The organism is Terriglobales bacterium (genome assembly GCA_035573675.1).
Classification (GTDB): Bacteria; Acidobacteriota; Terriglobia; order Terriglobales; family Acidobacteriaceae; genus DATMAB01.
This window is the reverse complement of sequence record DATMAB010000012.1, coordinates 1-115,343: the sequence shown is the minus strand read 5'-3', so window position 1 is coordinate 115,343 and position 115,343 is coordinate 1. Positions and strand designations below refer to the sequence as shown.

Sequence of the window (115,343 nt, the reverse complement as noted above, 5' to 3'; positions counted from 1 at the left end):
CCGCTCAGGAGTATGCAAACGGGATACCACCAGCCCGCGACCTTCCTAGTTCGCAGCGACCGCCACTTCGTCATAGCCGCCCTCGCACAGCGGCACAAAGGCACCTTCAGGCACGCTCTCGGCGAGTTTTAGGATGTCATCACGGTCGAGGCCTGCCTGATAGAAGCCGCAACCAAGTGGAGCTACTACGGTAATCTCTCCGCCGCAGCAAGTCTCAGGCGCCATCCCGCAGCCAACTTCCCGGTCGTAGGCCGAGCTGCAACGCCAAGTGTGAATCTCCTCGCTGCAGTTTCCATATTGGCATGTAACAGCGAAGCCCTGTAGAGGTCCAGGGCAACGTCCGGCCCACACGGTTCCGGAGAGGAACCATGTCATAGCAAAGGACGCTAGGACAAGTCGAATCGTGGACATGTCAGCACCTCCTGCTTCCGCAGGTGTGGGCGAGTTGGGGGGGGAAGTCAAGCCGAGCCGACCATCGCGGCAAGCTGTTCGTTCCAGAATGGGAACAATGCCTAGACCGTAGCAGTCTGCGTCAACGGCGCCGGCTGCGCGTAGATTTCCTCGATCTGTTTCCGGTACCGTTCTTCCACGACCCGCCGGCGCAGCTTCATGGAGGGCGTCATGGTGCCGTCGGCGACGCTGAATTCGTCCGCCACCACCAGCACGCGCTTCAGAGCTTCGAACTGCGCCAAGTTCCGATTGACCTCGGCCACAATGCCTTCATAGAGCGCCTGCACCTTGGGATGCGCGACCAGTTCCTGCCGCGAAGCAAAGGGGACGTCGTTGGCGCGGGCCCAGCTCTCCAGCATCTCGAAGTGCGGCGCCACCAGCACCATGGCGAACTTGCGCTTGTCGCCGATGACCACCGCTTCCGCCACCAGCGGATTGGCCTTCAGCAACTTCTCGATGGGCTGTGGCGCCACGAACTTCCCGCCCGAGGTCTTGATCAGGTCCTTCTTACGGTCGGTGATGGCAAGGAAGCCCTCGGCGTCGAGCGTGCCGATATCGCCGGTCTTGAACCAGCCGTCGGCGGTGAACGCTTGCACCGTCTCTTCCGGAAGGTTCCAGTAGCTTTTGAAGACCGAGGGTCCGCGCACCAGGATCTCGCCGTCCTCGGCGATGCGGACCTCGACGTTGCGCAGCGGCCGGCCCACGGTGCCGATCTTATGCGCGTGGGGATGATTCAACGCGATCACCGGCGACGTCTCCGTGAGCCCGTAGCCTTCGAAGATGCGGATGCCCACGCAGGCAAACCACTCCGCCAGGTCGCGTCCGAGCGGCGCGCCCCCGGAGATGTAGGCCAGCACCTGCCCGCCGAACGCCTTGCGGATCTTCGAGTAGAGCAGCGCATCGGCCACCTTCCACGCCAGTCCCGTGGGCTGTTTGCCGGCCAGCGTCTCTTCACGATGCTTGCGTCCCGTGGCGAGGGCCCACTCGTAAATGGACCGCTTCAGCCCGCGGCCTGCCATGCGCTGCACCTTCGCCTGCACTTTTTCATAGATACGCGGCACCGCGACGAACAAAGTGGGATGCACTTCCGCCGCCACGTCGAAGACCCGGTCCATGTTCGGGCAGTAGGCCAGGGTGACGCCGTAGGCGAAACAGACGTAATCCAGATGGCGGGCCGTGATGTGCGAGAGCGGCAGGAACGAGATGCACAGATGGCCCGGCACCAGGCCGAGATGCTCAAGCGAGCAACTCACGTTCGACGCCAGGTTCCCGTGCGTCAGCATCACGCCCTTGGGCCTCCCCGTGGTCCCGGACGTATAGACGATGGTCGCCAGGTCTTCCGGCTGCACCTGGCGTGCGCGCGCGTCGAATTCTGCGTCCCGGCCGGGAGGCTGGTTGTGCATCATGCGGTGCATGGGCAGGCCCTCGGTCGAGCCCACGTAGTCCATGCACACCACTTTTTCCAGAGGCGTCTGGCTCTTGATGGAATTGACCTTCTTGAGCTGTTCGATGGTGGAAACGAAGGCCACCCGCGCGCCGGAATCGTTCAGGATGTAGGCCACCTGGTCGGCCGGCAGCGTGGGATAAATCGGCACGTCCACCGCGCCCAGCAGCAGCGTGGCGAAATCCGCCACCGCCCACTCCGGCCGGTTCTCGCTCAGGATGGCGACGCGGTCGCCTTTGCCGATGCCCCAGCCCTCCAGCGTCCGCGCCGTGCCCACCGCGTCGCGATACAGTTCGTGCGAAGCGATGTCGATCCAGCGGATAGTCTGCTTGTAGGTCATCACCCGCGCCGCGTTGCGCTCCACCGCGGCGTAGAAGACGTCGATGATGGTCTGCGGTTTCATTCTGCCGTCCGCGTTTCCATGCCCTTCAGCACCACGTCGGCCACGGCCTCGGCCGCGCCGGCCAGCGAATAATCGCGCTCGCTCAGCACCCACGAGGTCACCATCTCGTCCAACGCCCCGAAGAAGCAGTTGGCGGCGATCTTGTCGGACATATCCCGCCGGAACAGGCCCGCCTCCTGTCCTTCGCGCACCACGCGCCGGATCAGGTCGAAATACTCCACCAGGCGCTGGTGCGAGAACTGCGCCAGGAACTTGGCGCTCTGCCGCAGCTCGGTCTGGAACACCACCGCCAGACTGCGACGCTCGCCCATAGCTTTCAGGTGCAGCAGCGCCACGCGCCGCAGCCGCTCGCGCGGATCCCGGGCCTGCTCCACTTCGCGCCGCGCCTTTTCCAGGAAAGCGGCGAAGGCGGCGTCGATTGCTGCCGTCAGGATCTGCTCCTTGTTGCGGAAGTAGAGATAGATGGTACCGTCGGCGACGCCCGCGCGCTCGGCGATATCCGAGACTCGCGACTGGAAGTATCCGTTCTCGGCGATCACGTCGATGGCAGCGTCCAGGATGCGCTGGTATTTGGCCGCGCCGTTGGTGTTGCGCTTCGCCGGGCTGACTTCTGCGACTTTGTTTTTCGGCTTCGCCACCTGCGATCTGCTACCTGCCTCTCTGACTCTACTGGCTGAGGCCTCATTCACGCAACGCGTTGAAAAATTCGTTAACCCGCCGCCGAAAAGGGGTTGCATGGCGCCGGCAACCCGGCCGCGGATTACCGTGTCTTTCTCACTCCGTATGGCGATTGCAAGGGCTCTAGGTGAGCAAGAAGGCGGCCACGAGCTTTGAAGTGCGCGAGCTCGGATGGCCGGCTCCCCACCCTTGTTGTGCCAGTTTTTGAACGACAGCCTGGGAAGATCAAAGCGTGAACGCCCCGCTGTGATTGACGCCTACGTTCGCCGCGAGTACGCTTGGGTTTTCTCCCTCGGAGGAACTCATGCGCAAGCTCCTGCTCGCGGCCGCGTCGTTGGCGGCGTCCATCCCATCGTTCGCCCAGGAGGCGAAACCGGCTCCGCCTCCGCCGCCCAAGATCAAGGTCGGCAGCGTCGCACCCGACTTCACGCTCAAGGATCAGGCCGGCAAGGAGGTCACCCTTTCAAGCTTCCGCGGCAAGAAAAACGTCGTGCTCGCCTTCTACGTCTTTGCCTTCACCGGCGGCTGAACGAAGGAACTCAAGGCCTACCAGCAGAACCTTGCCCGGCTGGAGGCCACAGACACCCAGGTACTGGGTGTGAGCATGGACAGCATGTTTGCCAACAAGGCCTTCGCCGAGCAGATCGGCGTGAGCTTCCCGCTGCTCAGCGACTGGGGCGGCGACGTCACCCGCGCCTACGGCGTCTACGAGCCGAAGTACAAGGCCGCGCGCCGCGTCACCTATCTCATCGACAAGAGCGGCAAAGTCGTCGAGATGCAGCTCGACAGCGAAGCCATCGACCCGACCAAGATCGTTACCGCCTGCGAGCGCCCCAAGATGAAAAGCTGACGAAGAGCGCCGAGGGAGTCGATCTCTCGCACGCATGCTTTCCGCAGCTTTCCTCGATCCGCGGCTGACATCATCTCCTTGTTCTGTTAGGATGAATGCGCGGGGTGGAGCAGTCTGGTAGCTCGTTGGGCTCATAACCCAAAGGTCGCTGGTTCAAATCCAGCCCCCGCAACCAACGCAATCATAGAGTTGCCGCTGATAGCGGGCCTCCCGCGAGGGAGGACAAGGGAGCACTAAGCAGGAACGGGGGCCGAAGAGGCCCCTTTTCCTATTGCTACCAGGTCATGAGCGGCCTGAGCGTCATCCTAACGGCCTTGCTGTTGGCCTAGCGCTTGGCCCTCGACATTGTTGCCCGCCCGTACACTTCATTGTGGTCTAGATTGAGGCATGCCTCATCAACTCCTTTTTTCCAAAGCCTGAGGCCGAGGCGATAGTGAAATGGCTGAAGGCCCACGGGAGCAAGCGCAACCGCGAGGGGATAGCGCGGTACGCGATACCTTCGCAGAAGGCATTCGGCTTGCCGGTGAGCAGGCTGCGGCAACTGGCCAAGCGCCTAGGGCGGAATCACGATCTGGCCGAGGCCCGGTGGGCGACCGGCCGGCATGAGGTGCGCATGCTGGCAGCGTTCGTGGACGAACCGGCGCGCGTGACGGCGGCGCAGATGGAACGCTGATGCCGTCGAAGCCGCCGCCACCGACGAGCGGAACTTCGTCAAGAAGGCCGTCAATTGGGCGTTACAGGCAGTGGGCAGACGCAATCCTGAACTTAAGGCTGCGGCGGTGAAAGGTGGAGAAGCGGCTTGCGGCCTCCCCGCAGCCCGCGGCGCGATGGGCAGGGAAGGACGCTCTCCGGAACTGACGCGGTCGCAGTGACTGACGTGTACGACCCGACCTTGTGCCGCGGCGCGACAATTCGAGCGCTATTCCACCCAATCAGCAAGGAAGAGGTTGGTTTCGCCGCGGCGGGCGTTGTTGCGGTTGGAGGCCCAGACCAACCGGCGGCCGTCGGAGGTGAACATGGGGAAGCCGTCGAATTCCGGATGATAGGTCACGCGTTCCAGGCCGGTACCGTCGGCATTAATCAGGTAGAGGTCGAAGTTGCGGCTCTTGGGGTCAGCCATATTGGAAGCGAAGATGATGCGCTTGCCGTCGGGATGCCAGAACGGTCCGAAGTTGGCCGCGCCGTTGGAGGTGACCTGGCGCTTGTTGGAGCCATCGGCGTCCATCACCCAGAGTTCGAGATTGCCGGGCCGGATGAGACCTTCAGCCAGCAGGGCCTTGTAGTCGGCAATCTCCTCCGCAGACTTGGGGTGATGTGCTCGGTAGACGATCCTTCTGCCATCGGGCGAGAAGAACGCGCCTCCGTCGTAGCCCAGTTCGTGCGTGAGGCGGCGGACGTTCGAGCCGTCGGCGTTCATGGCGTAGATGTCGAGGTCGCCGTCGCGCATGGAAGTGAAGACGATCTTCTTGCCGTCGCGGCTGACGGTGGCTTCGGCATCGTAGCCGGGCGTCGCGGTGAGGCGGCGAAGGTCGGAGCCGTCGGGACGGGCGGTGAAGATGTCATAGCTGGAGTAGACGGGCCAGACGTAACCGCGCGAATAGTCGGGGCGGGGTGGACACTCCGGGCCCGCCAGGTGCGTGGATGAAAACAGGATGCGCTTTCCCGAGGGGAAGAAGTAGGAGCAAGTCGTCCGGCCTTTCCCCGTGCTAACAAGTTTTTTCCGGCCGTCGTCTGGCGCCCCAACCGGCAGGATGTAAATCTGGTCGCAGAAGACGCCTTCGCCGGAGGACTGAAAGATGAGCTGCTTGTCGTCCGCCGAGAAGTAAGCCTCGGCGTTTTCTCCGCCGTTGGTAAGCTGGCGCACGCTGCGCAGATGCGTCTCCGAGGGAAGGGCCAAAGGCGCCGGTGACTGCGCGGCGAGCGGAGCCATGGCAGAGACGTACAGAGCGAGCATAGCCAACGCCGTGCACACCTCCGCAGCTTTCCTGTGCGCGGACACGTTCATCGTCTTTGTTCCAGCGTGACGCGGGCGGAGACGGTCTGGCCGCCGCGCAAGACCTTAACCTCGACTACATCCCCCACTTTGCTGCGGCGCAGGGCGTAGGTGAAATCGTAGAGGTTCTTGACCGGGGTCTCACCGAACTGGATGAGGATGTCGCCCGGCAGGAGTCCGGCTTTGGCAGCCGGGGAGCCGGGACGCACGTCCGCGAAGCGCACGCCGGTCTCGACTTCGCCGAAGTCGGGGATGGAGCCGAAATAGGGACCGTACCCTCCGCTCGCCGAAGGCGAACCGGCGCCCCGCGTCTCGGCTTCCACTTTGACGAACTGGGGACGCTCGGCGGCGGCGAGCTGTTCCGTAATGTCGGCGACCAGATCAAGGAGGTTGGCAGCCGCGGGCGCGTCGATTTTCTCCCAGGTGTCGGAGGGCTTGTGATAGTCCGAGTGCAGACCGGAGAAAAAGAACAGCGCCGGAATGCGCTGCGTGATGAACGAAGTGTGGTCGCTGGCGGCGTAGCCGCTGGAGGAATAGTCCACGGTGAGCCTGTGCCGGCGGAGCGCGGCTTCCACGAGCGGCCGCAGGTTGGAACCGGTGCCTACCCCGCCGACGTAGACTTTGCCGTCGCGGATGCGGCCGATCATATCCATGTTGAGCATGGCAACGGCCTTGTCCAGCGGCAGGGTGGGATGCTTGACCCAGTGCGCCGAACCGAGCAGGCCGAGTTCCTCGCCCGCGAAGGCGGCAAACAGGATGCCGCGCTCGAGCTTTCCGCGCTCAACAGAGAAGACCCGGGCCAGCTCGAGCAAGCCGGCGGTTCCGGACGCGTTGTCGTCAGCTCCGTGGTGGATCTGCCCGGTCTGCGAAGGCGCAAGCGAGTTGGCGCCACCGCGGCCCAGATGATCGTAATGCGCGCCCAGCACCACGTACTCCTCGCTCTTGCCCGGCAGGTAGGCGAGGACATTGTGGACGCGTGAACGCAATTTCTCGATCTCCACGCGGAGCGAGACTTGGAGCGAATCGGGCAGGGAGCGGGAGCGAGGCTCGGACTTTTCGTCGATCTCGCGCTGGAGCTGGGAAAGGGAAGCGCCGGCCGCTTCGAGCCAGCTGTCGGCCACAGCGTTCTTCACCTGGACGATGGGGATGCCGACATCCTCGGGGCCGGCCAGCCTCTCAAAGCGCAGCAGAAGGTCCTGTTCGCCCTTGCCGAGATTGCCGTTGACCAGGATGACGGCCTTAGCTCCGCGGTTGCGGGCATTGATGGCTTTGGTGATGAGGTGTGCGTGGTGCGTGGGACCCTGGCGGCCGCTCTTTTCGTGGAATGCAGGCGGCTCGCGGCGCAGCACAACGACGACCTTGTCTTTGACGTCGAAGTGGGTGTAGTCGTCGTAGCCGAACTCCTCGGCGGAAGCGCCGTAGCCCACGAAGGCCAGCGGACCGCTGACCGAGCCCACGGACGAGAAGCTGAGCGGGATGTAATCCTCACGCAATTTCAATTGGTGCCGGGCGCCGTTGCGCGTCACCACCAGGCTGTTCTGGGGACGAAGCCGCGCCCCGGTGGTCACCAGGAAGGACTGCTCGTAGGTTCCGTTCTCCCCCATCGGCTTGAGGCCGAGGCGCTGAAACTCGCGCTCGATATAGCGGCCCGCGCGAGCCAGTCCCTTGGTCTCCGCGCCGCGGCCTTCCATACGGTCGGCGGCGAGGACTTTCACATGCCCACGATAGCGGTCGGCGTCGGCCTTCTCGCTAACCGCGCCGGCGGGCCAGGCCAGCACGGCGATCAAAGCCAGGGCAGGCAGAGTGCGCAGGAACTTGGGAGGCATGAGTTCAGTCATCTCTTTGGTCATTGTAGTGGACGGCGGGGGACTGCTTCATCCGCCTACCGCGTACAGGGTTGTGGCGTGACGAAGGTCACAGCCCTAGGAGAGTTGCCTCGTTCAACATATGCATCCGACGAAGGATGGCGAGATGGCAGAAGACTTTTTCGACTCGCTGAAACAGAGTGTCCTCGACGGCGCGCCGGAGCGCGCGGTCGAACTGGCACGCCGGGCCCTGGAACACGGCATGGAACCGCTGGAAGCGATCAATCGCGGCTTTGTGCCGGGCATGGACCGCATCGGCGAACAGTTCGCGCGCCGGGAGGTTTTTCTTCCGGACCTGGTGGCGGCCGGGGAGGCGATGAAGGCCGCGATGAAAGTGTTGGAGCCGGAAATGCGGCGGCGGGGCGTGGAACGGCAACTGCGCGGACGGGTGGTGCTCGGGACGGTGCACGGGGACATTCACGAGATCGGCAAGAACTTGGTGGGCATCCTGCTGGCGGCTAACGGGTTCGAGGTCTTCGATCTGGGAGTGAATGTGACGCCGGAGGCCTTCATTCGCAAGGCGCTGGAAGTCAAGGCCGACGTCGTAGGCGCTTCGGCGCTGCTGACCACCACGATGGCCGGCCAGAAGCAGCTCGTCGAACAGGTCGAGCGAGCCGGGCTGCGCCCGCGTGTGAAGGTGATCGTGGGTGGAGCGCCCGTTACCCGGCAGTGGGCGGAGGGGATCGGTTCGGACGGGTACGGCAAGGATGCCATCAGTTCGGTTGCTCTGGTGAAGGCCCTGCTGGATTCGGCGTCCACCTAAAGAATTCGTCATGCGACCGCGACTTGAGCTGCTCGAACCCGCCCTGGTAGAGCGCGTGCTGGATGAGGCCTTCCAGCTCCTGTGCGCTCCAGGCGTTCGCGTGCAGAGTGCTGCGGCTTGCGAACTGCTCTCGGCTCATGGCGCGCGCGTGGCGGACGGCGTGGCCCGGATTCCCGAAGAGCTGGCGCACCGGTCGGTTTCGTCGGCGCCGCGGGAGTTCTGGCTTCACGACCGTACGGGGAAGCCAAGCATCCACTATGGGGGCGACGCGGTGCATTTCGCTCCCGGTTCTTCGTGCCTGCATGTGCTGGACGCGGAGACGTTCGAGCACCGGCCGGCAATCTCTGCCGATCTGGTGCGATTGGTGCAGGTGGCCGAGTCGCTGCCGCAGTACGCGGCGCAGTCGACGGCGGTGGTGTGCGACGATGTGCCCGAAACGATCAAGGACTTCTACCGGTTGTTCCTGGTGCTGTGGCACTCGGAGAAGCCCGTGGTCACTGGCGCTTTCGGGTTGGAGAACCTGCCGTTCATGATTGACATGCTGGCCGCCGAAGCAGGCGGTCAGCAAGGCCTGCGCGCGAAGCCGCGGGCAGTGTTCGATGTTTGTCCTTCACCGCCCTTGACGTGGTCGGAGTTCGCCGGCCAGAGCCTGGTGGAGCTTGCACGCACCGGCGTACCGGCGGAGATCGTGGCGATGCCGGTGGCGGGCGCTGCGGCTCCGGTGACGCTCGCCGGGTCGGTGGCTCAGCATGCGGCTGAATGCCTGAGCGGAATCGTCATCCATCAACTGGCGCAGCCGGGAGCGCCGGTGGTATGGGGCGGGGCGCCATCCATCCTCGACATGCGCACGGCCACCACACCCATGGGCGCCGTAGAGACCGCCATGTTGAACGCCGCGTGCGCGCAGGTGGGCAAGTATCTGGGTCTGCCGACCCACGGCTACCTGGTGGGCGGCGACAGCAAGATCGCGGACGCGCAGGCGGGCATGGAGAGCGGCATGGCCGCGGTGCTGGCTGCGCTGGCGGGAATCAACATGGTGTCCGGGGCCGGCATGCTGGACTTCCTGGCCTGCCACAGCGCGGAGAAGCTGGTGATGGACGCGGAGGCCATCGGGTCGGCGTTGCGGTTGGTGCAGGGAATCGAGGCCCACGGAGCCAGCCTGGCAGTGGAGATGTTCCGTGCCGCGGAACATCAGACGGATTTTCTGAAACTTCCCGAGACTCGTCGACTCTTCCGCAGCGAACAGTTCCTGCCTTCCCCGGTTACCGACCGCGAATCGCTGAGCGCGTGGGTGGAGTCCGGCGGCAAAGACATGCTGGCTCGTTCCCGAGAACGCGTGCGCGACCTGGTCGCGGACTACACGCGCCCTGCGATTCCGGGCGATGTAGAGAAGGACCTGCTCGCGATCGTACGCGAGCGTGCGGCGAGTGCCGGACTGCACACCTTGCCCGGCATCTAGCTTCCCGGTTGGACGGAACACTCCGGTTCGGCGACAATGGCTGGCCGCACGAGTCCAGAGAGGTGGTTTTCAAGAATGCGCTTTCGAGGGGAATTGGGAGGCATTTGCCTCAGGGGCTAAAGCCCAGTGTTCATGCGGTCTCCAACGGCACGGCTGAAGTCGTGCCCCTCCGAAAACCATGTTTGAAAACCCGTTGTAGTCTTCGTGGCATTTCTCTGTTCGGATGGAAAGCATGTCCAGCCTGACCCGTTTGTCCGCCGCCGCTATGGCGCAACAGGTGCGTGAACGGAAGATATCGCCGATCGAACTGGTGGAGGCGCACCTGGCACGCATCGAGCGGCTGAATCCGCAGTTGAATGCGTTCGTTTCGGTGGACGCCCAAGGGGCGCGCCGGGCGGCGCGCGAAGCGGAACAGGCGGTGGTGCGCGGAGAGAAGCTGGGGCCGCTGCACGGCGTTCCAGTCAGCATCAAGAGCTCGATCGACGTTGCCGGGCTGCGCTGCGAGACCGGGACAAGGATCCGCGCCGGCAACATGCCGCAGCAGGATGCGCCGCTGGTCAAGCGCCTGAAGGCGGCAGGAGCCATCGTGCTGGGCAACACCAACGTCCCCGAGTTCCTGATGGCGTGGGAGACGGACAATCTGCTCCATGGGCGGACGAACAACCCTTGGGACGCAGAACGCACACCCGGCGGTTCCAGCGGAGGCGAGGCTGCGGCCATCGCCGCTGGACTTTCAGCCGGCGGTGTAGGCTCGGACGGGGGCGGCTCCATTCGTGTGCCGGCGCACTTCAGCGGCATCTGCGGACTGAAGCCGACGCCCGGACGGGTGCCGGCCACGGGTCACTTCCCGGAGTCGCTGGGGCCCTTTGCGCCGCTGGGGGTGGTGGGACCGATGGCGCGGACGATTGCGGATGTCCGGCTGCTGTTCGAGGCCATGGCGGGGGCGAACTGGGGCGACACCAGCGCCGCACCCGTGCCGTTGCGACACGTCGGCGAGGATGGGGTCCGCAAGCTGCGCGTGGGCTTCTTCGAGGACGATGGCCTCGTCCCGGTGACAGCCGAGACGCGAGCGGCGGTCAGGGCGGCGGCCGATGCGCTAGTTCAGCAAGGATTCGACGTCGCCCCCTTCTGTCCGGACGTCCTGCCACAGGCGCGCCGGCCGTGGTGGGTGATGTTCGGACGCTGCGGCGCAATGGTGCTCGGGCCGATGCTCGCCGGGCGCGAACGCGACCAGCACCCCATCATCAAGGAGTTGCTGGCGCTGATCGGCGAGGAGACCCCGCTCACCGCCCCTGACCTGCTGAACGCCTGGCTGGAGCGCGACGTGCTGCGATTGCGGTTATTGGCGCAAATGCAGCAGTTCCCGGTGCTGCTGTGCCCGGTGTGCGCCATCCCGGCCTTCCGCCATGGCGAACGGCGCTGGACGGTGGATGGAGCCATGGTGGAGTATCTCGGACGCGAGCGCGATGCCTTTTCCTATGCGGAATACTTCAACGTGCTGGGGAACCCGGCCGCGGTGGTTCCCGTGAGTCGCTCCGCCGACGGACTGCCGATCGGGGTGCAGGTAGTGGGAAGGCCGTGGGAAGAGGAAGAGACACTGGCCGTGGCCGCGGCGATTGATCGAGCCTTCGGCTTCCAGGGACCGGCGATGTTCCACCAGGATTGAAGTCGTCCGCAAAGAGAGTTTAGTCTGCGTGAATCCATGAACAAGCTGCGAGTGTTTCTTTTCCTGCTGCTGATACTGCTGCTACTCGGTCTTCTTTACGCGGCGCCGTTCCAGGCGCAGAAGAAAGCAAGAGCTTTTGCGACACAACCGGCGCGTGCCGGGCGCGATATGGAAGCGGCGGTACGAGCCAACAACCTGGGCGCAGCGTACATGAGCCAGCAGCGCTTCCCGCAAGCCCTGCGGCAGTTCGAGCGGGCTGCGGCGTTGGATGGCGAGCTCTGGGTGGCACGGTTGAACCAGGGGATTGCGCTCTACAACGCGCAGCGGTTCGACGAGGCGCGGGCCATCCTCGAAGAAGTGACGCGAGCGCACCCGGAGAGCGTGCGCGCCTGGTACAACCTGGGGCTCCTGCTCCGCCAGCAGGGACAGTCGGAGGCCGCGCTTGCGGCCTTCGGCCGCGCTGCGGAACTCGATCCTGAGGACGCAGACAGCCAATATTTTCTAGGCTGGATGGCGACGCAGTTGGAAAAGTACGACGACGCCATTGCGGCCTACCGGCGCGCCCTGACACTGAATCCGTTTCACGCTTCGGCAGAGTTCGGCCTGGCGCGGGCGCTGCAGCGTCGCGGCCAGACCGACGAGGCTCGCCAACACCTGGCACGATTCCAGCACATCACACAGGAGAAGCTGGGCGCGCCCATCAGCCTGGCTTACGGCGACCAGGGACGCTACTCGCTGGCGGAGGAGGTCGGCGGAGGGCGCGCGGCGCCGAGGCCGGCGATTCTGGTGCGCTTTCTTCCGGCAACGCGGCCCCCCGGCCTGCGGTTCATACACCACGGCTCGACGATTGAGGCGGCTGGAGAATTTGGATCGGGCGCGTGCTTCCTCGATTACGACAACGACGGGCGCCCCGATCTCGTCCTGCTGAGCAGTGGCGGGAAGTCCGCCACCGCCCTCTACCGCAACCTCGCGCCGGGGCGGTTCGTGGATGCCACGCGCACGTCAGGGCTTGTGTCGAACGGCGACGCCGTCGCGTGTACGGCCGGGGACTACGACAACGATGGTAAGACGGACCTGGCGGTGAGCTTCGTGGCCGGAGTCCGGCTGTTCCGCAACCTGGGCGGAAAGTTCGAAGAAGTGACCGGCAAGTCCGGACTCGAGACGGGCGCACAGGCTGCGCATCCGGAGCCTCGGGGCGTGTTCATGGGCGTGACCTTCGTGGACTACGACCACGACGGCGATCTTGATCTGTACGCTACGCGCTACTTTACCGAACCGGTTGGTGATCGGGCCACTACCAAGCCAGTTCCGCAATCTGGTGCTTCCATGGGCAACATCCTGTGGCGCAACAACGGTAACGGAACCTTCACTGAACGCACCGAGCAGACCGGCCTGGCAGGCTCAGGCCCGAGTTTCGGGGCCGTTCTCTCCGATATGAACTCCGACCGCGCCGTGGACCTGGTCGTCACCGGGACGGGCGCGGCGCCGACCGTGTACCTGAATCCGCGAGAGGGGATGTTCCGGGCCGAGAGGCCATGGGCACAGGCCATGCCGGGGCCGACCGTGGGCGCGGTCGTGCTTGACTTCGATAAGGACGGCTGGATGGACCTCGCCTTCACGCATGCCCAGGCACCGGGACTGACGCTATGGCGCAACCTGAAAGGAAAGACCTTGGAGCCGGTTCCATTGCCCGAGTTGGCCTGGCATCGTGGTTGGGGACTTGCCGCCGTGGATTACGACAACGACGGTTGGATCGACCTGGTGGCCGCCGGGGAATCGAGCACTCGGAGTGAAGTAAGGCTTCTGCGAAACAAGGGAACGGAGGGTTTTGAGGATGTCACGCGCGGAACGGGGCTGTTGGATCTGAAACTGGCGAAACCACGTGCTGTGCTTGCCGCCGATTACGACCGCGACGGCGACACCGACCTGCTGGTGACGCAGAACAACGGCCCGGTTGTTTTGCTGCGGAATGACGGCGGCAACCGCAACGGCTGGTTGCGGCTGGCGTTCCGCGGCTTGAACGACAACAAGAGTGCGGTAGGAACCAAAGTGGAGGTCTTTGCCGGAACACTCTGGCAGAAATGGGAAGTCGGGTCCGCCTCGGGGTATCTGGGACAGAGCGCCCCGGAGATTCTGGCCGGGCTGGGGCAGGAGCGCCGCGCCGATATCGTCCGCATGCTGTGGCCTACGGGAGTGCTGCAAGACGAAATCCAGTTCGCAGCCCGTCGTTCGGTAACCGTCGATGAGATCGACCGCCGGGGGTCATCGTGCCCTGTGCTGTTCGCCTGGAACGGCGAACGTTACGAATTCGTGACCGACATGATTGGCGCCGGAGTCCTGGGTCACTGGGTAGCGCCGGGCGAGCAGAACGTTCCGGATCCCACCGAGTACCTCAAGGTGGAAGGCGAGCGCATACAGCTGCGCAACGGACGGCTGAGCTTCCGGTTCGTCGAGCCGATGGAAGAGACCGTGTATCTGGACCAGGTCCGCTTGCTGGCCGTGGATCATCCCGCGGATGTTGAAGTCTATCCCAATGAGCAATTCCGGATTACGCCGCCCTTCCCGGATTTTCAGGTGATTGTTTCGCGAGACGCTCACCCTCCAGCTGCCGCGCACGACGACAGCGGTCGTGACGTGCTGCCGCGACTGCTGCATCGGGATCAACGCTATGTGGATGGGTTCGCGCGCCAGTCGTTCCGTGGCTTTGCTGAAATGCACAGCCTGGAGCTGGACCTGGGTGAGCCGTACGCGGGCGGGCCGTTGCGTCTGATCATGACCGGATACATCGATTACTTCACCCCGACTTCGGCCTACGCGGCGAACCAGGCGGGCGTGCACGCAATCGTGCCCTACGTCGAAGCCCTGGACGCGGGCGGCCGCTGGGTGAAGGCAGTGGAGGAGATGGGATTTCCGGCAGGCCTGGCGCGCACCATGACGACGGATCTCTCCAGCAAGCTGCCGCGGGGCACGCGATGCATTCGCATCCGCACGAATCTGGCCATCTATTGGGACCAGATCCTGATTGATCGCACCAGGGATGAACCCGCGGTGCACGTGAGCGAGGTTCCACTGGCGGGCGCGGACCTCGCGTACTTGGGCTATCCGCGATTGGTCGAGGGCCGTCCGAGGGGCAATGCGCGCTTTGACTATTCCCAGGTGAGTGCGACCGGGCCGTATGCCCGGCACGCCGGAAGCTTCACGCGGTATGGGGACGTCCATGAGCTGCTGACTGCAGCCGAAGACCGTTTTGTGATGATGGGTTCGGGGGATGAGGTGGCGCTGGAGTTCGATCCGGCCGGCTTGCCTCCCCTGCCCTCCGGTTGGAAACGCGACTACTTCTTCTACGCCGATGGCTTCACCAAGGACATGGATTTCTATGCCGCCCGGGCGTACAGCGTGGGTCCTTTGCCGTTTCACGGCATGGGCACATACCCGTATCCGCCATCGCTGGCCTATCCCAGCGACGCCACGGCGCTGGAGTATCTGCTGAACTTCAATACTAGGCTGGATCGAGGCACGACGCCGTCCAGCTTGCGATTCCAGTATGGTGAGCGCCCGCCTAGTTCGGCCGGCGGACGGGAGTCCGGGGCGGAGGTAAGCGCGGGATCGGAGCGTAGCAGGGCGGGGAAATCGCGTACGTAGTGCTTCAGGTGCCGATACCAGAAGCCGTGGAACTTGAAGCGTTCCATTTCGGCGAGGGCCTGGTCCGGCGTCCAGCCCTGGAAAGCCATGCGATAAGCGGCCACCATCACGCCGGTCCGGTCCGCGCCATGGCGGCAGTGGACGAAGACCGTGGTCTGCGGCTCAGCACGCAGCAGGCGAAGGAATTCCTCGACTTGAGATCTCTGGGGAAGGGATCTCGCACTCCAGGGAAGGCTGAGGTAGCGCATGCCCCGCGCCTCGACTGCGGCGCGCTCCTGCTGAATTCCCTCTTGGCTGGTATTCAGGTTTACGACGATCTCGACGCCCAGCGTGCGCAATGCGTCCAAGCCTTCCGGCTCCGGCTGACCGCCGCGATACAGGCGCTCGTTCACGCGTCCGAAGTTGGGCAGGCCATGCTGCTTCAGCTTGACCGCTGACGTGGCGAGATTCGTCGCAGCTATCGAAGCCTTCTGACCGCGGAGCGTAGGAACAAACAACGCGAACATCGCGGCCGCAGCAGCGATCCTGGACAGCCCGCGACCTGGAACGCAAGGGCGGCAGCGACGGAAGCGCTCGTCCATGCCGTCATTCTATCCCCGCGCTCATCTACAATGCTGCCTCGCGAGGCACGACCAGGAACGTGGAGACGGCGGAAGTCGTCATCATCGGCGGCGGGATCGTGGGATCGAGCATCGCTTATCACCTGACGGAAGCCGGGTGCCGCGATGTGCTGGTGATCGAGCGCGAGACCCATCAGGGCAAGGGCTCCACCGGAAAGAGCATGGGCGGAGTGCGAGCGCAGTTTTCGACCCCGGTCAACATTCAGATGTCGTTGTACTCCATCCCTTTCTACGCCTCGTTCGAGGAGCGGCTGGGGCATCCTTCCGGTTATCGGCCCCAGGGCTACCTGTTCGCCGCCACCAGCGACGCGCACCTGAACTACTTGCGCGCCAACTATGAACGCCAGGTGGCAATGGGACTCAAGACGGCGCGACTGATTTCCGCCGACGACATCGCACACATGTATCCCCAACTGCGTTCCGACGACATTCGCGGCGGCAGTTTCTGCTCCACAGACGGATTCGTAGACCCGTACAGCGCCATGGTGGGCTTCATGACGCGAGCTGCGGATCAGGGCGCGCGCCTGTGGCGGAATACCGAGGTCACGGGGATCAAGCGCGCCGGCGAGGGCATCTCAGGCGTGGAGACGACACGCGGCCCGGTGGCCACTCGGACCGTCGTGAACGCCGCAGGGGCATGGGCCGCGGGAGTGGCGAAGATGGCCGGAGTGGAGCTGCCCGTCGAACCCCTGCGCCGCATGCTGGTGCCCACGGAACCGTTCGACGCCTTTCCACGGACAGCGCCCATGATCATCGATATGTCGAATGGGTTTCATTTCCGCCCGGAAGGGCTCGGCTTTCTGCTGGCCTGGAATGACCCGGAAGAGACGCCGGGATTCAAGACGGACTTCGATCCCAACTTCATCGAGAAGGTGCTGACGCGCGCCGCCGGCCGGGTGCCCTGCTTCGAACAGGTAGCAGTGAATCCGAAGCGCGCCTGGGCGGGGCTGTACGAGATGACCCCGGACCATCATCCCATCTTGGGACCGGCGCCCGGCGTGCGCGGCTTGTTCCTGGCCAACGGCTTCAGTGGACACGGCGTGATGCATGCTCCGGCGACGGGGAAGATCGTCGCTGATCTGATCCTCCGCGGCAGGACTGATCTGGTGGACGCCGAGCTCCTCAACCTGGAGCGCTTCGCCGAAGGCCGGATGATTGAGGAAACGGCTGTCCTCTGATGGCCGCCATGCGTTCTGTCCGAACCCTTGTAGTTATTCCTCGCGTCCGCCAGCGGGTTCCATAATTCCCTTTCAGTAAATAGCCTTGGGGGCCACATGAGTTTCTGGCGCGGGAAAGCACTGCTGTCCTTCTTGCTTCCCGGAGGCCTCATCGTCCTGTGCGCCGGTGCGGTACTGGAAGGAAGAGGCGCTGGCTTGCCGGCAGCCGTCGCCGACTTCTATCTCTACGGCGCGCTGGTGACCGGTGCGCTTCTGAGCTGGCGTTTCCAGGCAAGGCGGGCATTTCTGGCGCTGCTGATCATGCTGGCTGCCGACCGTGGCGTCGCTGTGGCGCAATCCGTGGGCTCATCGGCCATGTTCGATCTGCTGGCCGTGTTGCTTCCTTTGAATCTGGCGATGCTCGCACTGGCGGACGATCCGGTATTCTCGCTGGAGTCGGTGGGCGTGCCGGCGGCGCTGCTGGCGGCGCAGGCCGGAGCGGTCTCGGTGGTTTCGCGATCCGAACTGGCGGGCGCGATGGAGGTAGTGCGCGAGCCGATCTTGCCGCCGCAACTACTGGCCTGGACGCATGTCCCGCAGGTTCCCTTTCTTGTCTTCCTTGCCGCAGCCCTGTTGTTCCTGCTGCGCTATCTGCTCCGCCGCCAGCCGCAGGACGGCGGGTTTTTCTGGGCCGTAGTCGCGGCGTTTCTCGCGGTGCGTACCATGGGGAACGGCAGGATTGCCACCGCCTACCTGGCCACGGCGGGCCTGGTGCTGGCCGTGAGCGTGGTGGAGACGTCGTACCGGCTCGCCTACCACGACGAACTCACCCGCCTGCCTGCGAGGCGAGCGTTGCAGCAGGCATTGGAACGCCTCGGCGATCGCTACGCGATTGCCGTGCTCGACATCGACCACTTCAAGAGCTTCAACGACGAATACGGTCACCATACCGGCGACCAGGTGCTGCGCATGGTGGCGTCCCGCATTGGGCAGGTTCGGGGAGGCGGCGAAGGTTTCCGCTACGGCGGCGAAGAGTTCGTCATCCTGTTCCCGGAGAGTTCGTTGCGGGAGGCGTATCCGCATGCCGAGGAGTTACGGAAGGTGATCGCGGCTTCGACCTTTCACGTGCGTGGTCCCGACCGCAGCCACAGAAAAAGAAAGGAGCGGCGTTCCGGCACGCGGGCGAGGGCCGGAGCTCCGATCGGACCTCGCCGGACGTCGGTGACGGTGAGCATCGGGCTGGCCGCAACCGGCACGCGGGTCCGGCAGCCGGATGAAGTGATTCGCCTGGCCGACAAGGCGCTCTATCGCGCCAAGGCAACCGGCCGCAATCGCGTCGAGGTAGCCGGCCCCTCTCGAGCCGCCGGCCGCACGCGTGAGCAGACACCGGTCGGGGCCTAGGCCGGTGGCCGCGCTACAATTGCCTGGGCGCAACCTGGCAGCCGCTGGCGCATCTTAGAGATGGCACCTTTCCCGGAGTGATTCTTCATGACAGAGAAAGCGACATTTGCAGCAGGATGTTTCTGGGGTATTGAGGCCGCGTTCCGCGAGGTTGAGGGCGTGGTGGATACGCAAGTGGGATACTCCGGGGGGCATTTCCCCAATCCCACGTACCGCGATGTGTGCAGCGATCAGACCGGGCATGCAGAAGTGGTCGAGGTCACGTTCGACCCGGCCCGGGTTTCCTACAACCAGTTGCTCGAGCTTTTCTGGAAAATACACGACCCGACGCAGTTGAACCGACAGGGACCGGACTACGGGTCCCAGTATCGCTCCGCGATTTTCTTCCATTCACCGGAGCAGGAAGCCGCAGCGCGGGCCTCGAAGGAACAACTGCAGAAATCGGGACGCTTTTCGCGGCAGATCGTGACCAAGATCGAGCCGGCGGCCACGTTCTACCGCGCCGAGGAATATCACCAACGATACCTGGAGAAGCGCGGCGCGAAGGCCTGCCACTTCTAGGCAGAAGCGGTCACTTCTTGAAGAGGTTCTCGAAGGCCCGGCGGGCGTCGTCAGGACTGGCACTGGGAACGGCGCCCGAGCCGGCGCTGGTTTCACGCTCCACCCGCACCTGGAGCTCGAAGAACGGGCATTCGTTGTGGGCGTCCTTTTGCGGGATGCGCTCGGGAATGGGCTTGGAACACTCGAAGCGGCTGCCCGTGTCGAAGAAGGAGCACTGCTTGCAGGCGTGCAGGGCCGCGCCACACTTGGGGCATTGACCCCTCGGATCGACCTCGGGACCCAGGACGGTTCCGCACTGCGCGCAGCGGGAGATGGCCCGTTTGCCGGGCATCTGCAGCGCCCGCGGCCCGAAGGTTTCTTCTTTCTTCTTGGGCTTTTCCTTGGGCGCGCCCCTTTCCTCAGAGCGGTCCATGTAGCCACGCTGGCGGTATTTGCGTTCTGACATCGGCGGCCTCCTTCCGTCGAACGACGGTGTACGGCCTACGGGGAGGATTCGCTGCGCGCCGGAACGCGACCACTCCGGCGAGCGCCTTGTTACTTCGATTCTACCGGCGCGCCTTGCGTGCCCGTTCTGCAGGTTCGCTTTCCGCCGCGGCTGCGCCATCACCGGAAGCGGAGCGCGCCGGCTTCTTGGCCTGCGCCAGGCTCATCTTCAGAGCTTCCAGGATGTCCACGACCGGAGCCAGCCGCTCCGGCGCAGCCACTTCCACCGTCTCGTGCCCCTCGACCTTGGCCCGGATGAGCGCCTTCAGGTTCTCGCGATAATCGTCCTTGAACTTCTCCGGCTGGAACGGCCCGGCCAGCGACTCGATGAGGTTGATGGCGAGGTCCAGCTCCTTCTCTTTGACGAGGGAGGAGTTGGTGCGGAACTCATCCACCTTGCGGATCTCGTCGACGTAATACAGCGTGTGCATCAGGATGCCTTGTTCGCCCGGCCGCAACAGAACCACATGCTCGCGGTTGTGCATGGCCACTTTGGCCAGCGCCACATAGCCCGTGCGACGCAGCGCCTCGAACAGGAGCGCATACGGCTTCTCGCCGGCCTCTTCCGGGGCCATGTAGTAGGAGCTCTCGTAGTACAACGGATCGACTTCCGACGACTTCACGAACTCCAGGATCTCCATGGTCTTGGCGGTCTTGGGCGCGACCTTCTTGATGTCCTCATCGGGCACCACGACGTACTTGTCCTTCTCGTACTCGAAGCCCTTCACGACGTCGGTGCGGGCGATGGGCTTATCCTCCAGCGCGCAATAGAGTACGTTCTTCACCCGCGAGTGGTCTTCCTTGTGAAGCTGGTTGAAGCTGACCGTTTCGCTGCGTGCCGCGCTGTACAATCGAACGGGAAGCGAAACCAGGCCGAATGTAAGATGCCCTTTCCAAACCGTGCTGGCCATGTAACCTCAGGGAACCGGGGGTCTTCGGGGGAAGTTCACCCTATATCATACCCATCCTAGCGCTTCAAGATTACCCCATGTCACTAGATGAATACCTGCGGAAAAGGGTTTTCGAGCAGACACCTGAACCGCGTCCTTCTAAGGGTCGGGGAGCGGGCAACCGCTTTTATGTCCAACGACATACGGCGCGACGGCTGCATTACGACTTCAGGCTGGAATACGAAGGTACACTGAAGTCCTGGGCGGTCCCCAAGGGGCCGACGCTCGATCCCAAAGAAAAACGCCTGGCCGTGATGGTGGAGGACCATCCGCTGGAATACGGCGAGTTCGAGGGCACCATCCCGGAGGGAAACTACGGAGCGGGCGGCGTCCTGTTGTGGGACCGCGGCACCTATACCTGGCTCGGGGACAAGCCTCCCGCCGAACAATGGCAGCGCGGCGACCTGAAGTTCCAACTGCACGGCGAGAAGCTGATGGGTGACTTTGCCCTGGTGCGGATGAAGGGCCGCGGCAAGAAGAACGAGTGGCTGCTCATCAAGAAGAAGGATTTTGCGGCCCGCCCCGGCTGGGACGCCGAGGACGACCTGCGCAGCGTGGCCAGCGCGCCGGAAGACCTGGCGAGCATCCCGGGCGCGGTGCGGGCGGCCATGCCCGAGCGCATCACCCCCATGCTGGCCATGATCGGCCAGAGCTTGCCCGAAGGCGCCGAGTGGGTTTACGAAGTCAAGTGGGACGGCGTGCGCGTACTGTGTTTTCTCCAGGACGGGAAGGTGCGCCTGGTTTCGCGCAGCGGCCGTCCCATGGACGCTCAGTATCCGGAACTGGTCGATCTGGCGCCCTGGGTGAAGGCGGAGTCGGCCATTGTGGATGGCGAGATTGTGGTATTGGACGAGCAGGGCCGTCCGAGTTTTTCGTTGCTGCAGCCGCGCATGATGGCGGGCGCCAGTGCGGCCGGCAAGCTTGCCCGCTCACAGCCGGTAATTTTGTTCGCTTTTGACCTGCTGTACTGTGACGGCGTCGACCTGCGCGGTACAGCGCTCGTCGAACGCAAGCGAGTGCTCTCCGGCATCCTGCGGCCAGGCGGTCCGGTGCGCTACTCCGAGCATTTTGTGGGCCACGGAGCCGAACTGATGCAGGCGGCGCGCGGCACGGGCCTGGAGGGCATCGTCGCCAAGCGCGCCCTCAGCCCTTATCAGCACCGCCGCAGTCCCGACTGGCTCAAGCTCAAGGTGCAAAGCCAGCAGGAGTTTGTCATCTGCGGCATGCTCGCGGGGGAGCGGAAGCCATTCGGCTCACTGGTCCTGGGCTATTTCGATGAGGGCAAGCTTCATTGGGCTGGCAATGTCGGCTCCGGCTTCGACGGCAAGACCCTGGAGCTCGTCGGCCGCCTGCTGGAGCCGCTGGTGCAGAAGAAGAGTCCGCTGAGCGAGCCTCCGGAAGCCCTGAACGGAGTCACCTGGGTCAAGCCGGAGGTCGTGTGCACGGTCAAGTTCGCTGCCTGGACTCCGGAGGGACGGCTGCGCGCGCCCGTGTTCCTGGGAATCCGAACGGATGTCCCCCCGGATCAGTGCGTCCGCGAGGAATCCGGAACCCTGGTCGAGCCCGCCGCGGCGGCGAAGCCCGTGCTACTGCCGGCGGGCGGACCGGAAGAAGTAGCCCTGCAGGTCGACGGACGCCGGCTGAAGTTCACGCACCTGAGCAAGGTCTTCTTCCCACGCGAGGGATATTCCAAGCGCGATCTCATCAACTATTACGACGCCGTCGCCGAGTTGCTGGTGCCTCACTTGAGCGGCCGGCCGCTCACGCTCAAACGGTACCCCGACGGCATCGAAGGCGAGCACTTCTTCCAGAAGGAAGCGCCCGCCGGCATCCCCGCGTGGATGCGGGTCGAGCCCGTCCGTTTCAGTGACGACCAGGAGCCCACGCGCTTCGTGCTGTGCGAAGACCGGCCCAGCCTTCTGTGCCTCGCCAACCTGGGATGCATCGACCAGAACCCCACCATGAGCCGCGTGGGCTCGATTGACCAACCCGACTTCATCCTGATCGATCTGGATCCCAGCGACTGCGGATTCGATCGCATTGTGGAGGCCGCGCAGCTCATCCGCCGGAAGCTCGGGCAAGTGGGCCTGGAGGGATATCCCAAGACGACCGGGGGAGACGGCATGCATATCTATGTGCCGGTCGAGCCGGGCTACACCTTCGAGCAGACACGGACGTTCGCCGAAGTACTGGCCCGCCTGGTGGCCAGCGAACGGCCCGACCTGTTCACAACGCCGCGAGCCGTCTCACGTCGAGAGAAAGGTAAGGTGTACTTCGACCACCTGCAAAACGGGGAGGGCAAGACCATCTCTGCGCCCTACGTGCTGCGTGCGTATCCCGGAGCACCGGTGGCGACGCCCCTGGCCTGGCGCGAGGTCGCGCCCGGCCTTTCTCCCGGGCGTTTCCACCTGGGCAACGTGCTCGACCGCTTCCAGCGGCTGGGAGACATCTTCCGGCCGGTGCTGACCCAGCCGCAGAGCCTGGAGGAGCCGCTCGAAAAGCTGGCCGAACTGGTGCACGCCGCTGCAGGGCGAGGTCAGATGAACAAGAAGTGAGCCAAAACTTTTTCCCTTGCACCACGAACCCTGAGGAGTCTTCGAATGAGTGAGAAAGTCAGAAAGAGCGATGCGGAATGGCGTCAGGTTCTCACACCGGAGCAGTTCGAAGTCACGCGGCGGAAGGGGACGGAGCGCGCGTTCACCGGCGAATATCACGACTGTCATGACGAGGGCGTGTACCGATGCGTCTGCTGCGGTGCGGAACTGTTCACCTCCGACGCCAAGTTCGACTCCGGCACCGGCTGGCCCAGCTTCTTCCGCCCCGCCTCGGAGGACGCCGTGGAAACGGAAGAGGACGACAGTTTCTTCATGCGTCGTACGGAAGTCCTGTGCAGCCGGTGCGATGCGCACCTTGGCCACGTGTTTCCCGACGGTCCCAGGCCCACCGGCCTGCGCTATTGCATCAACTCGGCCGCGCTCAAGCTGGAAAAGAAGGGCGACGTGGAATAGTCCAACGGAGTTGATCGACCTGCCGCAACTGGTTCGGATGTGCTACGTCCGGGAGAAGCGTCTCGAGATTCTGGGCGCAGGCGAACACGTGCTGTACCGGCGGCCGACGGAAGCGTGATGAGCAACTGGGAGCTGCTTCCCACCCCGTCCTATAAAGCCTTCAAGCGGGGTTTTCGCGATGGCTTCGAGGGCCGGACACGAGCGACAGACGTGGATGCTGAGGTGAGCGCCGACTACGAGTCCGGCTTCGGTCACGGAAGCCGGGAAGGCAAGCGACTGCCGTGCGGGTAGCGTTATGCGTCGCGGGCTTCCAGCAGAGTGTTGTACTCGCCGGCGGCGCGGAACTTGATTTCCATCCGCTTCCCCTTGGGCAGCGCGTTGCGGACGTCGCCTGCGAAGATCATCTGCTCGTGGCCGGCGCCGTCGCGCACCAGCGTGACCAGCGACTTGTTCGGCTGGCCCACCGGCGCTTCGAAATAAAGGACGTTCTCCACTCGGGCGCGGATGGTGTGTGTCCCCTCGGCCGCAGCGGCCATGGGCACGGGAGCAGCGATCGCGGCACGCGCCGGGGTCGTGGTGCCGGCCTCTTCTTTTCTCTTCCCGCCCGGCCGACCGGGCAGCAGGCCCTTCTGTCGCAGGTCGAGGAAGGCGTTCAGACCGAAGATGCCGGAGATGGTCACCAGGATCAGGCTGGTGAACAAACCGTCCACCGTGACCCTCTCGACCGTCGCCAGCAGGAAACCGGCCATGATGAGCGGCAGAACCGCCAGCAGGATGGAAATAATCAATGTTCCCATGGGGAATTTCGAATTCTCTCTGGCCTTGGATTTTACCTCACGGCGTCACTCGGCCAAGCTTCAAATAGCCCATCGGTTCAACGCCGAACGCGTCGGCCACACGGTTGAAGAAGGCGAACAGCGCCATGATGTAGACGCCCTCGGCGATCTGCTCCTCGCTCCAGCCGTGCCGGCGCAGCTTTTCCACGTCACCCTGCGTGACACGGTAGGCTGCCTCGCTCACCAGTTCGGCGAATTCCAGAAGCGCCCGCTCGGCGTCGGACACAGGAGCGGCGTCCAAGTCTCCTGCCGCCAGCGCCTGCACCACCTTCTCATCGGCTCCCTGTTCCCGCAGGAAGTAGGCGTGCGAGTCCACTCAATACGGACAGTGGTTGATGGCTGAAACATAGGTGGCGATCATCTCCTTGGTGCGGCGAGTAAGATGCCCCTCGGAGAAGTGCACGCAGTCGGAGAACTCGATCACCTGCCGCAGGAAGTCGGGACGTGCGCTAAAACACTTGAGGATGCCCGGCACCATTCGCCGTCCGCGTTTCTTCCGCCACTCGTCATAGACCTTCGCAACCTCGCCGGTGGCCTCCGCATCTTCCACTACCCTGATCTTGGTCATGCTGTCGTGATCCCCCTCTCAGCGTTCTAGGATAGGGGTGTAGTGTAGCGGCCATTGCCGGATGGCTCTTGCCTTTTTGTCACGGCCTGCAATGATGCCCAAGGTCGACCCATGGGTGAGGAGATCATGGAACGTCACATTCGCTGGAGCGACATCAAGCCGGAAGCCTTGAGCCCGTTGCTGGAACGCCAGTTCGTCACCACCCAGAACGTGACCCTGGCCCGCTTCCGGCTGCGCAAAGGCGTGGTGATTCCCGAGCACAGCCACGTCAACGAGCAGCTCACCAGCGTCCTTGAGGGTGCGCTCAAGCTCATCTTTCCCGGACGCGAGGTCGTGGTGCGGGCCGGCGAAGTAGCCTGCATCCCGCCTCACCTGCCGCATGCCGCGGAGGCGATGGAGGATACGATCGTCCTTGACGTCTTCAGTCCTCCCCGCGCCGACTGGCTTCAGGGCGACGATGCCTATCTGCGGGGAACCAGCAAGTAGCGAGCGGCCGCGGTTGCTCCCTCGGGCGCCTTCCTGTAAGGTCTAGGCGATGGTTCGCTGTGCCTGCCGGGTAGTCTTCCTCGCGATTCTGACGCTGCCCCCGGCTTCTCCGCTCTCGGCAGCACAGAATGCGGGCGCGCTGGCCGCCGAGGGCCGGCGCGCACTCGACGCCGGCGACCCCGGCACGGCGATGGCCAGGCTCGAGGAAGCGTATCGCCTGTCGCCCGCCGACCCAGGGATCGCGCGCTCTCTGCTGCTGGCGTGTCTGCAGGGCAGGCGTCCCGACCGGGCGGCAGTGCTGGGAGCCGACGCGGTGGGGCGCTGGCCCCGGGACCCGGGCTTTCGTCATCTGCTGGGCCTGGCGTATTTCCAGACCGGCCGCAATCAGCCGGCTCTTGAGCAGTTGACCGAGGCGGCGCTGCTCGCGCCGCGCAGCGCAGACATCCATCATGATCTGGCGCTCGTCTATCTCGCCGAACGGCAGTACGCGCCCGCGGCCGACCATCTTGAAAGAGTCATCACGCTGAGCCCGCGCTCGGCCATTGATCACGTCCTGCTGGGACGCGCGTACCTCAATTCCAACCGCACGCTCGACGCCATCCGCGTATTCCGCAGAGCGCTCGCGCTCGACCCGCGCCTGCCCCTGGGCCACTATCATCTCGGCTTCGCCTACGGCGCCCTGGGCCGGAACCAGGAAGCCATGGCTGAATACCGCAAGGAACTGGCCCAGCGTCAGGATAATCCCGAGGTCTTCTATCAGTTGGGCCACACTTTGCTCGAATCCGGCGAATGGAAGGAAGCCGCACAACATCTGGAACGTGCGGTCGCACTCGATCCTGCGAGCCAGGCCGCGCACTACGACCTGGGCAAGGCGCGGCTGCTGCTGGGCGACGTGGAAAGAGCGATCGCCGCGCTCCGGCGGGCGCTCGAACTCGATCCCAAGGACGCCAGTTCGCACTTTCAGTTGGCCCGTGCGCTGGAAAAGTCCGGGCGCATAGAGGAGGCGCAGCAACACCTCGCCCGCTTTCAGGACCTGAAGGCGCAGCAACAGCAGAGCGGGGGAATGGCCACGGGACGGGTCCGCGAATGAGGCAAGTCCTCGGCCGCCTGATGCTGATCGCCGGCATCGCTCCGGTGCTTTGCGCGCCCACACGCGCCCAGGTGGCACGCAAGCCCCAGCCACGTCCTTCCGCCGCGCAGACGGTATTCGAGGACGTGACCGCGAAAGCGGGAATCCGGTTTCATCTCACCTGCGGCTCCACCCAGAAGCTCTACATCCTGGAGACGCTCTGCGGGGGCGTAGCTCTTTTCGATTATGACCGCGACGGTTGGACCGACATTTTTCTGGTCAACGGTTCGACCCTGGAGGCACTGCGCAACGGCCAGCATCCGGGCAGCAAGCTGTATCGCAACAACCGGGATGGCACTTTCACGGACGTGACTGATGCCGCGGGGCTCACCGCGGCCGGCTGGGGGCATGGCGCCGCCGTGGGCGATTTCGACAACGACGGCTGGCCGGACCTCTATGTCACTTATTTCACCGGGGGCCGGCTGTTCCGCAACACCGGCAAGGCCGCCTTCGCGGATGTCACCGCCGCCGCGGGCGTGGGCAACGAAGGCCGGTGGGGAACCAGTGCCGCCTTCGGCGACTACGACCACGACGGTTTTCTGGACCTCTATATCGCCAACTACGTGGACCTCGATCTCGACCGCCTGCCGGCCTTCGGGAGCGGCCCTTTCTGCCAGTATCGGGGCATCGCGGTTTCCTGCGGACCGCGCGGACTCGCGGGGTCGCGCGACCGCCTCTACCGCAACAACGGCGATGGCACCTTCACCGACGTCACCGAGAAACTCAAGATCGACCCGCAGGCTTACTACGGGCTGGGAGTCATCTGGGGCGATGTCAACGGCGATGGCTGCCAGGATGTCTACGTCGCCAACGATTCCTCACCCAGCTTGTTGTATCTCGGCGACTGCAAGGGCGGCCTGAAGGAAACGGGCATCACCGCAGGTGTGGCCTACAGCGAGGATGGCCGCGAGCAAGCCGGCATGGGCGTCGACCTGGGCGACTACGACAACGACGGCCGCCCCGACCTCGCCAAGACCAATTTTTCGGACGACAGCAACAACCTCTACCGCAACAACGGCGATGGCAGCTTCACCGATATGGCCGGGCCTTCCGGCTTCGGGCCGGTCAGCGTCCCTTTGCTCGGCTTCGGGGTGCGTTTCTTGGACTTCGATAACGACGGGTGGAAGGATGCCTTCGTGGCCAACGGCCACGTCAATCCCCAGGTGGACCAGCATTCATTTGGTGTGACCTACGCCCAGCGCAGCTTGCTGTTCCGGAACCTGGGCAACGGACGGCTGGAGGAGATAGGCGAGCGTGCCGGACGCGCGCTCGCGGGCAAGCGCGTCAGCCGCGGCCTGGCCGTCGCCGATTTCGACAACGATGGGCGCCTGGACCTCCTGCTCACCAACCTGGATGATTCTCCCACGCTCCTGCGCAACGTGGCTCGAGGTTCCGGCCATTGGCTGAGGCTCCGGACGATAGGCGCCAAGTGCAACCGTGATGCTTTTGGAGCTCGCATCGAAGTCACTACCGGCGCGCTCGTCCAATCGGACGAGGTTCGCGCGTCCAGCAGCTACCTTTCCTCCAGCGATACCCGGCTGCATTTCGGGTTGGGCAAATCCAGCCGAGCCGATCGCATCGTCGTCCGCTGGCCCTCGGGTGCGACCGACACCCTGCGCGACGTGCCCGCCGATCAGGAAATCGTCATAGAAGAAGGAAAGGGAATCGTGCCGGTTCCTTCACAGGAGACGGCCACGTCCGCCGGGCAATCTGTCCCTGCGGAGCGCCGTCCCGTCCCAAAGTTGTAGCCAACCTCCTCATTCCGGGGAAAAGTGCGCGCCTGAACATCGGAAATCGGGAGAGGTGTATCCGGGGCACGGTGTTCTCGAACAACGACCTTAAGAGTCGAAAGGGGATTCGGTATGAAGCAACGTAACGTTGCGCTTGCAGTCCGCTGCTTTTGCCTGTTTTTGGCACTGACCTTCACCTTCACGGCGGCCGCCCAGATCCAGAACGGCCACTTCACCGGCCTGGTAACGGACCCGTCCGGCGCCGCCATCCCCAATGCCACCGTCAAGATCACCAACACCGGCACCGGCTTGACGACCACCGTGACCACGAACGAGGCCGGCATCTACAACGCCCGCGAACTTCCGCCCGGCCCGTACAACCTGGAGGTCGAGGCCTCAGGTTTCAAGCGCGCCACCAGTTCGTCGCTGACCCTGAACGCCGGAACCATTCAACGCGCCGACTTCAAGATGCAGATCGGTCAGGCATCCGAAACGGTCGAGGTGACCGATGCTGCGCCTCCGGTCAACACCGTGGATTCCAAGCTGGCGGCCACGGTGAATTCCACCCAGATCCAGAACCTGCCGCTCAACGGCCGCAACGTCTACGACCTCATCCAGCTCGCTCCGGGCGCGGTCAACGTGCGCGGCGTCGTGGCGGAGAACGGGGCCAACACGGTCGTCAACGGCTTGCGTGAGAATTTCAACGGCTTCCTGCTTAACGGCGTATCGAACAAAGGGCTGAGCGGCGGCGCCGTGAACCAGCCGGTGGAAGACACCGTGCAGGAATTCCAGCTTCTCACCCTGAACATGTCGGCGCAGTACGGCAACAGCGCCGCTTCCATCACCAATCTGGTGAGCAAGTCGGGCACCAACAGCTTCCATGGCAGCGCCTGGTGGTTCAACCGCAACGACGTGTTCGATGCCAATTCGTTCTTCCTGAACCAGCAGGGCATTGAAAAGCAGCCGCTCCGCTTCAATCAATACGGCGGCACTTTCGGCGGCCCCATCAAGAAGGACAAGCTGTTCTTCTTCGTGTCCTACCAGGGGGATCGGTTCCGCGAGTCGGCGCCGCCCACCGTGCTGCAGGCGGAATCCCAGGCATGGCGCAACGCGGTGATTGCCGCGCTGCCGAACTCCACCGCCGCCCTGCTATACAGCAACTTTGCTCCCACCGTGGCCGGCACTCCCGCCGGGACGTTGGCTGATTATGTTGCCAGCGGCGTGTCCGGTTCGGGATTCGGCAGCCTTGCCGACTATCTGTGCCAGGACAACAGCAGCCCGGCGATCGCGTCCGCCATCGCCAACGTGATCGGCGTCACGGCGCAGGACCAGGCTGACCTGACCGCCGCCGGCTGTAGCGTGATTCCGGGGCTGCAAGCCGGGACCTTCGACCGTTCGCTGCCGTTCCTGGTCAACACACTGGCCTTCAACGGCTCGCAGGACCAGACCAGCTTCGGCACCGGCACCGGCAACCTGTTCAACGGCTACGAGGCCTCGGCGCGCATTGACTACAACATCGGCGTCAACGACCGGCTGTTCACCCAGTTCAACTGGAATCGCATCAACAACTCGTTCGGACCGCCGAACGGCAACAACAGCGCGGGCCGGGGGCCGGCGTTTTTGAATCCATCGCGCCAGATCACGCCCAACTTCCAGTTCAATTACATCCACACCTTCAGTCCCACGGTGCTGAACGAGTTCCGCGCCGGCTACAGTTCGCTGGTACAGACGGTGAAGACCGCCCTGCCGGGCGTGCCCGACCTGCGCTTCGACGACGGACTGATGGGCTTCGGCTCCTATAACGGCTATCCCCAGTTCTTCAAGGAGCACGTCTACACCTATTCCGACATGGTTTCCGTCAACCACGGGAACCACAACCTCAAGATTGGCGGGGAGGTCCGGCGGAATATCGAAAACAGCGAATTCAACGTGGCCCGCCCGTCGTACTACTTCTTCGATGCCCTGTTCTTTGCCGCCGATTCCCCCTACAGCGAGACGGCGGGCGTCGATCCGGGCATCATCTCCGGACAGCCGGCGCAACTGGCTTCCAACAACCGCCACTGGCGGAACGTGGAGCTGGGCTTCTACATCCAGGACGACTGGAAAGTCACGCGCAACCTGACGCTCAACCTCGGTCTTCGCTACGACCTCTATAGCCGGCACACGGAGCTGGATGGCCTGGTGACCACGTTCCTGAAGGGGCCGGGCCGGGCCGAGATTGACGACATCACCACCGGTGCCGGGCAGATTCACGACGCCAACGCTCCGGCCGGCGGCGCGGGTTGCAGCGATCCTGTCACCCAGATTCCGCTGGCGCAGTTGGCAGGAGTTTGCGGGCCGGGCGGTTTTGCGGCGGCTGAGACTTTGGGCGGCGCCGACCACAACAACTTCGGTCCGCGGGTCGGCTTCGCCTGGGACGTATTCGGCAACGGCCGAACGTCCCTGCGCGGCGGCTACGGCATTTCCTATGAGGGCACGCTGTATAACCCGCTCTCGAACTCCCGCTGGAATCTGCCGTTTTACTCCTTCAACGCCGCGGTGAACTTCCTGGCTGGAGGAACGGACACTGTGGTCTACGGGCCGCAGAATCCGGGCGAACTGCCGAACTTTGACGGTCCCGCCACCAACCCCGGCCAGGGCGTGGGCGCGCAGGCCGTAGGCAACCTGTCGGGATGGGTGGCTACCAATCCCAACGCGGCGTTCCTTACCGGCATCATCTACCCGGAAGGCATCCGCGATCCCTACGTCCACAACTGGTTTTTCGGCATCCAGCACGAGGTTGCAAGCAAGCTGGTGCTGGAGCTCAACTATGTCGGCACGGCTGGACACAAGCTGTTCCGCGCCGAGAACGTGAACCGCATCGCCGGTGGCCGCCTGCCGGCCGGCACCTGCACCACCGACAACTTCGGCCGCACGCTGTGCAGTCAGGTAGATGCCCTGAACCCGCTGGGACGCCTCAACCCCAACTACGGCACGTTGCGTGTCTGGAAGAACGTGGTGAATTCCAGCTACAACGCTCTGCAGGCCGGGTTGCGCAAGCAAATGAGCAAGGGCCTGATGTTCAACGTGGCCTACACCTGGAGCCACTCCATCGATGGCGGCTCCACCTGGCACAGCGGCGCCACCACCTCCAACCAGCAGGCGGGCGGAGAAGGCTTTACCACGGACCAGACCATCCCCGGTCTGGATCGCGGGAACTCCATCTTCGATATCCGCCACCGCTTTGTGGCCAACTTCGTGTATGAGCTTCCTTTCTTCAAGGGGCGCGGAGGAGCGCTCGAGGCGGTCTTCGGCGGCTGGCAGTGGAACGGCATTGTCAGCTACCAGACCGGCGCGCACTGGAGTCCGTTCGACCGGCGTAACCGCGCCCTCTCGGGCGATTGTTCGCAGGCGGGCATCCTGGCCGGTCTGTGCCTCAACGATGCCGGTGACTTCAACCTGGATGGAGAACGCAACGACCGTCCGAACGCCATCGCGAACAACTTCAGTCCCTCACACTCGCAGTGGGCGAACGGCTGGGGCCCGCAGTTCCAGATCGGCGGAGGATTCTTCAGCACGCCGTGTTTGGGCTGCGTCGGCAACCTCGGCCGCAACACCTTCGTCGGCCCCGATTTCTTCGGCGTCGACATGTCGTTCTTCAAGAACATCCGCCTGACCGAGCGGGTCGGACTGCAGTTCCGGGCGGAGATGTTCAACCTCTTCAACCGGGTGAACTTCCAGCTTCCCGGAGCCAGCGGCGCCACCAACCTCAGGGTGAACGCCGGGAACTTCGGACAGGCAGGGGGGACGTTCAACCCGCGCAACATGCAGTTCGGACTAAAGCTGAGCTTCTAGGTCCACGTCACTTCCCAGGCCCGGCAGGTGCTGCAGCCGGGCCTGGGGCTGCCTCCGCATACCGCATTCCATCCTCGGAATCCAGGCTACAGAAGCCTCCCCGTCCCTGACACTCTTCACTCAAGCGGGGGATGTGTCGGTGGCGCAAAAGGGGTGTGTTTGTTGTGGGTGAACGCCTTCCATCCCGACTGGGTGGCGCTTTGAACCTGCAAACAAGCCACTTAGCCCACAGCTGCGTTGAAAATATGAAATCTGGTATGTGACGCGACGATGGCCTCCCTTAAACTGTAGTGGACAAGTTCATAAGCTTAACTAACTCTTTTGTTTTCAACGTGCAAACTTAGGTCTGTCACATGCATGTGTGACGGCAGGCTTTCTAGGCTTGTTGTGTCCATTTTGGGGTACCCAACCTTAACCGTATGTTTAGAACCGACCCCGGATCCACCTCCGGGAGGGGGTAACGGTAAATGAGAATGCACAAGGGAGTGCGATTTAGCCTGGTGCTGGTGGCCGTACTGACGTTTGCCACCGCCGCCGTGGCCCAGGTGCAGAACGGGCAGATCACCGGCACGGTCACAGACCCGACTGGCGCCGCCCTGCCCAACGCCAAGGTGACGGCGACCAACGTCGGCACCGGCCTGACCACCACCGCGGAAACCAGCAACACTGGCAGCTACCTGATCCGCGAGCTGCAGATTGGCACCTACAAGGTGACGGTCGAAGCCGCTGGCTTTAAGACCTCGAGCAAGACAGGCGTCGAGGTGAACGCCGGCGTCACTTACCGGCTGGACATCAAACTGGAAGTCGGCGGGGCCACGGAAGTGGTCGAAGTGACCGAGGAAGCAGCCCCGGTCAACACCGTCGATTCCAAGCTGGCCGCTACCGTCGGCTCCACACAGATTCAGAACCTGCCGCTGAACGGTCGCAACGTGTTTCAGTTGCTTCAGCTCGCACCCGGCGCGGTGAACGTTGATTCAGTCGTCACTGAGAACGGTGAGGACGCGGTGGTGAACGGGACGCGTCTGAACTTCAACGGATTCCTCATCAACGGCGTTTCCAACAAGGGCCTGAGCGGCGGAGCCATCAACCGTCCTATTGAGGATACGGTGGCCGAGTTCCAGCTCCTGACCCTCAACAACTCCGCACAGTACGGCAACAGCGCCGGCTCGGTCACGAACCTGGTAACCAAGAGCGGTACCAATGCTTTCCATGGCAGCGCCTGGTGGTTCGTACGCAATGACGTGTTCGACGCCAAACCCTTCTTCGCCAGCGAGGCGGGCGATCCAGCGGCTCCTTGCAACCAGGGTGGCGACGCTCCAAACTTCCTCAAGTGCCCGCTGCGCTTCAACCAGTTCGGCGGCACTTTCGGCGGGCCCATCCTGAAGGACAAGCTGTTCTTCTTCCTGTCCTATCAGGGCAACCGCTTCCGCACCTTCAGCAATCCTGTGCCGGTCACGCTTGAAGGTCCGGAGTTCCGTTCGGCCGTGCTCTCGACGTTCGGACCCGGTACTGCCGGTGGTGGAGCGAATGGTTCTGTTTCTGCCTTGCTGTATGGCGATTTCCTTCCCTTCGCTCAGGGCAACCCCATCGGCAGTTTCAACGACCTGGTTGGCGATGGGTACTTCGGTCTCTGTCCTGACTTCACTGGCAACGCTGTAACGAGCGCCAATATCGCGAACCTGATTGGCGTGACCGCGGCGGACCAGACAGCATTGGCAGCCGCAGGTTGCACGACAATCCCGGCCATCCAGGCTCCTCTGGGGAGTTTCAGTCGCACCGCCAACTACCTCTATGAGGGACTCAACATCGCCCCCAGCAGGTTGCAGGCCAATCTGCGGGACGGCAACGAGTACTCGGCCCGCATCGACTGGAACGTGGGGACGAATGACCGCATCTTCGCCCAGTTCGCCTACGGACAGCAGAACGACATCCTGGGCGGCACCACCGGCGGTCGCGGTTTTACCAATCCCACCCGCTTCACTTTCCCTAACGGGCAGTTCAACTACATCCACACCTTCAGCCCCACCATCCTGAACGAATTTCGCTTCGGGTACGCGGGCAGCTACTCGCGTTACGTCGCTGGCATTCCCGGTGTGCCTTCCATCTACATCACAGATGGCACGATGGGCTTCGGCTCCTACAACGGCTACCCGCAGTTCTTCAAGGAGCACATCTACAGCTACGCCGACATGGTTTCCATCACCAAGGGGAACCACAGTCTGAAGATCGGTGCGGACATCCGCCGCAACATCGAGAACAGCGAGTTCAACGTCGGTCGGCCGTCGTACTACTTCATCGACCCGTTGCACTTCGCTGTGGATGCTCCGTACGGAATCGTGGCTGGTGTAGACCCAGGAATCGTCTCCGGCAACCCAGCGCACCTTTCCAGCAACATCCGGCACTGGCGCAACTGGGAGTATGGGTTCTACTTCCAGGATGACTGGAAGGTGACCCGTAACCTGACCCTGAATCTGGGTATCCGTTACGACTTGTATGCGCGTCATAACGAGTTGAACGAACTCGAAACCACGTTCCTGCTCGGACCGGGCAATAACCTGGTGGATGACGTCACCACGCATGCCGGACAGATCCGCGATGCCAACATCCCTGCGGGCTCTCCTGGGTGCGACGACCCTGTTACCCAGATCCCGTTTGCGCAGTTGGCCGGGGTCTGCGGTCCGGGCGGTTTCTCTCCGGCGGACTCGCTGGGTGCGGGCGACCACAATAACTGGGGTCCGCGCGTCGGCTTCGCCTGGGACGTGTTCGGCGACGGCAAGACCTCCCTGCGCGGCGGCTACGGCATCTCCTACGAGGGCACGCTGTACAACCCGCTCTCCAACTCCCGCTGGAACCTGCCGTACTATTCGTTCAACCTCGCGTTCACGGCTGACACGGGAGGAGGACCCGAAGCCCCGTACGGTCCTCAGACCGGTGGCGGTACCTGCCCGCAGTGTGCGGTGGCTCCTTCCTATACCGGCGACGCAGACCCGAACAACTTCCAGGGTAACCCGGGTGACGCAACCGCCGTGGGCAACATCCAGGCCTGGAATCCTACCAATCCGAACCTGGGCTTCCTGACCGGAATTGTTCTGCCGGAAGGCATCCGCGATCCCTACGTGCAGAACTGGTTCTTCGGCATCCAGCGGGAGCTGGCTCCCAAGTGGGTGCTTGAGGTGAACTACGTCGGCACCAAGGGAACCAAGCTGTTCCGCGCCGAGCAGATCAACCGCGTTCCGGGAAGTGCCCTGGCTCCTGGTACGACGGTGGTCGATATCTTCGGCCGTACACTAACCGGTACGGGTGGCCGGCTCAACCCCAACTATGGACGTCTGCGCAACTGGCGAAACTCGGTGAGTTCTGCCTATAACGCTTTGCAGGCCTCGCTGCGCAAACAGATGTCCAAGGGCCTGACCTTCACCTTCAATTACACCTGGAGCCACTCGCTCGATGGTGGTTCGACCTGGCACAGTGGCGCCACCAGCGCCAACGGTGCAGCCGCGGGTGAAGGCTACACCACCGACATGACGCTGCCGGATTTGGATCGCGGCAACTCGATCTTCGACATCCGGCACCGCATCGTCTTCCACTATGTGTGGGAGATGCCCTTCTTCAAGGGGCGCGGCGGATTCGTCGAGGCGGTGTTCGGTGGATGGCAGCTCAACGGCATCATGAGCTACCAGACCGGCGCTCACTGGAGTCCGTTCTGCAGCAGCCGCGGTGCGTGTGACTTTAACCGGGACGCAGAGGCCAACGAGCGGCCGAATTCCATCTTCCCGTCGTTCGATTCCGCTACCCACAATATGTGGGCCAACGGCTTCGGCGCCGCGCAGTGGCGATTCCCCACAGGCTCGGTGTTCTCTGCTCCGCCTCTTGGCAGCCCGGGGAATCTGGGTCGCAACACGTTCGTAGGCCCGAACCTGTGGGTTTGGGATCCCTCGGTGTTCAAGAACTTCAAGATCACGGAGCGGGTGGGGCTGCAGTTCCGCGCCGAGTTCTTCAACGCCTTCAACCGGACAAACTTCCAGCTTCCCGGCGCCCAGGGTGCCGGTAACAACGAGATCCGCAGGGCGAACTTCGGTAAGTCCGGCGGTACGTTTAACCCGCGCAACCTGCAGTTCGGCTTGAAGCTGACCTTCTAGTTGAGCGGTGCTAGACTTGGGGCGTGACCCGCATGGGTCACGCCCCATTCCCCTTTCGGTGAGGTGCGATGCCTGGTCCGTTAGGACAGCGGCACGCCGGCGTAGTTCTTCTGCTTACTGCGCTGATCTGCCCGACCGTGCTGATCGCCCAACAGACTGACACTGCGAACATCCTAGGCGAGCTTCGGATGGCGCGTGGCGACCTGCCCCCGCAACGCATCAGGGTGAGCCTCTATACGCGCGGTATTCAAGTCGATTCCATCTACACCGACGACAGCGGGCGCTTTGTCTTTCAGAATCTTCCCGCCAACCCGTACATTCTGGTCATTGATGAAGAGGGGTATCGGCGCATCGAAGAACGGGTAATCGTCATGCCCGCAGTACGACAGAACACGTCCGTGTTTCTTACACTGCAGCCGTTGGCGACGCGAGAAGAGCCGGTGGCAGCGGGCATTGTCGGTGCCAATCCCAACGTCGTCAATGTGGCCGAATTCCTCAATCGCTATCCCAAGGACGTACGCAAGGAATACGAGCGTGGGTTACGTGCCGAGCAGCGTGGCAAGACCGATGAGGCCATGGAGCGCTACGAAAAGGTCGTGCGGATGGCGCCGGATTTTTACTTCGCGCGGAATAATCTGGGCTCACTGCTCACCGGGAAGGGCGAGTTTGCCGGCGCACAGGAGCAGTTCGAGGAAGTCATACGTCTGAATCAGACCGATGCCGCCGGTTACTTGAACCTCGGCAACGTGTTCTTGCTAACGGGACGGCTAACGGAGGCACTTCCTATGGTGGAGGAAGGCCTTAAGAAGCAGCCCAATCATCCATTCGGCCACTTTCTACTGGGGTCGGTGTACTCGCGCATGGGCCGGATGATGGATGCGGAGCGTGAATTGCGCGAGTCCTTACGCCTCGATCCCCTTCAGTCACGGCCGCACCTTGAGATGGTCAACGTCTACCTCCGCCAGAAGCGCAAAGCTGAGGCTATCAATGAGTTGAAGGTGTTTTTGGAGGTATTCCCTGAGGATGCGTTGGCGCCCCGGGCGAGACAGGTGCTGGCTCGGCTGGAAGGAGCAGCCGGGAAACCACCCAGCCAGTAGCAGGCCTGTCGTTAGCGCGGTACGTACTGGCAGAACTTCGATTCCAGCCGGCAGGCCTCTTCATATTCCGCCCGCGCCGCCTGCGTTTGCTTGAGCCTTTCCAGCGCTGCGGCCAGGTTCAGATGGGCTTCGGCGAAATCCGGCTTCTCCCGGATGGCGGTCCTATAGACTCCGACCGCCTTTCGGGTTTGTCCGGTTTGCCCGTAGGCAATGCCCAAAAAATTCAGCAGGCGGTAATCGTTCAGCCCCAATCTGTAGGCCTCAGCGAGATGCTGCGCTGCTTCTACATACCGCTGCTGGCGGATGCGCAGGATGCCCAGGTCGCGGCGTGCCAATGCGAAATGGGGCTGGATATCAATCACTTTCTGAAACGACCTGGCGGCCGCGTCGGGATCGTCTTTCAACTGCATCCAGCCGAGCTGGTATAAGGCGCGTGTGTTCTGAGGATTGAGCTTGAGCGCCTTGTCGAGCCACTTCGTGCCTTCCTGGGTCTGATTGAGAGCATGCAGGGCGCGCGCCACCGCCGTCATCGCCTGGTCGAAGTTAGGATTCAGCTCCAGGCAGCGCTGGAGTTCACGGGCAGCGGTCACCCAGTCCTCCTGCTGTAAGGCTGCTTCGCCCAGCATGAACGGGATGACGTACATGTTGGGTTCCTTTTCCCGAACCTGCTCCAGCAGCAGGCGGCTCTTCTCGAATTCTTTCAATTGCGCCAGGTCAATGGCGCGCAGGATGGTGTTGAACTCCCACACTCGATCCTTGGGATCGGCCAGGCCTGCGGCAAGTTGTTCTGCCGTGACTGACGTTCGGAAGCCGACGTAACCGAGCGCGCCCAGCTTCTCGATCGTCTCCGCGTCCAGGCCGCCCGCGCCGGGCTGCTGGGTCGGGGCAGGGAAGCGGCGCTGCAATTCTGCCAGCTTCTGTTTGAGCACGGCAGCCACGGCGGCTTGCCGCCCGACCAGGTTTTCCTTCTGCCCGGGATCCGTAACCAGGTCATACAACTCCGGCTTGGGCGCATCGATGTACTGGTAGCGCTCGGTCTGCAGGCTGCGCAGCGGACTCCAGCCGAATGAGCTGAAAGGGTAGAAGGTCTCGCTATAAGCCGGGCGATCGTCGGAAGTGGGTTCCAGCAGGCTCGGGGCCTGGAACTGCTTCTGGATCTCGTCGCGGATGCCCAGCATACCCACGATGGTGGGCGCAATCGCCAGGATCTCTACCGGCCGTTTGATCCGCCGCTCACTTCTAGTCGGGCGCGCCGGCGGCTTGACGATGAGCGGCACATGCACGGTGGAGTTGTAGATAAAGAAGCCGTGCTCGTTCTCTCCGTGTTCGCCCAGCGACTCGCCGTGATCGGCCGCCAGGATGATGAGCGTGTTGTCATAGAGGCGGCGCTTCTTCAGCCACTCCATCACCCGACCCACCTGAGCATCGGCGAACGCCACCTCGCCGTCGTAAGCACGGCCGGCGTACTGGCTGCGGAACGGTTCCGGCGGATCGTACGGGCTGTGGGGATCGTAGAGGTGCAGCCACAGGAAGAAGGGCCGGGCTGCGTTCTTGCCCAGCCATTCCAGGGCGCGGTCGGTCGAGCGGTCGCCTTTGCGTTCCACCAGCGCCAGGTCATGGGTCAGGAAGCTGGTGCCGGCGAACATGTCGAAGTAAAAATCAAAGCCGCGTGAGAGCCCCCAGCTCCGGTCCAGAACGAACGAGCTGACGATGGCGCCGGTGGCATAGCCGTTCTGCTTCAGGCTCTGGGCGATAGTGCGGAACTGCGGTCCCAGCGGCTGCCCGGTGAAGTCCTGCACTCCGTTCGAGAACGGATACATGCCGGTGAGAATGCCGGCGTGGGAAGGAAGCGTGAGCGGCACCTGCGCAAGGGCGCGCTCGAACAGAATGCCGTCTTTGGCCAGCGCATCGACGGCGGGCGTGAAGACGTTGGTAGCGCCGTAGGCGCCGATGCGATCTGCGCGCAACGTGTCCACCGTAATGAGCAGCACGTTGGGCCGGGCAGGCAGGCGCGAAACGCGCTTCGCCGGCGGCTGGGCCATTGCCGGCAGCGCCAGCAGGACCGCGAAGACTGCTGCCGCCATACTCCTGATGCCATCGAGCGAGAAGTTGGCCGTGTTCTGCCTCATTGCGAAGAATTACCTGCCCGCGCCTTGCGCAGTTCCTCTTCCGCTTGCTCGTGCAGGCCCTTCATCTGCAGGGCCTTGGCGATGGAAACGCGAACCGCTGAATTGTTGGGCATGTAGCGAAGGGCGGTGCGCAGAGCTGGCAGTGCCTCATCCGGCTTGCCCTGATAGAGGAGGACCTCGCCGATGGCGCGGTGAGCCGGTCCGAAAGTGGGCAGGATCTTGAGTGTCTGGCGGAAGGCTTCCAGGCTCTCCTCCGCGCGCCCCATTTGGATCAGCAACGCACCCAGGTCAAAAGCGGCGGTGAAATTGTTGGGATCGAGCTCGAGTGTGCGGCGCAGCAGTCGAGACGCTTCTTCCCGCTCTCCCAGCCGCGCCTTGGCCAGGCCGAGGTTGAAGACCGCGAGTGTGTAATCAGGGCTGGATTTCAGCACCAGCTCGAACTCCTGCGCGGCATTGGCCCACTCCTGCTTGCGATAGTAGTTCAGCCCTAGCAGGTAGTGGGTCGGGACCGAAGTCGGCTCGATCTCCACGGCCGCCTTCAGGTTGGCAATGGATTCGTCGTAGCGTCCACGCTGGCTCAGATTGAGCGCCTCCGAAACCAGTTCGTACATCTGGATGCGGTCTTTCGGGTCCGGCAGCTCGCGGTTGCTGATGGTGGGGTTGCCGCCGCCGGAAAAAGCTGCGTAGCCCAAGGCTTGAAGCCGCTCGGCCATCGAGGGGTCCAGTCCGGTCTTTTCCGCCATCTCTTTACCCGCCGAATAGTTCCGGATCACGTCGGCCAGTTTCTTCTGGAGTTCGCTGGCCACTGCGGGCTTCTGCTCGAACAGGTTCGTGCGCTCGCCGGGATCGGCGGACAGGTCGTACAGCTCCGGCTTGGGCGCGTCGATGAAGTGATAGTTCTCCACCTGGATGCCGCGCAACTCGCTCCAATTGAAATGCAGGCGCGGCAGGAAGGACTCTCCATACAAATGGCTTGTGCGCTCGCTCGACTTGCCTTGAAACAGCGGCAGCAGGCTCCGCCCCTGGACTTCAGCGGGCACGGGCAGCTTCAGCAGTTCGAGCGTGGTGGGCAGCACGTCCACCAGGTTCACAGGCTCCGCAATGCGTTTCGGCGCCGTGGCATCGCGGCCGGCAGGCTTGACGATCAGCGGCACGTGCATGGTGGTGTTGTAGATGAAAAACCCGTGCGTCTTCTCGCCGTGCTCTCCCAGTCCTTCGCCATGATCCCCGGCGAGCACAATCAGCGTGCGTCCATAAAGTCCCTGCTGCTTCAGGTAGGAGATGAGCCGTCCCACCTGCGCATCCGCAAAGGCGATTTCACCGTCGTAAGGGGAGTCCTTGTACTGCTGGTCATAGGGAGCGGGCGGGTTGTAGGGATGATGCGGGTCGTAGAGGTGCATCCACAGCAGGAAGCGCCGGTGAGCGTTCTTGCGCAGCCAGGCCAGGGCCTCGTCGGCCACCACGTTGCCGGGACGCTCCATGGCGTCCAGGTTGGTCTCCAGCATGCGATTGAAATCGAAATTGTCGTAGTAGAAATCGAAGCCGGAATCCAGCCCGAAGCGCGAATCCAGCACCGCCGCCCCTACCACCGCGCCGGTGGCGTACCCGCGACGACGCAGCACGGTGGCCAGGGTGGGCTGCTGCGGATTTAAGCGATTGCCGCTGAAGTCGTGCAGCCCGGTGTACATGGGATAGGTGCCGGTCAGCAACGAGCCATGCGACGGCAGCGTGATAGGAACCGCCGTGTAGGCTTTTTCAAACAGCACTCCGTCGGCGACCAAGGCGTCGATATTGGGGGTGCGGAGCCGTTCATAGCCGTAGCAGCTCAAGTGGTCGGGACGCAGCGTATCGATGGTGATCAGGACGACGTTGGGCGCGACGGAACGCGCCGGCCGGCGCGCCGCCTGGGCCCACCCCGACGGGGCGGTTGCCGCCAGCAGCATGCACACGAATGCCAAGCTTCGGAGGTGTGGGATCCTGGGATTCGACACGGACATCAAGGGTCAAGGTGCGTGCGTCCGACGAACACATTCGGGCCGCGCGCAGACAACTGACATTATATCGCGCGGCCGCACGACCGGCCGCCGGTTTCGTCACAGCTTGGCGCTATGCTAGTCTGGCCTGCGATGCGATTGCGTGGCTTCCTTTTTTTCTTTCTGTGGGTGCTGGCGACGACCCCCTACACCGCGGCGCAAACGCAGCCCGACGTCGTCCTGATCACCATCGACACGCTGCGCGCCGACCACGTCGGCTGCTACGGCTACGGCCGGGCGCAGACTCCGGCTCTCGATCGCCTGTGCCGTGACGGCATCCGCTTCTCCCAGGCCTTCACTCCCAGCCCGATTACCAATACCTCACACGCCAGCATTCTCACTGGACTTCTGCCCAGCACCCACGGCGTGACCGACTTCGGCGTGCCGCTCGGCGCTGCGCACGCCACCTGGGCGCAGATGCTCAAGCAGCGCGGCTACAGGACCGCGGCCTTCATCGGAGCCGTGATTCTGGACAGCTCCTCGCTGGCGCCCGGACTGGACCGCGGCTTCGACTTCTATGACAACTTCCCCAACCTGCCCAAATCCGCGCCGCGCTGGGGCAGGGTGGAGCGCCGGGGCATGGATGTGGTCGAGAGGGCCATCGAGTGGATGGGACGGAACCGCAGCGGTCCACGATTCCTGTGGGTGCATCTCTTCGACCCACACGATCCCTACGAGCCCCCCGCGCCTTACGACCAGCTATACAAGAACTCCCCCTACGACGGCGAGATAGCCTATGCGGATGCTGCGCTGGGCCGGCTCTTGACCTATCTGGACCGCCAGGCGCGGTACCGCTCGTCGCTGGTCGTCGTCGTAGGTGACCACGGCGAAGGTCTGGGCGAGCACGGCGAGGAGACGCACGGCATCTTCCTCTACGATTCCACCCTGCACGTGCCTCTGATCGTGAAGCTGCCGGGCGCCGCCCGCGCGGGCACGGTCAACAACAATCAGGTGCGCACCATCGACATCCTGCCGACCGTCCTTGCGCAGTTGCAGTTGCCCATACCCAAGGAGCTGCAGGGTCGCTCGCTCACACCCTCGCTGAAGGGAGAGTCTCTGCCGGAGATCCCGGCCATTGGAGAAACCGACTATCCGCTGCGTTTCGGCTGGGCGCCGCTGCGATCTGTGCGCTGGGAGAACTCGAAGTTCATCGAGGCTCCCCGTCCTGAGTTCTACGACCTTGTGGCCGACCCGGGCGAAACACGCAATGGATACGAGCCCTGGAATCCCCAGGTGCAGGCGGCCCGCGCGCTGCTGGCGGAGTTCCGCGCCGGCGCCGAACCAGGGAGCGCGGGGAAGGTTCCTCAGGAGACGCTGGAGCACCTGAAGGCGCTGGGATACCTGGGCAGCGATCCTGGCCAGACCAACGTGCCCGAGCCATCGCTGCTGCCTGATCCTAAGGACAAGATCGAGTTGCAGAATCTGCTGCATCGCGCCTTGATGGCCGACGAGGGCGGGCGACCCGACGTCGCCCGGGCCGCCCTGGAGAAGGCCATCGCGCTGGATGAGACGTCCGCCGTCGCCTTCCTGCAACTGGGCCAGATCGAGTTGGCGCAGGGTGATTACGCCAAGGCGGCGCAGCACCTGGCACGAGCCCGCGCCTTGCGGTCCAACGACGCCGCGGCAGCCTGGTACCACGGCCAGGCGCTCGAAAAGCTGAACGACCTGGCCGGCGCCCGCGACGCTTTGAACGAGGCCCTGCGACTTGCTCCCGGCCAATACGATGCCCGCGTGCTCCTGGGACGCGTCTATGCGCGCCTGGGGGATGCCGCTGCCGCCCGCGATCAGTTCGAGGCTGCGACGCTGTTGCGTCCTAAAGCCGCCGCGGCCCGCGTCGAGTTGGCGCGCATGTTCCTGGCTGAGAAGCGGTATGCCGACGCAGCCAGCCAGCTGGAACGGGCCTCGCAGGGGGAAGCGCCGACCGCCGACGTCTACCGCCTGTTGGCCGAATCGTATCGCGGTCTGGGACGAGTGGAAGAAGCAAAGCGCGCGGAAGCGCAGGCCGCATCCCTGCTCAAAGAAAATCAGGCGCCCTGAAAAACGGGCGCCTGGTTCCGATCGGACTGCTCTGGTCTAGTGGGCGTGTTCTGTCTTGGCGGCAGCTTCCGCGACCTTGGTGCCGTCCTCGAAGATTTCCGTGAGCACGCGGCCTTTCATCTGCTTTGGCTGCGGAATCCCATACAGGTGCAGCAGCGTAGGCGCGATGTCGAAGGCGCTGACCGGCAGACCCTGCAACTGGAAGCCTTTCTTGATGCCCGGTCCGACCGCGATGAATGCTCCCGGCACTTCGTCGCCATCGTTGAAGTCGTGTTTGGCGATGACGCTATCCATGGGGTGATCCATGTGTTCGTGGTGGTCGCTGTAGCGCAGCGGCTTGATCCCATGGTCCGACACGATGAACACGTAGGTGTTCTCATCCACGTGCTTCAGGATCGATCCCAGCACCTTGTCGAAAGCGCGATATTGGTTGGGAAACGCGTCCACACGGGCCTGGTGGATCTTCGCGTTGTATCCCACGTTGTGCGGCTGGATGGGATAAAGCCAGTGGCCCGTGCGGTCTTCGCAGGATTGGACCAGGAACGTGAAATCCTTGGGATACTTGGTCAGCAGGTAGTCGAACAACTTGGTTTGCTGAGCGCGGATGGTATCCACCTTGGCCAGCCACTGGTTGATGGCTTCCGCCTCGTGTCCGGCCAGAGCTTCGTTCTTCGGGATGCGCGCGCAGTCGATGTAGAAATCGCCCACGTTGGCCAGCAGTTCATCCTTGAGCGCCGCCGGATACACCGGATCGCCGCCCTGCACCTCGGTCAGTTTCGGAGAACACAGGACGCCATCCTCGCAGTCCTTGCCCCGCGTCAGCATGCCGCTGACCATGTAGCCGTTCACCGGCATCACCGGGAACGTACCCGGCACGTTGGCCATGCCCACCGAGACGCCGTTCTTCGAGAGGATGGACCAGATGGGCTCCTGCTTCAGCATGTGGGTGTTGGCCGTCTGGCCGTTCACCACAAACCCCGTCACTCCGTTCTCGACCGGAGGCGTGCTGGTAAAGAAGGTCGTATAGACCTTGGGACAATTGGGCGACGAGAGGGTCTTCAAGTAGCCCGACGTTCCGTTCTCGATCAAACGGGCCAGGTTGGGCAGTTCGCCCCTCACCAGCAGCGGACGCAGGAAGTCCCACTCCGCTCCGTTCACCCCGATTACCATGACTTTTGGCTTCGCCTTGGAAGCCTGGGCCCCAGTGTCCGCCACCAGCCAAGCCCCGAGGACGCACACCGCCAGCAGCGCCAAACCCATGAATCTCAACCGCTTCGACATGAAACAAACCCCCAGAGGACGAAGTTGCAAACCTCAAAAATTATACTCTCTGGCGGGCGCTGCTGGGGCCGACTTGTCCCCGGAATTTGGGAGCGCTGCCCGGGGGGCCGTCACAGGACGCGACGGAACTTCCGCGCTTCCTGTACACTCAATAACTGGCATGAGCGTGTTTCGTTCTCGTCCTGTTGTACTCCTCCTCCTCTGGACCCTGTTTTCCATGCCGGCCACCGGCGGCATGGCGGCGAAGCCAGCAGCCCCTGACGCTTCCTCGGCTCTGCTCCTGGAAACGCTCGAGCAGGAACTGAACCGGGCGATGCAGGAACTGTCCAAAGCGGAGCCTGCGCCCTACTACATCAGCTACGCCGCTTCCGAGCACAATCTTGAGGTGGTCTCAGGCAGCCAGGGTGATCTATTCAACCCCTTGTCCCGTCGCGTGCGCTCGGTGGATGTGACGGTACGGGTGGGCGGCCATCAGCTCGACAACACACACAATCACCGCCGCCCCAGCGGGTTGGGCTCGACCCTGCTCCCCATCGAGGACGACCGGGAGGCCATCGCCCGGGCGCTTTGGCTGACCACCGACCGCCAGTACAAGATTGCGTCGCGTGCGCTCCTTGAGGTGCAGACCGAGCACCAGGTCAAAGCCGAGGAGGAAGACTCTTCGCCGGATTTCAGCAAGCAGAAGCCGCACGTGCATATCGGACAACCGGCCCCGGTTCCACAGCTCGACCGCAACGCGTGGCAGGAGCGTGTGCGGCGACTCTCCGGGATATTGCGGGAATATCCAGAGATTTACGGTTCTTACGTCACCCTCGTGGTGGACGCTTCCACGCGCTACTTCGTGAGCAGTGAAGGCTCGCGCGTGATGACCTCGGAGTCGCTCAGCCGCTTGGTGGTCTACGCGGAAACGCGCACCGACGACGGCATGGAGCTGTTCCGGGCCGAGACGTTCGATGCCTCGACGCCCGACGGCTTGCCTCCGCAGGCGGAGGTCACGGCCAAGGTCCGCAAGCTCGCCGAAGACCTGCGCGCGCTGCGCAAGGCCCCGCTGGTCGAGCCCTACGCCGGGCCCGCGCTGCTTTCCGGACGCGCGGCGGCCGTGTTCTTCCACGAGGTGCTCGGGCATCGTCTCGAGGGCCAGCGGCAGCGCGGCGATGAGGAAGGCCAGACCTTCGCCAAGAAAGTCAATCAGAAGATCCTGCCCGACTTCCTCAGCGTCGTGGACGATCCCACCCTGAAGACCCTGGGCGGCGTGGAGCTCAACGGCTACTACCAGTTCGACGACGAGGGCGTTCCAGGCCAGCGCGCGGAGGTGGTGAAAGACGGCGTCCTGAAGGGCTTCCTTATGTCTCGCATGCCGGTCCAGGGTTTTGCCGAGTCGAACGGTCATGGACGTGCCCAGGAAGGGCTGATGCCCGTGGGCCGCCAGGCCAACCTCATTGTCACTTCCACGCACACCGTCCCTGACGCACAGCTTCGCCAGAAGTTGATCGACGAAGTAAAGCGCCAGAACAAGCCTTACGGGCTCTACTTCGAGGACATCGCCGGCGGCTTTACATTGACTACGCGCTTCCTGCCGCAAGCCTTCCAGATCCTCCCCATCATGGTGTGGCGCGTCTATCCCGACGGACGACCGGACGAGCTGGTCCGCGGCGTGGACATCGTGGGCACGCCCCTGGTGGCGCTGAACCGGCTGATCGTGACCGGCGATACCACCCAGGTCTTCAACGGCATCTGTGGCGCGGAAAGCGGCAACATCCCGGTGTCGGCTTCGGCCCCGGCCATCCTGTTCTCCGAGATCGAAGTGCAGAAGAAAGCGGTGTCACGCAACCGCCCCCCGATTCTGCCGCCGCCGGCCTTCGAGACCGGTGTCCGGCCCCCGGAGGTGCAGCGATGAAGCGCAGCGCCCGCCTTCTGGCCGGAATCGCCCTCCTCGCAGTTGCGTGCTCCGCGCCCGCCCAGCAGACCGCCCCCGGCGCCGGTGACGATCCCGTCTTGCGCGCCATGAGCGCCGAACTGGAGCGGTCCCGCGCGCGGTTGCAACTGGAAAAGCTCGACCGCCCGTACTACATCGAATACTCGGTGACCGACGCCGAGGAGCATTCGGTCGATGCCGCCTTCGGCGCGCTGTTGCAGGAGAACCGTCAGCGCAGCCGCCTGATCCGCGCCGTCGTGCGCGTCGGCGACTACAAGGACGACAGCTACTTCGGCCCCGGCCAGGGCCAGGTGGCCTTTGCCACCGTAGGCGACGATGAGCTGGCCCTGCGCTTCCAGCTCTGGCTGGCCACCGACGCCGCTTACAAGAACGCCCTGGCGGCCCGCAGCGCCAAGCAGGCCATGCTCAAGGACCTCGTGGTCGAACATTCGGTGGACGACTTCTCACGCGAACCCAGCACCGTCTCTCTTGGCCCCCTGGTTCCGGGTGAGAAGGATCCCGAAGGCCGGCGGGACCTCGCGCGCTCGATTTCCGCCCTCTTTCGCTCGGACCCGAAGATCGACTCCGCCAACGTTCACTATGAGTATCGGGGCGTGAACCGGTATTTCCTGAATACGGAAGGCACGGTCGGTCGCAGCGGCCGGGAGAACTACACCCTGTACTTCACTGCCTCCACGCAGGCGCCGGACGGCATGCGCCTCAACCTCAGCCGCGACTGGGTCATGGCCCGCGGTGAAGAGCTTCCGCCCGCCAGGGTGGTGCAGGAAGCGGCGCGCAAGCTGGTCGCGGACCTGGCGGCCCTGCGCCAGGCGCCCGTGGTCGAGGACTATCGCGGCCCCGTGCTGTTTGCCGCCGACGCCGCCAAGATGATCTTCTGGAACCTGGTCGGCCCCGCCATCACCGGCGACCAGCCGGCCCCCGGCGATTCCGCCCGCACCACCGGCCCCTGGGCCACGTACTACAAGAGCCGCGTTCTCCCGGATTTTCTGAGCGTCGTGGACGACCCTACCGCCACGAGCTTCAACGGGCGCACGCTGGTCGGGAACTACGAACTGGACGACGAAGGGGTCACGGCCGTTCCCGTCACCGTGGTCGAGAAGGGCATGCTGGTGAACTATCTGGTCGGGCGGCGGCCCATCCGCGATTTTCCGCATTCCAACGGCCACGGCCGGGCAGCCCCGGGTGGAGCGCCGGTGGCCAGCTTCGCCAACCTCTTCGTGCGCGCCAATCCCGGCTATTCGCTCGAGGAGCTGAAGCGGAAGCTGATCGAATTATGCAGGCAGCAGGACAAGCCGTACGGTTATTTTGTCTACAGCGCCGCCTCGGGTAACAACGTCGTGCCGGAACTGATGTACCGCGTGTGGGCCGCGGATGGGCGCATGGAACTGGTGCGCGGCGGCACCTTCGCCGAGCTGGACATGCGGACGCTGCGCAACTCGATCATTGCCGCCGGCGACGACCTGCAGGCCGATAACAGCAACGAGGCCATCCCCAAGGCGGTCATCAACCCCTCGGTGCTGTTCGAGGAACTCGAAGTGCGGCGCAACACCCGGCTGCAGGAGACGCTGCCCGCCTATCCGCCGCCGGGTATGCGAACCGCTGTCGCTGGCCACTGAACTGGGAGGGATGCGAATGGCTCGCGAGTTCAAGAACTACGACCAGTTCTTCGCTTTCTACGTGCAGCAGCACAGCCACCCCGGCAACCGCGCCCTGCACGCCGTGGGCACCGCCTCGGGCATCCTCACTGTCATCGTCGCGCTGGCCTTGGGCAAACCACTCTGGGCCTTCCTCTGGATCCCCATCGCTTACGGCTTCGCCTGGACCGGCCATTTTCTGCTGGAGCACAACAAGCCCGCCACCTTCGGCCATCCCCTGTGGTCGTTCCTCAGCGACTTCCGCATGCTGGGCCTGATGCTGACCGGGCGCCTCGGTCCGTGGCTGGAGCGCGACCGTGGGCCCGCGGCCTGAAGAGGGGACCGCCAATCGGGCATCGTGCCCGCTCATTTTGCGCTAGTTGCCGGTTCGAGCCGTTCATTGCCCACCTCCTGTGTGCTCACGGCGGCCACCTTCACCCAACTCGCTAGCAGGGTCAATGGACGCCGTCTGGACTCCTTCCGGAACGTGGCTGGACACGTAAGGGCAATAATATACTTGACAAATCAGTGGCGAGGGTAGTATCGCCTTGTTTAGGAGCAAGGCCATGAAGCCCAAGACCCTGCAAGAAGCTATCCGGTACTTCGGAGACCCCGACAACGCCTTGGCCTATATGGCTAGGTTGCGCTGGCCGAACGGCGTTCCGATTTGTCCCATCTGCGCTCGGACTGATGCCGTGTTCCTCAAGAATCAGCGGAGGTGGCAGTGCAAGAGCGTTCACAAGAAGCGGCAGTTCAGTGTGAAGGTCGGAACCATCTTTGAGGACTCCCCGATCCCCCTGGATAAGTGGCTCACCGCAGTCTGGATGCTGGTCAACTGCAAGAACGGCATCAGCAGCTATGAACTCGGCAGGGCTATCGGCGTCACCCAGAAGTCGGCATGGTTTATGCTCCACCGCATTCGCCTCGCCACGAAGGGGGGTGGCTGGGTCATTCAGCGGAAGCTGGGTGGCCCAAGCGGAGTAGAAGTTAAGCGCCTCACCTATGCCGAGCTCACGGGCAAAGTTGGTGAAACGACGCCGTTCTAGCGCTTGGCGCGGGAAGCGCGGCCTAAAGCGGAAGTCTTAGATTTCCGCTTCTCTGCTTTAGTCCGCTTCTCTGCGTCTAGCTTCGCCCTGATCTCATCGTGTGATACAGACAATAGTCGCCGCATCGCTCGGTCAAACATCTTGTACTGGTCCGACATTCATTTCTTCCGTTTGCCGTGCAATTTTCTCAGCATCTGTATGTGGGGCTCCATCTCCCGCGCCAACTCCCGCAATTCCTGTTGTGATTTGGAGGACATGAGTTGCCGTATAGCGTTCCTGCTTACATCCACGTGAACACCAGGCTGGCGTTCCAATATTGGCGAACACAACCTAGTTCGCAGCGAATTGGGATCGCGCATTTCCTGTAGGCGAGCATACGTCAGATAATCGGCGGGCTGCGTAAGGCAGGTGGAATCTTTCGGCACGAACTCGACCCCAGCCAAGCACGGGACGCCGTGATTGACAAAGGCGGGAAAAGCCATCGAATAAGCCTTAAGGATTACCGGAATTATCCGGTCAAAATGCTCGTTGTACTCAAAGACGATCTTTATTCTCTCGTCCAGCAGCCGGACGTAATTCATGAGAATTAGACCAAGGAATTCTGCGGCGACAAAATATCCGTGCTGGAGCTTTCTGCTTAGAGTAGTTTGCTCAACGAGGTCGGAGTAGTCGGAAACACGCAACCGCGCCCACACTGGAATCAACCCACACTCGTGCGGTATTGGGCCCAATCTCTTGAGCAGCGCCTGAATGCGTTTGGTGTTTTTCCAGCGGAGTTTAGACATGTGGAGGCCCTTGCGTTGGCCTAGTGCGCTCCGCCATTCCCGCCCACAAAGACCCCAGTCGGCATCTCTGCCAAAGAAGCCACCCATGACAATAATGCCCTGGTCGCCGTAGCCACTTTCGTCTATGTACGCAGTTAACAGAAGCATCCACTCCGGAGGGCAATCGTGCGGTGTTCTCATCAGTTCCGCAAGGCGGTTCACCGCACCCCCCCGCCTACGTCCCTTGGTGCCATTATTCTCCGGGGGGGCGTGATTCCGCAAGTATATTATCGCCCACGTAAGTCGCTGAAAAAGCGAGCCGAATTCAAGGGACCTATAGCCTCACCCTCCTTCCCGGTCATCCCGCTCGGCCGCTGCCAGCCCACACCGCTGTTAGGGGACTTCCGAAGGGTCCACGGTCGGTCTGCCGTTAGACGCGAAAGAAAACTTCTCATCTGTACACTTTTCCGCTTGACATGATGCCTTGGTCGTGCTATAGGGTTTAATGTATGGTTTTCTAGAAGGAAATAGCGTCCGAGGACGCTGCTAAGTCGTTTCTTTTGACGATTTTGCTTTTAAGTTCTTTGACATCAGGATTTTGACTCACCCAAATCCCGTAAACCCCTTCTTTTGACGATTTTGCGAAAAATAGGGGGAGGGGGGTACCCCACCCACCGTTGGTTTCGGGAGGAAGGCCATGCTCGCCTGACCTGAGGTACACTCCCTGCATGCGGGTGCTCGGGATCGACTGCGGCAGCGAGAGGACCGGGTTCGGCGTCGTCGAGTTGGGAGTAGGCAGTACGCTGCACTGCGTGGCCGCGGGCGTCATCCGGTTGCCGGTGCGCGACGGGTTGCCGCGCCGCTTGGAGCGCATCTTCCAGGAGCTGTCCGCGGTGATTGTGGAGCACCGGCCCGAGATGGTGGCCATCGAGGACGTCTTCCACGCCGCCAACGCCAAATCGGCGCTCAAGCTGGGGCACGTGCGCGGCGTGGCCATGCTGGCGGCGGCGCACGCCGGCCTGGGCGTGGCCGAGTACGCGCCGCTGGCGGTCAAGTCGGCGGTGGTCGGCTACGGCAAGGCCGAGAAGTCCCAGGTGCAGCAGATGGTGGCACGCTTGCTCCATCTCGAGGCCCTGCCCGAGCCCCCGGACGTGGCCGACGCTCTGGCCATCGCCATCTGCCATTTGCACACCGCGGCCACCATGGCGAAACATCGGAGCGTTGCGCCGTGAGGGGAGTGGCTGTGCGGCAGTCTCGGACTTGCGTCGCATTCGTCGTACTGGTGCTTGTAGGCGCTGCGGTTGCGGATGAGACGGGCCAGGCCGCCTCGGTCGGCCCCAAGCTGACGCCGCCCACCATCACCTTCACGTTCGATTTTCCCCGCGGCCGGCCGGCCTACTTCTCCATTACTCTGGATGCAACCGGACAGGCGGTGTACGAGTCGCGCGACCACGGGTTTCCCGAAGAGCCCGCTGAGCTCGACGAGCCTTATCGGAAAAGCTTTCTCGTTTCGGCGCCCACTCGCGACCGCATCTTTGCGCTGGCTCACAGCGTGAACCTTTTCCGGGGCGATTTCGACTACACCAGGCGGAAGATTGCCAACATGGGACGCAAGACCCTGGTGTGGTGGGACGGCACCGAGCGCATCGCCACCAGCTACAACTGGTCGGAGAACGGGTACATCGACGATCTGACGACCATCTTCATGGGCATCGGGAGCACGCAGGAGTTCGGGCGGCGTCTGGAGTTCCTGCGCCGCTACGACCGCTTGGGTCTGGATGCTGAGCTGAGGAGCATGGAAGAACAGGTCAAGGGCAGGCCCGCGGGCCTGCCGGAATTGCAGTCCATCGCGGGCCTGCTGCGCTCCATCGCCAAGGACCCGGCTGTGATGAAGATCGCCCGGCAGCGTGCCGAGCGCCTGCTGGCCTCGATGCCGGGCGGCGCGGCGGCCGGGCCGGCCCCCCACTAAAGTGGCCCCCCGGCGGCCTGTCCCACCCTTTTGCGGGCTTCTGGAGCGTGGATTCCTGCATCCGGGGGTTAGAATGAATGTATCTAATAGAGCGGGGCACAGAGGGGGTCCTATGACCATCCGAAAGCTGGGTCCTGTACCGGTGGTGGCGCTGGTTGCGCTGGCCGCCACCCTGTTCGTACCCGCCGCGTTTGCCGATTCCAGCGTGCGCATTGTGCGCTTGAGCTATGCCGACGGCGACGTGTACCTGGACCGCCGCGACGGCCGCGGTTTCGAGCGCGCCGTGATGAACATGCCGGTGGCGCACGGGAACCGCGTACAGACGGGACATGGCGCCCTGGCCGAGGTCGAGTTCGAGGACGGCGACACCATCCGGCTGACGCCCAACACCCTGGTCGAACTGCAAGAGCTGGGCCTGCGCGGTTCCGGACAGCGATATACCGTCGCCCTGCTGGAAGACGGCACGGCCTACTTCGATCTGAATGAGAATCGCGACGACGACTTCCACGTGCTGGCGGGACGCCAGGAAATCACCCTGCGCAAGGATTCGCGCTTCCGCCTGACCGTGGGCCAGCGCCAGATGGAACTGGCCGTGTACAAGGGCGAGGTTACCGTTTCCGGGCCGGGCACGGTCGTGGCCGTGCGTAAGAACGAGACCTTCAACCTGGATTTTGAAGATCCGGGCCGTTACTACCTGGCGCGCTCCATCGAAGAAGGCTCCTACGATCAGTGGAACCGTGACCGGGACGACTACCGCGAACGCTACTCCCGGTCCAGCTATTCCAACGGTTCGTCGTACGGCGGCTACTCTTCGTATGCGGGCTACGGCTGGAGCGATCTGAACTACTACGGGAACTATATCTTCGTGCCGGGGTACGGCTACGTGTGGCGTCCGTTCTTCGTGGACGCATACTGGAATCCCTACCTGAACGGCGCCTGGGTTTACTATCCCGGCTTCGGGTACATGTGGGTTTCGGCGTATCCGTGGGGCTGGCTGCCCTATCGTTACGGCGGTTGGTTCTACCTGTCGGGCTACGGATGGTGCTGGCAACTGGGCCATAACCGCTGGCGGTGGAACAACTGGCACACGGTGACGCCGGTGTACCGCGCGCCGCGCGGCTTCACCGCGCCGGCCCCTCCTTCCCGGTCGGCGGGCGCAGTCGTGCCCGTGGGAAGCGGCCTGCAGCCCATAGTTCCGAACCGCAACGACGGCGAGCGCGGAGCGCCCGGCCGCAGGCGGGCCGTGATCGAGGACCTCCAGACCTCAGGCAATCCGCAGGGTAACGCGTTCCGCGGCGGCATCACGACAACGCGAGTGGAGCCCGAGCCGGCCGTGGAGCGATCTCGCGGAGACTCCAGCTTCGGCGGCGGTGGCGTGCAGCGCGGTGGCGGAGTGAACTCAGGTTCGAGCGGCAGCGAACCCACTGTGATGCGTGGCCGGACCATGGATCGTGATGTGGGCAGCCGCGATGCTGGCGTGGTCAGCAAGGGTCAGTCGCGCGCCGCACCAGAATTACGTCAGGAGGGTCGAGTCGCAGACCGCGGTTGGCGCAGTTTTGACAGCGGCGGGAGTTCGGGCCGGCAGGCGAGCCCCGGCAGCGGCGCTTCAACGCAGGCGCGTCCAGCGCCGTCGTACCGGTCGTCGGGTGGAGCCGCCGGCGGTTATTCCGGAGGAAGGTCCGCGGGCGGGAACTACGGAGGGGGAGCACGCTCGTCCGGCGGCAGCAGCGGGGGCGGTGCAAGCAGAGGAGCCTCTTCGAATCCGCGCTGATTCCTTCTCTTCACAACCCAGACCGGGGGCGGCCTTTGCCGCCGCCCCTTTTTCGTTGTGAACCGGTGCTCAATGGACGACGATGCCTGCGTATCCAACGACACGAGCGCGGTCGCCGGAAACATCACCCGACGTAGCGTACTTCACTAGTTCGGCTTGGGTCGCACCCAGGCGTTTGGCCGCGGTCAGCATGGTGACGGCCGGCCCGAAGCCGCACATGCTGATCTGCTCGTTGCGGACGACGTCGTAGAGCCGGCGCGCGTCCACAGCCAGCATAGGTTCAATGGCCTTGGCGTCCTTGACGCGCGTGACTGCGTCCGATTCGTAGTGGTTCATGTCGCTGGAGGCGATGATCAGAACGGGTTCGCTGTGTGCGGCGATGACCTCGGCGATTGCGTCACCCAGCTCGGCCAGCGGCTGAAACGAGCCGACCCCGATCGCGATCGGCACGAACACAAAGTCGGTGCGAAGCGCCTGCAGGAAGGGAAGCTGCACCTCCAGCGCATGCTCGGAGCGATGGGCGAGCGCGTCGTCGCTCAGCAGATCGCAGCGCGCCAGGAGCTGTGCGGCCAGGGGTTCGTCGATGCGGACGTCCCCCAGCGGCGTGCGCCATGCGCCGCGCGACATGATGGCCAACGGCTCACCTGCACCCGTGTGATTGGGGCAGAGAATCAGGAAGCGGCGAGGCAGCTCGAGGCGCGCGTACACAGCGCCGGCGACGTGTCCGGAATACATGTAACCGGCGTGCGGCGCCACACAGCCCACGGCGCGCAGTTTCCCGGAGGGCGACCCGATGTAAGAGCGCACGTCCCGGAGCAGAGTCTCCGCCCGGCCGGGATAGAAATAGCCGGCCACGGCGGGTTCGCGCACTGCGGTGCTCATGGGCTCCTCCAGTCCGGAGGAAGATTACGTTCCGTCGCTTCAGCGGCCAAGGCCGCAAAGGCACTGCCGGCCATCATTCAATCGCCGGCGTCCTGTGACGAAGACTGTGGAACAAAGCCGCGGTCTTCTCCAACGAGAGCGCCTCGGCGCGGACGTCACCGCGAACGTCCGCCTCGGCCAACGCCCGCAGAACTGCCGGCTCCTCGTAACGGAACTTCAAATTGTTTCGCAGCGTCTTGCGCTTTTGTCCGAAACAGAGCTTGAGGAATTCCACGAACTCTTCGGCGACGATCCCCAGCTCGGCGTCCCTCGGGGATATGGTAAGCCGCAACAAGGTGGAATGCACCTTGGGCGGGGGCGAAAAGGCGCCGGGCGGGAGAGTGAAGAGTTTCTCCACGCGGGCGTAAAGTTGGGCTGTGGCGGACAGGACGCCGTAATCCCGCGTGCCGGGGCGTGCGATGACGCGCTCGGCTACTTCACGCTGCACCAGAACGACAATGCGCTCGATGGAGCCGGCAAACGTGAACAGGCGCATGAGAATGGGCGAGGTGATGTAGTAGGGCAGGTTTCCGACCACGACCGCCCTGCCGCCGACACGACGGGGAATCACCGCGCCGGGTTCAATGGCGATAAGAGAGGAAAGGTCGACGGAGAGGATGTCGGCCTCGACGATCTCAACATTGGGTTGGCGGGCATAGCGCAAACCAAGCTGCGCGGCCAGCAGGCGGTCGACTTCGATGGCGATGAGGCGGCGGGCACGGCGGGCCAGAAGGTCCGTAAGCGCTCCGCGTCCCGGTCCGATCTCGACTACGGTGGAGCCGGAGAGGTCGCCGAGGGCATCTACGATGCGCTGGGCGGCGTGCGGGTCGGAAAGAAAATTCTGGCCGAGTCGCGGCCGCCGCTTTGCGTTGACCCTGATTGTCCGTGCCATTAGACTATGCAATCTCTTCGCATCCCACGCGCCGACGGGAGGTTCCCAGCATGCACATCACGTTCGCTGCCTCGGAGTGCGTACCGTTCTCGAAGACTGGAGGCCTGGCGGACGTCGTGGGAGCCCTGCCTTCCGCGCTGGCTGCCCTCGACCACCAGGTCACCGTCTTCCTCCCGCGCTACCGGCAGACGAAGCTCAGCGATGCCAGGACGGCGATCCGCAGCCTGACCATCCCGTTCGACGACCGTTACCGCTTCTGCTCGGTGCTCGACGGCGGCACACGAGCCGGCGTCCGATTCTACTTCATCGAGTATCCGCCCTTCTTCGACCGGGACCAGTTGTACGGCACGCCGAGCGGCGATTACCCGGACAACGCCGAGCGCTTCGCGCTGTTCAGCCGTGCGGTGCTGGAAGCCTCGAAAATCCTGGGCATCCCCGATGCGTTCCATTGCCATGACTGGCAGTCGTCGCTGATTCCCATCCTCCTGCGCACGGTGTACGCCGAGGATCCGGTGTTCCACAACGTCCCGATCGTGTTCACCATCCACAACATGGGATACCAGGGCCTGTTCCCTCCCGACACGCTGCCGCTGCTCATGCTGCCCTGGGACCTGTTCACGATCTCGAAGCTGGAGTTCTACGGAAGGGTGAACTTCCTGAAAGGCGCCCTGGTGTTTTCCGATTTCATCACCACGGTGAGCAAGAAGTACAGCCAGGAGATCCAGACGGCGGAGTACGGCTTCGGCCTGGAGGGCGTACTGCGCGGGCGCGCGGCGTCGGTCACCGGCATCCTGAACGGCGTGGATTACGCCGAGTGGAGTCCGGAGAACGACAAGTTCACTGTGGCCAAGTACTCTCCGGAGGACTTGAGCGGCAAGAAGGAGTGCAAAAAGGACCTGCTGGCGACCTTCGGCGTGCCGGACACGGCGCGGGACCTGCCCGTCATCGGCATCGTTTCGCGCTTCGCGGCGCAGAAAGGCTTTGACCTGATCGCGCAGGTGGCCGACCGCCTGGTCCGCGAGGAGCTGATCATCGTGGCGCTGGGCACCGGAGACGCCGAGTACGAGGAACTGTTCCGCAACCTGAACCGGCAATATCCGCAGAAGTTCGCGGTCAAGGTGGCGTACGACAACGCGGTGGCGCACAAGATCGAGGCGGGCGCGGACATGTTTCTGATGCCTTCCCGGTACGAACCCTGCGGGCTGAACCAGATCTACAGCCTCAAGTACGGCACCGTCCCAATCGTGCGGGCGACCGGCGGCCTGGACGACACCATCGAGCCGTGGGACGCGCGCACGCGGAAAGGGACAGGGTTCAAGTTCAGCGAGTACAGCGGTGAAGCTCTGCTGGCCACCATCCGCACGGCGCTCGCCGCCTACCAAGACCGCGAAGGATGGCAGGTGCTCATGCGCAACGGCATGAGCAAGGACTTTTCCTGGCTGGCTTCAGCGAAGGAGTACGTGCGCGTGTATGAACGCGCACGGCAGGCCCGGCCGGCGACCGCGGCGTAACAGCTCTGCTTCACTTCACCTTCCTGGCTTCCTGGCGAAGAAGTAGAACACGGGCACACCCGCGAGGATTACGAGCGATCCCCACATCGAATTCCGCAGATTCTCGGTGAACGAGTAATAAAGCAGGACGGCTGAGGCGGCGATGAAGAGGCCGGGCACAATCGGGTATCCCCAGGCGCGGTAGGCGCGCGGCGCATCGGGTTCACGACGGCGGAAGACGAAGATGCTGCCGGCGGCGATCATGTAGAAAATCCACTCCGCGAAGATAGCCAGCGAGAACAACTGCTGGAAGCTGCCGCCGACCAGGATCAGCAGAATCGTCAGGCCCGACTGGAACAAGAGCGCCATGGTCGGAGTGTGGTAGCGGGGATGAACGGTCGCCAGGCGGGGGAAGAAGTACCCGTCCTGGGCGGCAGCAAACGGGATGCGTGCGCCGGCCAGGATCTGTCCGTTCATGGTGACGAACATGGAGAGCGCCATGCCGGCGGTGACCAGTCCGGCGCCGAAAGGGCCAGCCACCATCTGGGTGGCCAGGGAAGCAGGGCGTTCGGCGGCCGCCACGGCTTCCGCAGGCATGACGTACTGGACCGCCGCATACATCAGGATGTAGAGGAAGGCCACAGCGAAGATGCCCGCAATCAGGGCGAGGGGAATGGTGCGCTCAGGCTGGCGAATCTCCGAGGCCACCATAGGAAGATTGTTCCAGCCGTCATAGGCCCAGAGTGCCGCAATCAGGGCGATCATGAAGCCCGCGATGCCACCCTTGGCCTCCGGGTAGTGGCTGGAAAAGTTTTCCCATTGGCCGCCAGTCAAGGTGAAGCAGACCGCGGCAATGCCCACGATCATGGCGACTTTCAGGATTGTGAACACCACCTGGAACTCGCCCGCACGGCGCACGCCAATCCAGTTCAGCGCCGTGAGCAGGATGATCACCGTGACCGCCAGAAAATGGCCCCAGGTGATGACCATGCGCTCGGAGAAGATGGGCACACTCAGCAGCTCATGGCTCAGGAAATGCAGGGCGGGGAAATTGCCGAGCACACGTACGAAGCCGCTACTCACGGTGGCGATGGAAGCGGGCTTACTGATGGTGAAGGTGGCCCAGGCATAAAGAAATCCGAGCAGGGGGCCGTAGGCGTCGCGGATGTAGACGTACTCACCTCCAGCGCTGGGCCTCATGGCGCCCAGCTCGGCATAGGTGACGGCGCCGAAGAACGAGAGCACGCCGCCCGTCAGCCAGGCCAGAAGCACGATCTCGACCGAGCCGACGGCCTGCATCATTTCCTTCGGGACAAGGAAGATTCCGCTGCCGATGATGATGCCCACCACCAGAGCGGCAGCATGGCGGATGCTCAAATCGCGAGCGAGATGAGCGCGGGCTGCGCCGGCGTCAGGCATGGGCCTGTCCAGTCCCGGCCAGCCGAGCGCTGGCGAGGTAGCCGACGGCAAAAGTCACAAGGGTCCCCAGCGGCACGTACCAGGTCCAGGGAAGCGAGGTGGCTACCCACGCGTAAAGGTTGACCGCCAGCCCCGCAGCCATCCCGATAGAAGCGCCACGGCTGTTTGCGGCGCGCGTGAGCGCTCCCAGGAGGAAGACTCCGAGCAGCGCGCCGTAGGCCACAGAAGCGATGGCGAGGCCGACCTCGACGACGCGCCCGCTGCGCCGTGAGAGCAGGGCCACGACGAACAGCACGATCGCCCACACGAACGTGATGCGGCGCGAGAGGCGCAGGCGGCGCGGCTCGTCGGCCTCGGGACGGCGGCGCAGCAGGAAGTCCACGACCGTGGTCGAAGCCAAGGAACTCAGCGAGGAACTCAGGGTAGACATGGCGGCCGCCAGTATTGCTGCGATGAGCAATCCGGTGACACCCGGAGGCATGTGCTGGACGATGAAGGCCGGGAAGACGAGGTCCGACTTGGCGAAACGGGCAGAAGGTTCAACCAGGCGGTAGAAGGCGAACAAGGCGACGCCGATCAGCAGGAAAAGAGCGAACTGCAGGAAGATGACGACGCCGCTCGAAAGCAGCGCCAGGCGCGATTCCCGCAATCCGCGAGCCGCCAGCAGCCGCTGCACCATGAGCTGGTCGGTGCCGTGGCTGGCGGTAGTGAGAAAGGCGCCGCCCATCAGGCCCGCCCAAAACGTATAGGGTGTCGCGAAGGTCCAGGAGAAATCCAACGCCTGCCACTTGCCGTGGACAGAGCCGAGTTCGACGATGGCAGGCCATCCTCCGGGCACGGCGGCAAGAATCAAAAACAGGCCGACGAGCGTGCCAGCGAGATAGATGAAAAGTTGAACCACATCAGTCCAGATGACGGCGGCCAATCCGCCTTCCAGGGTATAGATGAGCGTCAGGACGGTAATCAGCGCGACGGAGGCCACGTCGCCGGCACCGATGGCGAGCATCACCACCATGGAAACGGCCCAGACGCGGACGCCGTCGGCCGCCGCGCGCAGCAGCAGGAACATGCCGGCGGTCAGGCTGCGGAGACCGGAGCCGAAACGATGTTCGATGAGCTGGTAGGCGGTGAACAGTTCGCCGCGGAAATACAACGGCAGCAGGACAAAAGTGATGACCACACGGCCCACGCAGTAGCCCAGGGCGACCTGCAGGAAGCCGAGATTGGTGTCGAAGGCGAGGCCGGGAATGCTGATGATGGTGAGAGTGCTGGTCTCGGTTGCGACGATGGAGAGCGAGATAGCCCACCAGGGCACGTTGCGGTCCGCGAGGAAGTAGTCGCGCAAGCTACGGCCTGGCTTGCGAAAGCGGATCCCGAAGGCGGTGATGCCGGCCAGGTACAGCGCGACGATCAGCAGGTCCAGGGGGCGCAGCGCCATCGGGCTGCGGCTACGATACGCGGCAGGCGGCATCCGGGCAAGCATCTCCTGGGGTAGAAACGCCGCGCCGGATTCCGCGTGGTATGTGGTAGAAAAGGGGCCGATGGGCCTGTACATCGGCATCGACGGCGGGGGCACAAAGACCGACTGCGTCGTGGGCGACGACCATGCCGTGCTGGGACGAGCGACCACCGGCGGCTGCAAGGTAACTCGGGTGGGAGAGGCCGAGGCGCGCGCGAACCTGCAGAAGGCCATCGCCGAAGCTTGCCGCGCCGGGCGCGTCGAGCCGCGCGGCGTTTCCCGCGTGTGTGTCGGGCTGGCGGGTGCCTCGGACACCGATTCCTGCCAGGTGGTGCAGCGCATCGTGGCAGAAGTGGTGCCGGCCTCGGTCGAAGTGGTCGGCGACATGGTGGTTGCGTTCGAAGCGGCCTTTCGCGAAGGAGCCGGGGTACTGGTGAGCGCCGGGACGGGTTCGATCGCCTATGGGCGCAATGAGCGTGGCGAGACGGCGCGCGCCGGAGGCTGGGGCCCTGTGGTCTCCGACGAGGGCTCCGGCGACTGGATCGGCCGGGCCGCGGTGGCAGCCGCGCTGCGCGCCTTCGACGCCGGTACCACTACGGCTCTGGCCGCCGGGATCCTCAATGCCTGGCAGGTGGCGACACGCGATGACGTGGCGCGCATGGCCAACTCCCATCCGCCGCCGGATTTTGCCGCACTCTTTCCGATAGCGCTGACGGCAGCGGACCGAGGCGATGCGCTGGCGCGCGACATTCTGATCCGCGCCGGTACGGAGCTGGCGCAACTCGCGCGCATTGTTTCACGGCGTCTGTGGCCGGGGCAGAGTGCGGTGCGAGTGCGCATCTGTGGCGGCGTGTTCATGAACTCGTTCTGCGTGCAACAGGTGTTCGAGAATTCGCTGCGAGCCGAGCGTCCCGACGCCGCAGTCACCTTCGGCATGGTGGACGCCGCCGCCGGCGCCCTGGCGTATGCCCGGCGGGGCGCCACGCGCCCGGCCGCGATCATGGTGTAGACTCCGCCGAGGATTCCGACGAAGCATGGATCAGCACCGGTCGAATCCCGCCACGCGGCCTGCGCGACTTGCCGAGGAAGGTCCGCTCGAAAACCTCCTGCACCATCCTGCCGAAGAGGTGCAGCGGCACGTCGCAGCGCACCCGCATCTGAATGAAGACCTGGCCCTGGCCTTCCTGGCACGGCGGGACCTGGCGCGCACGGCGATCGAAGACCTCACAAAAAACGCGGGCGTGATGAAGAGCCGGAAGGTCATCAGCGCCATCGTGATGCATCCCCGAGCGCCGCGGCACGTCTCGCTGCCCATCATCCGGCACCTGTACACGTTCGAATTGATGCACGTCGCCCTGACGCCACAGGTGCCGGCGGACATCAAGATGGCGGCCGAAGAAGCCATCGTGGGACGGCTGGAAACCGTTTCGTCGGGGGAACGGCTGAGTCTGGCGCGCCGGTGCTCTACCCGTGTGGCCGCGGCGTTGTTGCTGGATAAAGAGGACCGAGTCATCGAGGCGGCGCTGAACAATCCGCACCTGACCGAAGCCTGGGTGGTCAAAACGCTGATGAACGAAGACGCGCCGCAAGCTTTCGTCGAGATGACCTGCCGTCACCAGAAGTGGTCGTTGCGGCAGGAAGTGCGCGTGGCCCTGGTGCGTAACGCAAAGACGCCATTCGCACGCGTGCTTCAGTTCGCGCAAGCGCTGCCCACCGCCAGCCTGCGCGACGTGCTCCGCCACGCCCGGTTGGAGGCCAACATCAAGATGTACCTAATGCAGGAGCTGGAAAGTCGTGAGCGCAAGTGAGACATTATATATATCTGCTAATTAGCTGTATATAGGACAGTTAGAATCTCATTAAATCACTAGCTATCTCCACCCTTCCGGAGAATTCCTTAGCAGCGCGCTGGCGGATCTTGTCCTCTTCGTCCGCCGGGACGAGGTGCGTGAGGACCAGCATCTTTACCCCTGCTTCGCGGGCCACGCGGCCGGCCTCCTCCGGCGGGGTGTGGTAGGCCTTGAGCCGGGCGGCGACCTGAGGAGGGTCCACGTCGTCGAACCATTCGGGCAGAGCGACTTCGTGCACCAGGACGTCGGCACCCCTGGCGAAGCGGACCAGGTTCGAGCTGTAGCGCGTGTCGCCGGAGATGACGATGCTCTTACCGGCGGAATCGAAGCGGTAGCCGTAAGCGTGCTCCACCGGCCGATGGTCTACCGCGAAAGCGGTGACCCGAACATCCTCGTCGCGATAGACCACGCCCTCGCGCACGATGTGAGTGCGGATCTTCGCTCCCTCGGCAGGTTGCATTTCGGTGAGATCGCGACGGATGTGAATGTCTTCCTCGAAAAACTTCAGCAACGCGTCCGCGACCTGCTTGGTGCCTTTCGGCCCGTAGAGCTCAAGAGGCGTTCTTCGGCCGAAGATCCAGGTGCTGGTGAAGAGATCGGGCAGGCCGGACGTGTGGTCCGAATGCAAGTGAGTGAGGAACACGGCCCGCACGGACTTCAACGGGAATTCGGTGGCGGCCAGGCGCATCACGACGCCGCGTCCGGCGTCGACCAGAAAAACCTTGTCCTTCACAACCACGGCGGTGGCCGGGCCGGCGCGTTCGTTGCTGGGGCGAGGGAAGCCCGTGCCCAGCGTGATCACCTGCATGGTAGCGGGCGCAGGAGCCTCAGCAGGCTTCTGTTCCTGTCCAGCGGAGAAGCCGGCGATCAACAGCGCACTGAGCCATAGCCCATGCCGTTTCATCGTCTTCCTGAGCCAGCGTGTTGGTGACAAGAAAGTCTCGGTCATTCTGTGTCTCTGTCGCGAGCTACTTATGAAAATGCTGATGAATAGCTTCGGCCTGTTTGGGAGTGACTACAGCAGCGAGCGCAGCGGCATTGGCCTGCTGCACGGCGCGCAGGCTGCCGAAATGCTCCAGGAGGCGGCGGCGGGTCGCGGGGCCGATGCCGGGGACCTGCAGCAGCTCGGAACCGCGGTCGCGCATCTGGCGGCGCTTGCGGTGAAAGGTGAGCGCAAACCGGTGCGATTCGTCGCGGATGCTTTGGATGAGATGCAGAACCGGAGAATGATGGTCGAGAGCGATGGGTTCCTGTTCCTGTCCGTAGACGTAAAGTAGTTCCTCACGCTTGGCGATGGCGGCCAGCGGCTGGTTGATGATCTCCAGTCCCTCCAGCGCCTGGGCCGCGGCATGAAGCTGACCGACTCCGCCATCCACCAACACCAGGCTGGGCAAACGCCGCTGCTCCTGTTGCAGGCGGCGGTAGCGGCGGCTCACGACTTCGCGCATGGCGGCGAAGTCATCCACGCCATCCACCGAGCGCACGATGAACTTGCGATATTCCGCTTTGTTCATGCGCCCGCTCTCCCAGACCACCATGGATGCCACGGTTTCCGCGCCCTGGATATGCGAGATGTCGAAGCACTCGATGCGCGTGGGCAATTCCGGCAGCGTGAGGGCGTCCTGCAGGGCTTCCTGCACGGCACGGGCCGCCGGCTTCATGACGCGAAAGCGCTGCTCGAAGGACTGGCGCGCGTTGCGGGCCACCAGATCGACCAGCGAGCGTTTCTCGCCACGCTGCGGCACCAGAATCTCGAGCTTGCCACGGCGCTTCTCGGCAAGGAGCTCCTCCAGAAGCTGGCGGTCTTCGAAATCCACCGGGACGTGAAGGCTGCGCGGCACGTAGTGCTGATCCAGATAGAGCTGCTTGAGCAAAGCGGAGAAGAATTCGCCAGGGTCGAAGCCGGACCCAGGGATGCTTTCCGGCAGGTCTTCCCAGAAGAACTCGCGGCGGTCCAGGACGCGTCCGCCGCGCATATGGAAGAGGTTGACGGCCAGCATGCCGTTCTCGTAATGATAGCCGAAGACATCGGCGTCCTCGCCTTCGACCGCAGCCATGCGCTGCTTCTGCTGCATCTGCTCGACGGTGGAGATCAGGTCGCGATATTTGGCGGCGCGTTCGTACTCCTCCGCTGCTGCCGCGTGATCCATGCGCGCGCGGAGGGAGTGGACAAGGTCGGTGGGCCTTCCTTCGAGGAACAAGCGGACGTCACGCACGGCTTCCTGGTAAGCCTCCGGTGTAGTAAGGCCCTTGACGCACGGCCCAAGGCAACGGCGGATGTAGTACTGCAGGCAGGGACGCGGGTGGTAGCGCGTCAAGTCCACCTTGCACGAGGGCACCAGGAAGTGGCGGTGGATAAGATCCACCAGGCGGTGTGCCAGGCTGGCGGGGAAGTAGGGACCGTAGTAGGCGCTGCCGTCCTTTCGCAGGCGTCGCGTGACGTAGACGCGCGGGTAGCGTTCGAAGGCAGTGAGCTTGATGTAGGGATAGGTCTTGTCGTCTCGCAGCAGGATATTGAAACGCGGCTTCTTTTGCTTGATGAGGTTGTTCTCGAGAGCCAGCGCCTCTTTCTCGTTGTCCACCAGGATGTAGTCGAGGTCGGCGGCCTCGCGCAGCAGGGAGCCGGTCTTGGCGTCGGCGATCCCGCGGTCGGCGAAATAGGTACGTACGCGGGCGCGCAGGTTCTTGGCCTTGCCGACGTAGATGATCTCGCCTTCGGCATTTTTGTAGAGATACACGCCGGGCGAGGCGGGCAGGCTGCGGATTTTGGCCTCGAAGTCCAAGGACGCAGTGGGGAGCGCGACGACGGGCCGCCGCGCCACCACCCAGATTCTACCCCGGCCGATACAACGGCCGGTCGAGGGCGGAGCATCCGAAAGGGTCTAGAATAGGCCTTGATGCGCGTACGCTTCACTCTTGTCGTGCTGCTCGGGTTTTCCGTGCTGCTCTGCGCCCAGGAGACGTCGCCGGCTCCGCAGCCTGCGCCCAGCCCAGAAACAAAGGCCGAGGAGCAGCCGGCCGATACCCAGAAAACCGAGGAGGGGACGCAAACCAAGAAGAAACGCAAGCGATTCAATAATCCCCTTTCCGACCTTTGCATCCACGTGGCGGGTTCTCCCTGCTACGACATCAAGAAAAAGAAGCCTGAGGAGAACGACCAGAGAGGATCGGAAGGGAAGGGACAGACCGCACCGGCGGGTGAATCCGTGCCGCGTTCGGATGCGGACACGGAAGGTGATTACAGTTCCAGCCGCGAGACCATCGCCGTCATGACCGGCGCCGAGCGCAAGAAGGAACCCGCCGGCGAGAGCGAGGTCACGGAGCTGAAGCATTACGACCCGCACCAGGCAGAGAAAGACATCGAGGTCGGCGAGTTTTATCTCAAGCGGAAGAACTACAAGGCAGCCATCTATCGCTTCCGCTCGGCGCTGGAGAACAAGCCCAACTACGCCCTGGCCATGTTCCGGCTGGCGCAGGCGCTGGAGCCGACCGGCGAAGTCGACGAAGCGCGCAGTCTGTACGAGCGTTACCTGCAGATCCTGCCGAACGGCGAATGGGCTGCCGAGGCGCAAAAGGCGCTGGCGCGCCTGCAGCCTCGCGCGGAGAAGGCCGCTACTTCTCCACCCGCAGAAACTCCCCGGTAGAGGCGTCCACGGCCACGGTCAGCCTGGCGTCGGCCCGAGAAATACCGTAGATGACGTGCCACACAAGCTGGTTCTTGCGCGCATCCCAATCCAGCACGAAGCTGACGGGCTGATCCGGAGCCTTCTTGAGGATGGCGGCGCCGCCGTGCTCCTGGGCGACGGTGAAGGCCTTGTCGGTATCCACCTTGAGGAAGGCAATGTCGAAGGGACGGGTCGACTGGTTCTGCGGGTTGAAGTCGTCTTCCACGCCGGGAGTAATGCCGCGTTCGGGCGCGTCTTCGGCGGTCACGCCGGACCATAGATAGGGCTTGGCGGCGCGGCGCGACACGGAGGCGAAGCTCCCCCGCCACACGCCGGCCTTGCCTTCCGTCACGGGAGCGCCTTGGACGTACTGCGATTCCAGGCGGAAGGGCTGGACGTCCGGGGCCCACTGGCGCGCCGTCACATAGAGGCGCTGCAAGGCGACGCGCCCGGTGTCGTACTCGGGCGGCTTGGCGGCAGGCTTTGCCGGCGCCGCGGTGCCCGGCTGTTCTTTGGGAGCTTCGGAAGTACAACCGGCGATCAACGCAAGTACGAAACCGAGTGCTGCAAGTGTTCGCATAACATGCACCGTATAATGGGCCCTTCAGCAGGGTTGGACAGTCCTCCATTCTAAACGAGCGGATGCATCCCGACCTCGCACAAGCGCTGCAGGCCATCGACGCGGCGACGCGTGATTTGACTGCCGACCAGCTTTCCCGGCACGCGGAAGGGAAGTGGTCGGCGGCGCAGATCCTGGAGCATCTCTCCATCACCTTCGGCTCGACGGAGAGAGTGCTGGCGAAATGCGTAGAGAGCGGCCAGTGCCGAGCCACTGCGCCGACACTCTACCACCGGGTGGCCGCCTTCCTGCTCACCGATATCGGTTACTTCCCCTCCGGGCGCGCGGCGCCGGAGTTCACGCGCCCGCAGGGCATACCGCCGGAAAAAGCGATGCAGCAGATCCGCGACAACCTTGCGGCCATGGACGCGGTCCTCAGCCGCTGCGAGGAGCGGTTCGGCCTGAAAGTGAAGATCGCAAATCACCCCGTGATCGGGCCGTTGAGCGTAAGGCAATGGAGGCGGTTCCACCTCATTCATACGCGGCACCACATGAAGCAAATCGAGCGATTGCGGAGCCAATAAGATTCAATCCAGCCCGTAGGCGTGGATCTTGTTGAGCAGCGTCTTATACGAGATGCCCAGGCGCTGGGCCGCGGCGGCCTTATTCCATTTGCACTCGCGCAGCGTGGCCTCGATCTTGGCGCGCTCGACGGACTCGACCGCACGCGACGACGCCGAAGCCAGCGAGCCGCCCAGGTCGCTGCCGCGTACCGGAGCGGGACGCACGTTCGCGGCGAGTCCGAGGTCGGCGGCCGAGAGTTCTCCGTCGTTCAGTATGGAGGCCCGCTCGACTGCATTCTGCAGCTCGCGCACGTTTCCGGGCCAGGGGTGGGCGCGCAAGGCGGCGATTGCGTCCGGCGAGAACGCCAGGCGCGGCTTCTTGAGTTCCTTGCGGAAGCGCTCCAGGAAGTGCTCGGCGAGGAGTCGCAAATCCTCGCCCCGCTCCCGCAGCGCCGGGATACGGATGGGCACCACCGCCAGCCGGTAATAGAGGTCCTGGCGGAACTCGCCGCGTGCGGCGGCCGATTCCAGATCACGGTTGGTAGCCGCGATCACGCGTACGTCCACCGGGACGGTCGTGGTCCCTCCCAGGCGTTCGATCACGTGTTCTTCAAGGACTCGGAGAAGTTTCCCCTGCGAGCCCGCGGGCAACTCGCCTATTTCATCCAAGAAGATGGTGCCCTCGTGGGCCAGTTCGAACTTGCCGGCGCGGCGGCGATCGGCGCCGGTAAATGCGCCACGCTCGTGTCCGAAGAGTTCGTTCTCCACCAAAGCTTCCGGTATGGCGGCGCAGTTCAGCGCGACGAAGGGCCGGTTGGCGCGCGGGCTGAGCTGGTGGATGGCGCGGGCGAACAGCTCCTTGCCGGTTCCGCTCTCGCCGAGAAGCAAAACCGTGCTGCTGGCAGGCGCGATGCGCTGCATCTCGCGTGCCGCGGCCAGCATGGCAGGATGCTCGCCGACGATGCGGGGGAAGCCATAGCGACGGGCGTAATCCTCCTTCAGGACCAGATTCTCGCGCAGGAGCTGTTGGCGCTCGATGGCCCGCGCGAGCAAGTGACGGAGATGTTCCAGGTCGATAGGCTTCTGAATGAAATCGTAGGCGCCGTCGCGCATCGCGGCCACCGCGTCGGCGATGCCTCCGTAGGCGGTCATGATGACCACGGGCATGGCGGGATCCGCTTCCAAGGTGGCGCGGAGGATATCCATGCCCGAGCCGTCGGGTAGCTTCAGGTCGGTGAGCACCGCCGAGAAACGGAACTGGCGGAGCTTCGCCAGAGATTCGGCAAGGCCGGCAGCAGGCTCCACCTCATAGTCCATGCGGGCCAGGGCCGTTCGCAACATTTCACGAAGCTCGGCTTTGTCCTCGACCAGAAGGATGCGGTCCATAAAGGAAAAAGCCCCCGTTTGCCGGGGGCTCAGGAATCCACGGTCACTATTCGCCCCAGGAGGCGGGCAAGCCGGCCTTGCGCAGTTCTTCCCGCATGTCCTCCAGCTTCTGCTTGGCGGCGGCCAGTTGCTGTTCCTTCTCGGCTGTCTGGGCCTGGTACTTGCGGTCCTCGGCGGCGTACTTGGCTTCATCGCGCAGCCGGTTGCCGGCATCTGCGTAGAAGGTCGCAGCGCGCAGTTTGTTCTCGCGCTTCAGGACGTCCAGCTCGCGCTCCAGCAGCGCAATCGCGTCCTTCTGTTCCTGGAACCGTTTCTTCCACTCGGCTTCCTGCTTGGCCTGATCCTCTCCGCTCGGGGCGGCCTGGGCAGCGGCGGCCGCAGGCGAAGCGGCTTCGCGGGCAGCCGGAGCAGCAGGGGCGGGACCGACCTCACTGATGGTGGTGGTCGTGGGCAGGTTCTCGTTGGTATAGACCTTGGCCGAGGGTGCCGGCGGCCGCTTCTTTTGCCGTTCCTGCCGGGCGATATCGCCGAGTGACTGCTGCGCAAGGGCGCTTCCGACAAACAGCCCGACTACAGCCAAACTCAATAGAATCTGTTTCATAGCGGCACCTGCAAACGCCGTCCGCTCCCGGTTCGGGGGACGCGATCCGGACGGTTACCTCATTGTAACTCTGATGGCGTCGAAGGCGGCACGGGTTTTCCGACCGGAAGCGAGAGGGTAAACGTACTTCCGGACGGGTTGCTGGTCACGGCGATCGTGCCGCCATGTTGGGTGACGATACGGTGCACCAGGGCCAGACCGAGTCCTGTGCCTCCGGACTTGGTCGTGAAAAAGGGGATGAAGATGCGGGCCAGGTCTTCGGCAGGGATGCCGGCGCCGTTGTCGCGCAGGACCACCCGCGCCTGCTGAGCGTCGGTCTCGCCGGTCACCTCTACCGTCACGGGGACGCCGTTCTTTCCCGACTCCGCGCTGTTGCGCAGCAGGTTGCTGAAGGCCTGACGGAGCGCTGTGCGGTCGCCTACGAGGGAGAAGCCCTCCGGTAATCCGAGGCGGACCTCGATCGGGCACTCACGAGCGCATTCCTCCAGCAACTGGCGCAGGTCGATGAGTTCAGGTTCGAGCGCGCGGGGACGCGCAAAGTTCAGGAAGTCGGTGACGATACGCGTGAGATTGCCGGTTTCCGCCACGATCCTGGAGGCGAACTGGCGCACCGTTGCGGCATCGTTCTCTGCGGTGAGCATCTGGGCATAGCCGGAGATGGTGGCGAGCGAGTTCTTGAATTCGTGGGCGATGCCGGCCGACATCTCGCCCAGGGAAGCCAGGTTGTCCTTGAGGCGGATCTGGCGGGCCAAGCCGGTGATTTCCGTTAGGTCGCTGACCAGGCAGGTAACTCCCAGCATCTCGCCCGCAGACCCGCGGACGGGTGAGAGCGCAACGCCGAGCACGCGCTGTGCACCATCCGGCGTGGTGTAATCGGCTTCCAGGCGGCGGAAGGACTGGCCGGTTCCGAGTGCGGCCTGCAGCGCACCCAGCAGAGGCTCGTTCGAGGGGGCCGCCTCTCCCGTTTCCAGACGCAGGGCAGTCACGCCGCGAAACAAGTCGCGGGCGTGCAGCCCGGTAGGCGAGGCAAATCCCAGAATGCTGCGCACCGCCTCGTTCGCCTGGCGAACCGTGCCCGTAGGGCTGAAGAGAATCACGCCGCTGGCCAGATTGGAGAGCACGGCGGCGCTGACCGTCTCTGAAGCCTGGGCGCGTTCTCGTTCCGCCTGTCGCAGGCGCGCCAGTTCCTTCTCCTGCTCCTTGAGCCTCTGGATCACACCCTGCACGGCGGCGGCGGCGAAGGCTTCGCTTTCGGCGAGGGGTCTGGCCGATGGCGCCGGCTCGCTTGTGTCTACTGCGCCCCGGCGGAAGTGAAGTATCAGCCAGGCGCCGAGCACGACCATGGCGCCCACGGTCAGTGTGGCCAGGAGGAGAGCCAGCATCAGCGGGTTGTCCAGCAGCCTCACGAGTAGCGCCCTGCGTACCAGCGGAAGAAGGCGTCGCCTAGAAAGACCGCCACCAGCGCCATGCTTCCCAGAAAGACGCCGAAGGGCATTTCATAGTAACGGTACACCAGCTGAGCCGACCGCCAGGCTCGACGGCGGGCTGCAGCCGGTTCGCGGCCACGAGCCACGATGCGACGGAAGCGCCGTACCCAAACGGTCAGCACGGTGGTCAGACCGAACAGTGAGCCGGCCAGCGAGGCCGAAAACAACGTGAAGATCGTGAGCTGGACGCCCAGGAACGCGCCAATCATCCCCATCAACTTCACGTCGCCGAAGCCCATGCCTTCCACGCCTCGGGCGCGCAGGTACAGAGCCCCAGCCCCGTAGATGAAGGAAGAGCCCACCGCCGCACCCAGCAGGGAGTCGGCGAGCGAATGCAGCCGCCACGACACCTCCGGATCGAAGCTGGCGGGTACCAGTTCGGGCAGCAGCCAGCCTACCAGTCCACCCACCGGAACGAGCAAGCTGAAGAAGAACCCGAGCGCCATGCCCGGCAAGGTGAGCTTGTCGGGAAGCAGCTTGGTTTCCGCGTCGGTGAAAATCAGGCCGAGCAGCAGGAAACCGAAGACGGCGTATTTCAGCGTCAACAGCGTCGGTCCGAAGCTGAAGTAACACAGCAGGAAAAGCAGAGCCGTCAGAAGTTCGACCACCGCGTAGCGAATGGAGATGCGCGCCTTGCAATGGCGGCAGCGGCCGCGGAGCAGGATCCAGCTCAACACGGGAATGTTGTCGTGGGCGGGGATCGCTGCGCCGCACGCGGGGCAGGCCGACCTCGGACGGATTACAGACAGCCTTCGCGGCAGCCGATAGATACACACGTTCAGAAAACTGCCGAAGGCCAATCCCAGCAGAAACAGAAAAAGGGGAAACAGGTGTTCGAAGGCCTCAGTCACGCGCGATTCATCACTCTCGACAGTTGCGCCGATTATACGTCGGAAGCGCGTACCTGGCCGAGGCGGCTAGCGACCCGCGACGGTCAGCCGCAGGATATCGCCCGGAAACACGGGTGCACCTTCTACTCTGGGTGGAAGCTTGCGTTTCCAGTACATAGCGCCGTGGCGGACCAGGCGCGTCTGCGGCGAATGGAAACGCCAGCCCGCAGAAGTCTCCTCACGGATGCGCAGTGCGTAGGCGTTGACTGCGCTCGGCGCCCCCTGTTTCCACTCGTACAGCCGGCCTTCGAGCTCCTCCGAGAGCGCCTCGGTGGGCAGAAGGCAGAGCACCCAGTCGCCGGTGGCGGCCTCGAGAAAAGGACCTTCGCCTGCCTTGAGAATGGCTGCACCGTATTCGCGTGCTACTGCCAGCGTGCCGTCTGTGGAGCCATGATCTACGACTAGCATCGCATCGCAGGGGCGAAGCGACTCCAGTGCCCGGCCCAGAGCACGCTCGTCGTTATGCGTGTGAAGAAGGGCAGTGAGCGTCGGCATAGCGCGCAGGCCGGGATTCTACGCCATCAAGAACGAAGAAGCGGGATCCGGAAGAATCCGGATCCCGCTCAGGATGGCTCGCTATTCGTTGTATTCAGTGCTTTCGGTTGCGGAGCGCTCGATGCGTCCTACCGGAGTGACGGTGAGAGAGTTCTGCAAGTGGAAGGTCATTACCGTCTCCGACGGAATACGGATCTGCTCGCCCTTGGTGGCCGCCTGGACTCCGGTACCAGCGCCCGCGCCTACGGCAGCACCGATGGCGGCGCCCTTCCCGCCACCCGCCAGTCCTCCGATGATGGCCCCGAGCGCTGCTCCGCCGCCAATGGTCGCCGCCGTCCGCTTCCCGCGCGAACTACCCTCGCGCGTGAACTGGTCGGTCTGAATGGCGTACGACCTGCCGTTCACGATCAGGCGGGTCAGCTCCAGGGCGATTTCCGAGCGGCCCTTGAAGCGCCCGGCGCTCTTGGCTTCCACGATGCGGCCTTCGACCTCCGCGCCCTTGGGTACGACGACGCGGTCGCCGTAGACCAGCGGATGCTCGAGCGTGGCGCGGATGACGTCGCCGAGTTGATTGCGCTCGGAGTCAATCGAGTCAATCAAGCGGATTTCGAGCGTGGTGCCGGCGTCCAGCGTCACCGGCTCCGGGGTCCTCGGAGCCGCCGGCTGGGCCGGAGCGCTCACGGGCTGCACAGGAGCGGCCGGCGCAGCAGCGGGAACCGAGCTCCGCGCTGCCGTGGAGCGTGAAGACGCGCGCGGGCGAGCCGGCGCGGCGGGCTCTACCTGCGCCGGTGCTTCCACGGGTATAGTAGCCGACACAGCGGCCTGGGCAACGGTCAGGTTGTTCACCACCGTCTTCACGCCGGCGACCTGGGCGGCGCTGTTCGCCGCCGCAGCGCGCTCCATTTCACTGGCTACGGTACCGGTGAGCGTCACCGTGCCGTTCTCCGCGCTCACCTGAATCTGCTTCGTCGTGACGGCGGGATCGGCGAACAGCCGGGCTTGCACGTCAGCCACGATTTGGGCGTCGGTGCGGCCGCGTGAGCAGCCGATAGCCAGCCCCATGGTCAGAATCACCAGAACCGGAATGTACGTCCTGCCCCTGGACTTCATGTGATTGCCCTCACTGGGATCGGTAACAGCTCCACTGGGTCATTAGATGCACCCGCCGGCATCGCAGACAACCCATTGGTTCTGAACCCGAATCATAGCAGCGAGTTGCGGTGGCAACCGGGAACCTGGGGTGAGCCGGGGGACTCGGTATTTGCATGGCGGCTTGGGTGTGATACAAGAAGTGTCCCCTTTGGGGTGAGTTTTATGAGCATCCGGGTGGAACGATCGGAGATGAATCCGGAAGACGGGCGCTGCCAGTACTACGTCTCGCTGCAGCCGCACCTCAAGCGCGACGACCTGGATGTGCAGGTACGCATCCCGGTGGAGGTGGCTCTCTCTGTCTCTGAGACCGGCGACCTGGCTGACCTGTCCTTTGAGGTTCCCAAGAAGTATCGTACCCAGCAGGCGCTCTCCCTGATCAACAAGGCGGGCCAGGCGGCCCGGGAAAGCCAGGGTCCAGTCAGCTACGTGGACCCGCGAGTGTTCATCTCCGTGCCCGGTTTCAACGGCGATGCTGTATTCACGGCGGCGGCCAACCTGGAACTGGACGCGGCGGGTCGCATCATCGGCGTGGAAGTCCACTGACTACATAGCTTGTGAGGCGACAGCGCGCGCGGCTTCACGCGCGCGGCGCACATCGTCCATCGCACCCATGACAATGATCACATCACCGCCGAGCAGGGGACGGTCGTCGGCGGGGTTGGGGACGAACTGCGCACCGGCGGCGTCGGCCGTGCGGATGGCCAGCGGCAACAGGTTGTAGCCCGCCCGCAGGTTCAGCTCAGCCATCCTCCTGCCGACCCAGAGTGAGCCGGCCTCGACTGCGATCTCCTCGATGCGCAGGGTGCGGCTCTGCTCCTTCAGCATGATGTCCAGAAAGCTCACGACATGCGGACGGAGTACTTCGCTGGCCAGTCGCAGCCCGCCGATGTGGTCAGGCGAGACGGTGGCGTTGGCGCCGGCCTTGAGGATGCGCTCGGAAAACTTCAGGTCGGTGCAGCGGGCCACGATGCGCAATCCGGTGTTTTTCTGACGCGCCATCACGGTGATGACCAGATTCTCCTTCTCGAAGGGCAGGGCGGCAATCAAGCCGCGGGCGCGGTCGATGCCGGCCAGGTCCAGCACGGCCTCGTCCGTTGCGTCGCCCAGCAAGTACAAGAGGTCGCCAAACGCTTCGCCGTGGTGCTCCTGGAAGTGTCTGACGTGCTCCTCCCGCTGCTCGATGACGACATACGGCGTGCCGGTCTTCTGGAGCTCCTCGACGACGTGGCGGCCCGTGTCTCCCAGGCCGCAGACGATGTAGTGGTCCTTGAGTTCGCCGATCCGTTTCAGCATCTTGCGTCTCCAGAAGATTCTACTGATGTCCCCTTCCACCAGGAACGCCGTCACGACCGAGAATACGTAGAGAGTCACTGCCACGCCGATAATGACCACGAAGATGTTGAATACGCGCAGGGCGGCGACCCGGCTGGTGTCCACAAACTCGCCGTAACCAACCCCGGCCAGCGTGATCACGGCCATGTACACGGCGTCCAGGAGGGAGACGGACGTTCCACCCATGATGCGGTATCCGGCCACGGCTGCCGCCGTGGTGACCGTCAGAACAATCAGCGCAAGGCCGAGTCTTCGGCGGAGATCCATACGTGCGTCAGTGGATGGCTCAGGTGCAGGGGATGAATCGCGCGGGATTGTAGCATGTGCGCCGCGGCGGCAGCGGCCGTCGGTCGGCTAGAATGCGGCCTCAGGAGGGGTCTTGCCCCGATTCATCCCAGACACGCAGGCAGGGAAGGATCTGGCGGTCTTCGTGCTGGCAGGCGGCCGCAGCCGCCGCATGGGAAGCGACAAGGCCTTCATGGAGCTGGAAGGGAAGACGCTGCTGGCCCGTGCTCTGGAACTGGCGCGGACACTCAGTCCAAGTGTCGCGATTGTGGGCCCGGCGAGCCTCTACCAGTCCCACGGTTCGGTGGTCGAGGATATTTTTCCCGGACGCGGGCCACTCAGCGGCATCCACGCTGCGTTGTCTTCGACGTCAAGCGCGCTCAACCTGGTGCTGGGCGTGGATTCGCCCTTTGTGGAGCCGGGTTTTCTCCAGTACCTAGTGCTCGAGGCTGGCAGGAGCGGCGCCATGGTCACGGTGCCCCGTGCGGGTGGCGGCTTTCAGCCATTGTGCGCCGTGTACCATCGAAATCTCCGCGACGCCGCCCAGGCGGCCTTGGAACAGGGCAACCACAAGGTGGATGCGCTGTTCACCTGCGTCGCCACCCGCATCATCGAAGAGGCAGAAATGCAGCGATTTGCCTTTGACCCGGCGATGTTCCAGAATCTCAACACGCGCGAGGAGTTCGAGCGCGCCCGCGCGCGACTTCGCGCCCTTCAGGCCGGCCCATGACTCAGGAGCGCATCCCCTACATCGAGTTCCGCGACGTTTCGAAGGCGTTCGGCGAGCACGTGGTCCTGGACCATGTGAGCTTCAACGTCTTTCCGGCGGAGACGGTGTGCATCATCGGGCGCAGCGGCGTGGGCAAGTCGGTTTCGCTGCACCACATCATGGGTTTCCTCAAGCCGGATTCCGGCCGGGTAATCGTAGCGTTTGAAGACATCACCGACTATCCGGAGGCGGAACTGGAGCGCATCCGCAAGAAAGTGACGATGGTGTTCCAGAACGGTGCTCTCTTTGACTCGCTCACGGTGGGTGAGAACGTGGCCTTTCCGCTGCGCGAGCGGCGCGACCTGGACGAGGAACAGATCTACCAGATCGTGGACGGCCTGCTGGACATGGTCGGCGTGCGGGAGATGCGCGACCTGCTGCCCTCCGACCTCTCCACCGGCATGAAGCGCTCGGTGGCCATCGCGCGCGCGCTGGCTGCGCAGCCGGAATGCATCCTGTACGATGAGCCCACCACCCAGGTGGATCCGCTGATGGCCCAGCTCCTGGGTGACCTCATCAAGAAGCTCAAGTACCAGCTCAAGCTGACCTCGATCGTGGTGACGCACGACATGCGCCTGGCCCGGAAACTCGCCGACCGCATCGTCTTTCTGCACGAGGCAAGGGTCCACTTTTTCGGCACGCCGCAGCAGATGGATGCGTCGGATGACCCCGTCGTGCAGCAGTTCCTCAGGCTGGATGAGCTGGTGATCGCCTAGAATCCTTCCCGCACCAGTCGCTCCAACGTGACCTCGCTGGGAACTTCCTCACCCTTCAACCTCTCGGCGTACTTGGCGAGGATGTCCACCTCGATGTTGAGGTCGTCTCCCGGCTGGAGTGAGCCAAGGTTCGTGGCCCCGAGTGTGTGCGGAATGATGGCGCAGGTCACGGTGGTGCCTTCGATGCGAGCGACGGTCAGGCTGATGCCCTCGATGGCGATGGAGCCCTTGAAAACGACATACTTCGCGAGCTCTGGAGGAATCTTCACGCGCAACCAGGAGTCGTCGCCGCCCTCGACCGGCGTGAGCGCCACCAGCGTGCCTACGCCGTCCACATGACCCTGTACCACGTGCCCGCCCATGCGTGCCCCCGCCTTCATGGGCAGCTCGAGGTTCACGGACGCGCCGGTTGCGATGCGGCCAAAGGAAGTCCGGGCCACGGTTTCGGCGGCGAGATCGGCGCTGAAGGAGCCCGGGGTGATCGCCACCGCCGTCAGGCACACACCGCTGACGGAAACGCTGTCGCCCCTCTTCAACTCGCGACTCACAGCGGGGGCCTCCACAGTGATACGGGAGTGAGCGGCGCCGTTGCGCGCGGTAATCGTCTCAACCCTTACCACGCGGCCGACTTCCTCGATGATGCCGGTGAACATCAGAGTCCCTCGTAGGGATCGCGCAGGTAGCCTTCGACGGCGAAGTCCTCGCCGAAACGGTGCACGGTGAGCATCTTGATGTGGGCGGCTTCGCTCATGCGCCGGAACCCCGCGCCGCTGGCAAACGGCACTGAGCCCGTCCCCGCCAGGATCTTGGGAGCGTAATAGAGAAAGACCTTGTCCACCACGCCGGAGGCGAGCGCGGTCCAGTTGACCAGCGCGCCCCCCTCGATGAGCACGCTGGTGATGTCCATCTGGCCGAGCTTTTCCATCGCCTTGCGCAGGTCGGGACGGCCGTCAGAGGCGCCCAGCGGCACCTGCTCGACGCGGATGCCGAGCTCTTCCAGCCGCTTCTTCTTCTTTTCTTCGGCGAAAGAGCAGAACACCAGCACGTCGTCCTTAGCCGTTTTGGCGACCCGTGACTCGTCAGAGAGGCGCAGGCGCGAGTCCAAGATGACGCGCAGCAGCGGCCGCCGGCGGGGGCGGCCGGTGCGGTCAGTGAGCAGAGGATCGTCGGCGATGATGGTGCCCACGCCCACCATGATGGCGTCCATGGAATGGCGCAGCTCCTGCACGTGCGCCCGCGCCACTTCGCTGGTGATCCACCCGCCGGTGGCGCCACCGACGCCGAGGGCGGACGGGTTCTCGCTCTCACCCGGCGGCGGCGCGATCTTGCCGTCGAGCGTCATGCCCGCTTTCAGGGTGACCAGCGGCGTCCGGGTGCGGATATGCTTGGCGAAAGCCTCGTTCAGCTTGCGCGCCTCGTGCTGGCTCACGCCTTCCGCGACTTCGATGCCTGCTGCTTGCAGCCGCTCGAGCGAGCGTCCCTGCACCAGCGGGTTGGGATCCTTGGTGGCGACCACCACCCGCCGGATGCCGGCCGTAATCACCTGCTCTACACACGGACCGGTGCGTCCTTCATGGCAGCAGGGCTCAAGCGTCAGGTAGAGCGTCGCGCCGCGTGCCTTCTCGCCCGCTTGCTCCAGGGCGAGTACCTCAGCGTGTTTCACGCCTTCCCACGTGTGCGTGCCGCGGCCGATCACTTGCGCTTCCCGCACCAGCAGCGCTCCGACGTGCGGGTTGGGAGAAGCCAGCGCGATGCCCTGGCGCGCCAGTTCCAGCGCCTCCCTCATGAACACTTCGTCTTCGATACGGTTGGCCATCGGGGCGATCCTTCAAGGATTACTCGAACAGCGAATCCACGAACTCCCGGGGATCGAACGGCAGCAGGTCGGCGGGCTTCTCGCCCACGCCCACGTAGCGCACCGGCAGGCCCAATTCCCGGCAAATGGCGACGACCACGCCGCCCTTGGCGGTGCCATCCAGCTTGGTGAGCACGATTCCCGTCACCCCCGCGGACTGTGTGAACAGCCGCGCCTGCTGCAACCCGTTCTGTCCGGTCGTGGCGTCCATCACCAAGAGGATCTCGTGCGGCGCTCCGGGCACCAGGCGCTGCGCGGTACGGCCCATCTTCTCCAACTCGGCCATAAGGTTGGTCTTGGTGTGAAGGCGGCCGGCCGTATCCGCGATGACGTAATCAATCTTGCGCGCCTTGGCCGCCTCCAGCGCTTCGTACAGCACAGCGGCGGGATCGCCGCCCGGCCGCGTCTTGATGACCTCCGCCCCTGTGCGCTGGCCCCAGATCTCCAGTTGCTCGATGGCGGCAGCGCGGAAGGTGTCCGCCGCGCAAAGCAAGACGCTCCTGCCCTGGGCCCTCAACACATGCGCCAGCTTCCCGATGGTCGTGGTCTTGCCGGTGCCGTTCACGCCTACGACCAGGATGACCTCCGGCCCCTGCTCCACGCGTCTTGCAGGACGCGAGTTGGCGCTGGCCAGGATGGCGAGCAGTTCCTCTTTCAGCAGTCGTTTCAGTTCCTGGACATCGGCAATCTGCCGTCGATCGACCTTTTGCCGGAGCTTTTCGAGGACCTCGTGGGTCGTAGTTGTGCCCAGATCAGCACCCACCAGCGAGGCTTCCAATTCGTCAAGCGTCTGCCGGTCGATCTCCTTGCCAATGGCGGCAACCGCTTCGATGCGCTCGCTAAGGTTCTCGCGCGTGCGCTCTACCGCCTGCTTCAGGCGGTCCAGGAAGCCGGTCTTTTTCTCCTCGCTGCCGAACAGGGTCTGGATCATGATTCGCGGGCGTGGCGCAGCCCAAAAGTCAATTATAGCGGTCGGGTCAGGAGGGACGTTCTAGCCCAGAAAGGCCTGGCCGAGTTCGCGGTCGGTGGTAGTGCCGACGCCGGCGGCCGCAGCCTGCTCGGCGGAGATCGTGGCCGCACGATGCAGGCGAAGCGCGCCGCGCTCGAACACTGAAGTGAGCGCGGCCACCACGCGGGGATCGAACTTGGTGTTGGCCAGCGAATTGATGATGCGCACCACGTAGCCTGTCTCCATCGCGGCCTGGTAGGGGCGGTTGGTGGTCATGGCGTCGAAGGTATCGGCCACGGTGATGACGCGCGGCAGCAGCGGAAGCTGGTCGCCCTTGAGCCCGTACGGATAGCCGCGCCCATCGAGCGATTCATGATGCAGCTCGATGCCAGGGATCATGTCCTTCAGCATCTCGACCGGGCGCAGGATGGTGGCGCCCTTGGTGGTATGCGTCTTCATGATCTCGAACTCTTCCGGCGTGAGCGCGCCCGGCTTTTTGAGGATGCGGTCCTCGATGCCGATCTTGCCCACGTCGTGCAGCAGGGCGGCGATGCGGATCTTCTCGATCTCCTCCTGCGGCAGCTTCATCTCCGTGGCCAGGATGACTGAGTAGCGGGTGACGCGGTCGGAGTGGCCCTTGGTATAGGGATCCTTCTCGTCCACCGCGCCGGCCAGCATCTGGATGGAGCTGAGGAAGAGGGTGCGGTTCTCCTCCGCCGCCCGCTTCAGGTCAGCGACCAGGCGTTCCAGGTCGCCGGTCATGATGTTAAAGGTCTCGGCCAGTTCGCCGATCTCGGTGCGGCTCTTCAGACGCACCCGTTGCGAGAAGTCGCCGCGCGCAATGGCTCGGCTGGATTCCGTCAATGTCTGCAGGGGGAAGGTGATGCGCCGGGCGGCGTAGGTGCTGATCAGCACGCTGACCAGCACGAAGACCACGGCCAGCCCCAGCGCGGTGCGCTGCATCTCGCGGGCTTCGCGATAAGCCTCCTCCTGCGGCTTCTGCGCGATCACCGCCCATTCCAGCGCCGGCACCGGGCTGTAAGTGCCCAGCATGTCCAGGGTCTCGTCGTTCTCGCGGATGGTGAACGGCCGGGTTTCCGCCAGACGCAGGCGCGCGCCCTGCTCGACGAAGGTCTTGACGATCTCGAACTGCGTCATGTCACGCCCGGTCGCATACTTGGGATCGGCGCTGGCCACCAGGCGGCCCCGCCGGTCCACGACGTAGGCGGAAAGTCCTCCCGTGCTCGCGTCCCGCAAACGCTGCAGCAAATAGCGCAGGTTGACGATGGCCCCCACCATGCCGATGAACCGCCCGTTCACCATCACCGGCGTGCTCACCAGCATCATCGTGCTGGTTTCCTTCCCGGAGCCGGTCGCCAACGTCTGCCCGGTGTACGAGCGCCCTTCCTTGGCGGCGGTGAAGGCATGCTCCAGCTCGCGGCGCATGAAGTCGTCGGGCGTGATGCGCCCGGCTGAGATGCCCCGCGCCTGCGTATTCAGGAGCGTGGCGTAGGCGATGTCCTCCGAGGAAGAGACGAAGCGTTCCAGCAACGCCCGCAGCTCGGGTGACGTCACTTTCGGCTCCGGCTCGATGTCCCCGCCGCTGGTCACCTGGATGGCGGAGGACAGATTCGACAGCATGGTCAGCAACCCGGTGTGCCGCTGTGCGATGTCTTCGCCGAGCGAGCGCGTGATGGTGTTCTGCAGGAGCTTTTCGTTTCGTTCCAGCCGCTCGCGGTTGCGGCTGGCGACCAGCGTGCCATAGAAGAGAGGCGGGACTACGCTCACGACGATCAGCACGCCCAGGATGACGTACAGAATGGAGATGCGCGTCAGCGTTGGCATTCAGCCCCGATCCGAGCCGGCAAACTGCAGCGCATTGTAGCGCGAAAGGCGGGCGAAACGACCCTGAATCCCCGCTCTGAGGCAGTTACCAAGGTGCTGCTGCGGCCGGAGGAGTGGGCTTTGAGGCCAGGCAACCCGCATCGGCTCAGGCACTTCCAGCGCCCCATTCGCCCCGGGCAGGGCGCGTCATCAGCTCATGGATGGCGGCCATGGGAGCCTTGCCCTCGTACAGTACGGCGTGCATCTGTTCGGTGATGGGCATTTCCACGCCGTGCCGTTTTGCCAGCCCGCGAGCGGCATTCAGGGTGAGTACGCCCTCCGCGACCATCCCTTGCATGCCGGCGACGATGTCATCGAGCTTGCGTCCGCGTCCCAGTTCCACGCCCACGGAGCGGTTGCGCGAGAGGCCCCCGGTGCAGGTCAGCACCAGGTCACCGACGCCTGCCAGACCGAACATGGTTTCGCGCCGCGCGCCGCAAGCCACGGCCAGCCGGGTGATTTCTGCCAGCCCGCGGGTGATCAGCGCGGCGATGGTGTTGTGTCCCAGCCCCAGCCCGTCACACACGCCCGCGGCGATGGCGATGATGTTCTTCAGCGCCCCACCCATCTCTGCGCCGACCACGTCGTCGCTGGTGTAGACGCGGAAGTTGGAGTCGTTCAGCGCCTGTTGCGCATATGCCGCTAGTTCGGAATCCTTCGAAGCGACCACGACCGCTGTGGGATCGCCCCGCGCTACTTCCTTGGCGAACGACGGACCGCTCAGCGCGCCGATGCGGGGCTTCATCTCCGGTCGGGCCTTGGCCAGCACCTCCGTGGCCACCTCGGTCATGCGCAGCAGCGTTTGGTTCTCAATGCCCTTGGTTGCGCTTAACAGCATCATTTGCGGCGTCAGATGGGGAGCCATCTGCTCGTAGAGCCGGCGGCAATGGTGCGACGGCATCACTGTGACCGCCATTTCCGCTCCCATAAGCGCCTGCTCCATGCTGTTCGTTCCTGCGACCGTCTTCGGAACCTTGAAATCGGGGAGAAAGAGGTGATTGGTGTGTTCGCGTGCCAGCGATTCGGCCACTTCCTTCTCGTACGCCCACAAGCGGACGCGGTGCGTGCCCCGGCGTCCGAGAGCGATGGCGATGGCCGTGCCCCACGCCCCCGCGCCGATGACCGCGATCTCGCTCACGCGCTCTCCTTGTGCCGGAGGAAGTGCAGGCGGTTTTCCGTGCCCGCCAACAGTCGCCGGATGTTGGCGTGGTGTCTGCCGACGATGAGCGCCGAGCCGACCCCCATCAGGGCATACGCGCTGGCCGGGAGCGCCTGGCGATGAAGGAGGTAGGCCGCCACGGGGAAGACCGCAACCCCCACCATGGATCCTAGTGAAACATAGCGAAACAGCATTACCATCAGCAGGAACGCGCCAAACGCCGCCAGCATAGCGTCCGGAGCCAGCACGGCAAAGCTTCCGGCGGCCGTCGCTACACCCTTACCGCCCCGGAACTTGAGCCAGATGGGAAAGATGTGGCCGACCACGGCAAAGAGGCTAGCCGCGGCTGCGGCGACGTATATCTCGGAGGGAAAAGGATGTGGCCAAGGATCCTGGGACCAGGGCACGTTCAGGTAAGCCCAATCGATGATTTCCCGCCAGTATGTTAGCTGAACAAGTACCACACCTGCGGCAAACCCTTTGCCTGCATCGAGCACCAGTGTTGCGATCCCAAGGGCCACAGACCTGCGGGCCACATTTGTTGCTCCGATATTCCCGCTGCCAGTGCGTCGCACGTCCTCATTGTGGAAGATGCGCACTAGGAGGTATCCGAACGGAATGGAGCCCAGCAAATACGAAAGCCCGGCGACTATGGCAAGCTTTTCCATTCAATCCAGCTTGAAGCTCGCGAGCTTGGTGTACTCGGAGCCTTTCGGCGAGAGCCTGCTCTGGTACAGATGGAACTCGCGGGCCGTCATGGTACCAAAGTCCGGAGGCGGCATCGCGGCCAGCTTTTCCTGCAGGCGGCGAAAGCGCAGGTTGGGTTTGTCCTCGGGCCCGCGCCCCGGTCGCCCGGAGCCGGAGCGCGCCAGCGTCAGGTGGGGCGCAAACTCCCGTCGCTCGCGTTCGTAGCCCAGACCCTCCATCGCCTGCTCAACTTTTTCTGCCAGCTCAGCCAGAGGTTCGCTGGCTTCCACGCCGATCCAGAAGACTCGTGCCGACCGCGGAGTAGGGAAGAAGCCGGTGCCGCCGAACGAGATCTGTGGCGCTCTATTCCGTATTCCAGCCAGGCTCTGACGAACGCGCTCCGCCGTGGCTTCATCCGTCTCACCCAGGAACTTCAGCGTCAGGTGCAGCGATTCCGGCCGCACCCAGCGCACCTCCGGCGCAAATCCACGCACACCTTCCATGAATCGGGCCAGCCGCTGGCGAATTGCGTCCTCGATGTCTATCGCAACAAAGAGTCGCACGGCGGCTCCTAGCTCCTAGCTAGTGGCTGGAGGCTGGAAGCTAGTAGCGTGAGGTCGGGTCTGCGGTCTCGGTGTAATTGGACGCTCAAAGCAGTCTCCTCCTCACCATATCCAGCGCCTGCTGGCTGGCCAGCCGCCGGACCATTTCCCGGTCGCCGGGAAACTTGCGTTCGATGACCTCGGTTTTCTTTCCGTCGGCCAGTGCGTGGAAGACCAGCCCCACGGGCTTTTCCTCTGTGCCCCCGGTAGGGCCGGCGATTCCCGTGACCGCCAGCCCCATCCGGGCTTTTGCTTTTTCGCGCACGCCCTCCGCCAGCGCAGAAGCCACCTCGCGGCTCACCGCGCCGTGCGCCTTGATGAGTTTCGCCGGGACGCCTGCCAGCTTGGTCTTCAATTCGTTCGAATACACGATCGTGCCGCCCACGAAGTAGCGCGAGCTGCCGCTCACAGAAGTGATGCGCTGTCCGATCATCCCACCTGTGCACGATTCAGCCACCGCCAGCGTCGCTTGTCTCATCTGCAGGTAGTAGCCGACGATCTGCTCCAGCGTTTCCCCTTCGCGGGAGAAGATCAGGTCGCCCAGCTCGTCCTCAAGTTCCTCCGCCAGGTCGTCCACCAGTTGCTGCGCCTCTTCCTGCGAGACGGCGCGAGCCCGCAGGTGAAGTTGACACTCCCCGGGCGACGCCAAAATCGTGGTCTGCACCCGCAGTTGCTTGCTGTAGATGGGCGCCACTCTGGAATCGAGCTGCGATTCAGGAACCATCGCCACCTTGAGCACCCGTGTGGCGATGAACACCTGCGGCAGCTTCGCGCGCAAACGCTCGGCGCAGTGGTCGAGAAACATCGGCTCCAATTCGACCGGCGGTCCGGGAAGCAGGAGCACGATCTTCTCGCGCCCGTCCAGCGTGCCTTCGATCCACTGTCCCGGAGCGGAACCCCTGGGGTTGGGTATCGCTTTAGCGCCCGCCACCAGGTCGGCTTGGCGCAGGTTGTTCTCCGGCATCTTGATGCGACGTGCCGCGAAGCGCGCATAGAGCTCGCCCACCAGGCCCGGGTCACGCTTGAGTTCCCGTCCCAGCGCGGCGGCCACGGCCTCGCGGGTGAGATCGTCCTCGGTCGGGCCCAGGCCGCCGGAGATCAGGATCACGTCCGCCCGGTCGAGCGCCAGCCGTACGGTTTCCTCGATGTGTCCGCGGTTATCGCCGACGATGGTCTTGAAAATGACCTCGACTCCCAGGCGGTTCAGTTGCTCGGTGAGAAACAGGGAATTCGTGTCCTGGCGGAAAGGAGTGAGCAACTCAGAGCCGACGGCGATGATCTCGGCGGAGACGGACATGGATCATTTTCTCATTGAGTCACGAATAATCAGGGCGGGACATGCCACTCCCGGACCGCTTCCACAGCCTTTCCAATGCTTCAATGAAGCAAGGACTCACTCGGTCAGTCGATTAGCGGCTTCCCTTGGATTCCCCACGCCAGATGGTGCACGGCATTCGTAGTCGCCAGGATGGCCGACTTCCCGGGGGCAAACGCCAGCCCTACCAGGCCGTAGCCGGCCACCGCCAGGGAGGCCTGTCCGTCGGGCGCGATCTTCACGATGCCGCGCTTGCCCCCCAGCGATGCCGCTACGTACAGGTTGCCGTGGACATCGAAAGCGATGCCCTGGGGTCGTCCCAGTCCGCGGTAGAACACGGAGACGTCCCCGGCGGGGCTGATGCGGTACACGACATCAAAGCTCGACGTGGTCGGGCCGGTCACGTACAGATGGCCGTCCGTCCCGAACGCCAGATGGTACGCGGCGATACTCGGCTCAATAGTGGCGAACACGAAGATCTGCCGGTCCGGGGCGATCTTGAAAATGGTGCCGCTTCGGTCGCCGACGTACAGGTTGCCCTCGCGGTCGAACGCCATCCCGGTAGCGATGCCCATGCCTTCGGCGTAGGTGGAGAGTGTGCCGTTCGACGCTACGCGGTAGACCGTGCCGTCGTAACGCGAGGTCAGGTACAGGCGGCCTTCACGGTCGAACGCCATCGCGGTGGCGTTCATCACGTCCGTCAGGAACGGCTTCACGTTGTAGTGCGTGTCGATCTTGTAGACCGAGACCGGGACCTTTTGCCCGCGTGAGCCGGAAAAGGTCACGTAGATGTTGCCTTCGGCGTCGAGCGCGGGATTGGCTACGGGGTGAAGATTCTCCGCCACGGGAAACGCCACTTCCACATGATGCGCGTTCGAATTGTGTCCGTTGGTGGAAACCACAACCGGCCCGGCCACGGCGCCCTCCGGGACGCGGGCCACCAGAAAATCTTCCGAGCTGATGACGACCGAGCCTTCCACCTCGCCGAACCGAACGCGCGGCCGGCCCAGCGAAGGCGGCTTCAGGGCACTGCCCACGATGCGGACCTCGCCCCCGGGCAGCGCAGCCGGCGGGATGACCGCCTCGATGTGCGGTTTCCCGTTGATGTTTTTTCTTCCCAGGATGCGGTCGGAGATCCCCATCGTCCCCCAACGCTCGTGCGCTTCTACGTCAGCCAGCCCGCTCGCAGCAGCAGTTCGGCGCCCAGGCGCGCGTACAGTCCCGCTGCGACGTCATCCATCATGATGCCCAGACCGCCGTGGAGCTTTTCCAGCCGGCGCAGCGGCGGCGGCTTCACGATGTCGAAGACGCGAAAAAGTATAAGGCTCACCAGAAGCGATTTCCAAGCCACCGGCAGCGCCAACAGCGCGACCATCTGGCCGGCCACCTCGTCGATCACCACCGACTGCGGGTCGTCGGTGCCGCGCTCCCGGGCCACCGCCGCAGCCGCGGGAATCCCGGCCAGGACCGCGGCCACGGCCAGTCCTGTCGCTACCGGCCAGTGCAGTTCTGATGGCAGTGAAGAAGCCAGAGCCACCCACAGCCCCACCGTCGCTGCCGAAGCCCAGGTCCCCGGCGCCGGCCGTAGATGTCCGATTCCCAGTTGGGTGGCGACCATCCACGCCCACAGGGGCGCTTTGGGCAGCGGGACAGGATTATCGCTCGTGGTTTCCATCGCGCTTCGCAGGTTGCTGTGGCTGGGATTGCGAGGTTTGTCCCGGCGCGTCGCCCTCAGGCGCTGTGATGGGAGTCGAGATGACGTACTGCCCGCTCGCCCACTTGCCCAGATCGATCAACCGGCAGCGCTCACTGCAAAAAGGAAACTCGGGCTCGGAACGCAGTACCAGCTTGCGGCACGTCGGACAGCGGAGGCTGCGAATTCTTTTCTTCTTGGTCATTCGAGCGCGTCGGAAGAATGCGCGCGTAACTACAGCAGCTTCACCACCAGGTCATAGTCGTGCGCTTCCACGATCTCGCACCGGTAGAAATCGCCGGGTGTCGGCAGGCGGTGCGGTCCGAAGTCGCTGACGAAGACCTTGCCGTCAATTTCCGGTGCGTGCATCTCGGTGCGTCCCTCCCACAGCAGCGCGCTTTCTTCCGAAGGACCCTCCACCAGCAGGTCGAACTCGCGGCCCAGCAGCTTCCGTTTCTTCCGTCGGCTCACCTGTTTCTGCACCTGCATCAGCTTTCTGCGACGCCGTTCGATCTCCCTGGGTTCCAGCTTGCTCGCCAGGTGGTAGGCCTCGGAGCCGGCTTCGTCCGAGTAGGCGAACACGCCCATCCAATCGAACTCGGCGGCCCGCACGAAATCGCACAACTCGTCGAAGTCTCGCTCCGTTTCGCCGGGGAAGCCCACGATGAACGAGGTCCTGAGCGTCAGGTTGGGGATGGTGCGGCGCATCTTCTCGATCGAGCGCAGGAAGATCTCCGCCCCGGCGCCGCGCTTCATGCGCTTCAACACCGCGGGCGAGGCATGCTGCAACGGCACGTCAATGTAGGAGCACACCTTGTCGTGTCGCGCGATTGTCTCCAGCAGGCGCCCGGTGATCTTGTTGGGATAGGCATAAAGAAATCGCACCCAGCGCAACTCCTCGATCCCAGCCAGCCGCTCCAGCACCAAGGGCAGGCCGTCCTCCAGGCCGAGGTCTTCGCCATAGCAGGTGGTGTCCTGGCCGATCAGGGTGATTTCTCGCACCCCGCTGCGCGCCAGGCGCTCGGCCTCCGCGACCACCGATTCGAAGCGCCTTGAGCGGAACTTGCCGCGTAGTTGCGGAATGATGCAGAACGAGCAGGGATGATCGCAGCCCTCGGCGATCTTGATGTACGCCGAGTGCCTGGGTGTCGCCAGCAGGCGTGGGGTGGTGTCGTCGTAGAGATAATTCGGCAGGTCGGCGATCGCGCCCTGCCACGCGTCGCGGGCGAAGCGGCCCGCTGCCTCGCGGACGGTGCCTTCCGGCCGCGAATTCAATATCGTGAACGGAGCGGACCCCGCGGATGCCCGCCCATTTCGAATCCCCGCGGCATCCAGAATGCGGTCCAGCTCCCCCGTTCCCACCACCGCATCCACTTCAGGAATGTTCCTGCGAATCTCGTCGCGGTAACGCTCGACCAGGCATCCGGCCACCACCAGCTTCTTCGCCCGCCCGCCGGGGTTCGTGTCCGACGCCTTGTGGCCGGCCATTTCCAGGATGGTGTTCACCGACTCCTGCTGTGCGCTTTCGATGAACGAGCAGGTGTTGACGACGATGACGTCGGCGTCCTCGGCCCGCGGAGTGATTTCCGCCCCGGCCTTCGCCAGCATGCCCATCATGACTTCGCTGTCCACCAGGTTCTTGGGACACCCCAGGCTCACGAAGCCGACCTTGGCGGCCTGATTTGTGCGCGGGCCTTCGGCAGTCGTCGCGTCGCCGCATTCCAAGACTGGAAGTTCTGTGGGCATCGAACACTAGATTCTAACAGGGGGCTCGGAGCGCTTGACCGGGGGCGTGACAGCCTTGGCTGGAAGCCAGCGGCCAGGAGCTAGCGGCTGGCAGTGATTTCTTCGTACAGCTCCGGCAGCTTCTTCGCGTCTTCAGCCGACTCCCCAAACCTGGCCCGCTCGTAGTGCCCGGTGAACTGAGCTACCTGCTGGCGCAAATGTGCGTCGCCCAGAGTCGCAAGAAACTCCTCTGGCGTCTGCGAAGGCCGTTTGGGCCAGCCGCGACGCGCCAGCCGCTTGAGCAGCCGCTCGTACCAGATGCTGGCGGCTGCCCGCGGCGCCCGCTCAGGACGTGCGGCCGTTCGCCGGTTGCGCCATCCCCGCCATAGGCGCCGCGAATTCAACAGGACCATCAGGCTCGCCAGTGTCGCTACCGCTCCCACACCCCACTCTTGCGGCGACTCCTTGGCGCGCTGCTGCGTTTCCCGGGCCGCCCGCACCAGCATGCGATAACGCTCCCGGATCCACTTCAAGGTGTCCAGGCGCCGTCGCCGGCTGGCCTCCAGCATGGTGCTGCCGAGCTGGTTTTGATGCGTGAAGTCGTAATTGATCACCCACTCGCGCCAGAACTCGCGCGCCGCGTCCACGTAAAGCAGGAAGCGCTGCCAGGCGCCGGGTTGCGGGCGGTCGGCGGCGGGCGTGGGGTCGAACGCCACCCAGCCCTGCCCGGGGAAGTACGCCTCCACCCAGGAGTGTGCGTCGCGCGCCCGCACGATGTAGCTGCCCGTGACGTCATTGAACTCGCCCCCGCGGAAGCCGTTGACGATGCGCGCCGGCACACCCAGCGCCCGCAGCATCACCGTCATGGCGGAGGCGAAGTACTCGCAGTGGCCCTGCCGACGCTCGAACAGAAAGTGCGCCAGCGGATCGCCCTCCTTCGTGCCACTGAGCTGCAGCGTGTAGCCGAACCGCGTTTTCAGGTAGTTCTCGATCTGCGCCGCGCGATCATAGTTGTTCCCCGCGCCGGAGGTGATCTGGCGGGCCAGGTCGCGGATGCGCGGGTCGAGTGCGGGTAGTTGCAGGTAGGGCTCCAGGACCTCTCGCGAAGGCGTGCCTTCGGCTGCTCGCAGCGTCGTCGCTCGCGGCCGCGTGATGTCGCTCGTGGCCGCGTAATAGGTGACGGGACGGAAGCGGTCCTGGTTGTAAACCGTTCCCGCCTTGTCCAGGGCGATCTGCCGATAGCTCCCGGTTAGTTCGCGCGCCACCGGCGCCAGGAAGAACACGTTCGTGTCCACCGGCTCCATGACCACGCGGTAGTGGATCAGTGTCGGCGCCGCCCCCTGGGTAGCGGTCTCGGACTGGGTTGCCCGCGCGGCCGCTTCCAGGTCGTAGCGTCCCTGTTGCGCCATCCACAGCGTGAGCTGATGCGGCGGATTGAACCAGCGCCGGCCGTCGAAGGACGCCAGCGCCACGCCCCGCCACATCAGGTCGTAGCTGCCCGCGGTGTCGCCCTCGATCTCGATGCGCATGATCACCTGGCTCGATTGCTGGATCTCCCCGATCTCGCCCAGGCGTACGTCGTCGCTGAACCCGCTGACCAGTTGGTTGCGCGGCGCATACTGGCTCAGGTATCCGCCCGTCACCCGCGGCAGCACGAAGAAAATGCCTGCTGCGCCCAGCAGGATGGAAACCATCAGCATGGCGGCGGTGGTGGAGAGCGACCACGCCATGCGGCGCTTGCCGCCCGCGGCCTCGCGTGCGCGTCCCGCTGCGGCGGCCGCGGACCGCGCCATCTCCCAACTGGTGAAGGTCGCCACGGCCAGCAGGAGGAAAAGGGCGAAAGCGGCCAGGAAGAGCGTATCCACCGTGAGCACCGCTGCCGCCAGCACGGAGAGGAACGCCAGCACGCACAACCACACGATGTCCCGGTTGCGGTGCACGGAGAACAGCTTGACCACCAGGATCAGCAGCACCAGGTGCGCCGTCGCCGTGACGAAGCTGCCCGAAAGCAGCAGGAAATCCACCACGTAGAACAGCGCGTAGAAGATGGCGATATACGATGTCCAGCTCTCGGGGATGACCACCGTGCGTTCTCGCAGCAGCAGGTAGCCGCGCAGCCCCAGCGCCACCAGCACCACCAGCACCGAGAGCAGGTCCAGCTTGCCCGTCCCCGCCAGGGTGGTGAACCCGGTGACGATCATCAGGTAGAGCGCGATCTCGAAGTAGCGCTCCACCGTGCTGCGCGTACCCGCCAATCCGCCGCCTGTGAATCTCGCCTGCGCCATGTGGCCTCTATTGTTCTCCACTCGTCGCACAAAAGGAAGGTCTTCTCCGAGAACTGAGAACTGAGAACCGAGAACTGATGTGCTGAACTGACAACTGGCAACTGGCAACTGTAAACTGATGGGTCGGGCATCGGGTCCCACGCAACGCAATCCCGCCAACCCCGCCAGGTCCGGAAGGAAGCAACGGTAACGGGCTCGTGCGTGTGCAGTGGTTCTCCCGGTGCCCGGCATCCTTGTTGCGACTGAATGGACATTCATCGCCCCATCGTCCACAATAGTCGCTTCATTTTTCCGGGAGAAATCAGGTTTGAGCACGCTGCGGGCGAAGATCACGGCGCTGGGCACGTACGTACCGCCCCGCCTGCTGACCAACCAGGACTTGGAGAGGATGGTCGAGACTTCCAACGAATGGATCCTCGAGCGCACCGGCATCCGCCAGCGCCACATTGTGGACCAGGGCGTGGCCGCGTCCGACCTCGCGGTGGAAGCGGCGCGTGCCTGCCTGGCCGAGCGTGGCATTCCGCCCACCGAGGTCGAAGCCATCTTCATCGCCACCGTCACTCCCGACATGATGTTCCCCTCCACCGCCTGCCTGGTGCAGCACAAGCTGGGCGCGCCGGGCGCCTGGGGCTTCGACGTTTCCGCGGCCTGCTCGGGCTTCGTCTATGCGCTGCAGACCGGCGCCCAATTCGTCGCGGGCGGCGCGCACAGGAAAGTGCTGGTCATCGGCGCCGACGTGATGTCTTCCATCATCGACTACACCGACCGCGCCACCTGCGTGATTTTCGGCGATGGCGCCGGCGCCGTGCTGCTCGAGCCCACATCCGACCCTGACGATGGCCTCCTCGACTTCCTGCATGAAGTCGATGGCTCCGGAGGCTGTTCGCTCTACATGCCCGGGGGCGGCAGCCTGCACCCCGCCTCGCGCGAGACCGTAGAAAAGAAGATGCACTACGTGCACCAGGACGGCCAGGCGGTCTTCAAGTACGCGGTGCGCAAGATGGCCGAAGTCTGCGAGAAGATCCTGGTGCGCAACGGATACACCGGCAAGGACGTGGCCGCGTTCATTCCGCACCAGGCCAACCGCCGCATCATCACCGCCACCGCGGACCGCCTGGGCATGTGCGCCGACCGCGTCATCATCAATATCGACGAGTACGGCAACACCACCGCCGGCACCATCCCGCTGGCCATGCACACCGCGCGCCAGCAAGGCAAATTGAAGAAGGGAGACTTGGTGCTGCTGGCCGCTGTCGGCGCAGGTTTCACCGTCGGCGCCACACTGCTGCGCTGGTCGTACTAGGTGTTGCGGTCATCCCGAGCGCGGCGAGGGACTCCTATGACCGCCCTTTCCCATGGTTGACGCTATGAACGCTTCTGTTCCCGACCACGTCCGCTCCATCTTCGACAAGGCCGACTTCCTCCGCCACCTCGGCATCGAACTGACCGCGGTCGGCCCGGACTGGTGTGAAACCGCACTGGCCGTGAAGCAGCATCACCGCCAGCAGCACGGCTACATCCACGCCGGCGTTCTGGCCACCCTCGCCGACCACACCGCCGGCGGCGCGGCTCGGGCCGCCTCAGGCGAGCGCGACGTCATCACCATCGAGTTCAAAATCAACTTTCTGCGTCCGGCCGTGGGCGACCGCCTGCGCTGCCGCGCCCGCGTCCTGCGCGCCGGCAAGTCCATCGTCGTCAGTGAGTCGGAAGTCTTTGCGGTGAAGGACGGTGAGGAGAAGCTGGTCGCCAAGGCCACCGAGACGTTGTCCTTGATCTGATTTTGGGATTGTCATCCTGAGCGAGCCGCTCTTGCGAAGGATCTGGGCGGCCCGCGCGAAGCCCGAAGCGAAGCGGAGGGCCGAAATCGCGCGCTTGGGCCGCATCCTCATTCGCCCTAATCTTCATCCCGTACCGCGCACCCCGGCACCTGTGAAGGGCTTACGGGTGCGTCATCCTCTCCGGCTTCACCAGTTGGTCGAACTCCTCGCCCGTCAAGTAACCCAGCTTGAGCGCGGCTTCGCGCAGGCTGGTGTGCTCGACGTGCGCCGTGTGCGCCACCTGGGCCGCCTTGTCGTAGCCGATCTTGGGAGTGAGGGCGGTCACCAGCATGAGCGAGTTCTTCACGTACCACTCCACCTTGGCCTTGTCCACCTCGATGCCCTTGACCATGTACTCGACGTAGCCGTGGCAGGCGTCGGTGAGCAGGGTGACCGAATGCAGGAAGTTGTAGATCATCACCGGCTTGAAGACGTTGAGCTCGAAGTTGCCCTGGGAACCGGCGAAGCCCACCGCGGCGGTGGCGCCGTGCACCTGGACGCACACCATGGTCATGGCCTCGCACTGGGTGGGATTCACCTTGCCGGGCATGATGGAGGAGCCGGGCTCGTTCTCCGGGATGCTCAGTTCGCCCAGGCCGCAGCGCGGGCCGGAGGCCAGCCAGCGGATGTCGTTGGAGATCTTCATGAAGGAAGCAGCCAGGGTCTCCAGTGCTCCTTGCGCGAAAACGATTTCATCGTGCGCCGAGAGCGCCGCGAACTTGTTGGGGTGGGAGCGGAAGGGAAGTCCGGTCAGCTCGGCGATCTTCTTCGCCGCCCGCTCGGCGAACTCGGGATGGGCGTTCAGCCCGGTGCCCACCGCCGTCCCTCCGATGGCCAATTCGTACAGGCCTTCCAGCACCTGCTTCAGGCGGGTGATGTCGCGCTCCAGCAGGCTGGCCCAGCCGCCGAACTCCTGCCCGATGGTCAGCGGCACGGCATCCTGCAAATGGGTGCGCCCGATTTTCACCACGTCCTGGAACTGTTTCGCCTTGGCGCGGATGGCGCTGGCCACGCTCTCGACGGCGGGGATCAGCGCGCGCTCCACCCGCTCGGCCGCCGCGATGTGCATGGCCGCGGGAAACGTGTCGTTCGACGACTGCGACATGTTCACGTGATCGTTGGGATGGATGGGCTTCTTCGAGCCCAGCTCGCCGCCGGCCAGCTCGATGGCGCGGTTGGAGATGACCTCGTTCACGTTCATGTTCGTCTGGGTGCCGGAGCCGGTCTGCCAGATGCGCAGGGGGAACTGGTCGTTCAGCTTGCCGGCGATGACTTCGTCGGCAGCCTCGACGATCAGCTTGGCCTTGTCTGCGGGCAGCTTGCCCAGGTCCTGGTTCACCAGCGCGCACGCCTTCTTCAGGATGCCGAAAGCGCGGATCAGCTCCGGCGGCATGGTGTCCCGGCCGATGTTGAAGTGCAGCAGCGAACGCTGCGTCTGCGCTCCCCAGTACACATGGGACGGCACCTCGATGGTGCCCATGCTGTCGGATTCCGTGCGGGTGGCTGGTTTCTTCATTGCCGTCGCCATGAGGACACCCCTCTGTATGGATGTGTGCGTTTGCAGGAAGGAAGCCGAATTATAGCAGCGGCCTGGTGCCCCACGTTCGCGCCTGCCTTTGGCGCGTACGTGGGTTGAGTGCCCATCGTGACTCAGTTGACTCAGGCTCACGCAAAGGTTCGTTTCCCCCACGTCTGCGCCGAACAGCACGGCGCAGACACGGGGCACCTTCAAGTTCTAATTTGGGCGCCAACCAGGAATTTGGCCGAGGGTGCCTCGTTCACACCTGCAGTTGGGCGCTAACGTGGGTCCCACTTTCGTGAGGCTATCCTTCTGAGCCCTGCGCCCCTGCCCTCGTTCTTCGTGTTCCCTTCGTGTCCTTTGTGGTGAGCTTTTCCCGCGACTTCCGCGTGTTACGATTCCCCTCTAGCCATCATGAACGCCGAGCCCACGCTCGCCACGCAAGTCAAGCGGACCGAGCGCCACACACCGGGCCATCTCTTCGACGTCCTCTGTATCGGCGCCGGTCCCACCGGCATGGCCTGCGCCATCGAAGCGCAGAAGCGCGGCCTCTCCGCCGTGCTGGTCGACAAGGGCTGCCTGGTCAACTCCATCTATCACTACCCGGCCAACATGGTCTTCTTCACCACGCCGGAACTGCTGGAGATCGGCGACATCCCCTTCACCACCGCGCACCAGAAGCCCACCCGCCAGGAAGCGCTCGAATATTATCGCCACGTCGCCCAGCACTACCGCCTCGACGTGCGCCAGTACGAGCGCGTCGTACGCGTCAGCGGCAAGGATGGCGACTTCCACGTTGAGACCGTCACTTCACACAACGAGGTGGTTCACTACCACGCCCGCAAGCTGGTGGTTGCCACCGGCTACTACGACCTGCCCAATCGCCTCGGCGTCCCCGGCGAGGACCTGCCCAAGGTCTTCCACTACTATCGCGAGCCGCACCCGTTCTACGCTTCGGACGTGGTCGTGATCGGCGGCAAGAACTCGGCCGCCGAGGCCGCGCTCGACCTGTGGCGGCACGGCGCGCGCGTCACCCTGGTGCATCGCGGCCACGGCATCCACGCCAACGTGAAGTACTGGCTCAAGCCGGATATCGAGAACCGCATCAGGAACGCCGAGATCGCCGCCTACTTCAACGCCCACGTGCGCGAGATTCTGCCCGACAGCGTTCTCCTCTCGACGCCCGAAGGCGACGTCGTCCTGGAGAACGACTTCGTCTTTGCCCTCATCGGCTACCATCCCGACTTCGACTTCCTGCGCAGCCTGGGCATCGAGCTTTCACCCGACCATTGCCGCCCCCTCTGCGATCCGGAATCGCTGGAGAGCAACATTCCCGGCCTCTACGTCGCCGGGGTGATCGTGGCGGGCTCCCGCACCAGCGAGATCTTCATTGAGAACGGCCGTTTCCACGGCCACCAGATCGCCGAAGACCTCAAGCGAAAGTTGAAGTCCTCGGTCTAGCTTACTGACTCTGGGTGGGCGGTTCTTGGAGGGTCTTTCGGACTCACGCACTGGTAAAGTCTAAGAGCCAAAAGCCAAGAGCCAAGAGCTAGGAGCCAGTAGCTAGAAGCCAGCAGCTAGTAGCTGCTTTCAGAACGGAATATCTTCGTCCGTAATCTCCGGTCCCGGCGCCGCCGCGGGTTCCGGAGCGCGCTGATCCATCTCGTCGCCGCCGCGCGACCGTCCTTCGCCGCCCGCCTCACGGCCGCCCAGCAGTACGAGGTCGCTGGCCACGATTTCCGTCATGTATTTTTTCTGGCCGGTCTGCTTGTCGTCCCAGGAGCGCGTCTGGATGCGCCCCTCGATGTACACCGAGCGCCCCTTCTTCAGGTATTCGCCGGCAATCTCCGCCATCCGCTGCCAGGCCACCACGTTGTGCCACTCCGTGCGGTCCTGCCACTGGCCGCTCTTGTCCTTGTAGCGCTCGTTCGTGGCCACGGTGAAGCGGGCCACCGCCGTGCCGTTCGGCGTGTATTTAACTTCCGGATCGCGCCCCAGGTTCCCCAGCAGGATCGCCTTGTTCACGCTGCGCGCCATGTGTCTTTTGCTCTCCTTGTCGAAAGTTCGCCCACTATACCAGACCATCGCACGAGCAGTACCGTCCGGCCTCATTCTGTTTTGGAAAACAGGAAAGTCTCCTTCGTGCTTCCTTCGTGTCCTTTGTGGTTGAGCTCTTGCTGAATGCTGATTGCTGACTGCGGACGGCTTGTTACAATCGCCGCCGTGCCTACCCGCCGGGAGTTCTTGTACGGAATAACAGCCACCGCTCTAGCCACACCTGCAGGAAGTTTCGCTTGGCCGCCAGACACAGACCTCCGGGTGAACCCTGGACGCCTGCGCCGGCGCTTGGAGGCTCTTAGCATCTTTGGTCGTCCCGAGGGCGGCAGCTTCGCCGATGGCGTCAGCCGCCTCGGGTATTCGGACGCCGACGTCGCTGCCCGCGCCTGGGTCATGGACCAGATGCGCGCCGCCGGTCTCGAGCCCCGCATCGACCCCGCCGGCAACATCCTGGCCCGCCGCGCCGGAACCGACGCCGCGCTGCCGCCCATCCTTTTCGGCTCGCACATCGATTCCGTCCCCAATGGCGGCAACTTCGATGGGGACGTCGGTTCCATGTCGTCCATCGAGGTCGCGCACACGCTGCGGGAAGCAGGGAAGACCACCCGCCATCCTCTTGAAGTGGTCATCTGGGCGAACGAAGAAGGCGTCGCCTACGGCAAAGGTCTCGACGGCAGCCGCGCCGCTGCCGGCCAGCTCATGCCCGGCGAACTTGAAGAAGTCTGGAACGGCGTGGCCCGCGCCGATGCCATCCGCAAGGTCGGCGGCGCTCCCGAGCGCATCGCCGAAGCGCAGCGGAAGCCCGGTTCTTTCCACTGCTATCTCGAGCTGCACATCGAGCAGGGCGGGACGCTCGACCAGGCCGGTATTCCCATCGGCATTGTGGAAGGCATCGTGGCCATCGACCACTATGACGTCGAAATCCGCGGTTTCGCCAACCACGCCGGAACTACACCCATGCCCGGTCGGAAAGACGCCCTGCTGGCCGCCAGCGAACTGGCCCTCGAAGTCAACCGCATCGTGCGCTCCGAGCCCGGCCGCCAGGTGGGCACCGTGGGTCGGCTTCTGGTCGAGCCCAACGCGCCCAACGTCATTCCCGGCCGTGTACGTCTCACCGTCGAACTCCGCGACCTCTCCGGCGAGAAGATCGCGCGCCTGGCGGAGAGCGTTCGCGGCGCCGCTCGCGCTATCGCCACCCGCACCGGCACGGAAATCGACATGAAGCTCGCCAGCCACCACGAGGCCGCTCTGGCTACACCCGCCGTGCAGAGGGCCATCGAGCAAGCCGCCGACTCTCTCGGCCTGCGGCACACGCGTCTGCCCAGCGGCGCCGGCCACGACGCCCAGATGATGGCCCGCCTCGGCCCCATGGGCATGATCTTCGTGCCCAGCGTCGGCGGCATCAGCCACTCCCCGCGTGAGTTCAGCCGCTGGGACCAGATCGCCCAGGGCGCCGACGTCCTGTTGCACACCATTCTGGCGTTGGATACTGTAGTCCTCTCTACCTCTCCTCGGTAGCACTTGCCGGCCGGGGCTCCAGTCGCAGGATGACCTTCCCGGTCTGGCCCGGCTTTCCTGCTCGTAGTACAGTTCCCGACGTGTTCGCTCTCCGCACCGCATGGGATCTCTCCTCCAACCGCCTTGCGGTGGCGCTGGCCGACGCCCGCCGCCTGGGCAGGGAAGTCCTGGACCTCACCGAGTCCAACCCTGCGCGTTGCGGCTTTGAATACGATCAGCCTGCCATCCTGGCGGCGCTCGCCCAGCCCGCTTCTCTCGACTACCGTCCCGAGCCCCTCGGATTGCTCTCCGCCCGCCAAGCCGTTGCCGGTTACTATCGCGATCGCGGCGAAGAGGTCTCGGCGGACCGCATCCTGCTCACCACCTCCACCAGCGAAGCGTATTCCTTTCTCTTCCGCCTGCTCTGTGACCCGGATTACGAAGTGCTCATCCCGCGTCCCAGTTATCCGCTGTTCGAGTTCCTGGCCGGCCTCCAGGACGTCCGTCTCACGCCCTACCCGCTCTTCTACGACCACGGCTGGCACCTCGACCGGCACGCGCTCGAATCGGCCTTGTCGTCCCGCACCCGCGCGCTGGTTGTCGTTCACCCCAACAATCCGACCGGCAGCTTCGTCCCGCCGGCCGAGGCCGAATACCTCGCCCGCCTCTGTGCCGACCGCGGCCTCGCGCTCATTGCCGACGAAGTGTTTCTGGACTTTCCCTTGACCTCCGCCGCGCCACGCAGCTTCGCCACTCAAACCGCGGCGCTCACCTTCACGTTGAGTGGGCTCTCCAAGCTGGCCGGCTTGCCGCAGATGAAGGTCGCCTGGGTGGTGATCAGCGGTCCGCCCGGCCTGGCCCGTCCCGCTCTGGATCGCCTCGAAGTCATCGCCGACACGTATCTTTCGATGAGCACTCCCATCCTGCTCGCCCTGCCGCACCTGCTCGAGACGCGCCACAGGTTCCTCGCTCAGGCTCGCCCGCGGCTGACGACGAATCTGGACGAACTCGACCGCCGCCTCGCCGCCCAGAGCCTGGTACAGCGGCTGGAGCTGGAGGGCGGTTGGTACGTCGTGCTTCGCGTTCCCGCCCACCAGCCGGACGAAGACCTGGCGCTCGCCCTGCTCGGCCGCCATGGAGTGCTGCTCCATCCCGGCCATTTCTACGATTTCCCCTCCGAAGGCCATCTCGTCCTCAGCCTTCTCACCCCGCCGGACATTTTTGCCGAGGGCCTGCGACGCACGCTCGCGCACCTGTCCGCCTCCTCCTAGTCCCTGCAACTTGTTGCAACACAATGGTTACTGGTGGTGCCGGTAATGGCCGCCCTCGTTACTTTGGAGTCTGAAAACTGCTTTCCTGTGAGTGCTTTCCGTGCTACTGTACTGTGCAATCCGGCTACCTCCTGGGATGCCCGAGCCGCTCGGTGACACGCTAACGCCCGGGTGTGCAAGGTAGTGCGCCCAGAGGGAGAGGCTTCTGTAGCCAGGCCTGAGGCGTCGGAGGCAACAGGGTTGGCACCATCCCCGATGGGGACGCGTGCGAGAGGTTATGTCGAACAGCGTCACCCAGATCATTAGTGCGGCGCGCGGCCAGTCGGACCTGCTGGCCGAGCTGGAAAAGTTCCGCCGCAACATCACCGTGATGTTCACCGACATCAAGGGCTCCACCGCCTACTTTGAAAAGTACGGCGACGTGGCCGGCCTGATGATGGTCCACCAGTGCAACGAGGAGCTGCGCGCCATTGTGGAGGCCCACGGCGGCCGCGTCGTCAAGACCATCGGCGACGCCATCATGGCCACCTTCGAGGACTGCCAGCAGTCCATTCGCGCCGCCGTCAAGATGCAGAAGCAGCTCATCGAGTTCAACGCCCCCAAGCCGCCCCAGGACCACGTCTTCATCCGCATCGGGCTGAATTATGGCTTGGGCATCGTGAAGTCCAACGACGTCTTCGGCGACGTCGTCAATGTCGCCTCCCGCGTCGAGAGCGTCGCCCAGCCCGAGCAGATTGTCATCTCCGACACCATGCAGCAGCAGGTCGCCTCCAGCCGCGAGTTCAACATCGTCCACCTCGGGCGTTTCGCTCTCAAGGGTAAGGAAGGCGACCGCGACCTCTACGAGGTGCTGTGGAACGAGGTCTCGCACGCCCGCACCACCGTGGCTCACACCGCCGTCACTACCGTGGTCAAGGCCCACATGGTGGTGCCCAAGTTCAAATTGCTTCACATCAAGCGCGACGGCACCGTCGGCGCCGAGTATCCGCTCAAGGACGGCAAGCTCATGGTCGGCCGCAACCAGGGCGATGTCACCTTTTCCAACGACGCCCAGATGGCCCCTCTGCACGGCCGCTTCTATTACGAGCGCGGCCAGCTCTTTGTCGAGGACCTGTCCAACGGCCCCGGCGTCTTCGTGCGCCTCGTCGCCACCTACACCTTGCAGGACGGCGACGTCATCCTCACCGGCCGTCAGATGCTGCAGTTCCGCGAGAAGACCGAAGCCATGCAGACCGCCGCCGCCACCGGCACCACCATCATGAACATGGCTTCCATCCTGAAAGAGCCCGTGGCCGAGCTGGTCCGCATGACCGCCACCGGCCCCGATGAGAGCGTCCGCTTCCCCCTGAATGACGAGGAGATCATTCTCGGCCGCAACCGCGGTACCTACATTTTCCCCGACGATGGCTTCATGAGCGGCCAGCACGCCAAGCTCTACCAGCGCGGCGAGGACTTCTTCATCGAGGACCTGGGCAGCCGCAACGGCTCGTTCCTGCGCGTGCGCGGCACCGCTCCCGTCCCCGTCGGCGCCGTCGTTCTTATGGGCGGCCAGATGCTGAAGGTGACCGAGTAACCATGGCTCCGCCGGTCCAAAAAGTCGGCAAGTACGAGGTGCTGGAGGTTCTCGGCAAGGGCGGCATGGGTGTGGTCTACAAGGCCATGGATCCCATGATCGACCGCACCGTCGCCATCAAGATGATGACCGGTGGCTTTGCGGAAAACCCCGACCTGCTCAAGCGCTTCTACCGCGAGGCCCGGGCCACGGCGATGTTGCAGCATCCCAACATCGTCATCGTCTACGACTTGGGCGAGCACGAAGGCAACCCCTACCTGGTCATGGAGTTCCTCGAGGGCGAGGCCCTCGACAAGGTCATCGCCTCCCGCCGCGAAGTCTCTCTGGTCCAGAAGCTCGACTACATCATCCAGGCGCTCAACGGCCTGAGCTACGCCCACCAGAAAGGCATCGTCCACCGCGACATCAAGCCCGGCAACCTCATCATCCTCCGCGACGGCGCCGTCAAGATCGTGGACTTCGGTATCGCCCGCATGGGCGACGCTTCGCTCACCCGCACCGGCCAGGTGGTGGGCACCATCACCTACATGTCGCCGGAGCAGATCAACGCCCAGGTTGTCGACGGCCGCACCGACGTCTTCTCCTGCGGCGTCATGCTCTACGAACTGCTCACCTTCAAGCTTCCCTTCGATGGCAAGGACACCGCCTCCACCCTCCTCAAGATCATTCACGAGCCCCCGCCCCCGCTGAAGAACTACCTGCCCGTCTACCCGCCGGAGCTGGAAGAGTGCCTGCACCGTGCTCTCGCCAAGGACCGCGAGGAGCGCTACGCCACCGCCGAGGACTTCGCCTTTGACCTCAGCCGCGTGCAGGAATCGCTCAAGAAGCAGATGGTGAGCGAGTACGTCAACAAGGCCAAGGAATCTCTCGAGCGCAGCGAATTCTCCAAGGCCAAGGAGCTGCTGCAGCAGGTCTTGCGCGTGGACACGCAGCATTCCGTCGCTCGCGAGCTCATGCACGAAGTGCAGACCCGCATGCAGCGCCAGGCTCGCGGCGAGCAGATCAAGCAGCTTCGCGCCCACGCCGAGGACGCCCTCCAGCAGAAGCAATTCGACGACGCCATCAGCTACCTCGAACAGGCCATCACCCTCGACAAGGCCAACACCGAGCTGCGCAACCTCCGCGACGAGATCCAGGCCGCTCGCGACAGGAAGAAGAAGGTCGATGAAGCTCTCGCTCGCGCCGAAGCCGCCCAGCATGATGGCGACCTCGAAGCCGCCGCCAGGGCCCTCCAGGAGGTTCTGGCCGCCGACCCCGATAACACCCAGGCCAAGGCCCTGCATGCCGCCGTCAGCAAGGAACTGCAGGAGAAATCACGCCAGAAGCAGGTGCAGGGATACCTGGAGGAGGCCCGCAAGGCCATCTCCGGGCGCAAGTTTACCTCCGCCTTTGAGGTCCTCACCAAGGCCGAGCAGATCGATCCCGCCAGTCCCGAGGTCCATGCCCTCAAGAACCTTGCCTCCAGCGGCCGCGAGCAGGAGCAGCGCCGCCGCGACCTGGAAAAGCTCAGCACCGAGATCCAGGACCTGCTCAACCGCGAGCAATATGCCCAGGCCTCCGAGCAGGCCAACGCCGCCCTGCAGAAGTTCCCCAGCGATCCCGCCCTGCTCAAGCTCAAGGCCCTGGCCGACAAGCAGAAAGAGACCGCCGACCGCAAGAAGTTCGTGGATGAGCAGGTCGCCGAAGCCAACAAGCTGGTGGCCGCCGGCAAGCAGGCCGAGGCTCTGGCCGTGCTGGAAAAGGCGGTGCAGAAGGCTCCGGGCGAGCGCCGTTTGCAGTCCCTGCTGGCCGTCGTCCGCGACTCCGCCGAGCGCGAAAAGGCCGAGCAGCGCAAGAACGAGTTCATCGCCGAGGCCCGCAAGGCCATTGGCAAGAAGGATTACGCCGCTGCCGTCAAGATCCTGGAGGAAGCCCAGGACGAGGTCGAAGGCTCCGCCGAGATCAACGACCTGCTGCAGTTCGCCCGCGACGAAGCTGTCACCCAGGCCCGCCGCCGCAAGATCGAGGCCGCCGCCGAGGAGGCCACCCGCCTCATCAACGACGAGGAATTCGAGCGCGCCGTCTCCGTCCTCGAAGCCACCATGAAGGACACCCCCGACGAGGAGCTCAAGGTCGTCCTCGTCGAGGCCAAGCGCCGCTTCGAAGACTTCAACAAGAAGGTCGAGGGTGCCGTCACCCGCGCCAAGCGTCTGCTGGAGGCCCGCAACGTCGACGAGGCCGTCAGCTTTCTCGAAAAGCAGCCCAAGTCTTTTGCCCGTTCCAATGCCTTTACCGCTCTGCTGGAGAAGGCCCGCACCGAGCAGGACCAGATCAAGGGCGTTTCCGGCGCCATCGAAAAGTCCCGCGAATCCGCCACCAAGGGCGACTTCTCCAACGCCGTCAAGATTCTCGAGGCCTGCAAGAAGACCTACGGTGAGACTCCGGAGCTCAAGCAGGCCATCGCCGACCTCGAGGCCAAGCGCGCCTCCATCGCCAAGACCGCGCTGGAAAAAGCCGTCCGCGACGCCCGCGCCCTCCTGCTCGGCCGCCAGTATGCCGCCGCACTCAAGGGTCTCGATGCCGTTGCCGACCTCGCTCCCGCCGCGCCTCCCGAGCTGCGCACCCAATGGGAGTCTTTGCGCAAGGACGCCTCCAGTGGCGCCTCCCGCATGCAGAAGGAGGTCGAACTCGGTAAGACCATCGTCGCCGGCTCCGCCGAAGCCGGCCAGACCATGGTCGCCGGCTCCGCCGAGGTGGAAGCTCCTGCCGCTCCCGCCCGTGGCCGCCCCGCGCCCGCTCGTGCGCCCTCCATTCCTCAGCCGCCCCTCGCCCGTCCGCCGGTTCCTCCGCCCGCCCCGGCGCGCTCGCCCATGCTGATGTATGGCGCTATCGGCGTCGTCGTCGTGCTGGTGCTGGCTGTGGGCGCCTACTTCGCCCTGCGCAAGGGACCGGTCGAGGCCACGGCTTACATGGAAATCAATGCCGTACCTTGGGGTACGGTGAAAAGCGTCACCAACGGCGACGGCGAAGCCGTGCAGTTGCCCGCCGAAACCCACACCCCTCTCCGCCTCCGTGTGCCCCCGGGCGAGTACAAGGTCGTGGTCGCGGGTCCCAGCGGCGTCGAAAAGTCGGAAACTCTTACCGTGAGCGAAGAATCCCCGGGCAGCTACACGCCCGTCTTCGAGGCCATCGATGTGGAACAGATCCTCAGAACCTACTGATTGCCGCCTCTCCTGGCTGGCTCTGGCCCTGCTTCTGCTCGTGCCCCTCTCTGCCTTTGCCGACAAGAAGGACGACCTCTACAAGCAGGCCCAGGCCGCTGCTTCCGCCGGCAAGGTCGAGGACGCCGCCCGCCTCTACTGCCAACTCGCGGGCATGGACGCCAAGTACAAGGACGCGCAGATGAACTGCAACGTCATGAAGCAGGAGGCCGAGCGCGAGCGCAAGCGCAACGAGGACCGATTCCAGGAAGGCGTGGCCGCCTTCAACGCCGGCCGCTGGGACGACGCCGAGCAGAAGTTCCGCAACATCCGCGGTGGTCCGCGCCTGGAGGAAGCCCGCCAGTATCTCTCCAGCCGTATCCCCGCCGCTAAGGCCGCCAAGGCGGCGGAAGCCAACGAATCCGCCATGAGCGCCAGGTTCGACGACGCCGTCGGCGCTTACACGCGCAACGACTTCAACTCCGCCCGCAGCCTCTTCGGCCAGATCAGCGGTCGCCGCGAGAGCGAAGCCCGGAACTACCTCAACAAGATTCGCGAGTACGAGCAGGCCATGGGCGAGGGAGACCGCCTCGCTTCCGCCAGCAATTTCCGCGGCGCGCTTCAGTCCTATAACGACGCCGCCACCATCAAGCCCGATGGCCCCGGCGACCCCCGCGCCAAAGCCTCGCGTATGCAGGCCGAACTCGCCAGGGCCTCGGCTCCCACGCCCACTACGACTGCGCCTCCGGTCGCCACCACCGCCACCGCGACGCGCCCGCCCGTCACCTCTGCGCCCCCGGGTCCCACGCCCAGCCGTGTGGTTGAAGCCGCCGTCAAGGAGCCCGCCCGCCCGACCATCGACACCGCCAAGCTCATGCGCGAAGCGGAAGCTGCCAAAGCCGCCGGCAACATCGCCGCCGCCCGCGGCAAGTACCTGGCAATCCTCGGCACCGACCCCAGTAACCGCCAGGCTCGTCTGGCCCTCGAAACCTTGCCCAAGGAGGAAGGGCAACAGGCTCCCAAGGCCACTTCCGAGGCGGACGTCATGTTGGCTCGCGCCATCGGCGAGTTCTATCAGGGCAAGTACGACCAGGCCGAAGTCCACATCCGCGACTACCTCGAGTTCAACGGTTCCAAGACCGCGCTCAGCCAGTTCTACCTGGGCGTGACCAAGCTCACCCGCTATTACCTCAACGGTGAGCGCTCCGACGAGCGCCGCCTCATCAACGAAGCCAATGACCACTTCAAGGTGGCCAAGAAGACCGCCGGCTTCAAGGCTCCGGACAACCGCCTCGTCTCGCCCAAGATTCTCAAGGTTTACGAGAGCGTCACCCCTTAGCCCGTCTCGTCGCTCCCCGTGTTGGAGCGACAGGGTGGGAGGCTTTTGCTCCGTGTTCCTCTGTGTCCTCTGTGGTTATCTCCGACGGTGCCCCATGTCTGCGCCACGCTGTTCGGCGCAGACGTGGGGTTGCCTTCGTGTCCTTTGTGGTCCAGCCTTTCCAACTGGAATCTCACTGTTTCCCAATGAGCGAATGAACAAATGAGAAAATGAATCAATCCCCATGTCCTATCGGATCGGCTCCGCCACCATCGACCTCCTCCAGGGCAACATCGTCCATCAGGACGTAGACGCCATTGTCAACGCCGCCAACACTTCGCTGCTCGGAGGCGGCGGCGTCGATGGCGCCATCCACCGCGCCGCCGGCCCGGAGCTGCTCGCCGAGTGCCGCGTGCTCGGCGGATGTCCCACCGGCGAGGCCCGCATCACCAAGGGGTATCGGCTGAAGGCCCGCTACGTCATCCACGCCGTCGGCCCGGTCTACGGCCGTCGCCCGCGCGACGCCGAGCTGCTCGCCGCCGCCCACCGCAACGCGCTCGAGCTGGCCGCGCGCCACGGCCTGCGCTCCGTCGCCTTTCCCGCCATCTCCACCGGCGCTTACGGCTACCCCCTCGATGAAGCCGCCCCCATCGCCCTCACCACCGTCCGTGACTTCCTTGCCTCCCAGGGACAGAGTGAGCACAAGCAGATCGAACTCGTCCGCTTCGTCCTTTTCGACGCCCAGGCCCTCTCCGCCTTCGAACGCGCCGCCGACCGGCTGTTTTCCTGACACCCTGCTGACAATCTCATGGCTGCTGAGGGCTTCCTTTGGTGTTGACGTCTTCTGGAAATTATTCTGGGTACAAGTGGAAAATCACCAAATCGAGGAGCGTGCCCCACCCTTATCGCTCCCGCTGTTGGAGCGATAGGGTGGGCTCCGTGTTCCTCTGTTGTCCTCTGTGGCTAGCGCCGACGGTGCCCCATGTCTGCGCCACGCTGTTCGGCTCAGACGTGAGGGAAGTGTCTGCCTGCGACCCGACACCTGCGACCTGCTACCTAAGTTCGGGGGTGCCCCACCCTTATCGCTCCCGCTGTTGGAGCGATAGGGTGGGCTCCGTGTTCCTCTGTGTCCTCAGCGGTTAGAGCCGACGGTGCCCATGTCTGCGCCACGCTGTTCGGCGCAGACGTGGGTTGACGCGCGCTTACAACCTCACCAGCCCCAACACGAACGGATTCGTCTCCCGCTCGCGTCCGATCTGGGTCAGCGGTCCGTGCCCCGGCACCACCAGCGTCTCGTCCGGCAGCTTCATCACCCGCTCGCGCAGCGACTCCATGATCTTGCGCGACGACCCGCCCGGCAGGTCCGTCCGCCCGATGCTCCCCGCGAACAGCGTATCGCCCGCAATCAAGGTCTTCTCTTCCGGGATGTACAGGCACACGCTGCCCTCGGTGTGTCCCGGCGTGTGCATCACCTCGGCCCTGATGCCGCCCGCCCGCACCGTGGCCGCATCTTCCAGGCCGGCGTCGGTCTCCACCTTCCCCGGCGGCTTCATGCCCAGCCAGCGCGCGTGCTCTTGCAGCAGGTTGAGGATGGCGTGGTCGTTCTGGTTCATCAGCACCGGCGCTCCCGTCGCCGCCTTGAGCTTCATGGCGCCGCCGATGTGGTCGATGTGCGCGTGCGTGATGACGATCTGCTTCACCGTCAATCCATGACGGCTCACGACCGCAAGGATGTCTTCGATGTCATCGCCCGGGTCGATGACCATGGCTTCGCGCGTGCCCTCATCGCCCACGATCGAGCAATTGCATTGCAACGGCCCCACCGGCAGGATCTCGTGGATCATGTCTTCATGATAATTGCGCCGCGTCCTTCGCCGCGCTCAATCGTGCCGGTTGCCTGTAGGGAAGGCACACATGGCTGAAGTCTGAAGACGGACGACTGAAGACTGAAACCGGACGTGGAACGGCTGAATGCTAAGGGCTGATTGCCAAGTGCTGTCCTACTTCCTCACCACCGAAGCCAGAAAGGTCTGGAACACGCTGCGCATGTCCGTCTCCGTGTAAGCGGCAGGGAAGCCCGAAGTCTCCGCCAGCAGCCGGTCGCGGAGCAGACCCTCGAAGGTTCCCATCAACGCAGAACGTACTGCCTGGGGCGGCAGCCGCGGGTCGAGTTCTCCCCCCGCGGCCATCTCCTCCAGCACGCCATCCACGATGCCGATGAATTCCAGGAACCCCGGCACGAGCACCGTCATGTGTCCGTCGCCCCGCACCCGCCGGGCCTCCAGCAGCATCAGCTTGCGCAAGGCCTCGTCCTGTTCCAGGAAGCTCAGCACCATGTCCCGTAGTACGCGCATCCTTTCCCGTGGCGAGGCGATGCTCCCCAGGGCCAGCCGCAGCGCCGGGTTGATCCTTTCCCAGGCGTCCTGGAAGATGGCCGCCAGCACTCCCTGCTTGTCTACGAAATGCTTGATGAGCTGTGACTGGCTGGTACCCGCCATGCGCGCGATGGCGGCCGTCGTCGTGGCCTCATATCCCCGCTCCGCGAACAGCGTCTTGGCGGCTTGCCGCAACCTGTCCCGGCTGGATGCCGCGCCCCCCGCGGTTCCCGCCTTCGCTGGCTTCGCCTTTTTTGCCCGCCGGCTCATCCTTCCCCTGGTATTCGTGCAACTACATTCCGTAGTTCGAATACTAACCCGCGAGTCCCGCCGGAGCAATGCTCTCCCCGGGTTGTGCACTGTTTCCTGGTGCTCCCCGCGCCGTCGCAACCTCAGCCGGAAGCTCCTTTGGCGAAGCTAAGGCATTCATAGCAATAAGGTTACGGTTTCGGCCTGTCCTGCTATCCGGACCCATAGTTACCACACAACCATTTATGCCCTGTCGGCAACCAAAAAGCATAGTAGTAGCACCACCATTCATCTCACACATGTGGAGCCAACGCTATGTCCTCCCTATTGGGATTTCACACCTACGCCGGAAAGTTGTATTGGGGCCGCACGCAGCACCCGCTCCTGAGGCGGCGCCCCATCACGTCCACACGCTGTCTTCCTGCCCTGACCCTCGTGGCCGCATTTGCGCTTATCGTGCCGGCCTCAGCGTCCACCCCGCCGGCCAGTACCGTCACCGTTCCCACGACCGCCGGTTCGACGGTCACCGATGCTTGGACAGGCGAGGTATTGCCGGGCGCGAACCCCGCCAGTACCTGTTCGCCGGTTTCCTCTTCACCCGTCGACCAGCATGTCGTCACGGTAAACGTCCTGCCCGGTACTTACGAGTCCATCAACGCTGTGTTCACGTTCAAGATCACATGGAATCCCAGCTCAGGCGACACCGCAACCAACGATCTCATCTTGACCGTGGTCGGTCCTGATGGAGATATTGGCTCCAGCGACGGCGGCGATCCGCAGGAGACGGTGACCGTCAGCAACCTCCCCGCCGGCGACTATCGCGTCCTCGTCTGCGGTTTCGCCAACGTCCTGCCGCAGGGCTACGGCGCCAGCCTCCAAGTCACGACTACGACGGGCGGCACGCCTCCTCCGGTCTTTCTGCCCGGACCCGGCAAGAAGTGGGGCGCTCCCGTCCGGGTCACCCCCGAGAACGGCCATGGCTATGAACCCACTCTGTTGGTCGACAAGTATGGCAATGCCTTCGCGACTGCCCACAAAGAGAATATCGAGCTGGTCATCTCCCCGGACCCGAACTCTCCGGACGGCCTCCGCAGCATGTCCTGGATGTGGTTGTCCCTGGACAACGGCCAGACTTGGGGCAACGCGCCTGGGCTCACTCCGCTCAGCCTCGAAGATCAGCAGCCCGGTGACGAGGGCGACCTCGCCTATGACGACGCCGGCCACGTCTATTTCGTGGATACCTACCTGGCCGACATCACCATCACTCGCTGGACCACCAACGGCCTGGGACAGGTGTTCTTCGACTTTACTCGGCCCATCCTTCCTTCGCCGGAAGCCGACGATCGTCCGTGGATCACTGCGCACGGCAACGGCCATGTCTTCTACTTCTCCAACGATGCTACCAAGGCCATTGATGGTGGTCGGTACAGAGTCCATGCCTCATACGACGGTGGAATCACTTGGGATATCGAAGGGAAGATCCTGCCCGACTCCGGCTGGTGCCGGCCCGCCGCCGACCACAGGCCGAATTCCAAGCTGGTCTACGCGGCATGTACCAACGACGCCGGACTCCTGTATTCCTACGTCAGCACCGACGACGGCCAGAACTGGCAGCGCTACGTCATGGGCGCCTACAACGATGGCGACGACACGCAGAGCTACCCCTCTATCCAGGTAGCCCCGGACGGCACGGTGTGGGTCCTTTACCTGGATTCGGATGACGTAATGCCCCCTGCCAACCCGCTTCTGGACTCCGCCATCCCCAACACCAACCGTCTCTTCCTCTTCCGCTCAACCGACCAGGGGAAGACCTGGACCCGCCAGGAGATCACGCCCGTCCGTGGCCGCTACCAATACGCCTGGCTGGCTGTGTCGCCCGACGGCAAGAAGCTCGGACTTGCCGTCTACTTCCGCCCAGACAACACCTTCGCCTGGAGCGTTGCCGGCGGCACCTGGAATGCAGGCGGGAAGTTCGATGCCAAGAGCTTCGTATCCCTGGATCCCGACCATCCGGTATCGCCAGCCGATCGCACCGAAGCGCCCGGCGATTACCTGGGCAGCTACTTCTTCCCTGACGGCAAGCTCGGAGTGGTGTGGACGCGGTATGTCCTCTGGACTGACGCGGCTACCCTGACCCGGGATATCTACTTCATCCGCCAGCGCTGACGTTGTATCCGTCGGCCTCAACAGACGTCTCGAGGCCCACGCAAACGCACCGGGCTCCACAGCATTCGCTGTGGAGCCCGGTGGGAAGTCGGCCGCGCCACCTTCCGCAGCGCGCCTTTCTGGCTGACCACGGAAGATTGGCGGCTGCTGAGTGCTGACGGCTGAAATGCTTACTGTTGCGGCGTCGCCGGTGGCTGGGCCGGCTGCTGCGCGGGCTGCTGGGCAGGCGGAGCGGGTTGCGTCTCTGTCGCGGCCGGCTTTTCGCCCTCCAGCACCGAACCGCTGCCTGGCCTCTGCCGCGTGTACAGCATGGTCAGGGTGATCGAAGTCAGCAGGAACACGATGGCCGCCACCGTCGTCGCCTTGGAGAGCAGCGTAGCCGTCCCTCGCGGCCCGAACGCCGTCTGGCTCCCCATGCCCCCGAAGGCCGCCGCGATGTCCGCACTCTTCCCATGCTGCAGCAGCACCACCACGATCAGGAACAGGCAAACCAGCACGTGCACGATGGTCAACGCAAGGATCATGTCTTCGCGGCCTTCTCCTTAGTATTCTTCACTCTTCACCATAAGTCATCTTCGGGCATTCCTCGCTCTTCACCATGGTGCGGAAGGCGGGATTTGAACCCGCATGCCTTTCGGCGCCACCCCCTCAAGATGGTGTGTCTGCCAATTCCACCACTTCCGCACGGTGCCACACCGGACGCGCCTCAGCGACGCACGAGGAGGGAAGAGGGAGAACTCACTCCCATCGAGATTATAGCAAAGCGCTGCGGCGGGCCGGCCGCGCTAATACTTCACAATGGCAGCGAAGGACCTGGGGTCGAGGGAGGCGCCGCCGACCAGTGCGCCGTCGATCTCCGGCTCCGCCATCAGGGCAGAGGCGTTGTCGGGCTTGACGCTGCCACCGTAGAGGATGCGCAACCCGTCGGCGAAGGTTTGGCCGAAGGATTTCGCGGCCTCGTGACGGATGACGCCGTGGGCGTCGGAGGCCAGTTGCGGAGTGGCCGTCTTGCCCGTCCCGATGGCCCACACCGGCTCGTAAGCAATCACCAGCTTCGCGGCTTTTTTCGCGGAGATGCCGCGGAAGGCGCGCGAACACTGTCGCCGCAGGACGTCCTCGGTCAGCCCGGCTTCGCGCTCTTCGGTCACCTCGCCGACGCAGACGATAGGGATCAGGCCGGCCTCCAGCGCGCGCTCCAGTTTCTTGTTCACGCTGTCGTCGGTCTCGCCGAAGTACTGCCGGCGTTCGGAGTGTCCCAGGATGACGTGGGTGCAGCCGACGGCGGTGAGCATCCCGGCTGAAATCTCGCCGGTGTAGGCGCCCTCTTTTTCCCAGAACATGTCCTGGGCGCCCACGCCCAACGTACTTCCGCGCACGGCTTCGACCAGGGCCGGCAGGCAGACGAAGGGCGCGCACAGCGTGATCTCGTCCCGGGTGTGCCCGGCGATGAGCGGCAAAAAGTCGCGCACGAAGGCCTGGGCCTCGGCCGGGGTCTTGTACATTTTCCAGTTGGCAGCAATCAGTTTGGTTCGCATAAGGGGCAGCACTCAGCAGTCAGCAATCAGCATTCAGTAACAAGCGATAAGCAATAAGCAGTAAGCAGTAAGCGAGAAGCCCACACCCAAAAGCCAAAAGCCAAAAGCCAAAAGCCTAGAGCCTTATTTCTTGTCCGTCAGCGCCTCTACGCCGGGCAGTTTCTTGCCCTCCAGGAACTCGAGCGACGCGCCGCCGCCGGTAGAGATATGCGTAATGTGGTTGGCGACGCCGGCGGCCTTGACCGCGGCCACCGAGTCTCCGCCGCCCACGATGGAAACTGCGCCGCGGTTGGCGGCCACGGCCTGGGCCACGGCCATGGTGCCGGCGGCGAAGGGTGCGACCTCGAACACGCCCATGGGTCCGTTCCACACTATGGTCTTGGCCTTGGCGATCTCGGCCACGAACGCGCTCACGGTTTCCGGCCCGATATCGAGGCCCATCTTTTCGTCGGGAATGCCACTCTCGCCTACCACCGAGGTCGTCGCCGCTGCGTCAATCTTTTCCGCGATGACGTGATCGACGGGCAGCATGAACTTCACGCCCTGCTCGTTAGCTTCCGCCAGGAGGTTGCGCGCCAGCACCAGCTTGTCTTCCTCGACCAGCGACTTGCCGACCTTGATTCCCGAGGCTTTCAGGAAGGTATAGGCCATGCCGCCGCCGATGAGCAGCGCGTCCACCTTGGGGATGAGGTTGCGGATGACCTCGATCTTGTCCGACACCTTGGCGCCGCCCAGGATGGCGACGAACGGATGCTCGGGACTCTCCAGCGCCCGGCCCAGGTATTGCAGCTCTTTTTCCATCAGGAATCCGGCCGCGGATTTCTCGACGAACTTCGTGATGCCGACCGTCGAAGCGTGCGCGCGATGCGCGGTGCCGAAGGCGTCGTTGACATAGAAATCCGCCAGGCGGGCCAGCGCGCGCGAAAAATTCTCGTCGTTCGCTTCTTCTTCGGGATGGAAGCGCAGGTTCTCGAGTACCAGCGCTTCACCGGGCTTGAGCTTCGCAACCAGGGCCTCGACGTCCGCGCCCACACAATCCGGCGCAAAACCCACGTGCGCGGCGTACATCTGCTCCTGGTCGAGCTCGGCCAGACGCTCAGCCGCCGGCTTCAGGCTCATCTTTGGGTTGGGCTTGCCCTTGGGACGGCCGAGGTGCGAAGCCAGCACCAGCCGCGCCCCATGGCGCAGCGCATAGTCAATGGTGGGCAGGGTCTCGCGGATGCGGGTGTCATCGGCGACCTTGCCGTCGTCGGAGAGCGGGACGTTGAAGTCGACGCGGGTAAAAACTCTCTTGCCTTGCAGCGGTAAGTCTCTGATTGAAAGTTTGGGCATCTCTATCTGTTAGCACTCAGCATTCAGCAATCAGCATTCAGCCAAACCGAAGCATTCAGCGGTCAGCACTCAGCAGTGCACCCATGCACAGCGCAACTATCGCTCAGAGTTCACTTTAGAGATCAAGGCAGCGAGCATGCGCTTGACTTCAAGAACTCGAGCCACACCTCGCTTGTATTCTTCCGGGTCGATGAGTTTCAGGTCCCTTGCAAGCAGCAGATGATATTCCAACTCGCACGCGGAGCCCATGGCTATATAGAGGAACCGTGAGAACTCACCGTTTCCACTTCGCCCGCAGCCTTCGGCAATGTTCGCAGGTATGGACGAGGCAGCGCGGCGGATCTGCGCGGTCAAACCGAAGCGTTCGTCGACGGGAAATGCTGCTGTGAGTGAGTAGGCTTCAAGGGCAAACGCATGCGACTTCTCCCAGACCTTCAGGTCATGAAAGTCCTTCACGTTGACCTCGTAGACGCATTGACTGAATGCTGACTGCTGATTGCTGATTGCTTCTTTACAATCCCTTTCCCGCCAAGTAGTGAATGAGGTCTCTCACCCGGCACGAATAGCCCCACTCGTTGTCGTACCAGGAGATGACCTTGACGCAGTTGCCGGCGACCACGCGGGTCATGGCGGCGTCCACGATGGAGGAGCGCTCGTCGCCGCGGTAGTCCATGGAGACCAGTTCGGCCTCCTCGTAGCCCAGGTAGCCCTTGAGCGGCCCGGCCTCGGACGCTTTCTTCATCGCCGCGTTCACTTCTTCCGCGGTGGTCTTCTTCTCGACGAACGCCACCAGGTCGACGACGCTCACGTTGGGCGTCGGCACGCGCATGGCGAAGCCGTCGAGTTTCCCTTTGAGCGCGGGAATCACCAGGTGCAGCGCCTTGGCCGCGCCGGTCGAAGTCGGGATCATGGAGAGCGCCGCCGCCCGCGCCCGCCGCAGGTCTTTGTGCGGGAAGTCGAGAATCACCTGGTCGTTGGTGTAGGAGTGGATGGTGGTCATGGTCCCGCTGACGATGGTGAAGTTGTCGTGCACCACCTTGGCGATGGGCGCCAGGCAATTCGTGGTGCAGGAAGCGTTGGAGATGATGTGGTGCCTGGCCGGATCGTAGGCGGTCTCGTTCACGCCCAGCACTACGGTGATGTCTTCGTTCTTGGCGGGCGCCGAGATGATGACCTTCTTCACCGGGCCGCGCAGGTGCTTTTTGGCGTCATCGGCGTTGGTGAAGCGCCCCGTGGATTCGACCACGATCTGCGCCCCGACCTGCTCCCACGGCACCTTGGCCGGGTCTTTCTCGGCGAACACGCGCGTGCTGCGGCCATCCACCACCACGCAGTCCTGCCCCGCCTTCACGTCGTTGGGCAGATTGCCCAGGATGGAGTCGTACTTCAGCAGGTGGGCCAGCGTCCTGGGGTCGGTGAGGTCGTTGACGGCCACGAACTCCAGGTCTTTGTCGCCGATGGCGGTGCGGAAAATGTTGCGCCCGATGCGGCCGAATCCGTTGATGCCGACTTTGATTGCCATATGTCCTCCGGGAGGTGCGCCGTGCGACACGCGCGCGGGGCTGGAATGAGGAAGGGAAATGCTAACACCGGGGCGGCGATCTGGTCATCTGGTCATGTCGTCATCGCTAGCGCAAGAACTGGGCCTGAGGCTGTTTTCACCAGCGATAGGCAATAAGCGATAAGCGATAAGCAATAGGCGGACGCACTGGATTCAAGGCCAGATGTCGCTTGTAGCTTCAAGGGTCTGCCGGAGGTCCAATCGAACGACCTCGGCTTCGACCTCGGAGTCTTGCAAGAGTCCGAGCAGCAGATTGCGGTAGTTGTTTCCAACGTTGAGTAGAAGGTGATAGACGTCTTGGGGCCCAATACTCGTCGGCGTGCTCCAACTACTGCAGTCGTCCGACGGCTCGACATATTGAGCCCTTGTTCTCAATTCGTGGAATCTTCTCGGTGTACGGCCCTTGTATGTCTCGGCCGCTCTCAGGAGAGCATCTATGTCGTCTAGGCTGGTCGATTGTGGCAGTTGGTGCTCGATGATAGTCAACGCACGACGCAATCGTTCCTCATGTTTTGGCCTGCGTTTAAGCTCGGCACATTCGGGAAGGCTGGGTGACAAACGTAAATGCCGTAGTCCAATGGCCTGTCCTATGTGTTCGGCAGCAATCACGCCCAGAATGCAGCTACTTGCATATTTCTTGTGGCGATAAAGAAGAATCGCATCCGAGAGAGACTGATGAGCGGCTTCGAGAAAGCGAACTATGCCTTCGGCCAGATAAGAAGTGGCGACCATAGAATTAGGTCCTTTCTAGATTTTACGAAACAGGGCAAGAAGTGCCGTTGCCGAGTTTGTGTGCAGGCTGCTCCGCACGATCCTACCCCTGCAGCAACATCCAAGCCTCGCGGAAGCGTTCGAATTTGCGGCGGCTGGTGCGGTGGGGGCAGAGGCGGATGGTCGTCGCGGGCGTGAAGGCTTCGACGGGAATCAGGTACCAGGTGTCGAAGGGCTGGACGTAGGCGGCGAGGAGGTCGATCTGGGCGCCGGTGTACGGAGTCTTGGCGCGGTTGCCGCTGCCGGAAGTGATGCGGTAGCTGTCGCCGTCGAGCTGGGAGACGGACTTGACCTGGGTACGGAAGAGGCGGCAGCCGTTGTCGACGACGAAGTCGTACTTGGCGCTGTCGCCCCAGGGCTTGCAGACGGTAAGGCCGAGAGAGACGGCGCGGGCGAGGAACACACTTTCGGCGGCCTCGCCCTGGAGCTTGGGGGGAAGGCGAAGGGACATGATTGGTTTCTCGTTTCAGGTTTCTGGTTCTGCGAAGAGCAGGTGTCAGGCGGGAGGAGGAAGGAAGTGAATTGAATCAGTAGGTCAATGAGTCATTGAATCAGTGGAACGCCCCACCACAAAGGACACTGAGGTCTCACGTAGGAGCGCAAGGGCGGCGGAACAGGTTAACCAGCAGAAAAGCGCGGCGAGAGGCCCGCGCGTCCTTTCCTCACTATCTAAGTTCAGGATAGCATATTGGAGGGGACCAAAGCGTCAAACTTAAAGTTACTTTATTGTCCATGTTTACAATGAAATGCGTGGAATTGTTAAAGTGACAGGCCTTGACAAGTGATTCCCGAATCGGGACGGCCGCAAACGGTTGGAAGGAAAGGAGTTGAGGCAGCGAAGGTGGAACAGGCCCGATAGAAAATAATTATATCTTCGAGATTAGGCTGGGAGTGACCCGCTTGTTGTCCCAAGAGCCGCGGGAATGGGGTGGCGTAACTGGCGACGGATCCCTTTCTTGTCATCCTTCGGCCCCGACAGATGGCGGAGCAAGTCCGCCACGGCGGACGCGCGGACGACAGCAGTCGGGCCAGGCCGAAGGATGACGTTTTTGGTATTCGCATTCGCTCGATTTGAGCGAGGCGGTTGTCTGCCTACGAGCTGCCTTGTTCCGCCTGGCCCTGATTTTGACGTGACCCCCGTCACTGCGCTCCTCCACACCCTCCGGCTAGGCTGAAGCTGCTCTCAGAGGCGGGGAGGCACTGGTCCGCCCGGAGCGAGGCCCGC

Annotated in this window: 93 protein-coding genes, 2 tRNA genes, 1 other RNA gene and 1 pseudogene; 46 read left to right on the top strand and 51 right to left on the bottom strand. The window is 63.9% G+C overall.

Annotated features, from left to right (window positions below):
* Nucleotides 1–512: 512 nt before the first annotated feature.
* Nucleotides 513–2,297, bottom strand: a complete 1,785-nt coding sequence (locus tag VNK82_04425) for an AMP-dependent synthetase/ligase (GenBank protein HXE90190.1) — start codon at nt 2,295–2,297, stop codon at nt 513–515.
* On the bottom strand, nt 2,294–2,935 hold the full coding sequence (locus VNK82_04420; protein ID HXE90189.1) for a TetR/AcrR family transcriptional regulator: 642 nt from the start codon (nt 2,933–2,935) through the stop codon (nt 2,294–2,296). Before VNK82_04420 ends, VNK82_04425 begins: the two co-directional genes overlap by 4 nt.
* A 440-nt stretch (nt 2,936–3,375) precedes the next feature.
* Between VNK82_04420 and VNK82_04415 the strand changes: the two are divergent.
* The 3 genes and pseudogenes from VNK82_04415 to VNK82_04405 all read left to right on the top strand — a co-directional run bounded on the left by VNK82_04415 (nt 3,376) and on the right by VNK82_04405 (nt 4,498).
* Nucleotides 3,376–3,825: pseudogene (locus VNK82_04415) on the top strand (redoxin domain-containing protein).
* A 98-nt stretch (nt 3,826–3,923) separates the two neighbouring features.
* Nucleotides 3,924–4,000, top strand: a tRNA-Met gene (locus tag VNK82_04410).
* Nucleotides 4,001–4,258: 258 nt separating this feature from the next.
* Entirely contained in the window at nt 4,259–4,498 is a 240-nt protein-coding gene (locus tag VNK82_04405) for a DNA alkylation repair protein (GenBank protein HXE90188.1), read from the top strand.
* Nucleotides 4,499–4,744: 246 nt separating this feature from the next.
* On the opposite strand, the gene VNK82_04400 is transcribed toward VNK82_04405, so the two are convergent.
* Both VNK82_04400 and VNK82_04395 read right to left on the bottom strand, forming a co-directional pair.
* Nucleotides 4,745–5,830, bottom strand: coding sequence for a hypothetical protein (locus VNK82_04400; GenBank protein HXE90187.1), 1,086 nt, complete (start codon nt 5,828–5,830; stop codon nt 4,745–4,747).
* Nucleotides 5,827–7,656, bottom strand: coding sequence for a M20/M25/M40 family metallo-hydrolase (locus VNK82_04395; protein HXE90186.1), 1,830 nt, complete (start codon nt 7,654–7,656; stop codon nt 5,827–5,829). The genes VNK82_04400 and VNK82_04395 overlap by 4 nt, the downstream gene beginning before the upstream one ends.
* Nucleotides 7,657–7,789: 133 nt before the next feature.
* On the opposite strand from VNK82_04395, the gene VNK82_04390 reads away from it, so the two are divergent.
* The 8 genes from VNK82_04390 to msrA all read left to right on the top strand — a co-directional run bounded on the left by VNK82_04390 (nt 7,790) and on the right by msrA (nt 18,952).
* Entirely contained in the window at nt 7,790–8,446 is a 657-nt protein-coding gene (locus tag VNK82_04390; GenBank protein ID HXE90185.1) for a corrinoid protein, read from the top strand.
* Nucleotides 8,447–8,456: 10 nt separating this feature from the next.
* The gene (locus tag VNK82_04385; GenBank protein ID HXE90184.1) at nt 8,457–9,905 is read left to right on the top strand and encodes a trimethylamine methyltransferase family protein; all 1,449 of its coding nucleotides are present in this window, start codon (nt 8,457–8,459) and stop codon (nt 9,903–9,905) included.
* 232 nt (nt 9,906–10,137) lie between these two features.
* A complete protein-coding gene (locus VNK82_04380; GenBank protein ID HXE90183.1) occupies nt 10,138–11,571 on the top strand; it encodes an amidase in 1,434 nt (477 codons plus the stop codon).
* A gap of 36 nt (nt 11,572–11,607) precedes the next feature.
* Nucleotides 11,608–15,213 carry an FG-GAP-like repeat-containing protein gene (locus VNK82_04375; GenBank protein ID HXE90182.1) on the top strand — a complete coding sequence of 1,202 codons (3,606 nt, stop codon included), beginning with the start codon at nt 11,608–11,610 and terminating at the stop codon, nt 15,211–15,213.
* Nucleotides 15,213–15,650, top strand: coding sequence for a hypothetical protein (locus tag VNK82_04370; protein ID HXE90181.1), 438 nt, complete (start codon nt 15,213–15,215; stop codon nt 15,648–15,650). Before VNK82_04375 ends, VNK82_04370 begins: the two co-directional genes overlap by 1 nt.
* Nucleotides 15,651–15,853: 203 nt before the next feature.
* Nucleotides 15,854–17,011: an FAD-dependent oxidoreductase gene (locus tag VNK82_04365; protein ID HXE90180.1), complete on the top strand. Its 1,158-nt coding sequence runs from the start codon at nt 15,854–15,856 to the stop codon at nt 17,009–17,011.
* Nucleotides 17,012–17,206: 195 nt separating this feature from the next.
* Nucleotides 17,207–18,391, top strand: coding sequence for a GGDEF domain-containing protein (locus VNK82_04360; GenBank protein ID HXE90179.1), 1,185 nt, complete (start codon nt 17,207–17,209; stop codon nt 18,389–18,391).
* An 87-nt stretch (nt 18,392–18,478) separates the two neighbouring features.
* Complete coding sequence (gene msrA / locus VNK82_04355) at nt 18,479–18,952, top strand: peptide-methionine (S)-S-oxide reductase MsrA (protein ID HXE90178.1); 474 nt, start codon at nt 18,479–18,481, stop codon at nt 18,950–18,952.
* 10 nt (nt 18,953–18,962) lie between these two features.
* On the opposite strand, the gene VNK82_04350 is transcribed toward msrA, so the two are convergent.
* Together VNK82_04350 and VNK82_04345 are read right to left on the bottom strand one after the other, a co-directional pair.
* On the bottom strand, nt 18,963–19,397 hold the full coding sequence (locus VNK82_04350; protein HXE90177.1) for a hypothetical protein: 435 nt from the start codon (nt 19,395–19,397) through the stop codon (nt 18,963–18,965).
* 100 nt (nt 19,398–19,497) lie between these two features.
* On the bottom strand, nt 19,498–20,346 hold the full coding sequence (locus tag VNK82_04345) for a Ku protein (protein HXE90176.1): 849 nt from the start codon (nt 20,344–20,346) through the stop codon (nt 19,498–19,500).
* 77 nt (nt 20,347–20,423) lie between these two features.
* On the opposite strand from VNK82_04345, the gene ligD reads away from it, so the two are divergent.
* The gene (ligD, locus tag VNK82_04340) at nt 20,424–22,940 is read left to right on the top strand and encodes a DNA ligase D (protein HXE90175.1); all 2,517 of its coding nucleotides are present in this window, start codon (nt 20,424–20,426) and stop codon (nt 22,938–22,940) included.
* Between the two features lie 45 nt (nt 22,941–22,985).
* Nucleotides 22,986–23,393, top strand: coding sequence for a peptide-methionine (R)-S-oxide reductase MsrB (gene msrB / locus VNK82_04335; protein ID HXE90174.1), 408 nt, complete (start codon nt 22,986–22,988; stop codon nt 23,391–23,393).
* Nucleotides 23,394–23,686: 293 nt separating this feature from the next.
* On the opposite strand, the gene VNK82_04330 is transcribed toward msrB, so the two are convergent.
* The 3 genes from VNK82_04330 to VNK82_04320 are packed head-to-tail and all read right to left on the bottom strand — an operon-like array spanning nt 23,687 to nt 24,797.
* Complete coding sequence (locus VNK82_04330) at nt 23,687–24,190, bottom strand: hypothetical protein (GenBank protein ID HXE90173.1); 504 nt, start codon at nt 24,188–24,190, stop codon at nt 23,687–23,689.
* A 37-nt stretch (nt 24,191–24,227) separates the two neighbouring features.
* A complete protein-coding gene (locus VNK82_04325) occupies nt 24,228–24,545 on the bottom strand; it encodes a hypothetical protein (protein HXE90172.1) in 318 nt (105 codons plus the stop codon).
* The gene (locus VNK82_04320) at nt 24,546–24,797 is read right to left on the bottom strand and encodes a carboxymuconolactone decarboxylase family protein (protein HXE90171.1); all 252 of its coding nucleotides are present in this window, start codon (nt 24,795–24,797) and stop codon (nt 24,546–24,548) included.
* Between the two features lie 126 nt (nt 24,798–24,923).
* On the opposite strand from VNK82_04320, the gene VNK82_04315 reads away from it, so the two are divergent.
* The 6 genes from VNK82_04315 (at nt 24,924) to VNK82_04290 (ending at nt 37,212) form a co-directional block, all read left to right on the top strand.
* Entirely contained in the window at nt 24,924–25,283 is a 360-nt protein-coding gene (locus tag VNK82_04315; protein HXE90170.1) for a cupin domain-containing protein, read from the top strand.
* A 49-nt stretch (nt 25,284–25,332) separates the two neighbouring features.
* Nucleotides 25,333–26,373: a tetratricopeptide repeat protein gene (locus VNK82_04310; protein HXE90169.1), complete on the top strand. Its 1,041-nt coding sequence runs from the start codon at nt 25,333–25,335 to the stop codon at nt 26,371–26,373.
* Nucleotides 26,370–28,160 (top strand): CRTAC1 family protein, encoded by a 1,791-nt coding sequence (locus tag VNK82_04305; GenBank protein HXE90168.1) that lies wholly within the window; start codon nt 26,370–26,372, stop codon nt 28,158–28,160. Before VNK82_04310 ends, VNK82_04305 begins: the two co-directional genes overlap by 4 nt.
* A 114-nt stretch (nt 28,161–28,274) precedes the next feature.
* Complete coding sequence (locus tag VNK82_04300; GenBank protein ID HXE90167.1) at nt 28,275–31,976, top strand: TonB-dependent receptor; 3,702 nt, start codon at nt 28,275–28,277, stop codon at nt 31,974–31,976.
* Between the two features lie 467 nt (nt 31,977–32,443).
* Nucleotides 32,444–36,115, top strand: coding sequence for a carboxypeptidase-like regulatory domain-containing protein (locus VNK82_04295; GenBank protein ID HXE90166.1), 3,672 nt, complete (start codon nt 32,444–32,446; stop codon nt 36,113–36,115).
* Nucleotides 36,116–36,303: 188 nt separating this feature from the next.
* Nucleotides 36,304–37,212, top strand: a complete 909-nt coding sequence (locus VNK82_04290; protein ID HXE90165.1) for a tetratricopeptide repeat protein — start codon at nt 36,304–36,306, stop codon at nt 37,210–37,212.
* Between the two features lie 11 nt (nt 37,213–37,223).
* Here the strand turns inward: VNK82_04290 and VNK82_04285 are convergent, their stop codons facing one another.
* Both VNK82_04285 and VNK82_04280 read right to left on the bottom strand, forming a co-directional pair.
* Nucleotides 37,224–39,341, bottom strand: a complete 2,118-nt coding sequence (locus tag VNK82_04285) for a sulfatase-like hydrolase/transferase (GenBank protein HXE90164.1) — start codon at nt 39,339–39,341, stop codon at nt 37,224–37,226.
* On the bottom strand, nt 39,338–41,290 hold the full coding sequence (locus tag VNK82_04280) for a sulfatase-like hydrolase/transferase (protein HXE90163.1): 1,953 nt from the start codon (nt 41,288–41,290) through the stop codon (nt 39,338–39,340). The genes VNK82_04285 and VNK82_04280 overlap by 4 nt, the downstream gene beginning before the upstream one ends.
* 177 nt (nt 41,291–41,467) lie before the next feature.
* Here VNK82_04280 and VNK82_04275 point away from each other — a divergent pair, with 177 nt between their 5' ends.
* The gene (locus VNK82_04275; GenBank protein ID HXE90162.1) at nt 41,468–43,411 is read left to right on the top strand and encodes a sulfatase-like hydrolase/transferase; all 1,944 of its coding nucleotides are present in this window, start codon (nt 41,468–41,470) and stop codon (nt 43,409–43,411) included.
* Nucleotides 43,412–43,447: 36 nt separating this feature from the next.
* Here VNK82_04275 and VNK82_04270 read toward each other — a convergent pair whose 3' ends face one another.
* Entirely contained in the window at nt 43,448–44,692 is a 1,245-nt protein-coding gene (locus VNK82_04270; protein ID HXE90161.1) for an alkaline phosphatase family protein, read from the bottom strand.
* A 217-nt stretch (nt 44,693–44,909) separates the two neighbouring features.
* On the opposite strand from VNK82_04270, the gene VNK82_04265 reads away from it, so the two are divergent.
* From VNK82_04265 to VNK82_04250, 4 genes are all read left to right on the top strand, one after another.
* Entirely contained in the window at nt 44,910–46,589 is a 1,680-nt protein-coding gene (locus VNK82_04265) for a TldD/PmbA family protein (GenBank protein ID HXE90160.1), read from the top strand.
* Entirely contained in the window at nt 46,586–48,244 is a 1,659-nt protein-coding gene (locus VNK82_04260; GenBank protein ID HXE90159.1) for a metallopeptidase TldD-related protein, read from the top strand. Before VNK82_04265 ends, VNK82_04260 begins: the two co-directional genes overlap by 4 nt.
* Before the next feature lie 16 nt (nt 48,245–48,260).
* On the top strand, nt 48,261–48,596 hold the full coding sequence (locus tag VNK82_04255; protein HXE90158.1) for a DUF962 domain-containing protein: 336 nt from the start codon (nt 48,261–48,263) through the stop codon (nt 48,594–48,596).
* Nucleotides 48,597–48,828: 232 nt separating this feature from the next.
* Nucleotides 48,829–49,308: an IS1595 family transposase gene (locus VNK82_04250; GenBank protein HXE90157.1), complete on the top strand. Its 480-nt coding sequence runs from the start codon at nt 48,829–48,831 to the stop codon at nt 49,306–49,308.
* Nucleotides 49,309–49,466: 158 nt separating this feature from the next.
* Here VNK82_04250 and VNK82_04245 read toward each other — a convergent pair whose 3' ends face one another.
* Nucleotides 49,467–50,240 (bottom strand): DUF3800 domain-containing protein, encoded by a 774-nt coding sequence (locus tag VNK82_04245; GenBank protein ID HXE90156.1) that lies wholly within the window; start codon nt 50,238–50,240, stop codon nt 49,467–49,469.
* Between the two features lie 560 nt (nt 50,241–50,800).
* Between VNK82_04245 and ruvC the strand changes: the two genes are divergently transcribed.
* From ruvC to VNK82_04230, 3 genes are all read left to right on the top strand, one after another.
* Entirely contained in the window at nt 50,801–51,304 is a 504-nt protein-coding gene (gene ruvC / locus VNK82_04240) for a crossover junction endodeoxyribonuclease RuvC (protein HXE90155.1), read from the top strand.
* Nucleotides 51,301–52,041, top strand: coding sequence for a hypothetical protein (locus VNK82_04235; protein ID HXE90154.1), 741 nt, complete (start codon nt 51,301–51,303; stop codon nt 52,039–52,041). Before ruvC ends, VNK82_04235 begins: the two co-directional genes overlap by 4 nt.
* Nucleotides 52,042–52,153: 112 nt before the next feature.
* Nucleotides 52,154–53,812 (top strand): FecR family protein, encoded by a 1,659-nt coding sequence (locus VNK82_04230; protein HXE90153.1) that lies wholly within the window; start codon nt 52,154–52,156, stop codon nt 53,810–53,812.
* 69 nt (nt 53,813–53,881) lie between these two features.
* Here VNK82_04230 and amrB read toward each other — a convergent pair whose 3' ends face one another.
* Complete coding sequence (gene amrB / locus VNK82_04225; protein ID HXE90152.1) at nt 53,882–54,694, bottom strand: AmmeMemoRadiSam system protein B; 813 nt, start codon at nt 54,692–54,694, stop codon at nt 53,882–53,884.
* Nucleotides 54,695–54,767: 73 nt separating this feature from the next.
* The gene (gene rsmA, locus VNK82_04220) at nt 54,768–55,625 is read right to left on the bottom strand and encodes a 16S rRNA (adenine(1518)-N(6)/adenine(1519)-N(6))-dimethyltransferase RsmA (protein ID HXE90151.1); all 858 of its coding nucleotides are present in this window, start codon (nt 55,623–55,625) and stop codon (nt 54,768–54,770) included.
* A gap of 50 nt (nt 55,626–55,675) precedes the next feature.
* On the opposite strand from rsmA, the gene glgA reads away from it, so the two are divergent.
* Nucleotides 55,676–57,136, top strand: a complete 1,461-nt coding sequence (gene glgA, locus VNK82_04215; protein ID HXE90150.1) for a glycogen synthase GlgA — start codon at nt 55,676–55,678, stop codon at nt 57,134–57,136.
* A 15-nt stretch (nt 57,137–57,151) separates the two neighbouring features.
* On the opposite strand, the gene VNK82_04210 is transcribed toward glgA, so the two are convergent.
* Both VNK82_04210 and VNK82_04205 read right to left on the bottom strand, forming a co-directional pair.
* Nucleotides 57,152–58,534: an amino acid permease gene (locus tag VNK82_04210; protein ID HXE90149.1), complete on the bottom strand. Its 1,383-nt coding sequence runs from the start codon at nt 58,532–58,534 to the stop codon at nt 57,152–57,154.
* Nucleotides 58,527–59,972 (bottom strand): sodium:solute symporter, encoded by a 1,446-nt coding sequence (locus VNK82_04205; protein ID HXE90148.1) that lies wholly within the window; start codon nt 59,970–59,972, stop codon nt 58,527–58,529. The genes VNK82_04210 and VNK82_04205 overlap by 8 nt, the downstream gene beginning before the upstream one ends.
* Nucleotides 59,973–60,075: 103 nt before the next feature.
* On the opposite strand from VNK82_04205, the gene VNK82_04200 reads away from it, so the two are divergent.
* On the top strand, nt 60,076–61,002 hold the full coding sequence (locus VNK82_04200) for a BadF/BadG/BcrA/BcrD ATPase family protein (protein ID HXE90147.1): 927 nt from the start codon (nt 60,076–60,078) through the stop codon (nt 61,000–61,002).
* A 25-nt stretch (nt 61,003–61,027) separates the two neighbouring features.
* Nucleotides 61,028–61,801 carry a hypothetical protein gene (locus VNK82_04195; GenBank protein HXE90146.1) on the top strand — a complete coding sequence of 258 codons (774 nt, stop codon included), beginning with the start codon at nt 61,028–61,030 and terminating at the stop codon, nt 61,799–61,801.
* A 40-nt stretch (nt 61,802–61,841) separates the two neighbouring features.
* Here VNK82_04195 and VNK82_04190 read toward each other — a convergent pair whose 3' ends face one another.
* Entirely contained in the window at nt 61,842–62,747 is a 906-nt protein-coding gene (locus VNK82_04190; GenBank protein ID HXE90145.1) for an MBL fold metallo-hydrolase, read from the bottom strand.
* 64 nt (nt 62,748–62,811) lie between these two features.
* The gene (gene uvrC / locus VNK82_04185) at nt 62,812–64,626 is read right to left on the bottom strand and encodes an excinuclease ABC subunit UvrC (protein HXE90144.1); all 1,815 of its coding nucleotides are present in this window, start codon (nt 64,624–64,626) and stop codon (nt 62,812–62,814) included.
* Nucleotides 64,627–64,740: 114 nt separating this feature from the next.
* Between uvrC and VNK82_04180 the strand changes: the two genes are divergently transcribed.
* Nucleotides 64,741–65,487 (top strand): tetratricopeptide repeat protein, encoded by a 747-nt coding sequence (locus VNK82_04180; GenBank protein ID HXE90143.1) that lies wholly within the window; start codon nt 64,741–64,743, stop codon nt 65,485–65,487.
* On the opposite strand, the gene VNK82_04175 is transcribed toward VNK82_04180, so the two are convergent.
* Nucleotides 65,456–66,088: a hypothetical protein gene (locus VNK82_04175; GenBank protein ID HXE90142.1), complete on the bottom strand. Its 633-nt coding sequence runs from the start codon at nt 66,086–66,088 to the stop codon at nt 65,456–65,458. The two genes, VNK82_04180 and VNK82_04175, sit on opposite strands and share 32 nt — an antisense overlap.
* A 62-nt stretch (nt 66,089–66,150) precedes the next feature.
* Here VNK82_04175 and VNK82_04170 point away from each other — a divergent pair, with 62 nt between their 5' ends.
* A complete protein-coding gene (locus VNK82_04170; GenBank protein ID HXE90141.1) occupies nt 66,151–66,651 on the top strand; it encodes a DinB family protein in 501 nt (166 codons plus the stop codon).
* A gap of 3 nt (nt 66,652–66,654) precedes the next feature.
* Here the strand turns inward: VNK82_04170 and VNK82_04165 are convergent, their stop codons facing one another.
* The 6 genes from VNK82_04165 to VNK82_04140 all read right to left on the bottom strand — a co-directional run bounded on the left by VNK82_04165 (nt 66,655) and on the right by VNK82_04140 (nt 72,599).
* Nucleotides 66,655–68,016, bottom strand: coding sequence for a sigma-54 dependent transcriptional regulator (locus tag VNK82_04165; GenBank protein ID HXE90140.1), 1,362 nt, complete (start codon nt 68,014–68,016; stop codon nt 66,655–66,657).
* A 46-nt stretch (nt 68,017–68,062) separates the two neighbouring features.
* Nucleotides 68,063–68,617 (bottom strand): hypothetical protein, encoded by a 555-nt coding sequence (locus VNK82_04160; protein HXE90139.1) that lies wholly within the window; start codon nt 68,615–68,617, stop codon nt 68,063–68,065.
* A 59-nt stretch (nt 68,618–68,676) separates the two neighbouring features.
* On the bottom strand, nt 68,677–70,023 hold the full coding sequence (locus VNK82_04155) for an ATP-binding protein (protein ID HXE90138.1): 1,347 nt from the start codon (nt 70,021–70,023) through the stop codon (nt 68,677–68,679).
* Nucleotides 70,020–70,955 (bottom strand): prepilin peptidase, encoded by a 936-nt coding sequence (locus VNK82_04150; protein ID HXE90137.1) that lies wholly within the window; start codon nt 70,953–70,955, stop codon nt 70,020–70,022. Before VNK82_04150 ends, VNK82_04155 begins: the two co-directional genes overlap by 4 nt.
* A gap of 66 nt (nt 70,956–71,021) precedes the next feature.
* Nucleotides 71,022–71,402: a hypothetical protein gene (locus VNK82_04145; protein HXE90136.1), complete on the bottom strand. Its 381-nt coding sequence runs from the start codon at nt 71,400–71,402 to the stop codon at nt 71,022–71,024.
* Nucleotides 71,403–71,570: 168 nt separating this feature from the next.
* The gene (locus VNK82_04140) at nt 71,571–72,599 is read right to left on the bottom strand and encodes a BON domain-containing protein (protein HXE90135.1); all 1,029 of its coding nucleotides are present in this window, start codon (nt 72,597–72,599) and stop codon (nt 71,571–71,573) included.
* 216 nt (nt 72,600–72,815) lie between these two features.
* On the opposite strand from VNK82_04140, the gene VNK82_04135 reads away from it, so the two are divergent.
* Nucleotides 72,816–73,184 (top strand): hypothetical protein, encoded by a 369-nt coding sequence (locus VNK82_04135; GenBank protein HXE90134.1) that lies wholly within the window; start codon nt 72,816–72,818, stop codon nt 73,182–73,184.
* On the opposite strand, the gene VNK82_04130 is transcribed toward VNK82_04135, so the two are convergent.
* Complete coding sequence (locus VNK82_04130) at nt 73,185–74,240, bottom strand: potassium channel protein (protein ID HXE90133.1); 1,056 nt, start codon at nt 74,238–74,240, stop codon at nt 73,185–73,187.
* A 112-nt stretch (nt 74,241–74,352) separates the two neighbouring features.
* Here VNK82_04130 and VNK82_04125 point away from each other — a divergent pair, with 112 nt between their 5' ends.
* Complete coding sequence (locus VNK82_04125) at nt 74,353–74,988, top strand: molybdenum cofactor guanylyltransferase (protein ID HXE90132.1); 636 nt, start codon at nt 74,353–74,355, stop codon at nt 74,986–74,988.
* Nucleotides 74,985–75,743: an ATP-binding cassette domain-containing protein gene (locus VNK82_04120; GenBank protein HXE90131.1), complete on the top strand. Its 759-nt coding sequence runs from the start codon at nt 74,985–74,987 to the stop codon at nt 75,741–75,743. Before VNK82_04125 ends, VNK82_04120 begins: the two co-directional genes overlap by 4 nt.
* Here the strand turns inward: VNK82_04120 and VNK82_04115 are convergent.
* From VNK82_04115 to VNK82_04060, 12 genes are all read right to left on the bottom strand, one after another.
* On the bottom strand, nt 75,740–76,396 hold the full coding sequence (locus VNK82_04115) for a riboflavin synthase (protein ID HXE90130.1): 657 nt from the start codon (nt 76,394–76,396) through the stop codon (nt 75,740–75,742). The genes VNK82_04120 and VNK82_04115 overlap by 4 nt on opposite strands.
* Nucleotides 76,396–77,559 carry a bifunctional diaminohydroxyphosphoribosylaminopyrimidine deaminase/5-amino-6-(5-phosphoribosylamino)uracil reductase RibD gene (gene ribD / locus VNK82_04110; protein HXE90129.1) on the bottom strand — a complete coding sequence of 388 codons (1,164 nt, stop codon included), beginning with the start codon at nt 77,557–77,559 and terminating at the stop codon, nt 76,396–76,398. The genes VNK82_04115 and ribD overlap by 1 nt, the downstream gene beginning before the upstream one ends.
* Before the next feature lie 19 nt (nt 77,560–77,578).
* The gene (ftsY, locus tag VNK82_04105) at nt 77,579–78,529 is read right to left on the bottom strand and encodes a signal recognition particle-docking protein FtsY (GenBank protein HXE90128.1); all 951 of its coding nucleotides are present in this window, start codon (nt 78,527–78,529) and stop codon (nt 77,579–77,581) included.
* A 60-nt stretch (nt 78,530–78,589) separates the two neighbouring features.
* The gene (locus tag VNK82_04100; GenBank protein HXE90127.1) at nt 78,590–80,392 is read right to left on the bottom strand and encodes an HD domain-containing phosphohydrolase; all 1,803 of its coding nucleotides are present in this window, start codon (nt 80,390–80,392) and stop codon (nt 78,590–78,592) included.
* 145 nt (nt 80,393–80,537) lie between these two features.
* Nucleotides 80,538–81,569, bottom strand: a complete 1,032-nt coding sequence (locus VNK82_04095; protein ID HXE90126.1) for an NAD(P)H-dependent glycerol-3-phosphate dehydrogenase — start codon at nt 81,567–81,569, stop codon at nt 80,538–80,540.
* A complete protein-coding gene (gene plsY / locus VNK82_04090; GenBank protein ID HXE90125.1) occupies nt 81,566–82,258 on the bottom strand; it encodes a glycerol-3-phosphate 1-O-acyltransferase PlsY in 693 nt (230 codons plus the stop codon). Before plsY ends, VNK82_04095 begins: the two co-directional genes overlap by 4 nt.
* Nucleotides 82,259–82,840 carry an RNA 2',3'-cyclic phosphodiesterase gene (thpR, locus tag VNK82_04085; GenBank protein HXE90124.1) on the bottom strand — a complete coding sequence of 194 codons (582 nt, stop codon included), beginning with the start codon at nt 82,838–82,840 and terminating at the stop codon, nt 82,259–82,261. It lies immediately after the preceding gene.
* Between the two features lie 85 nt (nt 82,841–82,925).
* Nucleotides 82,926–84,176, bottom strand: coding sequence for a competence/damage-inducible protein A (locus tag VNK82_04080; protein HXE90123.1), 1,251 nt, complete (start codon nt 84,174–84,176; stop codon nt 82,926–82,928).
* A 104-nt stretch (nt 84,177–84,280) separates the two neighbouring features.
* The gene (locus VNK82_04075) at nt 84,281–85,336 is read right to left on the bottom strand and encodes a hypothetical protein (GenBank protein HXE90122.1); all 1,056 of its coding nucleotides are present in this window, start codon (nt 85,334–85,336) and stop codon (nt 84,281–84,283) included.
* A 23-nt stretch (nt 85,337–85,359) separates the two neighbouring features.
* Nucleotides 85,360–85,869, bottom strand: a complete 510-nt coding sequence (locus VNK82_04070; GenBank protein ID HXE90121.1) for a phosphatidylglycerophosphatase A — start codon at nt 85,867–85,869, stop codon at nt 85,360–85,362.
* 252 nt (nt 85,870–86,121) lie between these two features.
* Nucleotides 86,122–87,633: a 30S ribosomal protein S12 methylthiotransferase RimO gene (gene rimO, locus VNK82_04065; GenBank protein HXE90120.1), complete on the bottom strand. Its 1,512-nt coding sequence runs from the start codon at nt 87,631–87,633 to the stop codon at nt 86,122–86,124.
* 80 nt (nt 87,634–87,713) lie between these two features.
* Entirely contained in the window at nt 87,714–89,897 is a 2,184-nt protein-coding gene (locus VNK82_04060) for a transglutaminaseTgpA domain-containing protein (GenBank protein HXE90119.1), read from the bottom strand.
* A 128-nt stretch (nt 89,898–90,025) separates the two neighbouring features.
* Between VNK82_04060 and ffs the strand changes: the two genes are divergently transcribed.
* The 3 genes from ffs to VNK82_04045 all read left to right on the top strand — a co-directional run bounded on the left by ffs (nt 90,026) and on the right by VNK82_04045 (nt 91,675).
* An RNA gene (gene ffs, locus VNK82_04055) (signal recognition particle sRNA small type) lies at nt 90,026–90,123 on the top strand.
* A gap of 81 nt (nt 90,124–90,204) precedes the next feature.
* On the top strand, nt 90,205–91,200 hold the full coding sequence (locus VNK82_04050; GenBank protein ID HXE90118.1) for a beta-ketoacyl-ACP synthase III: 996 nt from the start codon (nt 90,205–90,207) through the stop codon (nt 91,198–91,200).
* Nucleotides 91,201–91,264: 64 nt separating this feature from the next.
* Nucleotides 91,265–91,675 (top strand): PaaI family thioesterase, encoded by a 411-nt coding sequence (locus VNK82_04045; protein ID HXE90117.1) that lies wholly within the window; start codon nt 91,265–91,267, stop codon nt 91,673–91,675.
* Nucleotides 91,676–91,835: 160 nt separating this feature from the next.
* On the opposite strand, the gene fumC is transcribed toward VNK82_04045, so the two are convergent.
* On the bottom strand, nt 91,836–93,242 hold the full coding sequence (gene fumC / locus VNK82_04040) for a class II fumarate hydratase (GenBank protein ID HXE90116.1): 1,407 nt from the start codon (nt 93,240–93,242) through the stop codon (nt 91,836–91,838).
* A gap of 405 nt (nt 93,243–93,647) precedes the next feature.
* On the opposite strand from fumC, the gene VNK82_04035 reads away from it, so the two are divergent.
* Entirely contained in the window at nt 93,648–94,694 is a 1,047-nt protein-coding gene (locus VNK82_04035; protein HXE90115.1) for a YpdA family putative bacillithiol disulfide reductase, read from the top strand.
* A 129-nt stretch (nt 94,695–94,823) separates the two neighbouring features.
* Here VNK82_04035 and VNK82_04030 read toward each other — a convergent pair whose 3' ends face one another.
* A complete protein-coding gene (locus tag VNK82_04030) occupies nt 94,824–95,270 on the bottom strand; it encodes a single-stranded DNA-binding protein (protein ID HXE90114.1) in 447 nt (148 codons plus the stop codon).
* A gap of 144 nt (nt 95,271–95,414) precedes the next feature.
* Between VNK82_04030 and VNK82_04025 the strand changes: the two genes are divergently transcribed.
* The 6 genes from VNK82_04025 to VNK82_04000 all read left to right on the top strand — a co-directional run bounded on the left by VNK82_04025 (nt 95,415) and on the right by VNK82_04000 (nt 104,919).
* Nucleotides 95,415–96,809, top strand: coding sequence for a Zn-dependent hydrolase (locus VNK82_04025; GenBank protein HXE90113.1), 1,395 nt, complete (start codon nt 95,415–95,417; stop codon nt 96,807–96,809).
* A gap of 80 nt (nt 96,810–96,889) precedes the next feature.
* Complete coding sequence (locus VNK82_04020) at nt 96,890–98,059, top strand: pyridoxal phosphate-dependent aminotransferase (protein HXE90112.1); 1,170 nt, start codon at nt 96,890–96,892, stop codon at nt 98,057–98,059.
* A 277-nt stretch (nt 98,060–98,336) separates the two neighbouring features.
* A complete protein-coding gene (locus VNK82_04015) occupies nt 98,337–99,632 on the top strand; it encodes an adenylate/guanylate cyclase domain-containing protein (protein HXE90111.1) in 1,296 nt (431 codons plus the stop codon).
* A gap of 2 nt (nt 99,633–99,634) precedes the next feature.
* On the top strand, nt 99,635–102,832 hold the full coding sequence (locus VNK82_04010; protein HXE90110.1) for a protein kinase: 3,198 nt from the start codon (nt 99,635–99,637) through the stop codon (nt 102,830–102,832).
* A gap of 40 nt (nt 102,833–102,872) precedes the next feature.
* Nucleotides 102,873–104,150, top strand: a complete 1,278-nt coding sequence (locus VNK82_04005) for a hypothetical protein (GenBank protein ID HXE90109.1) — start codon at nt 102,873–102,875, stop codon at nt 104,148–104,150.
* A 223-nt stretch (nt 104,151–104,373) separates the two neighbouring features.
* Nucleotides 104,374–104,919, top strand: coding sequence for an O-acetyl-ADP-ribose deacetylase (locus VNK82_04000; GenBank protein HXE90108.1), 546 nt, complete (start codon nt 104,374–104,376; stop codon nt 104,917–104,919).
* 412 nt (nt 104,920–105,331) lie between these two features.
* Here VNK82_04000 and VNK82_03995 read toward each other — a convergent pair whose 3' ends face one another.
* Complete coding sequence (locus tag VNK82_03995; protein ID HXE90107.1) at nt 105,332–105,973, bottom strand: MBL fold metallo-hydrolase; 642 nt, start codon at nt 105,971–105,973, stop codon at nt 105,332–105,334.
* A gap of 156 nt (nt 105,974–106,129) precedes the next feature.
* On the bottom strand, nt 106,130–106,699 hold the full coding sequence (locus VNK82_03990) for a TetR/AcrR family transcriptional regulator (GenBank protein HXE90106.1): 570 nt from the start codon (nt 106,697–106,699) through the stop codon (nt 106,130–106,132).
* A 489-nt stretch (nt 106,700–107,188) separates the two neighbouring features.
* On the opposite strand from VNK82_03990, the gene VNK82_03985 reads away from it, so the two are divergent.
* Nucleotides 107,189–108,919 (top strand): hypothetical protein, encoded by a 1,731-nt coding sequence (locus VNK82_03985; protein ID HXE90105.1) that lies wholly within the window; start codon nt 107,189–107,191, stop codon nt 108,917–108,919.
* A 170-nt stretch (nt 108,920–109,089) separates the two neighbouring features.
* On the opposite strand, the gene secG is transcribed toward VNK82_03985, so the two are convergent.
* The 8 genes from secG to VNK82_03945 all read right to left on the bottom strand — a co-directional run bounded on the left by secG (nt 109,090) and on the right by VNK82_03945 (nt 114,569).
* The gene (gene secG / locus VNK82_03980; protein HXE90104.1) at nt 109,090–109,443 is read right to left on the bottom strand and encodes a preprotein translocase subunit SecG; all 354 of its coding nucleotides are present in this window, start codon (nt 109,441–109,443) and stop codon (nt 109,090–109,092) included.
* A gap of 75 nt (nt 109,444–109,518) precedes the next feature.
* Nucleotides 109,519–109,603 (bottom strand) — tRNA-Leu (locus tag VNK82_03975).
* Between the two features lie 101 nt (nt 109,604–109,704).
* The gene (gene tpiA, locus VNK82_03970; GenBank protein HXE90103.1) at nt 109,705–110,454 is read right to left on the bottom strand and encodes a triose-phosphate isomerase; all 750 of its coding nucleotides are present in this window, start codon (nt 110,452–110,454) and stop codon (nt 109,705–109,707) included.
* A 123-nt stretch (nt 110,455–110,577) separates the two neighbouring features.
* A complete protein-coding gene (locus VNK82_03965; GenBank protein ID HXE90102.1) occupies nt 110,578–111,786 on the bottom strand; it encodes a phosphoglycerate kinase in 1,209 nt (402 codons plus the stop codon).
* Nucleotides 111,787–111,882: 96 nt separating this feature from the next.
* A complete protein-coding gene (locus tag VNK82_03960; GenBank protein HXE90101.1) occupies nt 111,883–112,242 on the bottom strand; it encodes a four helix bundle protein in 360 nt (119 codons plus the stop codon).
* A gap of 55 nt (nt 112,243–112,297) precedes the next feature.
* Nucleotides 112,298–113,308, bottom strand: coding sequence for a type I glyceraldehyde-3-phosphate dehydrogenase (gap, locus tag VNK82_03955; protein ID HXE90100.1), 1,011 nt, complete (start codon nt 113,306–113,308; stop codon nt 112,298–112,300).
* Nucleotides 113,309–113,500: 192 nt separating this feature from the next.
* Complete coding sequence (locus VNK82_03950) at nt 113,501–114,079, bottom strand: AbiV family abortive infection protein (GenBank protein ID HXE90099.1); 579 nt, start codon at nt 114,077–114,079, stop codon at nt 113,501–113,503.
* Between the two features lie 82 nt (nt 114,080–114,161).
* On the bottom strand, nt 114,162–114,569 hold the full coding sequence (locus VNK82_03945; GenBank protein HXE90098.1) for a group I intron-associated PD-(D/E)XK endonuclease: 408 nt from the start codon (nt 114,567–114,569) through the stop codon (nt 114,162–114,164).
* Between the last annotated feature and the right edge of the window lie 774 nt (nt 114,570–115,343).

What these genes read in the sequence shown, in the direction of transcription:
- VNK82_04195 (HXE90146.1), top strand. Translation starts at nt 61,028, where the DNA reads ATGGATCAGCACCGGTCGAATCCCGCCACGCGGCCTGCGCGACTTGCC.
- msrA (HXE90178.1), top strand. Translation starts at nt 18,479, where the DNA reads ATGACAGAGAAAGCGACATTTGCAGCAGGATGTTTCTGGGGTATTGAG.
- VNK82_04000 (HXE90108.1), top strand. Translation starts at nt 104,374, where the DNA reads ATGTCCTATCGGATCGGCTCCGCCACCATCGACCTCCTCCAGGGCAAC.
- VNK82_04260 (HXE90159.1), top strand. Translation starts at nt 46,586, where the DNA reads ATGAAGCGCAGCGCCCGCCTTCTGGCCGGAATCGCCCTCCTCGCAGTT.
- VNK82_04200 (HXE90147.1), top strand. Translation starts at nt 60,076, where the DNA reads ATGGGCCTGTACATCGGCATCGACGGCGGGGGCACAAAGACCGACTGC.
- VNK82_04115 (HXE90130.1), bottom strand. Translation starts at nt 76,396, where the DNA reads ATGTTCACCGGCATCATCGAGGAAGTCGGCCGCGTGGTAAGGGTTGAG.
- plsY (HXE90125.1), bottom strand. Translation starts at nt 82,258, where the DNA reads ATGGAAAAGCTTGCCATAGTCGCCGGGCTTTCGTATTTGCTGGGCTCC.
- VNK82_04205 (HXE90148.1), bottom strand. Translation starts at nt 59,972, where the DNA reads ATGGCGCTGCGCCCCCTGGACCTGCTGATCGTCGCGCTGTACCTGGCC.
- VNK82_04180 (HXE90143.1), top strand. Translation starts at nt 64,741, where the DNA reads ATGCGCGTACGCTTCACTCTTGTCGTGCTGCTCGGGTTTTCCGTGCTG.
- VNK82_04100 (HXE90127.1), bottom strand. Translation starts at nt 80,392, where the DNA reads ATGCCAACGCTGACGCGCATCTCCATTCTGTACGTCATCCTGGGCGTG.
- VNK82_04250 (HXE90157.1), top strand. Translation starts at nt 48,829, where the DNA reads ATGAAGCCCAAGACCCTGCAAGAAGCTATCCGGTACTTCGGAGACCCC.
- VNK82_04265 (HXE90160.1), top strand. Translation starts at nt 44,910, where the DNA reads ATGCCGGCCACCGGCGGCATGGCGGCGAAGCCAGCAGCCCCTGACGCT.
- VNK82_04270 (HXE90161.1), bottom strand. Translation starts at nt 44,692, where the DNA reads ATGTCGAAGCGGTTGAGATTCATGGGTTTGGCGCTGCTGGCGGTGTGC.
- VNK82_04390 (HXE90185.1), top strand. Translation starts at nt 7,790, where the DNA reads ATGGCAGAAGACTTTTTCGACTCGCTGAAACAGAGTGTCCTCGACGGC.
- VNK82_04120 (HXE90131.1), top strand. Translation starts at nt 74,985, where the DNA reads ATGACTCAGGAGCGCATCCCCTACATCGAGTTCCGCGACGTTTCGAAG.
- VNK82_04350 (HXE90177.1), bottom strand. Translation starts at nt 19,397, where the DNA reads ATGTCAGAACGCAAATACCGCCAGCGTGGCTACATGGACCGCTCTGAG.
- VNK82_04145 (HXE90136.1), bottom strand. Translation starts at nt 71,402, where the DNA reads ATGCTAGTCGTAGATCATGGCTCCACAGACGGCACGCTGGCAGTAGCA.
- VNK82_04425 (HXE90190.1), bottom strand. Translation starts at nt 2,297, where the DNA reads ATGAAACCGCAGACCATCATCGACGTCTTCTACGCCGCGGTGGAGCGC.
- ftsY (HXE90128.1), bottom strand. Translation starts at nt 78,529, where the DNA reads ATGATCCAGACCCTGTTCGGCAGCGAGGAGAAAAAGACCGGCTTCCTG.
- VNK82_04160 (HXE90139.1), bottom strand. Translation starts at nt 68,617, where the DNA reads ATGAAACAGATTCTATTGAGTTTGGCTGTAGTCGGGCTGTTTGTCGGA.
- VNK82_04290 (HXE90165.1), top strand. Translation starts at nt 36,304, where the DNA reads ATGGCGCGTGGCGACCTGCCCCCGCAACGCATCAGGGTGAGCCTCTAT.
- glgA (HXE90150.1), top strand. Translation starts at nt 55,676, where the DNA reads ATGCACATCACGTTCGCTGCCTCGGAGTGCGTACCGTTCTCGAAGACT.
- VNK82_04400 (HXE90187.1), bottom strand. Translation starts at nt 5,830, where the DNA reads ATGAACGTGTCCGCGCACAGGAAAGCTGCGGAGGTGTGCACGGCGTTG.
- VNK82_04300 (HXE90167.1), top strand. Translation starts at nt 28,275, where the DNA reads ATGAAGCAACGTAACGTTGCGCTTGCAGTCCGCTGCTTTTGCCTGTTT.
- ribD (HXE90129.1), bottom strand. Translation starts at nt 77,559, where the DNA reads ATGGCCAACCGTATCGAAGACGAAGTGTTCATGAGGGAGGCGCTGGAA.
- VNK82_04015 (HXE90111.1), top strand. Translation starts at nt 98,337, where the DNA reads ATGTCGAACAGCGTCACCCAGATCATTAGTGCGGCGCGCGGCCAGTCG.
- VNK82_04330 (HXE90173.1), bottom strand. Translation starts at nt 24,190, where the DNA reads ATGGGAACATTGATTATTTCCATCCTGCTGGCGGTTCTGCCGCTCATC.
- VNK82_04245 (HXE90156.1), bottom strand. Translation starts at nt 50,240, where the DNA reads ATGCTTCTGTTAACTGCGTACATAGACGAAAGTGGCTACGGCGACCAG.
- VNK82_04170 (HXE90141.1), top strand. Translation starts at nt 66,151, where the DNA reads ATGCATCCCGACCTCGCACAAGCGCTGCAGGCCATCGACGCGGCGACG.
- VNK82_04190 (HXE90145.1), bottom strand. Translation starts at nt 62,747, where the DNA reads ATGAAACGGCATGGGCTATGGCTCAGTGCGCTGTTGATCGCCGGCTTC.
- VNK82_04255 (HXE90158.1), top strand. Translation starts at nt 48,261, where the DNA reads ATGGCTCGCGAGTTCAAGAACTACGACCAGTTCTTCGCTTTCTACGTG.
- VNK82_04030 (HXE90114.1), bottom strand. Translation starts at nt 95,270, where the DNA reads ATGGCGCGCAGCGTGAACAAGGCGATCCTGCTGGGGAACCTGGGGCGC.
- VNK82_04375 (HXE90182.1), top strand. Translation starts at nt 11,608, where the DNA reads ATGAACAAGCTGCGAGTGTTTCTTTTCCTGCTGCTGATACTGCTGCTA.
- rimO (HXE90120.1), bottom strand. Translation starts at nt 87,633, where the DNA reads ATGCCCACAGAACTTCCAGTCTTGGAATGCGGCGACGCGACGACTGCC.
- tpiA (HXE90103.1), bottom strand. Translation starts at nt 110,454, where the DNA reads ATGCGAACCAAACTGATTGCTGCCAACTGGAAAATGTACAAGACCCCG.
- VNK82_04230 (HXE90153.1), top strand. Translation starts at nt 52,154, where the DNA reads ATGACCATCCGAAAGCTGGGTCCTGTACCGGTGGTGGCGCTGGTTGCG.
- VNK82_03950 (HXE90099.1), bottom strand. Translation starts at nt 114,079, where the DNA reads ATGGTCGCCACTTCTTATCTGGCCGAAGGCATAGTTCGCTTTCTCGAA.
- rsmA (HXE90151.1), bottom strand. Translation starts at nt 55,625, where the DNA reads ATGGCACGGACAATCAGGGTCAACGCAAAGCGGCGGCCGCGACTCGGC.
- VNK82_03995 (HXE90107.1), bottom strand. Translation starts at nt 105,973, where the DNA reads ATGATCCACGAGATCCTGCCGGTGGGGCCGTTGCAATGCAATTGCTCG.
- VNK82_04060 (HXE90119.1), bottom strand. Translation starts at nt 89,897, where the DNA reads ATGGCGCAGGCGAGATTCACAGGCGGCGGATTGGCGGGTACGCGCAGC.
- VNK82_04175 (HXE90142.1), bottom strand. Translation starts at nt 66,088, where the DNA reads ATGCGAACACTTGCAGCACTCGGTTTCGTACTTGCGTTGATCGCCGGT.
- msrB (HXE90174.1), top strand. Translation starts at nt 22,986, where the DNA reads ATGAGTGAGAAAGTCAGAAAGAGCGATGCGGAATGGCGTCAGGTTCTC.
- gap (HXE90100.1), bottom strand. Translation starts at nt 113,308, where the DNA reads ATGGCAATCAAAGTCGGCATCAACGGATTCGGCCGCATCGGGCGCAAC.
- VNK82_04385 (HXE90184.1), top strand. Translation starts at nt 8,457, where the DNA reads ATGCGACCGCGACTTGAGCTGCTCGAACCCGCCCTGGTAGAGCGCGTG.
- fumC (HXE90116.1), bottom strand. Translation starts at nt 93,242, where the DNA reads ATGGCGACGGCAATGAAGAAACCAGCCACCCGCACGGAATCCGACAGC.
- VNK82_04310 (HXE90169.1), top strand. Translation starts at nt 25,333, where the DNA reads ATGGTTCGCTGTGCCTGCCGGGTAGTCTTCCTCGCGATTCTGACGCTG.
- VNK82_04140 (HXE90135.1), bottom strand. Translation starts at nt 72,599, where the DNA reads ATGAAGTCCAGGGGCAGGACGTACATTCCGGTTCTGGTGATTCTGACC.
- secG (HXE90104.1), bottom strand. Translation starts at nt 109,443, where the DNA reads ATGATCCTTGCGTTGACCATCGTGCACGTGCTGGTTTGCCTGTTCCTG.
- VNK82_03965 (HXE90102.1), bottom strand. Translation starts at nt 111,786, where the DNA reads ATGCCCAAACTTTCAATCAGAGACTTACCGCTGCAAGGCAAGAGAGTT.
- VNK82_04045 (HXE90117.1), top strand. Translation starts at nt 91,265, where the DNA reads ATGAACGCTTCTGTTCCCGACCACGTCCGCTCCATCTTCGACAAGGCC.
- ligD (HXE90175.1), top strand. Translation starts at nt 20,424, where the DNA reads ATGTCACTAGATGAATACCTGCGGAAAAGGGTTTTCGAGCAGACACCT.
- VNK82_04075 (HXE90122.1), bottom strand. Translation starts at nt 85,336, where the DNA reads ATGGGGATCTCCGACCGCATCCTGGGAAGAAAAAACATCAACGGGAAA.
- VNK82_04035 (HXE90115.1), top strand. Translation starts at nt 93,648, where the DNA reads ATGAACGCCGAGCCCACGCTCGCCACGCAAGTCAAGCGGACCGAGCGC.
- VNK82_04320 (HXE90171.1), bottom strand. Translation starts at nt 24,797, where the DNA reads ATGACCAAGATCAGGGTAGTGGAAGATGCGGAGGCCACCGGCGAGGTT.
- VNK82_04165 (HXE90140.1), bottom strand. Translation starts at nt 68,016, where the DNA reads ATGGACCGCATCCTTCTGGTCGAGGACAAAGCCGAGCTTCGTGAAATG.
- VNK82_04305 (HXE90168.1), top strand. Translation starts at nt 26,370, where the DNA reads ATGAGGCAAGTCCTCGGCCGCCTGATGCTGATCGCCGGCATCGCTCCG.
- VNK82_03945 (HXE90098.1), bottom strand. Translation starts at nt 114,569, where the DNA reads ATGTCCCTTCGCCTTCCCCCCAAGCTCCAGGGCGAGGCCGCCGAAAGT.
- VNK82_04210 (HXE90149.1), bottom strand. Translation starts at nt 58,534, where the DNA reads ATGCCTGACGCCGGCGCAGCCCGCGCTCATCTCGCTCGCGATTTGAGC.
- VNK82_04080 (HXE90123.1), bottom strand. Translation starts at nt 84,176, where the DNA reads ATGTCCGTCTCCGCCGAGATCATCGCCGTCGGCTCTGAGTTGCTCACT.
- VNK82_04315 (HXE90170.1), top strand. Translation starts at nt 24,924, where the DNA reads ATGGAACGTCACATTCGCTGGAGCGACATCAAGCCGGAAGCCTTGAGC.
- VNK82_04130 (HXE90133.1), bottom strand. Translation starts at nt 74,240, where the DNA reads ATGGATCTCCGCCGAAGACTCGGCCTTGCGCTGATTGTTCTGACGGTC.
- VNK82_04010 (HXE90110.1), top strand. Translation starts at nt 99,635, where the DNA reads ATGGCTCCGCCGGTCCAAAAAGTCGGCAAGTACGAGGTGCTGGAGGTT.
- VNK82_04285 (HXE90164.1), bottom strand. Translation starts at nt 39,341, where the DNA reads ATGAGGCAGAACACGGCCAACTTCTCGCTCGATGGCATCAGGAGTATG.
- VNK82_04380 (HXE90183.1), top strand. Translation starts at nt 10,138, where the DNA reads ATGTCCAGCCTGACCCGTTTGTCCGCCGCCGCTATGGCGCAACAGGTG.
- VNK82_04275 (HXE90162.1), top strand. Translation starts at nt 41,468, where the DNA reads ATGCGATTGCGTGGCTTCCTTTTTTTCTTTCTGTGGGTGCTGGCGACG.
- VNK82_04025 (HXE90113.1), top strand. Translation starts at nt 95,415, where the DNA reads ATGCTGATTGCTGACTGCGGACGGCTTGTTACAATCGCCGCCGTGCCT.
- VNK82_04345 (HXE90176.1), bottom strand. Translation starts at nt 20,346, where the DNA reads ATGGCCAGCACGGTTTGGAAAGGGCATCTTACATTCGGCCTGGTTTCG.
- ruvC (HXE90155.1), top strand. Translation starts at nt 50,801, where the DNA reads ATGCGGGTGCTCGGGATCGACTGCGGCAGCGAGAGGACCGGGTTCGGC.
- VNK82_04295 (HXE90166.1), top strand. Translation starts at nt 32,444, where the DNA reads ATGAGAATGCACAAGGGAGTGCGATTTAGCCTGGTGCTGGTGGCCGTA.
- VNK82_04070 (HXE90121.1), bottom strand. Translation starts at nt 85,869, where the DNA reads ATGGAAACCACGAGCGATAATCCTGTCCCGCTGCCCAAAGCGCCCCTG.
- VNK82_04395 (HXE90186.1), bottom strand. Translation starts at nt 7,656, where the DNA reads ATGACTGAACTCATGCCTCCCAAGTTCCTGCGCACTCTGCCTGCCCTG.
- amrB (HXE90152.1), bottom strand. Translation starts at nt 54,694, where the DNA reads ATGAGCACCGCAGTGCGCGAACCCGCCGTGGCCGGCTATTTCTATCCC.